We start from the raw sequence: 108,859 nt of genomic DNA on the forward strand, positions 1-108,859 counted from the left end.
CCGACGGCATAAGGCGCCCGCCGAAGCCGCCGGGGCCGGCGGCGGAGTCCGACGTCGGCCGCGGGACCCACGGGCTGATGTTCACCGACTTTCCGGGATTCGCGCGGCTGGACGAGCGCGTGCTGCCGACCTTCCAGGTCGAGGTCATGGCCCGGGCCGGCGCGGCGCTCGACCGGAACTCCAACGCGATCCGCTACTCGAACACCTGGGGCGACGCGCTGTACGTGGTGTTCGACGGCGCCCTGGAGGCGGCCCGCACGTCCCTGGAGCTCTGCGAGGCGCTGAAGTCGATCGACACCCAGGCGCTCGGCGTGCGCGAAGGCGCCGCCATGCGGATCGCCCTGCATTTCGGGCCGACCTACTGGGGCGAGGATCCGGTGACCCGCCGCACCAACTACTACGGCACCGAGGTCTCGCGCGCCGCCCGCATCGAGCCGGTGACGCCGCCCGGCAGCGTCTATGTGACCGAGCCCTTCGCCGCCGTCCTCGAGATGGAGGCCGAGCACAGCTTCATGTGCAACTACGTCGGCCAGGTCGACCTGCCCAAGGGCTACGGGACCTTCCCGCTCTACCACCTCAGCCGCAGGGACTGAGGGTTCAGGCTCACTTCGATATCAGCGAATTCAACGACTTCCGACCGTCCCGGCGAATGCTCGGAAGGGCTCCGGGCCTGCGGAACCCACATCTGAGCCATTCCAACTGGATCCCGGCCTTCGGGGCGTCGAGCCCAACCTAGCCGAGCTCGCGGCGGCGGGCCTCGAGGTAGAGCCGCTCCGCCGGGGCGGGGCCCAGCGCGAGCGCCGTGTCGTAGGCCGCCCGGGCCTCTGCGCGACGGCCCGCCCGGGCGCTCAGCGCCGCGCGCGCGGCCTGGTACGGCAGCCAGCCCTCGACGCCCCGGACCGCATCCAGCGCCGCCAGCCCGGCCTCCGCTCCCGCGGCCTCGCCGATCGCGACGGCGCGGTTGACCTCGGTCGCCGCGTGCGGGCGCAGCTCGCGCAGGATGTCGTAGAGCGCGGCGATGGTCGCCCAGTCGGTCGCGCCGGTTTCGGCCCGGGCGCAGTGCGTGGCGTGGATCGTCGCCAGGATCTGCCGCGGTCCGCTCGCAGCCAGGCGGGCGGCGCGGTCGAGCAGGGCCGCGCCCTCGGCGATCAGACGCCGGTTCCACTGGCGGGCGTCCTGTTCGGGCGGTGGCAGCATGGCGCCGCCGTCGTCCAGCCGCGCCGGCCGCCGCGCCTCGGCGAAGCGGACCAGCGCCGCAAGCCCCAGCACCTCCGGCTCTTCGGGCATCAGCTCGGCCAGCAGGCCCGACAGGCGAAGGACCTCGGTCGCGAAGATCGCCCCCTCGGCGGCCAGGGCCGCGTCCTCGTAGGCCTGGGCGTAGGCGATCTCGAGCGTGGTCAGCACGGCGTCCAGCCGCTCGGGCCAGGCCTCTCGGCCCGGGACCTCGAAGGGCACGCCGGCCGCGGCGATCTTGCGCTTGGCGCGCGTGATCCTCTGCAGCATGGCGGGCTCGGCGGTGAAGAAGGCGCGGGCCAGGCGCTCGGTGGACAGGCCGCAGACCACCTTGAGCGTCAGCGCCGCGCGGCTGTCGGGCGCCAGCGCGGGGTGGCAGCAGACGAAGATCAGGCGCAGCCGGTCGTCGGGAATGGGGATCTCGGCGGCCAATAGGGCCTCCTCGGGCGTGGGGCCCGGCTCCGGGGCGTCCAGGACGGCGCGATTCCGCACGGCGGCCCGGCGCCGCGCGTCGATCGCCCGCCGCAGCGCCGCGCGCCACAGCCAGGCCGCCGGGTCGCGCGGGGGCTGGTTGGGCCAGGCGACCAGGGCTGCGGCGGAGGCGTCGGCGAAGGCGTCCTCGGCCGTGTCCAGGTCGCGCAGGCGGGCGGCTAGCGCGGCGACCACGCGGGGACGCGCGTCGGCGATCGCCGCGCCGAAGCGGTCCATCAGTCGTAGACCGCCAGGGGCCGGACCTCGACCTTGCCCCCGTCCATGACGGGGACCCTGCGGGCGACCGACAGCGCGTCGTCCAGGTTGTCGACCTCGATGAGATAATAGCCGCCCAGGTGCTCGCGGGTCTCGGCGAAGGGTCCGTCGTGCAGCGTCTGCTGGCCGCCGCGCGTGACGACCGTGGTGGCGGTCGAGGACTCCTGCAGGCCCGACCCGTCCTTCATCCAGCCCTTGGCGCGCAGGTCTTCGGCCAGCGCCATGTGCCTGGCGACGATCTCGCCCAGCGCCGCCTGACCCGCCTCGCCGGCATAGGCGTCCTCGGGCTCGTAGATCAGGATCATGTACTGCATGGTCGTCTCCCCGCTCCGGGTTCCAGATTGATCGACGCGGAAGCGTGCGTCACCCGGGAGACGGGCATCGGGCAGCCGATTCGACAGGGAGCGCGGGATGCGGCGGATTTTTCTCATGGGCGCGCTGGCGGCCGCCCTGGCGCTTCCGGCGGCTGGGGCGGCCGCCCAGGAGGATGCGCACGTCCGGGCCCTGGCGGCGGGCTACAAGGCGGCGTTCCTGTGCAGCGGCGTCTTCAACGCCGGCAGGCCCGAGGCCGAGATCGCCGCGGACGACCTGGAAGGCATCTATCCCGACTACCAGCCGCTGGTGCGCACCCTGCCGGCCGTCGCGGACCGCGAGCGGCGGATGGTGAGCGTGGCGTTCGACGCCAGGTTGCCGCCGCGGATCGCCGTCTGGCGTCCGAACCTGGGCTGCGCGCAACTGCCGATCGGCGCCGGGCCCGAGGCCGCGCGCGCCCTGCCTCGCCTCGACCTTTCGCCGCCGCCGGCGAAGGCCGCCTGGCCCGACGGCGACGACGGGGCCCAGGGCGAGACGCCCAGGGCGCTCTCGCCGCTGCTGGCCCGCGCCTTCACCGACTACGGCGGCAGAACCACGGCCGTGCTGGTGGTCCGCGGCGGCAGTATCGTCGGGGAACGGTACCGCCCGGAGTACGACCTGCATACGCCGCAGCGGACGTGGTCGGCGGCCAAGAGCCTGACGGCCGCGGTGGTCGGGCGGGCGGTCCGACTCGGCAAGCTGAAGGTGGACGCGCCCGCGAACATCCCGGAGTGGCGCGTCCCCGGCGACCCGCGCGCCGCGATCACGCTGACCCAGCTCATGCACATGGGCTCGGGCCTCTGGACCGACGGCCCCGGCAACCGCACCGACGAGGTCTACCTGGGCGGCGGCGCCGTGACCGAGCAGGCGACGCGGATGCCGCTGGAGGCCGCGCCGGGGACGCGCTTCCGGTACGCCAACAACGACACCCTGCTGGCCGCCCGCGCCGTGCGCGCCACGCTGGGCGACGGGCCCGAGGCGCTGGCGTTTCCGTTCACCGAACTGCTCTGGAAGATCGGCATGCGGCGCACCACGCCCGAGACCGACTGGCAGGGGAACTACATCCTGTCGAGCCAGGTCTGGACCACGGCCCGCGACCTCGCCCGGCTCGGCCTCCTGCACCTGAACGACGGGGTCTGGAACGGAGAGCGCCTGCTGCCCGAGGGCTGGGCGCGCTTCGTCGCCACCCCGGCGCCGGCCCAGCCGGCCCAGGGCGCGGCCTACGGCGCCTTCTTCTGGCTCTACGGCGTAAAGGAGGGCCTGCCGGAGGGGACCTACGCCATGAACGGCAACCGCGGGCAGTACGTGTTCATCGTCCCGGCGAAGGACGTGGTCATCGTCCGCCGCGGGTTCGATTCCGCCGACGCCCGCTTCGACGAGGTCCGCTTCGTCCGCGACGTGCTGGCCGCCTTGGACTAGCGGCGCCGGCCCGGTGCGCCCCCGGGGACAGCCGTCCGGCCGCCCCCGCGGGCCGCGCGGACCTTAAGCTGCGGCGGCGCGGCGCCGGCGCAGGGCCGCCCCCGCCATCCCGAAACCGCCGATCAGCAGCGCCCAGGTCCCCGGCTCAGGCACGGCGGCCGTGCCGATGAAGTCGACCTCGCTGACGAAGGTCCATCCCTGGTTCGCCTGGAAGAACTGGATCGTGTGACTGGTCCCCGTGAGGTTCAGGCCCGTCAGGCTGACCGTCCCGATCGACCCGGGCGCCGGAGCCGTGAAGGCCTGGGCGACGCCGTCGACCCAGATCGCGCTCGGGGCGAAGACACCCCCGACGAAGCTGTTGTCGAGGTGGATGTCGATCTGGGTGATGTTGGCCGCCGACGCCAGGTTGAACGTGATCAGCGGGTTCAGCGTCCGTAAGGCGTACCAACCGACGTAGGGTCCGCTGCCGGCGGAATTCTCGACGTTGAACCAGTAGTCGCTCGCCACGACGCCGTCGGTCAGGTCTCCCACGCCGCCCGTGAGCGCGGCGCCGTCGACGTTCGTCGATCCGCTGCCGGAGTAGCCGAGGTCCCAGTAGTTGAAGCTGCCGCCCGACGCCTGCCCGGAGCCGTTCGGCATGTCGTAGCTGACGACCGCGATCTCCGCGGCGCCCGCCGAGGCGGCCATGGCGCCGGCGGCCAGGATTCCCAGCGCGGCGCTTCGCAAGGTGAAGGTCATCTTCCTCTCCCCAATAGCCCCCGAACGGGGAGCTAATCGCCGCTCGCCTGTGGGGTCCAGCCCACTCGCCTCTCAGGCGTGGGGTGAAAGCCCTGGGTGTCGTCAGGCGTTCAACGTCTCCTGGAAGCGGACCGGCTGGCCCCGGCCCTTCAGGACGATCTCGTCGTCGCGCATCACCACCTGGCCGCGGATGATCGTGGCCTTGGGCCAGCCCCTGGCCTCCATGCCGTCGAACGGCGTCCAGCCCGCGCGGGTCGCCATCTGGTCGTGCGTGATCGTCCGGCGAGCCTTGAGGTCGACGATGGTCAGGTCGGCGTCGTAGCCCACGGCGATGCGGCCCTTGTCGGCCAGGCCGAACAGGCGGTTCGCGCCATGGCTGGTGAGGTCCACCAAGCGCTCCAGGGTGAGCCGCCCCTCGGCCACGTGGGTCAGCATGATGGGCAGCAGGGTCTGCACCCCGGGCATGCCCGAGGGCGAGGCGGGATAGGGCCGCGCCTTCTCCTCGCGGGTGTGGGGCGCGTGGTCCGAGCCGAGGACGTCGGCGACGCCGTTCGCCACACCCTCCCAGATCCCCAGCCGGTGCGCGCGGTCGCGGATCGGCGGGTTCATCTGGGCGAACCCCTTCAGGCGCTCGTACGCCTCGGGCCCTTCCAGCGTCAGGTGCTGGGGCGTCACCTCCACCGAGGCCACGTCCTTGTGGTGGGCCAGGAACTCGATCTCGTCCCGGGTGGTCACGTGCAGCACGTGGATGCGCTTGCCGGTCTTGCGGGCCAGCCGCACCAGCCGCTCGGTGGACTGGATCGCCGACTGGGCGTCGCGCACCTCGGGGTGGCTGGTCCAGTCGCCGGTGCGCGCCAGCGGGCGCCGGTCGGCCAGGCGGTACTCGTCCTCGGAGTGGAAGGCCGCGCGCCGGTTGATGTGCCGCAGCACCTCCTCCACGCCAGCGTCGTCCTGCACCAGCAGGGTGCCGGTCGAGGCGCCCATGAAGACCTTGATCCCGCAGCAGCCCGGCAGGCGCTCCAGCTCGCCCAGGAAGCGGGCGTTCTCGTGCGTGCCGCCCACGTAGAAGGCGTGGTCGCAGTGCATCCGGTCCTTCGCCCGCGCCAGCTTGTCGGCCAGGGCGTCCGGGTCGGTGGTGGTGGGCTCGGTGTTCGGCATCTCGAACACGGCGACGACGCCCCCCAGGACCGCGCACTGCGATCCCGTCTCCAGGTCCTCCTTCCACTCCAGGCCGGGCTCGCGGAAGTGGACCTGGGTGTCGATCACCCCCGGCATCACCGTGAGGCCGGTGGCGTCGAACACCTCGCCGGCGCTGGCCTGGGAGAGGTCGCCGATCGCGGCGAACCGGCCGCCGCGCACGCCGATGTCGGCGAAGCCGCGCCCGGCATGGTTCACCACCTCGCCGCCCCGGACGATCAGGTCGAAGGTTTCGGGCATCGGGTCTCTAGGCCTTCTCGGTCGCCTTCAGCAGTTCCCGCGCCGCGGAGACGACCTTGTCCACGGGCAGGTCCATCATGTGGCAGACCATCTGGGTAAAGCCAGGGTCGGCCGCCTTGATCTCCTCGAAACTGCGCGCGCCCCGCACGGCCCGCGTCGCCTCGCCCCAAGGCGCGTACAGACGCTCGTCCGAGGGGCCGAACAGGCCGATCGTGGGCGTCCCCGCCGCCGCCGCCAGGTGCATGGCCCCGGAATCGTTGCCGATGAACAGGCGGGCGCGCTTCAGGCAGGCATAGGCCGTGAGCACGTCGGCCTTCCCGGCCAGGTCGATGAAGTTGCGCCCGGCCGCGTCGCGGAGCTGGCGGCTCAGCCTCTCGTCGCCCGGGCCGCCCAGCACCATCAGCCGGCCGCCCTGGAGCGGGCTCCACGGCTCGCGCAGCAGCCGCATCGCCACTTGGCTGAACCGCTCCACGGGCCAGGTCTTGCCGATCCAGTTCGCGGCGGGCGCGAAGGCGAGGATCGGGCCTTTGCCGGCCGTCAGCTCGTCGGCGTAGGCCTCGACGTCCGGGCTGGTGAAGATGTGCGGCGGGGCAGGCTCGTCCTCGATCCTCAGGACGCGCGCGGCCTCGATGACCTTGTGCACCGGCTGCGTCGGCTTGCGGTGGATGGCCCGCCGCTTCGTGGAGAGGAACCGCGACAGGCCCGAGCCGCGCAGGTCGACCACCAGGCCCCACTTGCGGCGCCGCACCTTGCGCCAGAGTTCGAACCAGTGACTGCCGGTCCTGGACTTCTCGAAGACGATCACCCGGTCGAGGCCCGGCACGTCGGCGAACAGGGGCGCGGCGTCGGGGCCGGCCACGATCGTGAAGCGCGCGTTCGGGATCTCGTCGGCGAGCCGCCGGATCAGGCCGGACGACAGCACTGCGTCGCCGATCCGCGTGGCGGTGATGAAGAGGATGGGGAATCCGGACGCGGGGGGCATCCCCGTCCCTATACGCACGTCCCCGCTGGCGCTCCACCGGCGGCGGGCCCAAATTGGCGGCATGTCGGAAAGTGTCGCCTTCGCGCATTTGCAGAGCCGCGCCCTGATCGCCCTGGACGGGGAGGACTGGCGCAGCTTCCTCCAGGGCCTGATCACCCAGGATGTCGAGACCCTGGCGCCGGGCGAAGCCAGGTTCGGCGCGCTGCTGACGCCCCAGGGCCGGCTGCTCTACGACCTGTTCGTGGTCGGGCGCGAGAGCGGCGCCTGGCTGGACGTGGAGGCCGCCGGCCGCGACGGCCTGATCCAGCGGCTGACCATGTACCGGCTGCGCGCGAAGGTGACGATCGCGCCCGACGACGCGGCCGTGTCGGTCCTGTTCGATCCGCAGGGCGGAACGCCCGCCCCGCCGTCCGACGGTCTCTGGGCCGCCGATCCTCGCCTGCCGGGCCTGGGCCTGCGGGGCTACGCCGCCGCGCCGCCGCCGGGGGCCGCCCGGGTGGGCGAAGCCGAGCGCGAGGCGCAGAAGCTGCGGCTGGGCGTTCCGGGCCCGGCCGACTGGGGCTCGGACCGCACCTATCCGATCGAGGCCAACTTCGACCTCCTGAACGGGATCGACTTCAAGAAGGGCTGTTTCGTCGGCCAGGAGACGACGTCGCGGATGAAGCGGCGCGGCCAGATCAAGAGCCGCATGCTGCCGATCCGCTTCGACGGCCCCGCGCCGCCAGCCGGCGCCGAGGTGCTGGCGGGCGACCTGCGGGCGGGCGTGGTCACCTCCGCGCGTGAGGGCGGCGGCATCGCGCTGCTGCGGCTCGATCGGGCGCTAGGTCGCGAGCTGACCGTCGAAGGTCGGTCCGTGCGCGCGGACGTGCCCGGCTGGATGGCGCCGGCGCTGGCGGACGGCGGCGCCGGCGAGGCCGAAGCCCAGGATCATCAGCGCCCACTGTGACGGTTCCGGCACGCCGCCGATCGGCCGGTGCGCGCCGGTGGCGTCGTAGACCGTCCCCGAGGCGCCGGTGAAGGTCATGTCGATCGGCCGCCCGGAGGCGTCGAAGACGCTGATCTGGGTCAGCCGGGCGGTGTTGAAGAAGTTGCTGACGTGGACGCCGTTAGGCGCGCCGTAGGCGGCTGTGTAGAGGCCGACCTTCATGCTGAGCGGCTTCGAGAGGTCGACCGTGTGCCGGTAGGTGAAGGCCGTGTCCGAGCCGCTGATCGAGTTGGGCGTGATGGTGAACCCCGCTAGCGGACCGACGCCGGAGGGGTTGATCGCGCGGTTGCCGCCGCTGGCGTTCAGCTCGGCGGTGAAGGCCGTGTAGATCGCCCGCTCGTCGGCCACCTGGTACATCAGCCGGGTGAAGAGCTCGCCGCCGCTCCCGGTGAAGGACATGGCGCCATCGATGGTGAACCCGAACTGGATCTCGCCCATTCCGGCCCCGGGCATGCCGGGCGTGAGGAGGTCGGACCAGATGGCGCCCGCCTCCGCAGCGAAGTAGGTCGCGGCGTCCTTGGTCCCGTTGGTGAAGCTCTCCGAGGCGCTGACGCCCAGCGAGCCTTCCTCGGCCTTCGCCTGGGCCGAGGCGTTGTTCACGCCGCCGTTGTAGGCGTTGCCCACGACGCTGGAGCTGGCCAGGGAGAGACCGCTCGCCTTGCCGGCCTGCTGGATGCCGCCAGCGAGGCCGCAGCCCGCGTGACCCTCGGTGGGGACGCCCACGCCGCCGCCGAAGAAGTCGCGGATGAAGGGCGACGGCCCCACCGTGGCGCAGCCGAAGGGCGGCGCCCCGCCCTGCGCCTGACCGCTGATGGTGAGGGCGTGAACCTGGGTGGCGGCCTCTGCGGAGCCCGCGAGGAGCGCGGCGGCCGCGGCGGGGGCAAGGTTGCGCGACATGGAGAGAGTCCCGAAAGCCCCGCGGATCTCACGGCCCCGCCGTGAGCGGCGCCGGCGCTGGCGGATGGCGGCGCCGGCGAGGCTGAAGCCCAGGATCATCAGCGCCCACTGTGACGGTTCCGGCACGCCGGCGATGGGCCGGTGCGCGCCGGTGGCGTCGTAGACAATCCCCGAGGCGCCTCTGAACCGGAGATCGAGCGGGTTCCCGAACAGATCGAATGCATCGAGTCCGGCCAGCCTGGCGGTGTGGAAGAAGTCGTTGGTCGCCGACCCGTTCGGGGCGCCGTAGGCGGCCGTGTAGAGCCCGACTTTCAGGTCGAAGCTCGCGAAGTCGACTAGGTGCAGGAAGGTGAAGGCGGTGTCCGCCCCCGTTATGGACGTCGGGGTGGTCGTGAAGCCGCCGAACGGCTGGCCGTTCAGTCCGTTCGCGATGAAGCTCGTCCCGTGCCCGAGCGTGGCCGAGAAGGCCGTGTAGATGGGCTCGGCGTTGACCTGGTAGACGAGGCGGGTGAGGGCGTCCCCGTTGCCGGTGACCGCCATGGCCCCGTCGATATCCACTCGCATCCGGATGTAGCCCATGCCCGTCATGCCGGAATCGAGGTCGTCGTCCGAGAACATCGCCCCGGCCTCGCTGTACATGTAGCTGTTGTTGTCGACGAAGCCGTTGCCATATGCCTCCGCCGCGCTGACGCCCAACGCCCCCTCTTCGGCGTAGGCGTCCGCGGACGCGGTGTTCAGCGCGCCATTGAACGCATTGGAAAGCGTCAGGCTCGCCGTGGACAGCCCCAGGGTACGACTGGCGTCCTGTATGCCCCCGGCGAGGCCGCAGCCCGAGTGACCCTCGGTCGGGACAGGCACACCCAGCCCGTAGAATGCGGTCGACGGGAGCGGACCCGAAGTCGCGCAACCGAACGGTCCCGCACCGCGCGCCTGGCCGCTGATGGTGAGGGCGTGGACCTGGGTGGCGGCCTGGGCGGAGCCGCCGAGGAGCGCGACAGCGGCCGTGGCGAGGGCGAGGGTGCGCAGCATGGAGGGTACTCCCGGAACAGGCCCTCAGAAACCCACGGTCCCGCGCCCGCGGCCCTACCCATCTGGGTAGGACGCACGGCTCTCCATCGACTTTCTGTGACAGGAGCGACGAGGCTAGCCGAAGAATCCCCGCAGCAGCGCCAGGGTCTCGGCGGGCTTCTCCTCGGGGATGAAGTGGCCGCAGTCGACGGCCTGGCCCTGCACGTCGTCGGCCCATTCGCGCCAGATCGCCAGGGTGTCGTACCAGGCCGCCAGCGCGCCCCGGCCGCCCCACAGCACCTGCACGGGACAGGCGATCCTCCGCCCGGCTGCCTTGTCGGCCATGTCGAGCTGGCGGTCGTAGCCGGCCCCGGCGCGATAGTCCTCGCACAGGGCGTGGATGACATCGGGCCGGGCGCAGGCGCGGCGGTAGTCCTCGAAGGCCTCCGGATCGAAGCCGCGCACGCCAGCGAAGCTGTTCGCGAAGAAGAACGCCTCCGGGTCCGCGCCGATGAGCGTCTCCGGGAACGGGTGCGGCTGGGCCAGGAACGACCAGTGCCAGTAGGCCAGCGCGAAGCGGTGGTCAGCCCGCGCCCAGACCTCGCCCGTCGGGATGATGTCGAGGATGGAGACCCTGGTCACCGCCGTCGGATGGTCGAGCGCCAGGCGGTAGGCGACGCGCCCGCCGCGATCGTGACCGGCCACGGCGAAGCGGTCGAAGCCCAGCGTCCGCATCAACGCCACGGCGTCGCGCGCCATGGCCCGCTTGGACGAGGTCTCGTGGTCGTCCGACGACGGCGGCTTGGTCGAGCCGCCGTAGCCGCGCAGGTCCGGGCAGACCACCGTGAAGTCCTTCGCCAGGCCGTCGGCGACCGCGCCCCACATCATGTGCGTCTCGGGATAGCCGTGCAGCAGCAGGAGCGGCGGGCCCGAGCCGCCATGGCGCACGCGCAGCGACGCTTCGGGGACCTCGATCTGCGACAGTTGGAACCCTTCGAACGCCATCGAACCCCCCTTGTCTCGACTCCGCGCCTGCGCTCTGTCTGCAGCCGATGAGCGAGCCCCTGACCCGGTGCGAATGGCGCGGCATGGCCGGCGACCCGCTGTACGAGGCCTATCACGACACCGAATGGGGCGTGCCCGAGTATGACTCGCGGGCGCTGTGGGAAAAGCTGGTGCTGGACGGCTTCCAGGCGGGGCTGGCGTGGATCACCATCCTGCGCAAGCGCGAGGCCTTCCGCGCGGCCTTCGACGGCTTCGACCCCGAGAAGGTGGCCCGCTACGGCGAGGCCGACCGGGCGCGGCTGATGGCCGATCCCGGCATCGTCCGCTCGAACGCCAAGATCGACGCGGCCATCTCGGGTGCGCGGATCTACCTCGACATGCGCGACCGGGGCGAGGACTTCTCGGACTTCTGCTGGGGCTTCGTGGGCGGCAAGCCGATCCAGAACGCCTGGACCGCATTCGGCGACGTGCCCGCCCAGACCCCGCTGGCCGTCGAGGTCTCCAAGGCTCTGAAGGGCAGGGGCTTCAAGTTCGTGGGGCCGGTAATCGTCTACGCCTGGATGCAGGCCGTCGGCATGGTCAACGACCACTTCACCTGCTGCTTCCGCCACGACGCGGTGAAAGGGATGGGGCGCTAGTGGCGAAAGGGCCCACCTTCACCCTCGAGAAGGCCTTCGTCGGCGGCCACGTCTGCGGCGTGGACGAGGCCGGGCGCGGGCCGTGGGCCGGTCCGGTCTACGCCGGCGCGGTGATCTTCGACCCCGGCAAGCGCACGCCGAAGGGCCTGGACGACTCCAAGAAGCTCACCGCCAAGGCGCGCGAGGAGCTGGAGCTGGAGATCAAGGCCAGGTCGCTCGCCTGGGGCGTCGGCTTCGCCAGCGTCGAGGAGATCTGGGAGCACAACATCCTGCACGCCACCGGGATCGCCATGTGCCGGGCGATCGAGGCCATGGCGGTCCAGCCGACCTACGCCCTGGTGGACGGCAACTACCGCTTCAAGCTGCCGTGCGAGGTGAAGACGGTGGTGGGCGGCGACGCCAAGTCCAAGTCCATCGCCGCGGCCTCCATCCTGGCCAAGGTGGCCCGCGACCGCTGGATGACCGAGATGGATGCGCGCTACCCCGGCTATGGCTTCGCCAGCCACAAGGGCTACAACGCCCCCACCCACCTGGAGGCCCTGGTCACGCTCGGCCCCTGCGAGATCCACCGCCGCGCCTGGCGGCCGGTGAAGCTGGTGCTCGCCGGCATCGACCCCCGAGCCGTCGAGCCCGAGCAGGGCGAACTGTTCGAGTAGCGCGCGCCCAGTGCTCCTATCTGGGGGAGCTCGCGAAGCGGGCGGGGGGTCCGCGGGGTGTTGACGTTCTGAATCAAGATTGACCGCTGTCCTGACGCGCCGCTCCCTCGGCGCATGCGCGATTTCAGCGACATCGCCCGGAGCCTGCGGCTGCAGGCGGGCGTCTGCAGCGAGATGGGCTCGCCGTTCTACGACGGTTTCATGAGCCGGATGGCCGACGATCTGGAGGCGGGCGGTCCGGCCTGCGGCCTCGCCGAGCGGTGGCTGGGCCCGGGGCTGCGGACTCTGCTCATCGACGCCGTCCCGATCCGGCTGGCCAACGCTTTCAACCACCTGGCCATGGGCGAAGAGGCGCCCGGGCTGGCGGCGGTGTGGCCCCGACCGGAAGCGCCGGCCGATCCCGCCGCGGCCTGGGCCGCCGCGCGCGCCGCGATCGCGCCGCACCGCGCCATGCTGGACGCCTTCCTGGATCACGAGCCGCAGACGAACGAGGTCCGGCGGTCGTCGGGCCTGCTCGGCGGCTTCCTGACCGTCGCGGCCGAGACCGGGCTGCCGCTGCGCACCTTCGAGATCGGCGCCAGCGCTGGGCTGAACGTCTTCTGGGACCGCTTCCGATACCAGCTCGGGCCCCTGAGGTGGGGCGACCCGGCCTCGCCGGTCGCCATCGACACCGACTGGTCCGGCCCCACGCCCCCGGATGTCGCCGCCTCCGTCGTCGAGCGCGCGGCCTGCGACCGCCGACCGACCAACCTCGCCGACCCGGCGCAGCGCCGCCGGCTGCTCGCCTGCATCTGGCCCGACATGTTCGAGCGCCTGGAGCGCAGCCGCCGGGCCATCGCGCTCGCCCGGGACTGCGGCGTCTCGGTGGAGGCGGCCGACGCCCTGGACTGGGTCCGCGCCCGGGTGCGTCCGCAGCCCGGCGTCGCCACCGTGCTCTACCACTCGGTGTTCTGGCAGTACCTGCCGCCGACCACCCGCGACCAACTCGAGGCCGAGATCCGCGCCCTGGGCCGGATGGCGACCGCCGCGGCGCCGTTCGCGTGGCTGCGCTTCGAGCCGCCCCTCAGCAACATGTCGACGGTGGACATCCGACTTACCCTCTGGCCCGGGGGCGCGGAACGCCATCTGGGCGAGGCGCATCCCCACGGCGCCTGGACCCGCTGGAACGGCTGAGGCAACCCATCGGACCGCGCGTGGGTTGGTGGGGCATGTTCGCCGCCGCGCTCCGGACCGCCGCGCTGGTCGTCTGCGCCCTCAGCCTGGGCCTTTCGTCCGCGCACCTGCTCGAGGCGCCGCCGCGGCTCTGGGAATGGCCGGCGGACCTCTGGCGCGAGGCCACGGTGTTCCACGGGCAGTACGCCCTGTTCGCCGCCGTCGGCGGACCCGTCGAGATCCTGGGCGTCGTGCTCGCGGCCGTCGTCGCGGCGCTGGCGCTGCCGGGCCGCGAGCGCTGGACGTCGGCCGCCGCCTCGGCGGCGCTCTATGTCACCGCGTTGGCCGTTTGGCTGCTGGTAGTGAACGCCGCCAACGGCGCCATGGCCGACTGGCGGCCTGGCCCGCTGCCGGCGGACTTCCGCGACGTCCAGCGCCGGTGGGAGGCCGGGCACGCGGTCATGGCCGTCCTGAAGCTGGCCGGCTTCTCGGCGCTGGCCTGGCACGTGGCCGGTCCGCGGCGATTAACCGTCCGCACACCATCCCCGTAAACACGCCCTTCACCATATCCGACCAGGATTCTACGGTTTCCTGTCGTTTGAGGACCTTAAGCCTATGGGGCTGCCGGTTGACGCCATACTGAACGGCGACTGCCTCGAGGAGCTGGCCAGGCTCCCCGATCGCTCGGTCGATCTCGTGTTCGCCGACCCGCCTTACAACCTCCAGCTGGGCGGCGACCTGCTTCGGCCGGACAACTCCAAGGTCGACGCCGTCGACGACCATTGGGACCAGTTCGAGAGCTTCGAGGCCTACGACCGCTTCACCCGCGCCTGGCTGAAGGAATGCCGCCGGGTGCTCAAGGACGACGGCGGCCTCTGGGTCATCGGCAGCTACCACAACATCTTCCGCGTGGGCGTGGCGGTGCAGGACCTGGGCTTCTGGATCCTGAACGACATCGTCTGGCGCAAGGCCAACCCGATGCCGAATTTCAAGGGCACGCGGTTCACCAACGCCCACGAGACGCTGATCTGGGCGGCCAAGAGCCGCGGCGGGCGGCGCTACACCTTCAATTACGACGCCATGAAGATGGCCAACGACGAGCTGCAGATGCGCTCGGACTGGACCCTGCCGCTGTGCACGGGCGAGGAGCGGCTGAAGGACGAGACCGGGGCCAAGGCCCACCCGACCCAGAAGCCCGAGGCGCTGCTGCACCGGGTGATCATGGCCTCGACGAAGCCGGGCGACGTGATCCTCGATCCGTTCTTCGGCACCGGCACCACCGGCGCGGTCGCCCGCCGGCTCGGGCGCAGGTTCATCGGCATCGAGCGCGAGGCCGACTACGTGAAGGTGGCCGAGGCGCGCATCGCCCGCGTCATCCCCGCCTCGCCGGAGGAGATGGTCGTCACCGGCTCGAAGCGGTCCGAGCCGCGGGTCCCGTTCGGCCAGCTGGTGGAGGCCGGCCTCCTGCGCGCGGGCGACGTCCTCTACTGCCCCAAGGGCCGCAACGCCGCCCGCGTGCGCGCCGACGGCAGCCTGGTGGTGGGCGAACTCTCGGGCTCGATCCACAAGGTGGGCGCGATGGTGCAGTCGGCTCCGGCCTGCAACGGCTGGACCTACTGGCACTTCAAGACGGACAAGGGCCTCGCGCCCATCGACGTGCTGCGCGCCAAGGTCCGCGCCCAGACCCCGGCCTGAACCCCCGGCGGATTTCCGCTACGGCGGGACTCGACGGCATACCGGTCTTTCGGCCACCCTGACGGCCGTCGAAGCGTGGGGACCGGTGATGGGCGGGGGCGAGCGGTGAACCCGCGTATCTGGGTCCTGTCCCTCTGCACCTTCGCGTTCGGCTCCGCGGGCTTCATCTTCGCGGGCATGCTCGAGCCGATGGCGGCCGACCTCGGGGTGTCGACCGCGGTCGCCGGCCAGCTGCAGACCGCCTACGTCCTGACCTCGGCCATCCTGGGCCCGGTGGCGGCCTGGCTCCTGGGCCGGGTGGACCGCAAGTTCGTGATCCTGCTCGGCCTGTCGCTCGCGCTCGTCATGCACCTGGCCTGCGCCGCGGCGCCCAGCTTCGAGGCCCTGCTCGCCGCGCGCGCCGTGGCGGGGCTGGCGGGCGCCATGTCGGGCGCGGCGGCCAGCGTGGCGGCCGCCTCGCTTGCGCCGCCCGAGCAGCGGGGGACGGCGCTGGCCATGGTCACCGGCGGCATGACGGTGGCCTTCGTCGTCGGCATTCCCATCGGCAGCGTCGCCGGCGCGGCCTTCGGCTGGCACGCCACCTTCCTGGTCGCCGCGGCGCTCGCGGCCATCGCGCTGACCGGCGTCCTGCTGCTCCTGCCCCGCGTGCCCGCGCCGCCGAAGCGCGAGGGCGGGCGGCTGCGGATCTCGCCCATCTGGCCGCTCTACGCCACCAGCTTCCTGACCTTCGCCGGCAACATGACGCTCAACCTCTACATCGCCCCGATCGTGCGGGTCGGGGCCGGGGTGACCGGCGCGGGCGTGGCGCTGTTCCAATCGATGATCGGCTTCGGCGCGGCGGCCGGGCTGTGGCTGGGCGGGCGGGCCGCCGACCGCGGCGCGGGCAAGGCCTGGATCCTCCAGTGCATCGGCCTGCAGGCCATCGCCATGTCCATGCACTGGTCGGCGACGCACCAGCTCGTCCCGGCGGGGCTCCCCAGCCAGCTCCTGGTGATGGGCGCGATCTTCTTGGCGGCGACGGCGCTCTTCAGCATCTCGCCGGTCACCCAGTCGCGGCTGATCCAGATGACCGGCGGCGCGCCGGTGGCGCTGGCGCTGAACGGCTCGGTGTTCTCGCTGGGCCAGGCCTGGGGCTCGACCCTGGGCGGGATCGCCCTGGCGACCTGGGGCGTGCCCGCGATTCCCGCGGCGGCGCTGATGATGTCGTTTACCGCCTTCGCGATCCTCAGCCTGGCGCTCCGGAGCGACCGGCCACGCTAGACACGGGTCCGGTCCTCCATTCGCGGAAGACGCGATGTCCGCGCCGTGGGGTCCTTCCCGGCGAATGCCGGGACCCAGATGGAATGGCTAGAAGGCGGGTTCCAGACGCTCGTGGCCCTTCCCATCAGGCCTCGGACCTGGATCTGGGTCCCGGCATTCGCCGGGACGAGCGGAAGCCGTTGTACCCTAGAGCAGGTTGGTCAGGCCGCTCCTGGCGGCCTTCAGGAACACGCTGGGCAGGGCGTCCAGGTCGCGGCGCGGGCTCCAGATCAGGCCGTCGGCGTCGGCGGCGGCGCCCTCCGCCCGCAGCAGCTGCAGCGTCAGGGTGAAGTGGGTGAAGCCGTGCTCCACCTCGCCGACGCCGCGCCAGTCGGCCGCGGCCGGCGCGGCGGCCAGCGCCTCGGCATGCGTCCACCGCTCGGCGCGCCAGTCGGTGGTGGGCAGCGCCAGCATGCCGCCCAGCAGGCCCTTCGGCGGCCGGCGGACGAGCGCGATCCGGTCATCGCGCGTCAGCACATAGGCGACGCCGTGGCGGTGCGGCCGCTCGGCCTTGGCGGCCTTGCGTGGAAAGGTCTCGGGCGCGCCGCTCGCCAGTCCCGCGCAGTGGCCGGCGATGGGACAGCGGTCGCAGAGCGGCGCCTTGGGCCGGCACACCGTGGCGCCCAGGTCCATCAGCGCCTGCGCCCAGTCGCCGGGGCGCTCCGCGGTCACCAGGCCCGCCGCCAGCCGCTTCAGCTCGGGCTTGGCGTCGGGCAGCGGCGCCTCGACCGCGAACAGCCGCGCCATCACCCGTTCCACATTGCCGTCGACGACGTTGGTCGGCCGGTCGAAGGCGATCGCCCCCACGGCCGCCGCCGTATAGGGGCCGAGGCCCGGCAGGCCGCGCAGGCCTTCCTCGGTGTCGGGGAACACGCCGCCGTGGTCCCGCGCCACCGCCCGCGCGCAGGCCAGCAGGTTGCGGGCCCGCGCGTAGTAGCCCAGGCCCGCCCAGGCGGCCATGACGTCCCCGTCGTCAGCGTCGGCGAGGTCGACCACCGTGGGCCAGCGGGCGGTGAACTTCAGGAAGTAGGGCGCGGCGTGCGGCACCGTGGTCTGCTGCAGCATCACCTCCGACAGCCAGACGCGGTAGGGGTCGGCCCGGACGCCGGACGCATGGTCCCGCGGGCCCACCCGCCACGGCAGCGTGCGCGCGTTGGCGTCGTACCAGGCCAGGAGTCGGGCGCGGAGCGCGTCGGTCGTCACGAACCCTCCTTAGCGTCATCGCGGGCGCCGCGCAGCGTCTATCCGGGACCCCGCGATGACGGCTAAAGAGAGGACATGCGGCGGCGGCTCCCGACCCTCGAAGAAGCGCGTGCGATCCTCGCCGCCAAGCGCACGCGGCCGCAGCGGCGCCCGCCGCCGCCGGCGGGCCGTGCCCTGAACCGCTACGTCAAGGAGCTCGACGGCCGGTTCGGCCAGGGCGCGAGCGCGCTCGCGGCCCGCTGGCGCGAGATCGTGGGGCCCGAGATCGCCCGGCGGACCGAGCCGGTGAAGCTGGTGCGCGGCCGCGCCGGCGGTCCCTCGTCGCTGGAGATCCGGGTGGCCGGGCCGGCCGCGGCCATCATCCAGCACCAGGCCCACGAGGTGCTGGCGCGGGTGAACGTCTTCCTGGGGCCCGAGGCGGTGCAGAAGCTGCGGATCGTCCAGGGCCCGCTGCAGCGCCGCGAAGCCCCACCGCCGCCGCGCCGCGCCGCGCCGCTGGACGCCGCGCTCGAGGCCGACCTGGCGCAGAGCCTCGCCGGGGCGCCCGACGGCAAGCTCAAGGACCAGCTCCTCAAGCTCGGCCGCGCTGTCCTGCGCCGGGGGCGCTAGCGTCGGGCGCCGCAGGCGCAGTCCCGTTGAACCGCGAACCTTGTCTGTCCACGAATGAACACGACGGACACGAATGCGCGGAGGGACCCCGGCCCCATTCGTGTGCATTGGTGTTCATTCGCGAACAGGGCGGGCTGCTGAATGGCGCCCGTCCGAGTTGACTTAAATCCGCCGTGGTCCCATCCGCAGCCTGAGCCTGCGGGGCGCGCCGAAGGGGGCGCCTTGGGCCGCGCGGGAATCGCGCTTTAATCCTTTGTTCAGAACTGCCGGAAGGTCATCGATGTCGAACCTCACCCGCCGTCTGCTGATGGCCGCCGCCGCTGGCGCGGCCCTGGCGCTGGCCGGCTGCAACCAGGGCGTCGGAGGCGGAAGCGCCACCACGGGCGACGCCATGACCATGGGCGACCCCAACGCCAAGGTGCACATGGAGGAGTACGCCTCCACCACCTGCAGCCACTGCGGCGACTTCAACAACCAGGTCTTCGGCCAGTTCAAGGCCAAGTACATCGACACCGGCAAGGTGCGCTACACGCTGCACGAGTTCCTGACGCCGCCCGAGGCCGTGGCCGCCGCCGGCTTCCTGACCGCCCGCTGCGCCGGCAAGGACAAGTATTTCGCCGTCATCGACGCGCTGTTCCACAGCCAGGCCGAGATGTTCGCCACCGGCGACGCCCGCGGCACGCTGCTCAAGGTGGCCCAGTCGGCCGGGATGAACGAGGAGCAGTTCAACAAGTGCGTGTCCGACGAGGCGGCCAACAAGGCTCTGTCCGACCGCGTCCAGGCCTCGATCAGGAACCGCAACATCAGCTCCACCCCCACCTTCTTCTTCAACGGCAAGAAGGTGAAGGAGGGCGCCATGACCATGGAAGAGCTCGACGCCGCCGTGGCCGAGGCCTCGAAGTAGGGTGGCCGCGCTCACCCGCCGCGCCGCGCTCGTGACGGCGGCCGCCGCCGGTCTTGCCGCGGCGCCGGCGTGGTCGGCGGTCAAGGCCGCCCCGGGTGACATGAGCCTGGGCGATCCCAAGGCGCCGGTCCACGTGGTCGAGTACCTGTCGCTGACCTGCCCGCACTGCGCCCACTTCCACGCCGACGTCTTCCCGGCCTTCAAGGCCAGGTACATCGACACCGGGCGCGTCTACTTCACGGTGCGCGAGCTGCTGACCGCGCCGGCCAACGTGGCGGCCGCGGGCGTGCTGATGGCCCGCTGCAAGGGTGACGCGGCGACCTACTTCCGGATCGTCGATCAGGTGTTCCGGAGCCAGGCGCGCTGGCAGCAGGGCAGCATCAAGCCGCTGTTCCTGGAGATCGCCCGGCAGAACGGCCTGACCGAGGCGCAGTTCGAGGCGTGCCTCGTGGACGAGAAGGCCAGCGAGGCGTTGCAGGCCCGGCTCGAGTACGCCACCGGGACCGACAAGGTGACGGGCACGCCGACCTTCTTCGTCAACGGCGTCCTGCTGCCGAACCAGACCGTGCCCACCCTGGCCGAGCTCGACGCGGCCATCGCCCGGGCGCTCAAGCCGGCCGGGAGGCGCTAGGGGCGTGCACTTCCAGCGGCTCAGGCTCGCGGGTTTCAAGTCCTTCGTCGAACCGACGGAGTTTCGCATCGAGCCCGGGCTCACGGGCATCGTGGGCCCCAACGGCTGCGGCAAGTCCAACCTGCTGGAAGCGCTGCGCTGGGTGATGGGCGCCAATTCCGCCAAGGCCATGCGGGCCGGCGGCATGGACGACGTCATCTTCGCCGGCGCCTCGAACCGCCCGGCGCGCAACCACGCCGAGGTCTCGCTCACCATCGACAACGCCGACCGGCGCGCGCCGGCCGCCTTCAACGACCATCCGGTGCTCGAGGTGGTGCGGCGCATCGACCGCGGCGCGGGCTCGACCTATCGGATCAACGGGCGCGAGGTCCGCGCGCGTGACGTCCAGCTCCTGTTCGCCGACGCCTCGACCGGCGCCAGCTCGCCCGCCCTCGTCCGGCAGGGCCAGATCTCGGAGCTGATCGCCGCCAAGCCGCAGAACCGCCGCCTGATCCTGGAAGAGGCGGCCGGCGTTTCGGGCCTCCATTCCCGCCGCCACGAGGCCGAGCTGCGGCTGCGGGCGGCGGAGACGAACCTCACGCGCCTTGACGACGTGGCCCGCGAGCTCGAGGCCAACCTGGGGCGGCTGAAGCGCGAGGCGCGCGCGGCCGAGCGCTACAAGAAGCTGTCCGCCGAGATCCGCGCCCTGCAGGGCGCCGTGCTCGTGGCCAAGTGGACCGAGGCCAGGGCAGCGGCCGAGCGGATCGCCGCCGAGGCGCGGGCTGCCGTGCGGGCGGTCGAGGAGACCGCGCGGGCAGCCGCCGGGGCGACCACGCGCGCCGCCGAGGCCGAGGCCGCGCTGAAGCCGCTGCGCGAGGCCGAGACGGTGGCCGCCGCCATCCTGCACAAGCTGGCCATCGACAAGGACCGTCTCGACCGGGAGGCCGAGGCCCACGCCGCCGAGCTGGCTCGCCTGACCGGAGACGTCGAGCGGATCGACGCCGACCGCGCCCGCGAGGCGCACATCACCGAGGACGCCGAGGTGGCGCTGAAGCGCCTGGCCGACGACCTCGCCGCGCTGGAGGCCCAGATCGCCGCGGCGCCCGAGCGCGGTCCCGAGCTCGAGGCGGCGGCGAAGGCGGCCGAGGCGGCGCGGGCGGCAGCCGACGCCGAGGTCGAGCGGCTCGCCGCCGAGCTGGCCACACACGAGGCCCAGCGGCGCGCCGCGCAGGCGCGCATCGACGAGGCGCAGACGCGGGTCGCCCGCACGCGGCGGGCGCTGGATCAGGCGCGGCAGGAACGCCAGGCGCTGGGCCCGGCGCTGAACCCGCAGGCGGCTCAGGCCCGGGCCGACTTCGAAGCCGCCGAGCAGGCGCTGGCCGCGGCCCGGTCCGCCCTGGAGCTGGCCGAGGACGAGCGCACGAAGGCGAACGAGGCCGAGGCCGTCGCCCGTGAGGCATCGCGCAAGCAGGACGAGCACCTGGGCCGGCTGACCGCCGAGGCGCGGGCGCTGGCCGCCCTGGTCGCCCAGGCGAAGCGCGGCGGCTTTGCCCCCGCGCTCGAATCCGTTTCCCCCGACCGCGGCTACGAGCGCGCGCTCGCCGCGGCCTTCGGCGACGACCTGGACGCCGCGCTCGATCCCGCCGCCCCTGCGCACTGGGGCGGCCGCGAGATTCCCGCGCCGGCCTGGCCGCAGGGCGCCACGCCGCTCGCGCCGCTTGTGAAGGTCCCGGCGGCGCTCCGGGCGCGTCTCGCCTATGTGGCGCTGGTGGACCGCACCGACGGCGACCGGCTGCAGAAGACGTTGCCGGCCGGCGCGCGGCTGGTGTCCGTGGAGGGCGATCTCTGGCGCTGGGACGGCTTCACGGCGCGCGCCGAGGCGCCGAAGCCCGCCGCGGTGCGCCTGGAGCAGAAGACCCGGCTGGCCGAGGTCGAGGCCGAGATCGAGGGGCTGGAGCCCAGGGCCCGCGCCGCCCGCGAAGCCGCCGCCGCCGCCCAGGCCCGCGTCCGCGCCGCCGACGAAACCCTCCGCGCCGCCCGCCGCGAGCCGCCGCTCCTCGAGCAGAAGGCGTCGCAGGCCCGCTCGGCGCTGGAGCGGTACGACCGCGAGGCGGCGCTGAAGGCCCAGCGCGCGGCGTCGCTGGACGACCTGATCGGGCGGTTCGAGGCCGAGTTCGCCGAGCACGAGCAGGCGCTGGCCGCCGTGACCGCCGAGGCCGAAGGGCCGGGGGAGGCGGACGACCTGGTGGCGCGTCTGGCGGCTGCGCGCGGCGCGGCGGGCCCCGCGCGGGAGGCGGCGGCCCAGGCGCGGGCGGCCTACGAGATGGAAATCCGCGAGCGCAACGGCCGCACCGGCCGGCTCGAGACCCTGAAGCGCGAGCACGAGGACTGGAGCCGCCGCGCCGCCGCCGCCGCCCGGCGGGTGGCGCAGCTGGACGACGCGCGGGGGAAGGCCGCCGCGGCGCTCGCGGCCGTGCAGGACGCGCCGTCCACGCTGGAGGCGCGCAAGGTCGCGCTGCTGGACGAGCTGGCCACGGCCGAGGCGCGCCGCGCGAAGACGTCAGACGCCCTGGCCGCGGCCGAGCACGAGCGCGCCGAGGCCGATCGGGCGCTCCGGGCGACCGAGGCCGCCGCCTCCGAGGCCCGCGAGCTGCGCGCCAGCCTTTCGGCCCACGCCGAGGCCGCCGCCCAGCGGCTGGCCGAGGTCTCGGCCAACATCCGCGAAGCCGCGCGGATGGAGCCCGAGGCGCTGGCGCGCAAGCTCGCCGACGAGGCGGTGGCGGTCCCGGCCGACGCCGAGGGCATGGAGGCGCACCTCTTCAACCTCGAGCGCCAGCGCGAGGCGATCGGCCCCGTCAACCTGCGCGCCGAGGAGGAGGCCGGCGAGCTCGCCGGCCGCCTCGAAGGCATGAACCACGAGCGCGCCGACCTGACCGGCGCCATCGCCCGCCTGCGCCAGGGGATCGACGAGCTGAACCACGAGGGCCGGGAGCGGCTGACGGCCGCCTTCGGCGTCATCAACGAGCACTTCAAGACCCTGTTCGAGACGCTCTTCCAGGGCGGCCAGGCCGAGCTGCGGCTGGTGGAGTCCGACGATCCCCTGGAGGCTGGCCTGGAGATCTACGCCTGCCCGCCGGGCAAGCGGCTCGCCACCATGAGCCTGATGAGCGGCGGCGAGCAGGCGCTGACGGCCAGCGCGCTCATCTTCGCGGTGTTCCTGGCCCAGCCGTCGCCCATCTGCGTGCTCGACGAGGTGGACGCCCCGCTCGACGACGCCAACGTCGACCGCTTCTGCAACATGCTGGACGAGATGTGCCGCAAGACCGAGACGCGGTTCATCGTCATCACCCACAACCCGGTGACCATGGCCCGCACCGACCGGCTGTTCGGGGTCACCATGGCCGAGCGCGGCGTCTCCCAGCTGGTCTCGGTCGACCTGCGCCAGGCCGAGGCGATGGCGGCGCAGTAGCCGTCCCGTCGTCCCCCGGCTTTCCCGTGCGGCAACGGCGGACGTTCTGCCACACCCTCGATTTTCTCCGTTATATCAGTGACTTATATACTTCCCAACCAGCCTTGACGCACTGCACACGGCTCTATAGGTTCCGCGCGACCTGAAGCCCCCGCCGTGGCGGCGACGTGGCGGTCGAAAGGCCTTCCCACGAATGCCCCTTCCGGACGAGCCGAACGCCGAGGCGAACAGCCTCGACCGACGGATCGCCGCGGCCGAGGCGGCGCAGGCCCGCAAGGCGAGCGGCGACTCGCACCGGGCCATGGCGCAGGGTTACCGCTTCCTTGGAGAAGTGGTCGGTGGGGTGTTCATGGGCGCCGCTCTCGGCTGGCTCGCTGACCGCTTCATCACACCTGAGCCCCTGGGTCTGGTCTTCGGACTGTTCCTGGGCGCCGGGCTTTCGATTTTCGTGGCGGTCCGCACCGCCGCGCGGACGCAGAAACGAGACGCGGCGAAGGCCGGGCCCCTGCCCAGCGTTCCCGACGAGGATGAGGACTAGAGGACGAGATGGCTGAAGGGCCGAAGATCGACCCGATGCACCAGTTCCTGATCCAGAAGATCTGGGACGGTCCGGTCTTCCAGGTGGGCGGCGTCACGTTCGACATGGCGATCACCAACGCGGTCGTGGCCATGTGGGTCGGCGCCGCGGTGCTGGTCGCCTTCTTCCTGCTCACGGCCCGCGGCCAGATCGTCCCGAACCGCGCCCAGGCGGCCGTGGAGGGGCTCTACAACATCGTCGACAGGGTGCTCGTCACCCCGATCATCGGGCCGCACGGCCGACCCTACATCCCCTACCTCTTCACCCTCTTCTGCGTGATCTTCGTGCTGAACCTGATGGGCGTCGTGCTCTCGGTCTTCAGCCTGGTCGGCGTGACGGCGACCTTCACGGTCACCTCGCAGCTCGCGGTCACTGCCACGCTCGCGGTCCTCACCTTCTTCAGCGTCTTCATCCTGGGCTTCATCAAGCACGGGCCGAAGTTCCTGACGCTCTTCTGGGTGCCCGGCATGGGCGTGGCCGGCGGCGCGGCCATGGTGGTGATCGAGATGATCTCCTACTTCGTCCGCCCGGTGACGCTCGCCATGCGTCTCTTCGGCAACATGCTGGGCGGCCACGTGGTGCTCAGCCTGTTCGGCTCGTTCGTCGTGGCCCTGGGCCTGGCGGGCATGTCGGGCGGCCTGTCGAGCCTGCTCTTCGTGCCCAGCGCGCTCTCCTTCGCCATGATCGTCGGCCTTACCGGCCTCGAGCTGATCGTCGCCCTCCTGCAGGCCTTCGTCTTCACGGCGCTGGCCACGGTGTACCTCAACGAGGTCGTGAACTTCGGTCACGGCCACTGATCCAACCCAACAAGCTCATTCGAGAGGACTAGAACCAATGGAAGCTGAAGCCGCCAAGCTGATCGGCGCGGGCCTCGCCACGTCGGGCATGATCGGGGCCGGTGTCGGCCTGGGCTCGCTGTTCGGCAACTACCTGCAGGCCGCGATCCGCAACCCGTCGGCCGCCGCCAGCCAGCAGACGATGCTGTTCCTGGGCATGGCGCTGACCGAAACCATGGGCCTGTTCAGCTTCGTCGTGTCGCTGATCATCCTGTTCGGCTGATCCACGGACAAGGCAGGGCTCCGCCGCCATGGCGATGCAAGCTGAAGACCACGGGCCGGCCCAAGGCCACGGCGCGGGGACCACGGACCCCGGCCTGACGCCGGGCGCCGCCCCCGCCTCGCCCGGACACGAAGGCGTGGCCCCCGGCGCGCATGGCGCCGCCGAGGCGCATGCCGAAGGCGGGTTGCCGCAGTTCGACTTCGCGCAGTGGCCGGGCCAGATCGCCTGGTTCCTGATCGTCTTCTTCGCCCTGATGGCGTTCATCCGCTTCTTCGCGGCGCCGAAGGTGGGGGGCACGATCGAGGCCCGCGAGGCCAAGATCAGCGGCGACATCGCCGAGGCCCGCCGGATGAAGGAAGAGGCCGACGCCCAGGCGCAGGCCGCCGCCGCCGAGGCCGCCCAGGCCCGCGCCGGCGCCCAGCGCGTGGCCGCCGAGGCCCGGGCCAAGGCGCAGGCCGAGATCGCCGCCCGTCTCGCCGAGGAGGAGGCCAAGCTGGCCGCCGCCGGCGCCGAGGCCGAGGCGCGCATCGCCAAGGCCCGCGAACAGGCGATGACCAACGTCGCCGGCATCGCCGGAGACACCGCCCAGGCGATCGTCGCCAAGCTGACGGGCAAGCCGGCCACCGCCGCCGAACTCGCCGGCGCGGCCAAGGGGTAAGCGATGAACCTGCTGCTCGACTCCCACTTCTGGGTCGCCGTCGCCTTCCTCGTGTTCATCGGCGTCCTCGTGGCCGCCGGCGTCCACCGCCTGGTCTGGAAGATGCTGGGCGACGCCGGCGCCAAGGTCCAGGCCCAACTGGACGAGGCCCAGGCCCTGCGCGACGAGGCCCAGGCCCTGCTCGCCCAGGTCAAGGCCCAGAAGGAAGCGTCCGACAAGCTGGCGGCCGAGATGCTGGCCAACGCTCAGGAGGAGGCCCAGCGCCTCCAGGCCGAGGCCCAGACGAAGCTCGCCGAACAGCTCCAGCGCCGCGGCCAGATGGCCGAGCGCAAGATCGCCCAGGCCGAGGCCCAGGCCGCCGCCGAGGTCCGCGCCGCCGCCGCCGAGCTCGCGGCCCAGATGGCCGAGCAGGTGCTGACCACGCGTCTGGCCGGCGCCAAGTCCGACCCGCTGATCGACAAGGCGATCGGCCAGCTGGCGGGCAAGCTGCAATAGATTGACGAGACCGGGCCGTCCGCCCCTTCAGCCTGGCTGAAGCGGCGGCCCGCGGCCGGACGGCGGCGTTGGGGAACGTCCGCCGCCCGCGACCTGTCCACGAACCCCGCGACCCACCACCGATCCGCCCGCGCCGCCTTCCGCTCTGGGGAGAAGGCCGCGTCGCCGGCTCGAAGGATCCCGGGGTTCGTGGACACCCCGCTCCCCATCACCCCACCGCCGTCATCCTGGTTTCGCCGCGGGCGAAGACCGGGCCCGGTTGCCGCGGAGCGGTGGCGCCGCCCGGCTTGACCGCAGAGGCCGCGGAGATCTCCGCGGCCTCTGCGTTCTTCTCTGCGCCCTCCGCGGTTCAATCGAGCGCCTGCGGCGTCCGCCCGTCATGGCGCAGCTTTGCGGGCGGTGGGGCTGCATCCCGGGTCTCCGCGCTCTTTCGAGCGCTGCGCCCCTGGATGACGAGAGGAGCGGGGATAACGTCCGCAAAAGTCCACTGGCCTCTTACCTCCCCCGCGAAGCGGCGGGAGGGGGACCGGTCGCCGAGGCGCAGCCGAAGAGCGAGTGGTGGAGGGGGCGAGCGGCCGGCGCTGCAGAACGATCGGGCGTGTTGGGCTCGGCGGATGAGGTTCGCCCCCTCCACCCCCCGCTCTCCGGCCGGCTCGCGCCGGCCTCGGCGGGCGGTCCCCCTCCCGCCGTCGCTGCCGCGACGGGGGAGGTAAGCGTCGCGCCGAGGCGGGTCTCAGGCCCACCGCGCCGCCGCCCTGCCGGGACGCCTGCGGGCGAAGTCGACGAAGGCCTTGAAGGCGGCGGTCGGGTTGCGCCGGCTCGGGTAGTAGAGGCACAGCGGCGGCATCGTGGGGGTCCAGTCCTCCAGGACCGGTTCGAGGCGTCCCTGTTCGATGTCCTCGCGCACGTCGGATTCCATCGCGAGCGTTAGGCCGGACGAGGCGAGGGCGGCGGCGCGGGCGAGGGTCGCCTCGTCCAGCGTGGCGGGACCCGTGACGTCGACGTGGACGGATCGGCCGTCCTTCTCGAACGGCCAGCGATGGATCGCGCCGTTGGGAAGCCGGACGCGGAAGCAGACGTGCTTCGCCAGGTCCTGCGGTATCGCGGGCCTGCCGTGGGTCTCGAAGTAGGCGGGCGTGCCGACCACCACATTGCGCCGCGCGGCGCCGATGGGGATGGCGATCATGTCGGCCGGTACGAGGTCGGCGCTCCTGACGCCCAGGTCGAACCCTCCGGCGACGATATCGACCAGCCGCCCTTCCGTGACGACGTCGACATGGACCTGCGGATAGCGTTGCAGGAACGGCAGCACCAGCGTTCCGAAGATCTCGCGCGCCGCCGTCGGGAAGGCGTTGATGCGCAGGGTCCCCGATGGCGTCGCCTGCTGCGAGCGGGCGGCCTCGATGGCGTCGTGGATGTCCTGCAGCGCCGGCCCGATTTGCGCGATGAAGTTCCGCCCCGCCTCGGTGAGCGAGACGCTTCGCGTCGTGCGATTGAACAGCCGGACGCCCAACTGCCGCTCCAGCTTGTTGACGGCATTGCTGAGGGCGCTGGTCGACATCCCGAGCTCGAGCGCCGCCGCGCGGAACTTTCCCCAGCGCGCGATCGCGAGCACGGCGTCCAGTTCGGTGAGGGGGCTTTGGGTCATTGTCCCGATAATCGTAACACGTCGTCCTCGTTTGTCCCGATTATCGGCTGAATTGTCGACGCTTAGGTTGGCGGGATCGCGAACGCGGGGCGCGGGTTGGTCGGCTTCACGAGCGCGAATGGACCTGCACGGAGACACTCATGCCCATCGACCTGCCATACCCGATCCGGACGTATGTCGCGGCCAACGCGCGCCTTGACGCCGACGGCATGCTCTCGGCTTTCGCCGACGACGCGGTCGTGTTCGACGAGGCCCGCCGCCACGCCGGGCGGGATGACATCCGAGCCTGGATCCTGGACGCCACGATCGCGAACCGCGCGGTCTTCACGCCCGACACCTGCCGGATGGAAGACGGAATCGCCGTGGTGGAGGGGCCGACCGCCCGCGATTTCCCCGGCAGCCCGATCCGCCTGACCTTCCGCTTCGCCCTGCGCGGCGATGCGATCGCGGCCCTGGAGATCGCAGGATGACGTCGCTGGACCTCAGGACGGAGTTCGAAGGCCGCCGCGTGGTGGTCACGGGCGGCACGAAGGGCGCGGGCCTGGCGACGGTGAAGCGCTTCGTCGCCGGGGGCGCAACGGTGGTCACGGCCGCGCGCGCGGGCGCCGAGGTCCCCTCGGGCGCCCAAGTGGTTGCGGCCGACCTGAGCACGACGCTGGGCCCGGCCCGGCTGGCGGAGGCTGCGCTCGAGCGGATGGGCGGCGTCGACATCCTCGTTCACGTCGTCGGCGGCTCGTCGTCGCCGGCGGGCGGCTTCGCGGCGCTGACCGAGGACCACTGGCGCGCCGAGCTCGACCTCAACCTCATGGCGGCGGTACGGCTCGATCAAGCCCTCATCCCGACGATGGTCGACCGCGGCCGCGGCGCCGTGATCCACGTGTCGTCGATCCAGCGGAAGCTGCCGCTGCCCGACTCCACGATCGCCTACGCCGCCGCGAAGGCGGCGCTGACGACCTACAGCAAGGCGCTGTCGCGGGAGCTTGGGCCCAAGGGCGTGAGGATCAACGTCGTCTCGCCCGGCTGGATCTACACGGAGGCTTCGGATGCGCTGGTCCGGCGCACCGCACAAAGCATGGGCGGCGATGTGGAGGCAGCGCGGCAGAGCATCCTCGACGCGCTCGGGGGCATCCCCATGGGACGTCCCGCGGAGCCGGACGAGGTCGCCGAACTGATCGCCTTCCTGGCCTCGCCGCGGGCGGCGTCGATCCACGGCGCGGAGTACGTCATCGACGGGGGAACGGTCCCGACGGTCTGACCAGGTCGCGCTTCACCTGGCGGCGACGTCGTCCTGGGGCGCCAGGGCGGCGCCTACCGCCTCCGGAAGCGCCGCCGCACGCCCTTCACCCACCGCAGCTTGCGCGGCAGCAGGATGCGCTCGACGCGCAGGGTCTGGTGGTAGAAGAGGGCCACCACTTCCGGCTCGCGCCGCAGCAGTCGGCGGATCGGGTAGAGGGTCTTCGGATAGGCGCGGTGCAGCTTCACGAACTGCCGGCGCGCCTTGAAGCTGTGGCGCAGCACGATCATCACGCCCACCACGATGACGGGGATGCCGCCGGGGCCGGGGATGGGGGCGATGAGGATGCCGAGGGCGATGATCGCCAGGCCAAGCAGCACCATCCCCGTCCGCTTGATGCGGCCGGCGACTTCGCGCGCGAAGTCATCCGCAGCGCGATAGACGCGCAAAGAGGGCATGGCGAAAGTCACTTGGTAGTCCTGGGGAGTGCGCGGCGGAGCGGGGAGGATCCGTCGTCACAAAGTTCATATGCTTACGTCCGGGAGACTCGTAAAGACGACCCGCCGTTAAATTTTCCTAACGCGACCGTATTCCGCCGCTGATGGCGCGGGCGCCACACCCCTCATGCAGGCTCGACACAGGGACGGTGCAGAGCCTGTGCGCTCCCGTCATCCGCGGCTCGTCCGTCCCTGTGCGATGGCGCGTCACTCCGCCGCGAGCGTCTCCGGGCGCCAGGCGAGCTTGGGCTTGCGGGCGGCCAGGGTCTCGTCCAGGCGGCGCAGGGGCGCCAGGTGCGGGGCGTTCTTGAAGCGGTCCTTGTCGTCGTTGCCCCTGGCCGCCAGGGCCAGGGCGCGCAGGGCGTCGCAGAAGCGGTCGAGCTCGCGCTTCGACTCGGTCTCGGTCGGCTCGATCAGCATCGCCCCGTGGACGACCAGCGGGAAGTACATGGTCATCGGGTGGAAGCCCTCGTCGATCATGGCCTTGGCGATGTCGAGGGTGGTGACGCCGGTGCCGTCCAGCCAGCGGTCGTCGAACAGGGCCTCGTGCATGCACGGGCCGTCGGGGAAGGCCGGCGTCATCACGTCGCCCAGGCGGGCCTTGATGTAGTTGGCGTTCAGCACCGCGTCCTCGGCCACCTGGCGCAGGCCGTCGGCGCCGTGGCTCAGCATGTAGGCGTAGGCGCGGACGAACATGCCCATCTGGCCGTGGAAGGCGCACATGCGGCCGAAGGCCTGGGCCGCCTCGCCCTCGGCGGCCTCGGCGAGCGACAGGCCGGCCTCGCCGCTGACCACCCAGGGGGCGGGGGCGAAGGGCGCCAGCGCCGCCGAGAGCACCACCGGTCCCGCGCCCGGCCCGCCGCCGCCGTGCGGGGTGGAGAAGGTCTTGTGCAGGTTGATGTGCATGGCGTCGACGCCAAGATCACCGGGCCGGACGCGGCCGACGATGGCGTTAAAATTGGCGCCGTCACAGTAGAAGTAGGCGCCAGCCGCATGCGTAAGCTTGGCGATGTCAATAATGTCGCGCTCGAATAGTCCGCATGTATTGGGGTTAGTCACCATGATCGCCGCGACATGCTCGCCGAGTTTGGCTTCCAGGTCGGCGAGATCGACGCGGCCGTCCGCGGTCTGGGCGATTTCCGTGACGGTGTAGCCGACGAAGGCGGCGGTGGCGGGGTTGGTGCCGTGGGCGCTGGTGGGGACCAGCACGGTGCGGCGGCTGCCCTGGCCGGCGGCCTCGTGCGCCGCCTTAATGCAGAGCAGGCCGCAGAGCTCGCCGTGCGCGCCGGCCTTGGGCGACAGCGCCACGCCGGGCATGCCGGTCAGGGTCTTCAGCCAGTGGGCCAGGCGGTCCATCAGGGCGAGGGCGCCCTGGGTCGTCGAGACCGGCTGCAGCGGGTGCAGGTCGGCGAAGCCCGCCATTCGCGCCGCCTTCTCGTTGAGGCGCGGGTTGTGCTTCATGGTGCACGAGCCCAGCGGATAGAGCGCCAGGTCGATGGCGTGGTTCTTCTGGCTGAGGCGCACGAAGTGGCGCATGGCCTCGGGCTCGGAGAGGCCCGGCAGCTCGAGCCCGGCGCGGGTGAGGCCGGCAAGGTCGTCCGCGTCCTCGGTCACGTCCGGAAGGTCGACGCCGGTCTTCGTCCAGCCGCCCAGCTCGAAGATCAGCGGCTCGTCCTGGACCAGGCCGCGCGCGCCGGTCAGCGACTGGAAGCCCTCGGCGCCGGCGGCGGCGCCCTCGGGGCGGGTGGGTCGGCCCACGGTGTTCATGGTCATCGTCAGAGAGCCTTCAGGGCGGCGGCGAGCGCCGCGATGTCGTCGGAGGTGGTGGTCTCGGTGGCGGCGAGCAGCAGCACGTCGTCCAGGCCCGCGTGCGGGTCGAGGCGCGAGAACGGGACGCCCGCCAGGATCCCCTGGGCGGCCAGCCGCTCGACCAGCGGGGCGGCGGGGCCCTTCGTGCGCACGGCGATCTCGTTGAAGAACCGCGGCGTCAGCACCTCGAGCCCGGCGCCGGCCACGGCCCGCGCCAGCTCGCGCGCCCGGGCGTGGTTGATGCGGGCGAGCTGCTGCAGGCCCGTCCCGCCCAGCAGGGTCATGTGGATGGTGAAGGCCAGGGCGCAGAGGCCCGAGTTGGTGCAGATGTTGGAGGTCGCCTTCTCGCGGCGGATGTGCTGCTCGCGGGTCGACAGCGTCAGCACGTAGCCGCGCTGGCCGTCGGCGTCGACGGTCTCGCCGCAGAGGCGGCCCGGCATCTGGCGGACCAGCTTCTCGCGGGTGGCGAAGAGGCCCACGTAGGGGCCGCCGTAGTTCAGGGCGTTGCCGATGGACTGGCCCTCGGCGACGGCGATGTCGGCGCCCATCTCGCCGGGGCTCTTCAGCAGGCCGAACGAGACCGCCTCGGTGGTCACCACGATCAGGAGGGCGCCGCGGGCGTGCGCCGCCTCGGCGATCTTCGTCACGTCGGTGACGACGCCGAACACGTTGGGCGTCTGGACCACGACGCAGGCGGTCTGGTCGTCGATGGCGTCGATGACGGCGGCCTCGGCGTCGATCGCGGCGGGCAGGCGCACGATCTCCATGCCCTCGGCGTGCGCGATGGTCTGGGTGGTGGCCGCGTAGTGGGGGTGCAGCCCCCCCGACAGCACCGCCTTGCCCCGCCGGTTCACCCGCTTGGCCATCAGCACGGCCTCGGAACACGCGGTCGACCCGTCGTACATGGACGCGTTCGCCACGTCCATGCCCGTCAGACCCGCCACTTGGGTCTGAAATTCAAAGAGAATTTGCAGGGTCCCCTGCGCGATCTCGGGCTGGTAGGGGGTGTAGCTCGTGAGGAACTCGGACCGCTGGATGATGTGGTCGACGGTGGCCGGCACGTGGTGGCGGTAGGCGCCCGCCCCGCAGAAGAACGGCCCGGCGCCGGCGGCGCGGTTCAGGGCGGCGAGCCCGGCGAGCTCGCGCTCCACCTCCAGCTCGCCGGCGTGGCGCGGCAGGTCGACGGGGCCAGGCAGGCGGGCCGCTGACGGCACGTCGGCGAACAGCGCGTCGATGTCGGGCGCGCCGATGACGCCGAGCATCTCGGCGCGGTCGTCGGCGGTCAGGGGCAGGTATCTCATGAGCTCAATCCGCTAGGTCCTGCGCGCCGCAGGCGCTGTATTGATCGACCACGAACCACACGAACCACACGAACGGGCTGTGCGAGCGGCAAGGCTGAGCCTGGCTTGAACGTGTCCGTGTGGTTCGTGTGGTTCGTGGTCAAGTTGATTGCGCTGCGCGCGGTCAGAGGGTCGCCAGGAAGGCTTCGTAGGCGTCGCGGTCCATCAGGGCGTCGTACTCGGCCTTGTCGGCGAGCTTCACCTTGGCGAACCAGCCGCCCGCCTCGGGGGCGGCGTTGACGGTCTCGGGGGCTCCGGCGAGCTCGCCGTTGGCCTCGACCACCTCGCCCGAGACGGGGGCGTAGACGTCGGACGCGGCCTTGACGCTCTCGACCACGGCGAAGGCGTCGCCGGCCTTCACGGCCTTGCCCACGTCGGGCGTCTCGACGAACACCACGTCGCCCAGCTGCTCGGCGGCGTAGGCGGTGATGCCGACGGTGGCCACGTCGCCGTCCAGCTCGACCCACTCGTGATCCTTGGTGAAGCGCATTCGGGAGTCTCCTAGAGAGTCTGGGGTGCGCCGCAGGCGCTGTCTGTTTTGACCACGAACCACACGAACGACACGAACGGCCCGCGGTCGCGTCGCGAACCTTTGCGCCACTGTTCGTGTGGTTCGTGTGGTTCGTGGTTCAATTCTGTCGGCGCTGACGCGCCAGGGGTGCTCATCGCCTAGACCTTGCGCACGTAGCGGTGGGGGACGAAGGGGCTGGGGACGACTTCGGCGGGCTGGGGCTTGCCGCGGACGATGACCTGCAGGCGCGCGCCCACGGTCTTCAGCGCGGGCGGCACGAAGGCCAGCGCGATGCCCGCCTTGAGGCAGGGGGAATAGCCGCCCGAGGTGACGACGCCGACGACGTTTCCGGACTCGTCGGCCACCTCGGCGCCCTCGCGGGCCGGGGCGCCTTCCAGCACGCGCAGGCACACCTTCACCCGGGCCGGACCCTCGGCCAGCTCCTTGACGATCCGCGCGGCGCCGGGGAAGTCACGCTGCTCGCGGCGGTTCTTGTTGACCGCGAAGGCGAGCCCCGCCTCGATCGGCGAGACGGTCTCGTCCAGGTCGTGGCCGTAGAGCGGCAGGCCGGCCTCCAGCCGCAGCGAGTCCCGGGCGCCGAGGCCGATGGGCCGCACGCGATCGTCCGCCAGCAGCAGGTTCCAGACCCGCACGGCCTCGGACGACGGCACGGAGATCTCGTAGCCGTCCTCGCCGGTGTAGCCCGAGCGCGAGATGATGAGGTCGGTCCCGAAGCCGGGCATCGCGCGGATGTCCATGAACACCATGTCGGCCGCGGCGGGCACGTGCGCCTGGACGAGGGCGGCGGCCTCGGGGCCCTGGATCGCCATCAGCGCCCGGTCCTCCAGGCGCACCACGTCGACCTGGCCGGCGAGCTCGTCCTCAATGACCTTGAAGTCGTTGTCCTTGCAGGCGCCGTTGACCACCAGGAAGAGGTCGTCGTCGACCGTTCCATCCGGAGAGGTCGGCCGGCCGGCCATCAGGTCGTCGATGATCCCGCCCGTCCGGTTCAGCAGCACCGAGTACTTCTGCTTGCCGGCCGCAAGGCCGATGAAGTCGCCGGGGACCACCTCCTCGAAGGCCGAGAGGGGCGAGACGCCGCGAAGGCGCGCCTGGCCCATGTGGGAGACGTCGAACAGGCCGGCGTGCTCGCGCGTCCAGAGGTGCTCCTTCATCACGCCGTCGGCGTACTGCACCGGCATGGAATAGCCGGCGAACGGAACCATCCGCGCGCCGCGCGCGACGTGGTCGTCGGTGAGCGGGGTGGTCTTCAGGACGTCCGGCGGATTCTGGCTCACGGGGCGGATGGACCTCGGCTGACGGCGCGCGCAGGGGAACAGCCCCCTGACGTTCGGCGCCCCCGCTGTCCTCTGAGCCTGAGAGATTTCGGATCGCCTAAAGCCCGGCGGCCCTCTGCTCCTTCGGCGAGCCCTGTCGCCAGGACTGCTTTCCAGCGTTCATCAGCCCGTCGCGGTCCTTTTGCCTGAGCGTTTCCGGGGCGGTTGCGCCTTCGGCGCCCTGCGTAGCTTCAGCGAAGCAGGGCCTCTCCCGCGAGAGTTGGACGGGTTGTGGTTCGGCGCGCGGGGGGAGTCAATGGCGCGCGTGGGGCCGGGGTGCGGATGGAGCGCGAGGCGCCTGCGGTGCGGGCAGGGGCCGGCGCCCGGGATCGGCTGGAAGGTGTGGCGCAGGAGGGGGCGCGGGGTCTTGGATGCGCCACCAGGCGACATTCGGATCCGTGCGGAGAGCGGGTCTTCGACCGTCCTTCCCGGCCAGGACCGCTTTCGACCGGACGGAACCGAAGTCCTGAAAGCGGCTTACCGCAAGCGGGGCCGTAGTCGACGCCCCGGCGTCAGCCGCGCTTGGCGCTCAGAAATGGATGGCGGGGGCCGGCTTTGCCGGCTTCCGCGCTTACTTGGGCGAGCGGGATGCTGCTGAAGGTTGACACGACGTGCTGGCGGGCGGACGTCGCGCCGAGGGCCGCCATCATCGTCGACGTGGCGGACTACTTCGCAGCTGTGAAGTCTGCGGTCCGCAAGGCCAAGCGATCGGTCCTGATCCTGGGGTGGGCCTTCCACCCGAAGACCATCCTGGATGTCACTCCGGAGGCTGACGACCCGGCGTCGTGCGGGATCGCGGCGTTCCTGAGGGATGTCGCTGATACGCGTCCCGACCTGGACGTGCGCGTACTCTGCTGGAAGGCGGCGCTGCCTGTGGCGATCTCGCAGGCCATGTATCCGCAGCGGGCCGCCAAGTACTTCAAGGGATCCCGGGTGAGGTTCGTCCTTGACGGGCGCTTGCCCCACGGCGCGAGCCATCACCAGAAGGTGGTGGTCGTCGACGACAAGATCGCCTTCGCAGGCGGTTGCGACTTCGGCCCCGATCGCTGGGACACCTGCGACCACGAGGACGACAACCTCCGCCGGGCCGCGATCCCGGGCGATCATCCCTGCTTCGACGCGCGCCACGAGGTGATGAGCCTGGTGGACGGCCCACCCGCGCAGGCGTTGGGCGAGCTCTTCCGTGACCGGTGGCTGCGCGCCACAGGCGAGGCGCTCGCGGCGCCGGGGCCGACCCGGGCTGATCCCTGGCCGAGGGAGATCGTCCCGCAATTCCAGGACATCCGGGTAGGACTGTCGCGCTCCCGCGCTGGCTGGCGGGACTATCCGAAGCTCCGGGAGGTCGAGGCTCTCTACCTCGCCTCGATCGCCGCGGCGCGGTCGTGCATCTACCTCGAGAACCAGTATTTCACCTCGCCGATGATCGCCGAGGCCCTAGCGCAGCGGTTGGGGGAGCCGTCGGGACCCGAGATCATTCTGGTCTCCACCGAGCACTCCCCGAGCTACTTCGACCAGATGACGATGGACCGGACGCGGTCGCTGTTCATCAAGCGGCTGAAGGACGCCGACAAGTTTGACCGGTTCCGAATCTACAGCCCGGTGACGGCGATGGGCCGTGCGATCATCGTCCATGCGAAGCTGGCGATCATCGACGACGTGTTGGTGCGGATCGGCTCGGCCAACCTCAACAATCGGTCCATGGGGTTCGACAGCGAGTGCGACGTCTCGCTCGAACCCTGCGGAGACAACCGCACGGCGTCGCGCGCCGCCATCCGCGCCCTGCGCACCCGCCTTATCGCGCACTGGCTCGCGTGCGACGAAGCCGAGGTGGATCGCGCCGCTAGGTCTGCGGGCGGCATCGGAGCAGGCATTGAAGCCTTGCGTCGTCGTGGCCTCTGCCGACTGCGCCCCATCGAACCCACGCCCCTGAAGCCGTTGGCGGCTTTCGTGGCGACGTTCCACATCGGCGACCCCGTCGGCGCCAAAGATGCCTGGCTGCCGTGGCAACGCCGGGCCGCCGCGAAACAGGCGTTGGCGCAAGCCGCGACCGATCTGCGTTCCGACGGCCTTCCGGCAGTCCGCGGCCGCCTCAGCCCGAAGACGGTGTGAGGTGGCCGCACCGGACCAGTCGCCGCCGTGCCTTCAGCGAAGGGCCGCCGGCGACCCGGACGGACAGTCTGAATGACGGCGCGGACGCCCCGACATCTCGCGCGCAAGCTGCTGCCGCCGGAGAAGCGGGCGCGCGGTTGGATCAAGCCGCTGGCGCAGGGCATCGATGTGGTCGCCCGCTTCGGATACATCGCCAGAGGCGCAGTCTACCTCACCGTGGGCGCCCTCAGCCTGCTCGCCGCATGGGCCCCCAGTCGCCGCCCAGAGGGCCCCATCGGCGCACTGCAGACCTGGGCGCATTGGCCGATCGGCCTGCTTCTGCTGCTCTTGACGGCCGTTGGCCTGGTGGCGATGGCGAGCTGGCGCTTCCTCCAGGCGGCCCTCGATGCGGACGGCGTCGGGGATCGAACGGACGCCTTGATGCGTCGCGCGGGGAAAGCCGGCGAAGGCATGGTCGATTTGGCGATGGCGATGTCGATCCTGCACGTGGTGACCGCCCTGGGCGGGCGTGCGCCGATTGACGACCAAGCGAGCGCCCAGGCACTGGCGGCGCGCGCCCTGGACCTGCCGGGCGGCGGGCTGCTGCTGATGGCGGTCGGCGCCGGCCTGGCGGCCAGCGGCGTCTCGAACATGTGGAGGGCGGCGACGGGACACTTCACGCGGGACCTGGACTGCGAGGACGAACCGGCCCGCCTGGCTGGCGTTGTCGGGCGCTTGGGCCTGTTCTCGCGCGGCTTCGCCCTGGTGGCGGTCGGTGCGCTGACCGCTTTGGCGGGCTGGCAAGCCAGGCCAGAGTACGCGCGGGGCGTCGGGGGCGCGCTGGATCGGCTTAAGGATCAGCCGCTTGGGCCTGTGCTGCTGGCCGCGCTGGGGGTCGGCTTTGTCGCCTATTCCCTGTTCAACTTCACGAAGGCGGTGCTCCGTCGGATCGGGCATTGAGCTCCGTTGCGCCTATCCAGCCCGTTGGGGTCGCTTGCTGATCTCGTCTGACATGCGCCATCAGCTGACATTACGACCGACCCGGAGAGCAGGCCTTCGATCGGGTGATCGTTGCTCCTGCGGCTTTGGCGCCAGTCGCCATCTGACTCCTGGGCCGCTCACGAGGTCGGCGTGTTGCGCGCCTGGAAACTCAACCGGGCCTCTACCGCCCGCCTACCGCGTCCCATGGAGCGCGAATTGTGCAGCGGATACCGGCGGGTTCGAAGTTCATTTCGACTTCACCGGCAAGCTCTGACGCGAGCCCACGTTGCAGCAGCCGCGACCCGAAGCCGCGCGACTTCGGAAGGCTAACTCGGGGGCCGCCGCGCTCCTGCCATTGGATTTCGAGGATCTCGGGGTCTCCGCTCGTCAGCCAGGTCACGTGGACTTCCCCGTCCGGCACGCTAAGCGCGCCATACTTCATCGCATTCGTTCCGAGCTCATGGAACGCCATCGACAACGACAGCGCGGCCTTCGACGAGAGCCGTAGCGGCTCTCCAGCCAACTTCACCCGATCGCCCACCCCGCTCAGAGCGTCCAGCACGCCCTCAGCAACTTCGCGCACTCCGACACCCTCCCACTGTTCTTTGGTGAGGATGTCGTGCGCAGCGGCTAGCGCCGTTATGCGGTTGAGGAATGCCTCTCGCACCTCCGCTGGGCGATCGGCGCCGCGTAACGTCTGCGCGGCGATCGCCTGAACCGTGGCGAGGTTGTTCTTCACGCGGTGGTTCAGTTCCAGCACCATGAGGCGTAGGTGTTCTTCGGCCTCGCGCATCTTTCGCTCAGCCTCTTTCCGCTCGGTGACATCGCGGAGCGAGATGGCGACACCACCGGCACGCAGGGGACCTATGCGCAGCTCGACCGTGCGGCCTGACCTGAAGGCTGACGCAAATTCAGCTTCGGTCACGTGCCCTCGTTCCATCGCTCGCAGGCACGCTTCACCGAAGGGGCGGTCTCGACCATCGGGGAAGATATCCCACAAGCTGCGGCCGAGGACATCGGCGCGGCTCATCTGGAAGAAGTCCTCGGCAGCGCGATTGAACACCACCACCCGCCAGTCCCTCGCGACGGCATAGAAAGCGTCCGACACGCTCTCGATCAGGTCGTCCAGCCGCCCGGCTTCGGGCGGCGTCGGGGGCTGGGACAGTACGCTCACGGCTCATCTTCGCAGGCACAAAGCGCAAGTGGAAGCGCCGGCTCTCAGCAAGCACCCTCAGCCACGTCTCCAGTGCCCAGACCATGGTCCGGGCTGCGCCACGAGTGGGCGCTGGGACCAGGCCGCGAAGCGGACCTCAATTCAAGGCTTCAAGCCACGGGTTGGCAGGATGCGCACGTTCGAGAGCGACGCGCAGCCACGCCCTCGCGTCGGGCGACATGGCCGGAAGGCAGGACGCGAAATCCGCTTCGTCCTTTGGTCGCCGTGACTTCGCCTTGTAGAGGATCGCACCCTCTGGCCGTAGAAACGGGATGCCGTCGCGGACATCAATCATTCGGTCGCGTGACGCCGCAATTGTCGTGTCTCGCCGATAGACCCAGGTCCGCTGGTCGCCTGGCTCTTGCATGACATCCACGCGCCAAAGCCCAGCAATCTGGTCGAGCACCCAGACCTGATGCTTGTCAGCCGGCATCGGCGCGAGAGGCGGCAGGCGTAGAACCTCTCCATCGCCCACCGCGAACAGCGCATACTGGGAAAAGTGGGTGCGGATCGCCGGCAGGTCGGATTCGACGATCGCAATCTCCAGGTCTTCGTGAGCGCGGGACTGCCTGCCTAGGAAAAGATCAACCGCCCAGCCGCCGACGACGCACCAGGGAATGCCGATGCCGTCGAGGTGTCGAGCCGCGTCCCAAGGCGTCCACGCTGCGCGCCATGCTTCCAAGCCAGGGCCTTCCCAACGTCTGCTCACGTCGACCATCGAGGTGGTCTAGCCATCGGCCGACAGCCAGACAACTTGAGCGAGGTCAGCCTAGCGCCACCTCCAGAACGCGCCGTACTGCGCGCGGCGAACGGGATGTTCCATATGTGTTCTTGACAATCCCTCCCGCTCGTGCCATCCTGCTGCTCGCGTCGAGGCGTGTGCGCTGAGGGTGGCGGCGGGCTTGGCGGCGGGTTCGGCGCGCGCGGTGGCGGGGCCGGGCGGATTGCGACAATCGAGGAGATCGGGCGATGGCGGCGGGCCGGAAGGCGCGCGCGTCGGCGGAGGCGTCGGCGGGCGGCAAGCGGAAGCGGAAGATCCATGCGCGGTGGTCGGACGCGCTGGCCGAACGGCTGCTGGCGCGGCTGGCGGCCGGGGAGTTCCTGTACCGGATCACGCGCGAGCCGGGGATGCCGACGCCGGAGGGCGTGGCCAAGTGGGCCCGGGAGCGGCCCGAGTTCGCCGAGCGGCTGGACGCGGCGCGGCGCGCCGGCGGGCGTCCGCCGGGGCAGCGGGGGCCGGTGTCCACCTTTTCCGAGCACATCGCCGAGGAGGTGATCGAGCGGCTGTGCGAGGGGGAGAGCCTGACCGGGATCGGCGCCGATCCCACCATGCCGTGCCTGTCGACCCTGATGCGCTGGCGGCGCGAGCGGCCCGACTTCGAGAACGCCGTGCAGGTGGGGATGCGCGCGCGGGCCGAGCGGCTGTGCGACACGAGCTGGGAGATGGCCGAGGCGGCGACGCCGGAGACGGCGTACCTGACCGGCATGAAGCTGGCGCACCTGCGCTGGATGGCGGGGGTGATGGCGCCGCGCGTGTTCCGGCCGCGCCTGGTGGAGCCGGAGGCGCCGCGCGACGTGCGCACGGTCATGTTCCGCCACTTCAAGATCGAAAAGGACCCGGAGACCGGGAAGGACAAGGTGGTGGGCTACTGCCCGAACCCCCACACGGGCGAGGTGGAGCGCGAGGACGCGCCGGGCTACCAGCGGCCCACCGGGCCGGGGCGCTGGTTCGTGCTGCCGGCGTAGGGCGGGGCGGCGGATGCGGCGGGGTCCGGCCCGGGTCGATTGCGACAGCCCTGCGCCGTTCGGGAGGAGGGCGCGGGCGGTCAAGGTTTCGCCGCAGAGGGCGCCGAAGGTCGGGGCTTTCCGGGGGGACCTGCATGACGATCGCGCGCGCTCTTGTGGGGGCCCTGGCGCTGGGGCTGGCCCTGGCGGGGCCGGCGGCGGCGCAGGGCGTGGCGGGGCCGGGGCGGCTGGAGGACCCCGAGGCCGTCATCGTCGCCGAGCTGGTGGTGCAGGCAAAGGAGCCGGGCCCCGCCTGGTGGCGGGTGGAGGACGACGACACCACGGTCTGGATCCTGGGCATGCCCGACAGCGACCTGCCGGCCGGGACCGCCTGGGACCGGCGGTTCGTGGACCGGCGGCTGAAGGGCGCGAACAGCCTGATCGTGGGGACCCGCATCGGGCTGTCGGGGCGGCTGCGCGACGTGCCGCTGATCCTGCGCACCGTCAACCAGATGAAGAGCAAGACGCCGCTGGAGGAGACGCTGCCCGAGCCGCTGCGGTCGCGCTTCGTGGCGGCGCGCGAGCGGGTGGGCCAGCCGGCGGCGCGCTATTCCGGGTGGAAGGGGCTGGTGGCCGGGATGCGGCTGGCCGAGGACGCGCGGGGCAAGGGGGCGGTGGCGGTGACCTCGTCGATCCTGCGCCAGGCCAAGCGCGAGAAGGTGAAGGCGGTGGACCCGGCGCGCTACCAGATCGCGCCGTTCCTGAAGCAGGCCACGGGCAGCCTGACGCCGGCGCTGCACCAGCAATGCCTGGAGGAGGCCGTGCGCGACGTGGAGGCCGGGCGGGCGCGCGACGCGGCGGCGGCCCGGGCCTGGACGCGGGGCGACGTGGCCGGCGCGCTGACCGCGCCGCGCAACTTCCAGAAGTGTGTGCTGCTGATCGGCGGCGGGGGCGAGCTGTGGCGCCGCGCGATCCAGGACCAGGCCGACGCCATCGCCGCGGCGCTGCAGCGGCCGGGCCACTCGGTGGCGCTGGTGAGCCTGCGGCCGCTGCTGGCGCAGGGCGGGGTGGCCGAACGGTTGGAGGCGCGGGGGCTGGAGGTGATAGGGCCCGGCGGCGAGGCGGAGTCGGACTCCTGACGGCGGCTCAGGGCAGCTCGCGGACCCAGATGTTGCGGAAGCTGATGGGCGGGCTGGGGTCGCCGTGGGCCTGCAGCTTGATCGGCGCGGGGCCATGGGCGCGGTACTTCGGCTTGCCGATGAACACCGTCTCGCCGGCGAGGACGGCGTCGTTCTGGACCAGCACGCCGTTCATCAGGGCGGTGACGCGGGCGGGGGACTTCAGCGCGCCGTCGGGGCCGAACACCGGCGCCGTCCAGACCACGTCGAACGTCTGCCACTGGCCCGGCGGGCGGGACGGGTTGGCCAGCGGCGGATGCTGCTTGTAGATCGCGCCCGCCTGGCCGTTGACGTAGGTCTCGTTGCGCCAGCTGTCGAGGATCTGGAGCTCGTAGCCCCCGTCGCCGCCGCCGGTGGAGGCCAGGAACAGGCCCGAGTTGCCGCGCGCCTGGCCCTCGCCGGTGATGTCGGCGGGCGTGCGCCATTCCAGGTGGAGCTGGAAGTTGCGGAAGGCGCGGCGGGTCTGGATGTTGCCGGCCGGCTTGACGACGGTGACAACGCCGTCGGCCACGGCCCAGCGGGCGGGCGCGCCGTCGCGCACCGAGACCCACTCCGAGAGGTCGCGGCCGTCGAACAGGACGATGGCGTCGGACGGCGGCGGGGCGGGCTGGACGGGGCCGGGGCCGGCGTCGACCACGGGCGGCTTCGGCGTCCACTGCTCGGTATCCTGCGGCTTCATGACCTGGGCCCAGCAGGCCGCCGCGGCGCCCAGCGCGGCGGCGGCGGCGAGGGCGACGGCGAGCCGCCGTCTCAAAGCTCCCAGCCCTTGCGATAGTTGCGCGTGAGCCAGCGGTTGGCCTCCGCGGCGTTGGTGACGCGGCCGGCGGCGCCGTCCCACTCGATCGCCCGGCCGGCCAGCAGGGAGACCACGCCCAGCATCATGGTCTCGTTCAGCGGCACGGCGTCGGCGAAGGGGCAGGAGATGGCCTCCTCGCCCGTGACGGCGCGGACGAAGTTGAGCTCGTGCCCCTGCAGGCCGCCGGCGATGCGGGGCAGGGTCTTCGGGACCTCGGCGGCGGCCTCCTTCAGGCCCTCGCCGATGAGGATCGGCCGCTCGCCGTAGGTCTCGTGCATCAGCATCCCGCGCGAGCCCAGGAACAGCACGCCGCCGTCCGGGCTCATGATGAGGTTGGACGGGAAGCCCGGCGGCGTGGGCGGCAGGAGGCCCCCGTCGTACCAGGTGAGCCGCAGGCCGCCGGCGAAGTCGAAGCGCGAGACGGTGGCCAGCGGGAAGCCCGAGATCTGGGCCGGCCGGCGCGTGCTCCACAGGCTGTCGCCGCCGGGCCAGCGGGTGTGGCGGGTCTCGACGCGGGTCGGCAGTCCCGGCTGCAGCGCCCAGATCGGGAAGTCGATGAGGTGGGCGCCCATGTCGCCCAGGGCGCCGGATCCGAACGGGACCCAGCCGCGCCAGTTGAAGTGCGCGTAGTCCGGGTGATAGCCCCAGTCGACGTCGGCGGGGCCGAGCCACAGGTCCCAGTCGAGCGTCGGCGGCGCGGGCTGGGCGGCCGGGCGGGGAATCCCCTGCGGCCAGACCGGACGGTTGGTCCACACCAGCACCTCGCGCACGTCGCCGATGATCCCGGCGCGGACCAGCTCGACCACGCGGCGGCCGTCGTCGCCGGAGTGGCCCTGGTTGCCCATCTGGGTGACGAGCTTCGGGTTGCGCCGGGCGAGGTCGAGCAGCAGCCGGCCCTCGTTCACCGACCAGGTGAGCGGCTTCTGGACGTAGACGTGCAGGCCGCGCTCCATGGCCAGCTTCGCGGCCACGGCGTGGTGGTGGTCGGGCGTGGCGATGACGACGGCGTCGAGGTCCTTGGCGCGGGCGTCGAGCATGCGGCGGTAGTCGGCGTGGCGCTCGGCCTTGTCGTAGGCGGCCTTGAGGTCGGTGCGGTCGGCCCGCAGCTTGCCGTCGCGGTCGAGCAGCGAGCGGGCGACCCGGTCGAAGTCGACGTCGCAGGCGGCGACGATGTTGTGGCCGGTGAGCCGGGCCATGTTCGAGGCGCCCTGGCCGCCGGCGCCGATCACCGCGAGGTTGACCTTCTGCCCCGGCTTCAGGCGGCGGGCGGCGAGCGCGGGCCCGGCGAGGCTGGCGGCCGCGGCGGCGCCGAGGAGGCCCCGGCGGGTGATGTGGTGACCGTTGCGCATGCCGCCCCCTGGCTTCCCGACCGCGGCATTTGGCTCCGCCGCGCCGCGGGGCGCAAGCGTCAGGCGAACACGGCCAGGATGGCGCGGACGAAGCCGGGCTCGACGAGGCGCACCGAGCCGGGCGGCACGCCCAGGAGACGGTCGAGGACCGCGGCCTCGTCCTGCAGCCGGGTCTCGAGCAGGGTGGTGGCGGTGTCGAGGTCGCCCCGCTCGGCCGCCGAGATGGCCTCGACGGCGACGGTCATGCGTCCATCGCCGAGGTTCAGGAAGATCTCGGCCAGCAGCGTGGGCGAGACGGGGTCGAAGACGCCCTCGCGGACCCCCTCGCGGACCATGTCGACGATCACCGGGATGGTCACGCGGCCCATGGTGGCCAGGATGCGGCGGTTCAGCAGGACGTTCTCGGCGCGCAGGATGGCCTGGAAGACCGCCTTCAGGAGCGGGGCCTGCTCGATCTTCCACTGCGCGCCCTGGGCGATGAAGGCGTTGAGGCGGGTGAGCGCGTCGAGCGTGGGGTCCTCGAGGATCGGAGCGGCGTCCTCGATCACGCGCGCCGCCACGCGCTCGGCCAGGGCGTCGAGCAGCGCCTCCTTGGAGTCGAAGTAGTGATAGAAGGCGCCCTTCGACAGGCCCGCCATCTCGATGATGTCGTTGACCGTCGCCGCCTCGTATCCGCGCGAGAAGAAGAGGGCCTGGGCGCAGTCCAGGAACTGGGTCCGGCGCGCCTGCGGCGGAAGCTTGATCCGTGTCATGGCGTGCGGGCGGTCCCCGAAGGAGGGTCGATATCGGACGCTCCGATTTAACTGGCAAACCGACCGTCGGTCTACTACGGATTCCGCCGATCACGGGAGGGCTTCGCGATGGCGGTCCTTGATCTGCAGGCGCGGCGGCAGCCGGGGGGTCCCGAACCGGAAGCGCCGCCGGCGCGTCGGCGGCGGAACCTGCCGTGGCGGCGCGGCCTCCTCGCCCTGGCCGTGGCGGCGGCCGCCGGCTACGGCGGCTGGCGCGCGCTGCAGCCAGTGGAGGTGGCGACGGCCGCGGTGAGCGTCGGACCCGCGGTGGACGCGGTCTATGCCTCGGGCGTGGTGGAGTACGTGCGCCAGGCGCGGATCGCGCCGGTGGTCACGGCGCCCATCCGTCGGGTGCTGGTCGAGGAGGGCCAGGCGGTGCGCGCCGGCCAGCCGCTGGCCGAACTGGAGGACGGCCCACAGGAAGGCTCGGCCCTGCAGCTGGAGGCGCAGGCCGGCCTGGCGCGGGCCGTGGCCGCGCGCCAGGCGCGGCTGCAGGCGGCCGGTTTCGGCGCCCGGGCCGTGTACGAGGATGCCCAGGCCCAGGCGCGGGCGGCCGACGCCGCGGCGCGCAGCGCCCGCGCCCGGCTCGCGGACTACCGGCTGACGGCCCCCTTCGCCGGCCACGTGATCCGCCGGGACGCCGAGCCGGGCGACCTGGCCAGCGTGGGCCGGCCGATGTTCGTCGTCGCCGACACAGCCACGCTCCGGATCACCGCGGACATCGACGAGCGCGACGTGGGACGCCTCGCGGTGGGCCAGGACGCCGTCGTGCGCTCCGACTCCTTCCCCGGGCGCACCTTCGCCGCGCGGATCGCCGAGGTGACGCCGCAGGGTGACTCGGCGGGGCGCACGTTCCGGGCCCGGCTGGCGCTCCCGGCCGGCAGCGCGCTGCGGCCCGGCATGACCGTGGAGTCGAACCTGGTCACCGGACGCCGCGAGCGGGCGGTGCTGGCGCCGGCGTCGGCCGTGCGCGACGGCGGCGTCTGGATCATCGAGGACGGCCGCGCGCGCCGCCGCGCCGTGCAGACCGGCGCGCAGGGCCCCGAGCGCACCGAGATCGTGTCGGGCCTGAAGCCCGGCGACCGGGTGATCGTGTCGCCGCCCGAGGGCCTGAAGGACGGCGCGCGGGTGAAGGCCGGGCGCTGATGGGCGGCCTGCTCACCCTCGCCGACATCGCGCTTGCGCACCTGATCGTGCGCGTGCGCCAGACCATCGTGGCGACGCTCGGGGTCGCCGTGGGCGTGGGCTTCTTCCTGGCCGTCTCGGGGATGATGGTCGGTTCGGAGAACGACTTCGTTCGCACGCTGATCGACTCGGCGCCGCACATCATCGTCCGTGACGAGCAGCGGGCGGGCGCGCGCCAGCCGGCGCTCGACGCCTGGCCGGGCGGCGCGGTGGAGGTGCGCGGGATCAAGCCGGAGGAGGAGGTGCGCGGGCTCAAGGACTGGCCCGCCATGCTGGCCGACGCCCGCGCGCTGCCGGGGGCGATCGCCGCGCCTTCGCTGTCCGGCGCCGTGACGGTGCGCTTCGCCGGGCGCACCGAGCCGGTGGCCCTGAACGGGATCGATCCGCGGCTCGAGGGCAAGCTCGCCAAGATCGAGGTCAGCCTGGTCGGCGGACGGCTCGCCGACCTGGAGGCGCGTCCCGACGGCATCATCGTCACCCGGCCGCTCGCGGATCGGGTGGGGGCCAAGCTGGGCGACACCCTGCTGGTGGCGTCCTCGGCGGGCGTGACCCAGCGTATGCGGATCCTGTCGCTGGTGGAGCCCGACGCCATCGCGGGCTTCTACGCCGGCGACAACACCGCCTACGGCCTGCTGCGCACCGCCCAGGTGCTGTTCGCGCGCCCGAATGTGGTGAACCAGCTGCACGTGAAGCTGGCCGACCCCGACGCCGCCGACGCGACCGCCGCGCGGCTCGAAGGGCGCTGGGGCTACAAGTGGGAGTCCTGGCAGGAACGCTCGCGCGACCTCCTGAACCTGCTGGTGGCGCGCAAGGTCGTCCTCTACGCGGTGATGTCGGCGATCCTGCTGGTGGCGAGCTTCGGGATCTACACGGGGGTCTCGTCCAGCGTGGCCGACAAGCGGCGCGACATCGCGATCCTGCGCGCCATGGGCTTCACCGAGCAGGACGTGCAGAGCATCTTCCTGATCGAGGGGATCGTGGTGGGGGCCATCGGCGCGATGGCCGGCTTCGCCCTGGGCACGGCCCTGCTCGAGGCCATCGCGCGCGCGCCGCTGACCGTCCAGGGCAAGCCGCTGGTGCTGCCGCTCGATCGCAGCGCCCAGCAGTACATGATCGCCGGCGCCGCCTGCATGGGCGCGGCCCTGGTGGCGGCGTGGCTGCCGGCGCGGCGCGCGGCCCTGGTCGATCCCGTGGACATCCTGCGGGGGGCGGCGTGACCGCGCTGCTCGACGTCCGCCAGGTGTCCCGCACGCTGGTCGACCCCGAGCCGGTGTCGCTGTTGCGCGACGTTTCGCTGGTGGTGGAGCGAGGCGAGTTCGTGGCCATCGTCGGACCCTCCGGCTGCGGCAAGTCCTCGCTGCTCTACCTGCTGGGCCTCCTGGACCGGCCCACCACCGGCAGCGTGACGATCGACGGCCGGGCCACCGAGGACCTGTCGGAGGCCCAGCGTACGCACCTGCGCCTGGCGCGGATCGGCTTCGTCTTCCAGTTCCACTTCCTGCTGCCGGAGCTGACCGCCCTGGGCAACGTCGCGCTGCCGATGCGCCGCGCGGGCGTCGGCCGGGCCCAGGCCGAGGCGCGGGCGGGCGAGCTGCTCGCCAAGCTGGGCATCGCGGGCGAGGGCTGGAAGCGGCCCGACCGCATGTCGGGCGGCCAGCGCCAGCGGGTGGCGATCGCGCGCGCGCTCGCCAACGACCCGGTCCTGATCCTGGGCGACGAGCCGACCGGCAACCTGGATTCCGCCAACTCGACGCGCGTGGTGGAAGAGTTCCGCCGGCTGGCGCACGAGGAGGGGCGCGGCGTGGTGTGCGTCACCCACGACCGCGAAGTGGCGGACGCCGCGGACCGCCGGATCCACATGCTGGACGGCCGCATCGAGCGGGAGGACTGACCGCGCGCCGCGCGCGCCGCCGAAAAAGGCTTAACCTTGACGCATCCGCGGATGTGCGGCCTCCGTAACTCCGTCCGGGGCAACGCGTGGGGGACGCGGATGGGATGGCGCAAGCTGAGCGGCGCGGATCACTCCGTGGTCGAGGTGGAAGGCTGCCTGGAGCAAGCCGACTGCGCCGCGTTCAGCGCCTTCCTGGCCGGCGCCGCCGCCGAAGCCGCCGCCGCGGGCGAGGAGCTCGAGATCGATCTCTCGGGCCTGCGGGAAATCTCGTCGCATGGCCTCCGCGCGCTCGCCAGCGCCCAGCGCCAGTGGCGCCGCATCGTGCTGACCTGCCCCGAGGGCCGGGTCCGCGAGATCCTCACCATCAGCCGGATGGACAGCGTGTTCCGTATCCAGGCCCCGTCCATCGCGTTCATCGGCCCGGCGAAGCCGTCTCCGCGCGCCGCGGACGAGGCCGAGGGGGCGCGGGAGATCTGAGGCGTCCCGTCCGGAGCGCTTGGTCCTGAAGTCGGTCATCGGCCTCCACAGCCCGGACCCGCGCGCCCCTACGGATTCCGCGGCTCCAGGCGAAAGCCGAGTGGCAGCAGCGCCTCGATCGTGCGGCGATCCTCGGTCCCGTCACCGCCGACGCTGACCACCTCGCATCCCGCCTGCGAGAACTCCCAGATCTTCTGGCGGCAGCCGCCGCAGGGCCAGATGAGCCCTGGCAGCGACGAGGCCACCCAGACGCGCCGGATGGCGGCGCGGCCGGACGTGACCATGGCCGAGATCGCGCTCGCCTCGGCGCAGACGCCCTGCGGATAGGCCGCGTTCTCCACATTGACCCCGTAGTGGACGCCGCCGTCGGCATCCTCCACCGCGGCGGCCACGTGGACGCCCGAGTAGGGGGCATGCGCATGCGGCAGCAGGCGGCGAAGCTCGCCGGCGATCGCCGCGGAATCGGAAGGGGCCATGTACGGAAGCGTCGTCCCAGGTCGCCAGAGGGACGAACGACAGTAGCGCCTCCGGTGCGCTTGTCGAATCCCCGCTAGCGGGCCCCGATGAGGGTCAGTTCCGTCTGCCGGCCGTCGAGGTAGCGCACGGTCGTGCCGTCGAAGACGGCGTCCTCCTCGGTGCGGAACTGCACCTCCTGGCCTCCCCACTCCGGCACGGTCGCGAAGGCGGAGAGCTCGATGGACCACACCGTCGGCGCGCGCACGGGGAAGTCGCCGCGGGGATCGGCGTTCTGATTGTCCCAGAACCCGATGGCGGGCCCCGCGCCGTGGCCGTGGTAGCCCAGGGGGTGCGAGTAGATCGAGGGCTTGAGGCCCGCCGCGATCGCCTTGCGCCGGGCCTCGGCCAGGATGTCGTTGCCGGTCACGCCCGTCCGGAACGATGACGTCAGCGCATCCTGGATCGCGTTGGCGGCGCGGAGCCCGGCCTTCAGCCCCTCGGGCGCGTCGCGCTCACCGTCCTTCAGCACATAGGCCAGATGCTGGGTGTCGGTGTTGAGCCGCAGGTAGGTGACGCCGAAATCCGTCCAGACCAGATCGCCCTTCCGGATGACCGTGTCGCCTTCGAGGAGCCCCTTCGCGCCCTGCCGCTGGACGCCCACCGACGGATGGAACCAGGTGTCGACGCCCAGGCGCGCCATCCGCTCGCGCAGGAACCACTGCACGTCCGCGGTGGTGGTGACGCCCGGACGGATGGTCCTGGCCGACAGCCCCTCGGCCAGGATGGCGTGGGCCAGGCGCACGATGCCGGGGTAGATCTTCAGCTCGGTGGGCGAGCGCGTCTCGAGCCAGCCGACCGCCAGGCTGTCGTTCGGGGCGACCTTGGCGCGCAGCTCGGGAGCGAAGGCCGCCATCATCTCGGAGTACTGGCTGTGGGTCAGGCCGTCGCCGAAGGCCGTCCGGCCCGAGACATTGACCGCGATCCGCTTCGGCGCGCGCCGCGCCACGAGATCGGCCAGCGCCTTCCACTGGTCCGGCTGCTGGTCCGGATTCCAGGCGGGCTGGAACAGTCCGCCCAGGCCGTAGCGGCTGACGGTCAGTCGTTCCACCGGTCGGCCTTCGCCCGGATCGAAGAAGACCAGGATGGTGCGCCGCCGCGCCCGCAGGCTCTCGGCGTTCAGCATCGTGGCGACGACCGGATCCTCCAGGTACTCGCGGGCCACCAGAATCCACATGTCGAAGCCCTGTTCCCGCATGAGCTGCGGCACGATGGTCTCCAGGCGCTCGGCGAGGATGGCGTCGACCACCCGCGCGCGGTCCCGCTGGGTCAGGATCTGGGGCAGCGCCGGGCGGGCCGCCTCGGTCTGGCTCATCGGCAGCACGGGCGGCTCGGCGGCCGACGCCGAACCTGCCAGCAGGGCCGCGGCCCCTGCGATCATCCATCCCTTCATCGACGGCTCCCCAACGGCTGAGCGGCCATTGCTGCCGGGAGCCGCGGCGCTCGTCCAGCATCCGCCTTCGCCGGGGCGCCGACGATGCGCGCCAGGGCGACGAGCGCCGTCAGTTCGCGCCACGGATGGCCCGGATTCGGGCGGCGCGACGACACGCCGCGGGAGGAAAAGTCCGGCCGGCGCCCATTTTCCGCCGCGGTCGGCCGTCAGGACGCTCGGCCTCGCCGCGCCCCGTTCATCGCGGCGTCCCAGTCAGTCCGCCTCGAAGCCGGCCCAGTCCGGCGAAGGCGCATCGTCGATTAAGGCTTCAGATGGTGTCGGGCGTTCGTGCGCGTGTCAGTGACCTTGCCGAAAGACGGCCGTTGGTTCTCCTGTCCCTGGCGGCCCTCGTCGCCGCCGGCGCCGCCGCGGCCAGTCCCCTGGGCCAGCCCGAGCGGACCGCGGTGGCCGGCGCGGTCCAGGAGGCCGTAGCCGCTGCCTCCGCCAAGGGCGACCCGGCGTCCGTTCCGCTGGAACGCGTGTGGGAAGGCCGGGACGTCGACGGAGACGGGAAGGCGGACTTCGCCAACCCGACCGGTCAGGAAGCCCGGGGACACGACGCCTATGGCGCGGGCGCGTTCGGCGCCCGCCGGGACGGCGGCTCGCGGCGGCATGAGGGCGTGGATTTCGTGGCTCGGGCCGGCCAGCCGGTCGCCGCGCCGATCTCCGGCTTCGTCACGAAGATCGGCTTCGCCTACGCCGACGACCCGTCGCTGCGGTTCGTGGAGGTGACCAATCCCGCCCTGCGCTACGCCGCGCGGGTCTTCTATGTGAATCCCACGGTGCAGGTGGGCGACGCGGTCCAGGTCGGCCGCCCCATCGGCCGGGCGCGCTCGCTGCAGCGGAAGTACCCGGGCGGCATGACCGACCACGTGCATCTCGAGATCATCGACCAGCGGAGCGGCCGCATCGATGCGACCAAGGTCATCGTCGCCCAGTACGCGCCCGCCGCGGACTCCGCCGCCGCCGCCGACTAGGGCCGTAGCAGCGCCTTGAGCTCGGCGCCGGTGGCGGCTTCGGCCAGGCGGTCGAAGCGGCCCTCGTCCGCGATCTGGCGCGCGGCGCGGAGGAACCCGCCCCAGGCGGCCCGGGCGAGCGCGCCGCCGACGCTGATGCGCCGCACGCCCAGGTCGGCGAGCTGCGCCACGGAGAGGCCGGGGGCGCCCATCAGGACGTTCAGGGGCCTGGGCGCCACGGCCTTCACGGCGGCGGCGATCTCGTCGGCGGTCCTGAGGCCGGGCGCATAGAGGCAGTCCGCGCCCGCGTCCGCCAGGGCCACCAGGCGGTCGAGGGTCGCCTTGAGGTTCATCTGGCGGACCAGCAGCCCCTCGGCCCGGGCGACCAGCACCGCGCCCGCCGCGGTCGTGGTCGCCTTGGCGGCCCGGACGCGCTCGACCGCCAGCGAGGTTTCGTACAGCGGGTGACCCGGCGCCTGGCTCATGTCTTCGATCGACAGCCCCGCCACCCCGGCGTCCAGGGCCTTCTGCACGTTGGCCGCGACGTCCTCGGGACTGTCGGCGTGTCCGTTCTCGAAGTCCGCGCTCAGCGGCAGGTCCACGGCGCCGGACAGTTCGGCGAGGTGCGCCAGGGCGTCGTCGAGCGGGACCTCGTTGTCGAGCCGGCCGCTGGCCCAGGCCATGCCCGAACTGGTGGTGGCGATCGCCTGGAACCCCAGGGCCTGCAGCATCCTGGCGCTGCCGGCGTCCCAGGGGTTGGGGATCACGAAGCAGCCGCTTTCGTGCAGGGCGCGGAGGCGGCTGCGCTTCTCGGCAAGCGTGGGCATGGAGCCTCCAAGGCAAAGCTTAATGCGAACGAGGAGTCGTCGGAACGTGGGCGAAACGAATCGCGACCGAATCACTGACTCCCAGCGATTCAGCTTCTGTTCCCTACGACATATTGTGGGTGAATCGCTTCGGCGCACAACGAAGTCGAAGCCTGGGCCGCGCAGGGGCCGCCGTCGGCGCGGCTCGCCTTGACGCGGGAGAGCCCTTCCTCTACATCGCCCGCTCCCCGCGCGAGCCCTGGCTCGACGCGCCTCTGTTCTTTGCGAAGGTTCTCGCCATGTCGCGCCGCTGCGAACTCACGGGTGTCGGTCCGATGGTCGGCCACAACGTGAGCCACTCGAACATCAAGACCAAGCGCCGGTTCATGCCGAACCTGGTGGACGCCAAGCTGCAGTCCGACGCCCTGGGCCAGAGCTACAGCCTGCGGGTCACCAACGCCGCGCTGCGCACGCTGGACTTCAAGGGCGGTCTCGACGCCGTGCTCCTGAAGTCGAAGGACGAGAACCTGTCGGCCCGCGCGCTGAAGCTGAAGCGCCAGGTCAAGGCGAAGCTCGCCGAGACCGCCGCGGCCTGACCCGTCAGCGTCGCACGGAATTTCGAAGGGCCGCTGGAAACAGCGGCCCTTTCGCTATTTCGGCGTTCCCATTGTCAACGCGCGCACACGGCGCGGCCGGTTCAGGCGCCGCGTCCCGGCCTCAGCGCGCTGTCGAACAGGGCGATGAGCGCCCGCCAGTGGCGCTCGGCGCCTTCCGGATCGTAGACCGGCATGTCGCGCGGGACCCAGCCGTGCTTGAGGCCGCGCCAGATGGAGACGTCGGCGTCCACGCCCGCATCGGACAGCGCCGCCGCGAGGCGCGCGTCCTGCGCCTCGTCGTAGCCCGCGTCCTCGTCGGCGCCCGCCACCAGCACCTTGGCCCTGATGGCGGGCGCGAGGCGGTGCGGGCTCGAGGGATCCTCGGTGGCGAGATTGCCGCCGTGGAACGAGGCCGCCGCCGCGACCCGGTCGGGAAAGGTCCCCGCGGCGCGCAGCGAGATCGCCCCGCCCATGCAGTAGCCGGTGGTCCCCACCTTGCGCGCGTCGGCCTGTGGCTGGCCGTCCAGCCAGTCCAGGAAGGCGCGGGTGTCGGCCATCGACCGTTCGGGGCTGGTCGAGCTGAAGTACCTGTCGCGGAAGGCCTTGCGCGCCTCGGGCGTGCCGAAGATCTCGGCCAGCTTGAAGGGCTCGTAGGGCCCGGCGCGCCAGAACATGTCGGGCAGCAGCACGTAGTAGCCGGCCTGCGCCATCCGCTCGGCCATCTCGAACAGGGCGGGACGGATGGCCGGGCCGTCCATATAGAACAGCACCGCCGGCCACGGTCCCTCGCCGGAGTCGGGTGTGAACACATAGGCCCGCGCGTCGCCCTCGGGCGTCGGGATCGTGACATCCGTCTTCATCGTGGGCCCTCCCGGCGGGGGCGCCAGTCGAACGCCAGCAGCAGCGTGCGCTGGCCGGTGGGACGCCCTGCGTAGTAGCCGAAGTTGTCGTCGGCGATCAGGTAGAAGCGAACGGCGCCATTGGGCCGCGGGACGGCGGCGAGGCCTTCCAGGTTGTCCACCGTCAGCGGCCGGGCGAGCTCGAGCGCATCCACGAGCCGGCCCTGGCGGTCGATGATCCGCAGCTTGACCACGTTGCCGCGCGCGGCCGTGTAGGTCCGCAGCAGGTAGGCGAGGCCGCCGCCCGGCATGTTGTCGAACGCCACCAGGTCGGGGCCCTCCACCGGCAGGTCGCGATCGCGGGCGCAGGTCGTGGAGAGGCGGCAGACGTAGGTGTGCCCGGAACTCTCCAGCCCGACGCGGTAGGCGTCCGCCGCCACCTCGGGCGCGCTGGCGAGGGCTTCCATGCCCTGGTTGTCGACATAGCGGATATCGGGGGCGGGCGCCGGGCGCGGCAGGCCGCCGCCCTTCGGGAACACGAGGATGCGGTCGTGCTGCTCGAAGCTCGCCACCACGTCGCCGGACGGGAGCCGCGCGATGCCCTCGGAGTCGTACTCGCGCTGTCCGCCCGCGAAGAGGTCGAGGCCATCGGGGGCCTTCAGCGAAACCAGCGTCGCCCCCGTCAGGCCGGTCAGACGGCCGCCCGCGTCCAGCACGACCCGGGCTTCCAGCATGTCCGCCTGGTCGCCGATGGCCAGCAGCCGCCCGTCGGCCGAGACCTTCAGGTCCGACATGCCGTGCAGGCGGCTCGTCTGGCGCGACGTGAGCGCGACGCCGCCCGCGTAGACGAATGCGCCGATCCGATCCCGCCTGGGGTCGGTCGGGTCCAGCGGAACGGGCTCGGCGTCGACCTGGATCGCGGCGCCGACGGCCACGGGCCGCTCGGGCAAGGGAGCGATGGGCGCGGCGCAGCCTGCCAACAGCAGGGCGGCGATCAGCCCCGCCGCCGGCCTCAAGCCGTGGCCCTCCGGACTTCCTTGAAGCTGGAGCGCCGCATCGCGCCCCCCTGCGGCCCCTGGGTGTTGGGCGGCGGCGCCAGCAGGTTGGCGTTCTTGCGCGTCAGCTTGCGGATGTCCTCGTCGAACAGGTCGGCGAGCTGTTCCACCATGGCCCCGGCGAGCTGCTCGACATCGACGATGGTGACGGCGTTCTTGTAGTAGCGCGTGACGTCGTGGCCGATGCCGATGGCGATGAGCTGCACCGGGCTCTTGCTCTCGATCTCGGAGATCACCTCGCGCAGGTGGCGCTCCAGGTAGTGGCCCGAGTTCACGCTGAGCGTGGAGTCGTCGACGGGCGCGCCGTCCGAGATCACCAGCAGGATCCGGCGCTGCTCGGGCCGGCCGATGAGCCGGTGGTGCGCCCACATGAGCGCCTCGCCGTCGATGTTCTCCTTCAGCAGGCCTTCCCGCATCATCAGGCCCAGGTTGCGGCGCGAGCGCCGCCAGGGCGCGTCGGCGGCCTTGTAGATGATGTGGCGCAGGTCGTTCAGGCGGCCGGGCTGGGCGGGCTTGCCGGCCTTCAGCCAGTCTTCCCGCGAGGAGCCGCCTTTCCAGGCCCGGGTGGTGAAGCCCAGGATCTCGGTCTTGACGCCGCAGCGCTCGAGGGTGCGCGCCAGGATGTCGGCGCAGACCGCGGCCACCATGATCGGCCGGCCCCGCATCGAGCCCGAGTTGTCGATCAGGATGGTCACCACCGTGTCGCGGAACTCGGTGTCCTCCTCCTGCTTGAAGGAGAGCGGCGCCGTGGGGTCGATGATCACGCGGGTGAGGCGAGCGACGTCGAGGATCCCCTCCTCGAGGTCGAACGTCCACGAGCGGTTCTGCTGCGCCAGCAGTTTCCGCTGCAGCCGGTTCGCCAGCCGCGACACCACGTTCGACACCGAAGCCAGCTGCTGGTCGAGGTAGGCCCGCAGCCGGGTCAGCTCCTCGGGATCGCACAGCTCCTCGGCGGCGACGACCTCGTCATGCGCCGTCGTGAAGACCTTGTAGGTGACCGCACGGTTGTCGCCGCTGGGGTCCGGGCGCGTCGGCTGCTCGCCGTCGCCCATGTCGGGCTGCTCGTCGGTGTCGTCGGCGTCGGGGTTCTCGTCCGACTCCATCATCTGACTTTCCGCGTCGTCGGCCTCGCGCGCGGTCGTCTCGTCCTCGTCCATCGCCGACTGCTGCGGCGACTGGCTTTCCCCGTCGCCGTCATCCTCGCTGTCGGAGGTCTCGGGGTCGCCTTCCTCCTCGCCCTCGCCGTCGTCGGGCTGCTCGGGCGCGTCCGAGAGATCGTCGCCCATGGACAGGTCGCGGATAATCGCCCGGGCGATGCGCGCGAAGGCCTTCTGGTCGTGGATCGAGCCTTCCAGCCGATCCAGGTCCTCCCCGGCCTTGGCCTCGACCTCGCCGCGGAACATGTCGACCAGCGCACGCGCCATCGGCGGCGGCGGCTCGCCCGTCAGCCGCTCCCGCACCATCAGGCTCACCACATCGGCCAGCGGCGGATTCGCCAGCGCCTCGGCCTCGTTGAAGATACGCCGCTGCCAGGCGTGGCTCATGACGGCCTTCAGGTTCTCGCGCACCCCGCCCATGGCGTTGGCGCCGATGGCCTCGATGCGCGCCTGCTCCAGGGCGTCGTAGATCGGCTGGCCGGCGCCCGATGCGGGGCGGGTCTTGGAATGCGCCGCCGGGTCGTGGTGCGCGATGCGCAGCGCCATCTGGTCCGCCAGGCCACGGATGCGGGCGGCGTCCTCGGGCGTCAGGTCGCGCGGCGGATGCGGCAGCACGGCGCGGTTGCCCGACAGCTGAGGCCCCTCGCCCGAGTAGACGATCTCGAGGTCGGGCGTCTCGGCGAGCGAGCGCGCGGCGTGCGCCAGCGCGCGCTTGAAAGGCTCGAGAGGGCTTTCGGGGTTCTTGGCCATGTCTGCCCCGGTCTTAGATCAGGCCTGCCGCCAGGTGAAACAAGGAATTGAGCGCGCGGGGAACAGCGCCGCCATGCCCGCGTTTCGAAGGCCAGCGTTCAACGAGGAGTACCCCATGCTGAAGTGGGCCCTGATCTTCGCCGTGGTGGCCATCGTCGCCGCGGCCCTCGGTTTCGGCGGCATCGCCGGCGCCGCCGCCGGCATCGCCAAGTTCCTGTTCTTCGTGGCCGTGATCGGCTTCCTGATCTTCCTGGCGCTCGGCGTCTTCGCCGGCCGCAAGCTGACCGGCAGGTGACCTGACGCGCGGGGCGGGGCTGCGAGCCCCGCCCCGGCCTGTCATTTGCGGGCCACGTACGCCTTGGCCTGCGCGCCCACGACGTCGACCAGGTTGCCCATGGCGATGTTGGCGTCGATGAGGTGCAGCCCCCAGTCGGCCGAGATCTGACCCCCGGGTCCCGTGATGTCGCCGGCGATCGTGTCGGTGCGCGGATCGGCGGGATCGGCGTTCACGTGCGCCTCGAGGTAGTTGAAGCCGTTCTTCGACACGCACTGTCCCGTGATCAGGCCCGGGACCGCGACGAACGGCGTCTTCGGGTCGGGCTTGCCCTTGACCCACGGCGGATTGGTCTGCGCCGAGTTGGCGATCTGGGCGGCGGTGTTGGACAGGTAGGCCTTCAGCTCGCCCTTGCCGCCCGCAAGGTTGGCGGGGTTCACGCACACGGCTTCCTGCGCGGGGTTCGCCACGCGTCCGAAGCGGCTGTTCGCCGGCGGCGGGATGGTGTCGCGGAAGGTGACGTACGAGATCAGGCATCCGGTCTGGCCGGGGCTCTTGCAGGTCGGGATGGACTTGAAGGCGCCGGTGTCCTTGCCCTTGTCGACGGCGACGTTCGAGCCCAGCAGCAGCGCCGACACCAGCTTGCCCTGCACGGGCTTGCCGTCGATCTCCGCCGCGATCAGCCGCGTGAGCACCCCCGACCCCTGCGAGTGGCCGATGAGGACCACGCCGCGACCCTTGTTCTCGGTGGCGAGGTAGTGGTTCCACGCGTCCAGCACGTCGTTGTAGCCGACCTGGCGGACCGCCGGGTCGGCGGCGCCGGGGAGCGCGCCGCCCGTGACCGCCGCACGCAGGGCGGTCAAGGTGAACTGGCGATAGAGCGGCGCGAAGATCCGGCACTTCGACCCGAACCGGGCGAGCTGGGCGCGCACCACGTTCAGTTCCTCGGCGTTGGCCGTCATGTCCGAAACCACGCCGGGGTCCGTCGACACCGTCGGATAGACGTAGAAGCAGTCGATCGGCGCCTTGGGGTCGGACCTGAACGCCTCGACGGTCGATGACCCGTCGGCCTTGATCACCGTGGTCGTCATGTCCACCGAGCAGGCGTCGCCCGCCTTACCGGGCCAGCAGAGCCACGCGTCCGGCTTGCCGTAGTCGTTCTTCGCGAGCTGCGCTGCGGCGGGCGCCGCCAGCATCGCGCCGGCGATCGCGGTCGCGGCGAACAGTCGAGCGATCATCGTTCCTCTCCCAAGGCGTCTCGTTTTTCGAATATTCCGTACGATGATCGCGCCGTGGACAAGGCGCGTCCAGTCCCCATGACGGCCCGGCAAAGCCTGATAATCTCTCCGGCAGGAGTCGGGGGAGATGCGCATGGGGTCTGAGAAGGCGGCGGGCTGGCCGGCTCGTATCTGGGCGGCGGTCGGCGGTGGGATCGTGGCCCTCATCGGCGTTCTGGTGCTGGGGGGCGGAGCCTGGCTGATCTATCTGCAGGGCTCGCCGTACTACCTGCTGGCCGGTACGGCCGTGACCGCCACGGGCGTGATGCTGGTGCGCCGGCATCCGGCCGCCGGGCTCGTGTACGCCGCCACCCTGCTCGCGACTCTGGCCTGGGGGCTGTGGGAAGCCGGCTTCGCGTTCTGGCCCCTGCTGCCGCGTCTCTTCGCGCCGGGCGTGCTGGGCCTGTTCGTGCTGCTGGTGATCCTGGCCGCGCCGAAGGGGCGGCTCCGCACCCAGTCGGCCCTTGCGGTCGCCGTCCTCTCGCTCGCCTGCATCGGCGCGCTGGCCGCGGCGCTCCCCGCCACCTTCAACTGGGGCCAGGCCGAGAGCCCCGTCCAGGCCCGGACCGCGCCGCCGCGCGCCCCCGCCAGTTCGGACTGGCGCTACTACGGCTACGATCCGGGCGGGTCGCGCTACGCGCCGGTCGATCAGATCAACCGCGAGAACGTGGAGGAGCTCAAGGTCGCCTGGACCTTCCGGACCGGCGAGAAGCCGCAGCGCGGCAACCAGGACCAGAACACGCCGCTGCAGGTGGGCGACATGCTCTACGCCTGCACGCCCACGAACGTGGTGATCGCGCTCGACGCGGACACGGGCCGTGAGAAGTGGCGGCACGACCCGAAGGTGAAGCCGCACTTCTGGCACCGCTGCCGGGGCGTCGCCTACTGGGATGGGACCCAGCCGAAGGTCGCCCAGCGCGCGGACGCCGCCCCCGGCCCGGCGGCCCCCAAGGCGGCCGGAGGGAAGGCGGCCCAGGCGAAGGCGGCCGGGGCGAGCGCGGCCCCGAAGGTGGGCGGGGCTAAGGCTGCGGTCACGACGGCGGCGACTGCGCCCGCCGCCCGGGAGACGCCCCTCTGCCGTCGGCGGATCATCTCGTCGACCATCAACGCCCAGCTGTTCGCCCTCGACGCCGAGACCGGGCAGCGCTGCCCGGGCTTCGGGACCGACGGCATGGTCGACCTCAAGATCGGCATGGGCGCGGTGAAGCGCGCCTTCTACTTCCAGACCTCCATGCCGACCGTGATCGGCGACAATGTGATCATCGGCGGCTGGGTGGCCGACAACCAGGAGCTCAGCGAGCCCTCGGGCGTCGTGCGGGCGTTCAATGTGGTGACGGGCGATCTCGTCTGGGCCTGGGACCTGGGCGATCCGGGCATCAAGAAGCTCCCGCCGGAAGGCAAGACCTATACGCGCGGGACGCCGAACGTCTGGTCGACCCCGGCCTTCGATCCCGACCTGGGTCTCGTCTACCTGCCCACCGGCAACGCCACCCCCGACTACTGGGGCTCGCACCGCTCGGCGGCGGCGGACACCTACTCGTCCTCGGTGGTGGCCCTGGACGCGGCGACCGGCGAATACCGCTGGCACTTCCAGACGGCGCACCACGACGTGTGGGACTGGGACGTCCCCAGCCAGCCGATGCTGATCGATTTCCCGCTCCCGAGCGGCGGATCCGCGCCGGCGCTGGTGCAGCTCACCAAGCGCGGCCAGATCTTCGTGCTCGACCGCCGCAACGGCCGCCCGCTGACCCGCGTGGTCGAGGTGCGCGTGCCGCAGGGCGCGGCGCCCGGGGAGTGGGTCTCGCCCACGCAGCCCTACTCGGTCGACATGCCCACCATCGGGGTGGAGCCGCTAAGCGAGAAGATGATGTGGGGCGCGACGCCGCTGGACCAGCTCGCCTGCCGCATCAAGTTCAAGACGCTCCGCTACGACGGCGACTTCACCCCGCCGGGCGCCAAACAGGCCTCGCTGCAGCATCCCGGCAACGCGGGCGGCATGAACTGGGGTTCAGGCGCCTACGACGCCCGGCGCGGACTCCTGATCGTCAGCGACGTGCGCATGCCCCAGACGGTGCAGCTGAAGCCGCCGCGGCCCGAGAAACGCGCGGTGCTGAACCTCGCCCTCGCCAAGGACCGGCCGCCTCAGTCGAGGAAGGCCGTCGCGTACGAGGCCGACAACAACTGGCTGCTGAGCCCGCTGTTCGCCCCCTGCCTCCAGCCGCCGCACGGGATGGTCACCGCCATCGACCTGAAGACGCGCCAGATCGTCTGGCAGGTGCCGAACGGGACGGCCGAGGCGCAGGCGCCGCTGGGCCTGCAGAGCCACCTGCCGATCCCCATCGGCACGCTCAGCGTCGGCGGAACCATCACCACGGCCGGCGGGGTCTCGTTCAGGGCGGCCTCGACCGATCCGTACCTGCGCGCCTACGACAATGCGACCGGCAAGGTGCTGTGGAAGGCCCGGCTGCCGACCGCCGCGGCGGCGACGCCGATGACCTACGTCTCGCCCAGGACCGGCAAGCAGTACGTGGTGATCTCCGCGGGCGGGGCGCGGCTGGGTCCTGGCGGGCCCGCACCGAGCCAGGACAAGTCCGACTACGTCATCGCCTACGCCTTGCCGTAGTCAGGAACGCCGTCACTCTGGGCAGCGGACGCCCAACGGACGCCCAGCGGGGCCGATCGGGGAAAAATCGGTTCCGATCGGCGGAAGCTCGGTCGCGCTGCGGCGGGCGCGTCACTACCTTTGTCACAGGTGCAGGCTGGCGGGCGGTGACGATGCAAGACGACGTGAACCTGTTCGTGGGCCGCAGGATCCGCCGGCGCCGGCGACTCGTGGACATGACCCAGCAGCAGCTGGGCGCCGCCTGCGGCGTCACCTTCCAGCAGATCCAGAAGTACGAAACCGCCTGCACGCGGCTGTCGGTCGACACCCTGTGGAGGATCGCCCGCGCGCTGGGGGTCGATATCGGATACTTCTTCGAGGGCCTTGGGGATGCGCACGGCGGCAGCCGAGCCCTGGTGACCCGCCAGCCCGACCGCCTGAGCGCCTAGGGCGCGGCCCCGGCCTTCGCGGGCGCGGCCGACTGCGCCCGGTCGGCCTCGCGGCTGCCGCCGAGGATGCCGGGCATGGCGTAGTTCCCCTCGTGGCAGGCGTACTCGTAGACCTGCCCGTCGAGCGCGGCGAACTCGTACTCGCCGCCCCAGGGCTTGTCCCAGACGCTGGGCGCCTCGACCGTGAAGGCATAGGCGAGGCGGTCCTTCGCCACGCGGCGGAAACGCTCGGTGACCTTCAGGTCCTCCCAGGCGCCGAAGAATGCCTGCGACCTGGGGAAGTTGGTGGTCTCCACCACCAGAGTGTCGCCCTCGTACCAGCCCACCGAGTCGCCGAACCACGGCCGCAGGTGCGGCGGCTGATGCTGGCGCGACCCCAGGCGGATCACCCGCGCGTCGTGCACCATCTCGACCACGATGACGACCGCGTCGGTCCCCTGAACGATGGAGTAGTTGTTGTTGTAGAAGCCGTTGGGGAACATGGGCGGGGGGCCGTTGCGCCCGAACGAGGTCAGGCAGCGGTCGGCCAGGCTCATCTCCTCGGGATTGTCGAAGCGCTGCGCGGTCTGCTGGTCCTCGCCGAAGAGCGCGGCGGCGCCGTACTGGTCCAGGTAGTAGGGCGAGCCGGAGAAGGCGCGCATCTGCTGGGCGGTCAGCTTCGAGGCCGCATGCGGCGCGGGGATCTGGCCGTCGGGGGTGGTGATCAGGCTCGTCCGGGGCTCGCCGCGGACGCGCATCACCTGCATGCCGGGGTCGAGGAAGCCGCGATTGTAGCCGCCGACGGTGCCGTCCTGGATCGTGGGCGCGTTGGGATCGGTGCGCTGGTTGCCGCGCTCGACCTGCGCCTGCGCGGCCTGCTCGACCTTGGCGACCTCTTCCGGCGTCATGACCAGCCGTGGCCCGTACTGCGCGGGCCGCGTCTGCGGCGTCATGGTGGCGTTGGTCCAGTTGCCCTCGAGGTCAGGGCGCCGCGCCTCGGCGGCCGCCGAGGCGTCGAGCGCGCCGGCCGCCAGTGCGACCGCGAGCCCCATTCCGATGATCTTCATGCCGCATCCTCCCGGCGCCAGCATCGCGCCGGATGGGACGGTGCGGCAAGCGCCCTCAGGCCACCCGTACGCGCGCCGTGCTCTCCGGCAGGTCCTGGCCGAAGGCGCGCTGGAAGAACTCGGCCACCGTCCCGCGCTCGAGTTCGTCGCACTTGTTGAGGAACGTCATCCGGAACGCGAGGCCGATGTCGCCGCCGAAGATCTCGGCGTTCTGCGCCCAGGTGATCACGGTCCGCGGGCTCATGACCGTCGAGATGTCGCCGTTCATGAAGGCGTTCCGCGTCATGTCCGCGACCCGGACCATGGCGTTGATCGTGCGCTTGCCCTCGGCCGTCTGGTAGCCGGGCGCCTTGGCGAGCACGATCTCGGCTTCAACGTCGTGGCTGAGGTAGTTCAGCGTGGTCACGATGGACCAACGGTCCATCTGCGCCTGATTGATCTGCTGCGTGCCGTGGTAGAGGCCGGTCGTGTCGCCCAGGCCGATGGTGTTCGTCGTGGCGAACAGCCGGAACCAGGGGTTCGAGCGGATCACGCGGTTCTGGTCGAGCAGCGTCAGCTTGCCCGACGCCTCCAGCACGCGCTGGATCACGAACATCACGTCGGGGCGGCCCGCGTCGTATTCGTCGAACACCAGCGCGATCGGCCGCTGGATCGCCCAGGGCAGCATGCCTTCCCGGAACTCGGTGACCTGCTTGCCGTCCTTCAGGACGATGGCGTCCTTGCCGACCAGGTCGATCCGGCTGATGTGGCTGTCCAGGTTCACCCGGATCATCGGCCAGTTCAGGCGGGCGGCCACCTGCTCGATGTGCGTCGACTTGCCGGTGCCGTGATAGCCCTGGACCATCACGCGGCGGTCGCGCGCGAAGCCGGCGCAGATCGCCCGCGTCGTCTCCGGGTCGAACTTGTAGGCCTCGTCGATGTCGGGGACATGCGGGTCGCGCTCGGAGAACGCGGGCACCTTCATGTCGAAGTCGACGCCGAAGGTCGTACGTGCGTCGACCTCCCGGTCCGGCAGGAGCGAGATCAGCTTGTCTTCAGTGGTGTCGAAAGCAGCCATGGCCGGCTCGGATTACAGGCTTGCCGTGACGTACGCAAACGGGTGTTTCATCCTGTGACGCACGACGGGGCCGCCACGGCCGCGCGCGGCGGCGAACGGAGGGGTCGATGGCCGACAATGTCCAGGTCATCCGCGATTTCATCGCCGCCTGGTCGCGGCTGGACGCGGCGGAGCTGGCGGCGTTCTTCACCGAGGACGGCGTCTACCACAACATGCCGGCCCGCCCCGTCGCGGGACGGGCGGCCGTGCAGGGCTTCATCGCCGGCTTCATCCGGGACTGGTCGGCGACCCAGTGGGACGTCCTGAACATCGTCGCCGCCGGCGACGTGGTGATCGCCGAGCGCCTCGACCGCACGCGGCTGGGCGACAAGGGGGTGGACCTTCCGTGCTGCGGGGTGTTCGAAATGCAGGACGGAAAGATCAAGGTCTGGCGCGACTACTTCGACCTGGCGACGTACACACGGGCGCTGGGCGGCTGAGGAGGGATCGTCATGGCGGACGGCGCGGCGGCGAACATCATCCAGGTGCGGCCTGAGCCCAGCGGCTTCGGGGCGGAGGTCACGGGAGTCGACCTGTCGCGGCCGCTGCCGCCGGCGGCCCTGGCGGCGATCCGCGAGGCGTGGAGCGCGCACGCGGTCCTGTCCTTCCCCGACCAGCCGCTCACCCTCGAGCAGCTCGAGGCGTTCACGCTCCAGATGGGCCCCTTCGGCGCGGACCCCTTCATCGCGCCGATGCCCGGACACCCCAACGTGCTGGAGCTGCGCCGCGAGCCGGACGAGAAGGCGCCCAACTTCGGGGGCGGCTGGCATTCGGACTGGAGCTTCCAGCCGGCTCCGCCCTCGGCGACGATCCTGCGCTCGGAGGTGACCCCTCCCGTCGGCGGCGACACGCTGTTCGCGGACGCCGCGCGGGCCTACGACGACCTCTCGGACACCATGAAGGCGATGCTGGCGCCGCTGCGGGCGATCCACTCGGCGACGCGTCCTTACGGGGCGAACGGCATGTTCGCCCGCGAGACCGAGAAGCGGGCCATGACCATCCTGTCCGGTCCGGAGGCCGACAAAACCCATCCGCACCCGCTGGTCCGCACGCATCCGGTGACCGGCCGCAAGGCGCTGTTCGTCAGCCCGACCTACACGGTGGGCGTCGAGGGCCTGACCGAGATGGAGACCGATGCGATCCTCGGGTTCCTCTACAAGCACCTGCTGCAGGACAAGTACCGCTACCGCCACAAGTGGCGGCCCGGGATGCTGCTGATGTGGGACAACCGCTGCACCATGCACTTCGCCGAGGGCGGCTACGACGGCCACCTGCGGGTCATGCACCGCACCACCGTCGCCGGCGACGTCCCGGTCTGAGGGCCGCCGGGAAACCCCGCAGGTCCGGCGCCGGCGGCCTCACTCCGGCTCGCGCCGCTCCTTGAGCGGCAGCAGGCCTGCCAGACTCAGCACGCCTGCGGCGACGAGGTAGTAGCCGACCAATGAGAGGCCTCCGTGGCCCGCCAGGTACTGGGCGGCCATCGGCGCCAGGCCGCCGCCGATGATTCCGCCCACGTTGAACGCCAGCGACGCCCCGGTGTAGCGAACCCGCGCCGGGAAGAGATCGGGCAGGAAGGCGCCCAGGGGGCCGTAGACGAAGCCCATGATGAAGAGCGCCATCGAGAGCCAGGCCCAGATCCAGGCCATCGACCCGGCCTCCATCATCGGCCCCATCAGGAAGCCGATCAGCACCGTGCCCGCGCAGCCGGCCATCAGCACCCAGCGCGGATTGGTGGCGTCCGACCAGTACCCCGCCGCGGCGATCCCGACGGCCAGGAAGGGGATCGCGCCCAGCTGCACGCCCAGGAACTCCGCGCGTCCATACCCGAGGGTGGTGGTGCCGTAGCCGAGGGTGAAGGCGGTCGACAGATAGAAGATCGCGAAACAGGCGACGACGGCGAACGTCCCGCCCAGCAGGGCCCCCGGGTGACGCTTCAACGCCTCGGCCATGGGCACGTGGCTGGCCTCCCGCTCGGCCATCGCCTTCTGGAACGCCGGCGTCTCGCCGATCTTCAGGCGGACCCACAGGCCGAGCGCCACGAGGATCGCGCTGGCCAGGAAGGGCAGCCGCCAGCCCCACGCCTGGAAGTCCTCGGCGGTCAGCCAAAGTCCGAGCAGCAGGAAGAGCCCGTTCGACGCGATGAATCCCACCGGCGCCCCGAACTGCGGGAACATGCCGAAGCGGGCCCGCCAGCCCGGCGGAGCGTTCTCGACGGCCAGGAGGGCCGCCCCGCCCCACTCGCCGCCCAGCCCGAAGCCCTGGCCGAAACGCAGCAGACACAGGAGCGCCGGGGCGATCCAGCCGGCCACCGCGTAGGTGGGCAGGAAGGCGATCAGGAGGGTCGACAGGCCCATGGTCAGCAGCGAGGCCACCAGCGTCGACTTCCGCCCGATGCGGTCCCCGAAGTGCCCGAAGAACGCCGCGCCCACCGGACGCGCGAAGAACGCCACCGCAAAGGTCGCGTAGCTCTGCAGCAGCTGGGCAGAGGGTGACGAGTTGGGGAAGAACAGCTGGGGGAACACCAGCGCGGCGGCGGTGCCGTAGATGTAGAAGTCGTAGAACTCCACCGCCGTGCCGGCGAGACTCGCCCCCAGCACCCTTCGGTTCGAAGCGCTCCCCGCGCCGATGACGGTCGTGCTCACAGCCGGACTCCCTCGCTGCACGCGGCTTCGCCTCCGCTGTCTGCGCGGTCAAGGCCGCCAGAGCTCAGACTGGGCGTGGACTTCCCGGTACGGAGATGTATCCAGCCGGAATGAGCGCCGAGATCGACCCGTTCTACGCCATCTCCATCTCCGGCCTGGCCCAGCGGCTGAAGGCGGAGGGTCGCTCGGTGATCCACATGGAGTTCGGGCAGCCGTCGACCGGCGCGCCCAGGGCGGCGATCGCGCGCGCGCACGAGGTGCTGGACGCCGATGCGATGGGCTACTGGTCGAGCGATCCGCTGAAGGCCCGCATCTGCCGACACTATGCGGAAACGTACGGAGTCACCGTCGAGCCGATCCAGATCACGCTCACCTGCGGAGCCTCGCCCGCGCTGGTGCTGGCGCTTTCGGCCACGTTCCAGCCCGGCGACGTCATCGCCATGGCGCGCCCCGGCTACGTGGCCTACCGCAACAACGTGAAGGCGCTGCACATGGTCCCGCTGGAGATCCCGTGCGGGCCCGAGACGCGCTACCAGCTGGACGCGGCGACGCTCGCCAGCCTCGACCCCGCGCCCGCCGGCGTGATCCTGGCGAGCCCCGCGAACCCCACCGGCACAATCATCCCGCCGCACGAGCTGGAGGCGATCGCACGCGTCTGCCGCGAACGCGGGATCCGGATCATCTCGGACGAGATCTATCACGGCCTCAGCTACGGCGAGCGCACCCACTCCATGCTGGAGTACGAGCCGACGGCCATCGTCGTGAACAGCTTCTCGAAGTACTTCTCGATGGCCGGCTGGCGCCTGGGCTGGCTGATCGTGCCGCGCGCGGAGGCGGCGCGGGCGATCGCCTACATGGGCGCCCTGTTCCTGACCGCCCCTTCGCTGGCCCAGCACGCGGCGCTCGTCGCCATGGACTGCCGCGACGAGCTTGAGGGCCACCTGCAGACCTACCGCCGGAACCGGGAGCTTCTGCTCGATGCGCTCCCGCGCCTGGGTCTGAAGAAGATCGCGCCGCCGGACGGGGCGTTCTACGTCTACGCCGACGTCGGCGGGCTGACGGACGACAGCCTCGCCTTCTGCCGCCAGCTGCTGCAGGACACCGGGGTCGCCACCGCGCCCGGCATCGACTTCGATCCCGTCGACGGGCGGCGCTTCATCCGCCTCAGCTTCGCGGTCTCGACGCCCGAGATCGAGGAGGCGATCCGCCGCCTGACTCCGTGGTTCGAGGCGGCGTGGGCCAAGGCCGCCTGACGGAGCGCCGCGCCCTTACTGCGCCGCAGCTCCGACGGCGCCGGTGACAGCCGCCCGTGCGGCGCACTGCGCCAGCGCCTGACGCGTCTCGGGGCTCAGCGCCTCCGCGTTCCGGGCCGCGGCCTCGATGGAGCCCGTGCGGACGGTCTCGACGACCACCTTGGAGAGCGCATCGAGCTGGCCTGCATCCAGTTTCGACCCCAGCCGCTCGTCGATGCAGCCGCAGAAGGCCTCGCTCTGGCCCGCGATCGTGCAGGCGGTCTTCACGCCCACCATGCCGCTCGCCGTCTGCGCGGCCTCCTTGGCGAAGTCGTCAACGGTCTGCTTCACGGCGGTTCCGGCGCCTTCGCAGCCCGTGAGCGCAAGCGCAGCCAGGACCACCCCGGCCGCCCGAAGGTCGAACATCGATTGAGCTCCTCTCGACGGTGCAGCTGCTGAGATGGGGAGCCGTGACCCGGATCGCATCTGGGGACCACCAACTTCCAGAGAGACGCCGTTTGACTCCGTAAAGCTCCCATGAAACGCTCATATTAGGAGCGATAAGGAACATCATGTCCGAAGAGGTCTATACCGTCGAGCAGTTCGCGGAGCGGCTGCGCCTCCATCCGAAGACGGTTCTCCGCTTCATCCGCGAGGGCCGCGTGCGGGCCGTGAAGGTGGGGCGATCCTACCGGATCCTCCGCTCGGACCTGGAGGCCATGATCGGCGCCCACGGGGCCGCGCCGAAGGCGTCGTCGATCCGCGTGACCAGCATCGTGGACATCGATGGGGTCGACCCGGACCGCGCGCAGCGGCTGGCGCGGCAGATCACGGCCGCGCGCATGAGCGGTCGGGGGCACGCCGACCCGATGAGCCTGGACGTGGCGCACGATCCCGCGGGACGGCGGTTGAAGGTCATCATGGTGGGCGCGCCGGATGACGTCGCGGCGATGCTTCAGTTGCTGCGGTTCATGGGGGAGACCTGAGCCGATGACTGCGATCTGGAAGACGCCGGCGGGCGGCGAGGCGGTCCGCACGCGCTACCGCGAGTTCCTCACCCACTGGCCCGTCCCGCACGAGCATTTGCGGATCCCGACCTCGCAGGGCGAGACCTTTGTCGTCGCCAGCGGGCCGTCCGACGCGCCGGCGGTGCTGCTGCTGCACGGTTCGGTGTCGAACGCGGCGAGCTGGATGGGCGACGTGGCGCACCTGGCGCAGCGATTCCGCGTCTACGCGGTGGACATGATCGGCGAGCCGGGACTCTCGGCCGAAAGCCGTCCGACACTGGCCAGCGGGGTCTACGCCGGATGGCTGGGCGAGGTGATGTCGGGCCTGGGCGTCGAGCGCGCGGCGCTCGTCGGGATTTCACTGGGTGGCTGGCTGGCCCTGCAGTTCGCGACCGCCAACCCCTCGAAGGTGACCGCGCTCGCGCTGCTGTGCCCGGGCGGGGTCGGGCGGCACAAGAACGTGCTGATCTGGGCGCTGCCGCTGCTGATGCTGGGGCCCTGGGGACGGCGCAAGGCGACGGAGAAGATCCTGGGCCCGGCGCCGCCCGGCGACCCGTCGCCCGAGGCGGTCGCCTTCGGCGAGTTCATGCAGCTGATCTTCGCCAACTTCCGCCCGCGGACCGAGGCGCTGCCGCCCTTCGACGACGCGGCGCTCGCGCGGCTCGCGATGCCGGTGCAGGTCATCCTGGGCGCCCAGGACGCCATGATCGACTCGGCCGGCACGCGGGACCGGCTGCAACGGCATGCGCCGCAGACCGAGGTGATCTGGCTGCCCGACGCCGGTCACATGCTGATCAACCACGGGGCCGAGATCGAGCGCTTCCTGCGCAAGGCCGTGGGGTCGTGACCGGCCGGGTCGAGACCGTCGCCGGCGTCGCGGTGTACGTGTGCGACCGGGAGGGTCCGCCCCTCGACGGCGAACGCGCCGCGAGCGACATCCTGGGCGACATGTTCGGCTGCGAGGCCGAGGTGGCCGCCATCCCGGTCGAACGGCTGGGGGAGGGGTTCCTCACCCTCTCGACCCGGCTGGCGGGCGAGGTGACCCAGAAGTTCGTCAACTACGGGCGGCAGGTGGCGTTCGTGGGCGACGTCTCGGCGGCGGTGGCGCGCAGCGACGCGCTTCGCGACTACGTCCGCGAATGCAATCGCGGCCGCCACGTCTGGTTCGTGGCCGACATGGGCGAACTGGAGGCGAAACTGGCCGGGGCGCGCTAGAGGAGGCGGCATGCGCCTCTACCTTGCCTCCAGCCGGACCGGCGACGCCTTCCCGGAACTGCTCCGAATGGCGGGCCCCGGGGCGCGGGTCGGGGTCGTCTCCAACGCCGTGGACTTCATCCCCGACGCCGACCGCGCGGCCTATGCGCGAAACGTCTCGGACCCCGTGGCGGAGTTTCGGGCGGCAGGGTTCGACGCCTACGACCTGGACCTGCGCGGGTTCTTCCGCCGGCCGCAGGCTCTGCTGGAGGAACTGGAACGGACCCGGCTCGTCTGGGCGACGGGCGGCAACGCCTTCCTGCTCCGCCGCGCGATGCGGCAGAGCGGGTTCGATGCGATCGCGCCGGGCCTGATCTGGGCCGGGCGGCTGGTCTATGGCGGGTGGAGCGCAGGGGCGTGCGTGGCCGCGCCGAGCCTGCGTGGCCTGGAGATCATGGACGATCCTGCGGTCCTGGCGGATGGCTACGATCCGGAGGTCGTCTGGGAAGGGCTGGGCCTCGTCGATGCGGCCATCGTCCCGCACTACCGCTCGGACCACGCCGAGGCCGAGGCGGCCGGCCGCGCGGCCGCCTGGATGGCCGAAAACCGCGTCCCGCATCGCACGCTGCGCGACGGCGACGTGCTGATCCAGAACGGCGAGATGCTGGAACTGCACGCCGGCCGGCCTTGACGGCCGCCCGCCTGGCGCCCTCTCTCGGCGTCCGCAACAGTGAGGAAGACGCCATGCAGAAGCGCCGTATCGGTCAGTTCGAGGTCTCGGCCATCGGACTGGGCTGCATGAGTCTCTCCCACGCCTACGGCAGCCCGCCGCCGCGCGAGCGGGCCGAGGCCGTGCTGCTGGGCGCGCTGGACGCCGGCTACACCTTCTTCGACACCGCGGCCGTCTACGGCCTGGGCCACAACGAGACCCTGGTGGGCGAGGTCCTGGGCCCGCATCGGGACCGGTATGTGCTGGCGTCGAAGTGCGGGATCACCGACGCGACGGGCACGCAGCGGGGCATCGACGGCCGGCCCGAGACCATCAAGGCCGTCTGCGACGTCAGCCTGCGGCGGCTGAAGACGGACGTCATCGACCTCTACTACCTGCACCGCTGGGACCAGCGCGTGCCGATCGAGGACAGCGTCGGCGCGCTCGGCGACCTGGTGAAGGCCGGCAAGATCCGGGCGATCGGCCTCTCGGAGGTGTCCGCCCCCACGCTGCGGCGCGCCCACGCCGAGCATCCCATCGCCGCACTCCAGACCGAGTACTCCCCCTGGACCCGCAATCCCGAGATCGCCGTGCTGGACGCCTGCCGCGAGCTGGACGTGGCGTTCGTCGCGTTCTCACCGGTGGGCCGCGGCTTCCTCGCCGGCGAGTCGCACGATCCGTCGCGGCTGGAGGACGGCGATTTCCGCAAGACCATGCCGCGCTGGCAGGGCGCGGCGCTGGAGTCCAACCTGCGCCTCTACGCCCGCTTCAAGCAGATCGCCGACGACGAGGGCATGACGACGGCGCAGCTTTGCCTTGCCTGGCTCCTCGCCAAGGGCCCGGACATCATCCCGATCCCCGGAACGACCAACCCCGACCACATGCGGGAAGACGCCGCTGCGGCCGGGGTCACCTTGTCGCCCGAAGGCATGACACGGGTCGACGAGGCGGTGAACGGCGAGACCGTCGCCGGCTCGCGCTATCCACCGGCCCTGCAGGCCTCGGTGGACACCGAGCGGATGCCCACCGAGGCCGCCTAGCCCCTCCGCCGCCTGCCTTGGTCAGCACAAGACGGCGATGAGGCCCGCTTCCCGGCGTGAGATGCGAGCGTCCGGCGGGGCCGCCGCGCGCTCCAGGGGTTCAGCCAGGACGGCTTGGGTCCGTTGAGTGAAGCCCGCCCGGCGCGGCGCGGGAAGGCGCTGCGGCCTGCGCGGCGGTGCATGAAGTTGCACGGGCCTCAGATGGCCGATGGTTCCCGATAGGCCGCGCCCCTCGCCATGGAGCGGTCCAGGGGCATGCGCAGCAGCAGGTCCCCGCCCGCGGCGAAGGGCGTCGGCCCCAGATCGCGCACCAGGTGCGCGCGCAGGGCCTCGGGAACGGAGCCCTCCGGCGCCACGGGCTCCCGGCGCATCAGCTCTGCGAAGCAGGCGTCGTCGGCCTCGCGGTCGCCGCTGAGGTCGCCGATGCGCTCGAACATCATCGCCGTCGCCGTCGGCGTGCGGCCCGGATCCAGCGCCGCGCCCAGCATCAGGCCGTCCACCACCTCGGCCTTGGCGCTGGCCACGCCGTTGAAGATCCCGAAAACGAACGCGCCCGAGACGGTGTCCGCGACGATGGAAAAGAGCTGGTTCTGCAGCAGCAGCATCCACCCCTCCGCGCAGTGGCCGCCGGTGCCCATCTTCAGCGCCAGCAAGCCGTGCTCGTCGAGCCGGATCATGCCGTAGTCGTGCAGGAAGCGGCCCGGCATCAGGAGGTAGGGCCGGGTGGAGCGGAAGAACCCTTCGTACGCCGCGCCCCGCAAGGCCGTGGTCGAACGCACCTGCCCCATCAGGGCGAGCGTCAGCCCAGCCTCCGCGAGGTCGAGCCGCGCGGCGGCCTCCGGCCGCACGCCCAGGCGCTGGGCGAAGTCGGGCAGGGGCAGGTCCCAGTCCAGCAGGGTGAACCCCGGCGCCTGCTCGGCCACCAGCGCGGTCAGGCGCAGCAGATTGTGGTCCGACGGCTGCACGGCGCCGGTGACCCACCGCCCCACGACGGACTTGTCGACGCCCAGCGCGGCCGCCAGGCGGCCACGGCTGAGGGAGAGGGCCTTCAGCGTCAGGCCCAGCTTGGCGGTGAACGACTCCATGCCCCGCAGCCTTGCCCGGCGCCGGCGCCGGGGGAATCCCCTCACGGGGGGAGAAGGCGTCGGAAACCCTCAGGCGCAGAGGGCGCCGACGATCTCCTCCCGGCTGCCCACGCCCAGCTTGTGGCCCAGGTTGCGGACGTGGGTCACCACGGTCGACGCGCCCATCCCGAGCCGGTCGCCGATCACCGGGTACGACATGCCGGTGGCCAGCATGCGGGCCACTTCCTGCTCGCGCGGGGTCAGCGAGCGGAAGAGCGGCGAGCGCAGCATCTTCAGGCCGACGGGCAGGCGCTTCTCGATCTGCACGCCGACGGTGCGGGCCGCGCCTTCGGTGTTGGCGCTGAGCGCATAGGCCCGGATCACGAAGCGACCGTAGGCCGTCACGGTGTCGGTGCGGGCGACGCCGGAGCCTGCGCCCGCCAGCCCCTCCTCGACCCGCGACGCGAGGGTCTTCAGCATCGGCCGCGCCCAGTCGTAGACGCGGTCCCGCAGCACCGCGAGGTCGGCGGGCACCCCGGCCGCGCCGTGCAGCAACCGCCATGCCCCCGGGCTGGCATGCAGCACGCCGCCCTCGAGGTCGGTGACCAGGATCGCGGCCGCGTCCTCGAGATCGGTGTCCGGCCAGGCGTCCTCGGCCTGAAGACGCCCCATGGCCTGGACGATGTAGGGGCGGACGAGACGCAGGAGGCGCATCTCGTGATCGGTGAAATCCCGCGCCTTAGGCGGGCGCGCCACGCCCAGGTTGCCGATGGGTCGGTCGCCGTCGCGCAGCGCCAAGCCGGCGATCCAGTGATGCTCGCCCCGCCGGTACACCTCGTCATAGAGCTCGGTCTCGCCGAAGGCCGGCGTGTAGTCGCTGACGCGGATCACCGACAGCGCCGGATTGAGCTGCATCTCCCTCTGCCGCGGGTAGTAGCGGCCCTCCTCTGCGTCGAACCACCGCGTGGCGTAGCGGGTGATCAGCTCGGGCCCCGCGTCGACCGTGATGTAGGTGTCGATCGGCCGGTAGTCGGCGTCGAGCCAGAGCATCGCGGCCGTGTCGAACGGCGCGACCTCGGAGATCAGGCTCACGAACTCGGGGAAGGCGACGCGGTCCGGCAGCCCCAGCGCCGCCAGGCGCTGCAACGCCGACATCGCACGTCGAGCCCGATCCGACACCCGCCACCCTTCCTTAGGGCCCCACCCGTTCAGGCGGAGCCATGTGACGGGATGATGAGGCTCTAAATCAAGGCCTTGAGGGCGTTCGAACGCGCTCCAGGCCTCAGATGCGCCGCTCCAGCCCCTCCCAGAACGGCTCGCGCAGCTTACGCTTGAATATCTTTCCGGAGTCCTCGCGCGGCAGGTCGGCGGCCAGCTCGACGCGGCGCGGAACCTTGTAGCCGGCCACGTGGGCGCGCAGGTAGGCCTTCACCGACGCCTCGTCGAGGTCGGCGCCCTCGGCAGGCTGGACCACGGCGCAAACCCCCTCGCCGAACTCCTCGTCGGGGATCCCGAACACGGCGCAGTCGGCGACGCCCGGCATCTTCAGGAGCTCGGCCTCGATCTCGGCCGGATAGATGTTCACGCCGCCGGAGATGATCATGTCCTTGGCGCGATCGCACAGGTAGAGGAACCCGTCCTTGTCGAAGTAACCGATGTCGCCCGGCGCGATGAGGCCGGCCTTCTCGCTGTCGCGCCGCTTCTGGTCGTCGCCGTGGTAGGTGAAGTCGTTGATGAAGCGATTGCGCGACACGACCTCGCCCACCTCGCCCTGAGGGACGTCGGCGCCGTCCTTGTCGATGATGCGGACCTCGGCCTCGGGGATCGGCTTGCCGACGGTCCCGGGATGGGCCAGCCACTCCTCGCTGTTGCAGCTGACCACGATGCCGACCTCGGTGGCGCCGTAGTACTCCTCGATCACCGGGCCCCACCATTCGATCATCTCGCGCTTGATCGGGGGCGGGCAGGGCGCGGCGGCGTGCACCACGAACTTCAGCGAGCTGAGGTCGTACTTCCGCTTCACGTCCTCGGGCAGCTTCAGGAGCCGGTGGAACATGATCGGCACCATGTGCAGGTGCGTGACCCGGTGCGTCTCGATGAGCTGGAGCAGCTCCTCGGGGTCGAACCGGGGCTGGAGGATCGCCGTGCCGCCGGCCCGCGCCGCGAACAGCCCGTAGGCGTTGGGCGCCGAGTGGTACATCGGGCCGGTGACGACGGTGACCACGTCGGCGGGGTCGCCGAACCCCGAGAAGCCGAAGCCCCGCATGAGCACGCGGCCATAGACCTCGGTCTGCTCCGGCGTCGGCGGCGTGCGGCGCACGCCCTTCGGTCGGCCGGTGGTGCCCGAGGTGTAGATGATGGTCCCGCCCCCCTCGGCCGGCGGGCCGGCGTACGGGGCGAAGCCCTCCAGCCAGTCGCTCCAGGCGAGCATGCCGGGCGGGACGGGCGCCGGGTCGATGCCGTAGGCCTCGGCGATCTCCGGCGGGGTGGGGACCACCAGGACCGGCACGTCTTCGGGTATCGCCGAGGCGATGCCCGGGATCAAGTCGGCGTGGATGACGATGGCCTTCGCGCCGGAGTTCTCGAACAGGTAGGCGGCCTCGTCGGGCGTGTAGTGCCAGTTCACCGGCGTCGGGTAGGCCCCGAGGATCCCCGCCGCCGTGCTGGCCTCGAAGAACGGGAAGTCGTTGCGCAGGTAGAGCGCGATGAGATCGCCCTTGCCGATGCCCAGGCTCGCCAGCCCGCTGGCGGCCTTCAGCGCCCGCGCGTTCATGTCCTCGAGGGGGAGCCGGCGGGCCCCGCTGATCAACTCGCCCATGGCCGCCGCCTCACTTCAGGGCCGCCGGGAACTTCGGCAGGCTGTCGAAGTCCTCGGGCACGTGCTCGCGAACCACGCGCGCGTTGGTCCGGGCGGCCAGCGCCTCGGTGGCCTCGTAGCTCTTCAGCGTCTGGGCCCGGTCGGTGTTGAACCGCGGGACCTTCTTGCCCGCGCGGCTCTCGGCGAGGTGCCAGAGGTCGCCTGTCAGGAGCACCGTGCCGGCGCCCTTCAGCTTCAGCTCCAGGATGGTGTGGCCGGGCGTGTGCCCCGGCATCTGGTGGACGACGACGGTGCGGTCGCCGAACACGTCGAGCGACGGGCCTTCCACCAGCCGCGCCTTGGACGCCTCGAGCGCCGAATAGGCGGCGAACTGCGCCGCGGCGGTCCGGGCCTGCGGCCGGAAGGCATAGGTCTTCTCGTCGGGATCCACGATCCAGGTCGAGGCGGCGAACAGGCCGGCGTTGCCGATGTGGTCGAAGTGGCTGTGCGAGATCGAGATGAACTCGATGTCCGCCGGCGTCAGGTCGAGCGCGGCCAGCCCCGCGAGCAGCTTGTCCTTCGACGCGGGCGTACCGGTGTCCCAGACGAGGTCGCCCTTGGGGTGGCGGATCAGGTAGCAGGGCACCACCATGGTGCGGCTGACGCCCTTGTACGAGCCGTCGTCGGCGAAGCCGTCCGCGTCGGGAACCGGAAGCCGGCCGCAGTCGATCGCGTACAGCTCGAGCTGCTTCGGCGGGGCCTTCGCGGCCTGGACGGCGCCCGCAGCAAGGAGCGTCGCGGCCGCGGCGCCGATGAACACGCGGCTCAGGCCGCGGAGTTTCTCATGCATCTTCCTACCCATGGCGCTCTGATCGGCGCGTCGGGCCGACCTTGCCGTATGCGGGGCGGCGGCGTCTAGCGGCCTGCGGCGGCGAGGGCGATGGCGGCGATCAGCACCGGCGCGATCGCCACCATCCAGACCCCCGCGCGGGCCAGGTCGGCGACCCGCACGCCGGGCACGCTGACGGCGAGCGCCAGCCAGGGCGGCCCCGGGACGATATAGCCGCCGCCAGACGCGAGCGTGGCGGCGACGGCGAAGGCGACCGGGTCCCCGCCCACGGCGTTGGCCAAGACGACGGCGGCGGGAACCGCGATTGCGGTGCAGGCGAAGTTGTTCACCACCTCGGTCAGCAGGGCGAACCCGGCCACCAGTCCGATGAGCGCCAGCCAGGGCGGCAGTCCGGCGAGACCCGCGAGGGGTTCGGCCATCCACTTCGCCAGCCCCGTCTCGTTCAGGCCGCTCGCCAGGGCGACGGCGGCGCCCATGACGATGAACACCGCCCAGGGGGCGGCCTTCGCGTCGTCCCAGGTCAGGAGCCGCTCGCCCCGGGCCTCGCCGCTCGGCAGCACGAACAGCAACACGGCCACCGCCAGGACCACGACGGCGTCGGCGAGCTGCGGCGCGAAGGGCTTGATCCACGGCAGGGCGACGAGGCCCGCCAGCGCCGCCAGGCCGACGGCCAGGACGCGGCGCTGGGCGGTCGCCGCCTGCGATCCGTCCCCGAGCGCGGCGGCGAGCTCCTGGCGCGCGGGCAGGGCGAGGCGGAAGCGGAACGCCACGCCGGTCAGGACCGCCCACGCGATCAAGAGGCCGGCCAGGGCGAAGGGGAGGCCGTACGCCAGCCATCCGACGAAGGTGATCTCCTCGCCGGTCTGGCGCGCGATGAGGCCTGCGCCGATGGCGTTCGCCGGCGCCGCCACCAGGCTCGCCTGGCTGCCCAGGCCAGCCCCGTAGGCCACCGCGATCGCCATGGCGCGGGTGAACCGGCGCGCGTCGGGGGAATCGGGATCCGCCCGCGTGGCGGCGGCGATCAGGGCGGTGGCGGCCTGGAGCATGATGATCGTCACGACGGTGGCGACCATCCACATGCCGAGGAGGGCCGAGGCGATCATCACCGCCAGGACCAGCCGCCGGGGACCGCCGCCGCCCACCCGCACGGCCGCCTGCGCCAGCCTGCGGTGCAGGCCGTACTTGGCGATCGCGATCCCGATCATGGCGCCGCCGAACACGAGCGCCACCAGGGGGGAGGCGTACCAGCGGGCGACCTCGTCGGCCGGCGCCACGCCCAGCAGCGGGAAGAAGACCATCGGCGTCACCGCCGTGACGGCCAGCGGCAGGGCCTCGGTCAGCCACCAGATCAGCACCACGGCCAGGACGGCGGCGACGCGCCAGCCTTCCAGGCTCAGGCCCTGCGGCGCCGGCGCGAGCAGCATCAGCCCCAAGGCCGCGATCCCGGCGGCCAATCCCCAAGCCTTCATCCGCCCCTCCGCACCGGCGGCCAAGCTAGACGACGCGGCCGGATGGCGTCATCGGGATTCGCCCGGGACGGCGTCGTGCGGCGGGGCGGGGCTCAGGCGGCGGTGACGGGCAGCCGCAGAAACACGTGGCCGCCCGGCGTGGGCGGGGGCAGGGCGCCGGCCCGGATGTTCACCTGCAGCGACGGCAGGATCAGCGTCGGCGGCGCCAGCGTCGCGTCACGGGCGTTGCGCAGGGCCACGAACTCCGCCTCGCTGACGCCGTCGTGGACGTGCACGTTGCGCGCGCGCTCCTCGGCGACGGTGGTCTCCCATCGGACCTCCGTCCGCCCCGGAGGCAGGTAGTCGTGACCCACGAAGATGCGGGTCTCCGGCGGCAGGCCGAGGATCTTGCGCGTGGACCGGTAGAGCGCCGCGGCGTCGCCGCCGGGGAAGTCGGCCCGGGCCGTGCCGTAGTCGGGCATGAAGAGGGTGTCTCCGACGAAGGCGGCGTCGCCGATGAGGTAGGTGACGCACGCCGGAGTGTGGCCCGGCGTGTGCAACACGCGCACCTCGAGGCGGCCGAGCGGAAGGACGTCGGTCTCGTCGACGAGGCGGTCGAAGGCGGCGCCGTCCGGCGCCACGTCGTCGGCTTCGAACACGGGGATGAACTGCTTCTGCACCTCGGTGATGCGCGCGCCGATCACGATCTCGGCGCCCGTCCTGCGGCGGATGTGGTCGGCGGCCGAGAGGTGATCGGCGTGGGCGTGGGTTTCCAGCACATAGCGTAGGTCCAGGCCCTGATCGGCCACGGCCGCAAGGACCGCGTCGGCCGAGCCGGTCGAAAGACGGGCGCCCTTCGGTTCGAAATCGAGGACCGGGTCGATCACGGCGGCGGCGCCCGTGTCCGGGTCGCTGACCAGATAGGTGGCGGTCGATGTGGCGGGGTCGAAGAACGTCTGAACGCGGGGTTGCATGGCTTGAGCCTCCTGCGGCGTGGCTCATACATATTAGAACTTGCTAAATTAGCAATACCTAATATATGAGCCTCATGTTCGATCTCGCGAACTTCGACATCGCCCGGTTCGAGGCCAGCGCCGCGGAGGCCGCCAAGCTCCTGCGCGCGCTCGCCAACGAGCGTCGGCTGATGATCCTGTGCCAGCTGGCCGACGGCGAACGCTCGGTCGGGGAGCTTCTGCCCCGGGTCGGCCTCTCCCAGTCGGCCCTTTCTCAGCATCTCGCGGTGCTCAGGGAAGAGGGCGTCGTGGCCACCCGCCGCGAAGCCCAGACGGTGCGCTACCGGATCGCAGACCCGGCCGCGGTCCGGGTGGTGACGACGCTCGCCGAGATCTTCTGCCCCCCAGACATGAGGTCCCCTGATGCAAGCCGCCCTGATCCCCCTCAAGCCGGGCGAGGTGGCTGAGCGCCTGAAGCGGCGCGAGGCCGTTCTCGTCGACATCCGCGAGCCCGATGAGTTCGCGCGCCGGCACGTGCCCGGCGCCCTCTCGAGGCCGCTGTCGGCTTTCGAAGACGCCCCCCTCAGGGTCGAGCCCGGCCGCGACGTGGTGTTCACCTGCCGGACGGGCTTGCGGACCGGCGCGAACTGCGACCGCCTGGCCGCCGCCGTCGACGGCTCCGCCTTCGTCCTGGAGGGGGGCGTCGACGCCTGGGCCCAGGCCAACCTCCCCGTCGCCGAAGACCGCAAGGCGCCGCTGGAGATCATCCGCCAGGTCCAGATCGGCGCCGGCGGGCTGGTGCTCGCGGGCCTGGCGCTCGGCTGGCTCGTCCACCCGGGTTTCCTCCTGCTCTCCGCCTTCGTCGGCGCCGGCCTGACGCTCGCGGGCGTCACCGGCTTCTGCGGCATGGCCCGCCTCCTGGCGCTGGCGCCTTGGAACCGCCGCGCCGCCTGAGGACGCCATGGACCCGATCGCCGCCCACCTCGCCGCCACGGCCAGCGGCGCCCTCGTCGGCCTCCTGCTCGGGGTGTTCGGCGGGGGCGGCTCGGTGCTCGCGACCCCGCTCCTGATCTACGCGGTGGGCGTCAGCGATCCTCATGTGGCGATCGGAACCTCCGCCGCGGCGGTGGCGGTCAACGCGCTCGCGGGCCTCGCCATGCAGGCCCGCGCAGGCCGGGTGAAGTGGCCGTGCGCGCTCGTGTTCGGCGCGGCGGGCCTCGCCGGCTCGCTGACCGGCGCGCACCTGGCCAAGCAGATGGACGGACAGGCGCTGCTGCTCTGGTTCGCCGCGGCCATGGCGCTGATCGGCGGCTCCATGCTGCTGCCGCGCCGCGACGCGGGCGACCCCGACGTCCACCTGACGCCGCCGCTGGTCCTGCGCCTCGCGCCGGCGGGCCTCGCCACGGGCCTGGCGGCGGGCTTCTTCGGCATCGGCGGCGGCTTCCTGATCGTGCCGGGCCTGATGGCCGCCACCGGCATGACGCTGGCGCACGCCGCGGCGTCGTCCCTGGTTTCGGTGGCCCTGTTCGGCGCGGCCACCAGCGCGAGCTACGCGGCGTCCGGCCTCGTGGACTGGGGGCTGTTCGCCGCGCTCGTGGCAGGGGGCGCCGGCGGTGTCCTGGCCGCGGGTCCGCTGGCGCGGCATCTGGCCGGCCGCGCCGACCTGGCGCGGCGGATCTTCGCCGTGATGGTAGTCGCCGTGGCGGGTTACGTGGCCTTCCGGACGATCTAGACCATGCCCGCCTTGCGCAGCGACTGGTAGGCCTTGATCACCCGCTGCAGGCGGTGCTCGCCCGAACGGTCGCCGTTGTTCGCGTCGGGGTGCAGGCGGCGCACCAGCTCGGTGTAGCGGGCGCGGATCTTGGGGCCGTCGGCGTCCTCGTCCAGGTCCAGGTCCGCCAGCGCGTTGCGCTCGATCTTGCCCAGCCGCCGGGCCTCGGGCTCGGGTTTCCGCTGCGGGCCGCCCCCGAACATGTTGAAGGGATCGCGGTACCCCTGGCCTGAGCCGAACTTCGCCGTGAAGGCGGCGGCCTCGCGGCTCATGCGGCCGGCCTTCATCTCCCAGGTGGGCCGCCCGCCGGTCATCATCTCTTCCTGCTGGCGGCGGCGGACCTCGGCCTCGGGCAGGCCGGCGAAGAAGTTCCAGTTGCGATTGTACTCGGCCGCGTGCGGCTGGCAGAACCAGTAGTGCTCGTGCAGCATGTCGCGCGCCTTCGGCGCCCGCGCGGTGGCCGCCCGGCGGCAGCCGGGGTGGTCGCAGGCCCGCTCGCCGGGCTTCAGGGCATGCACGTCCTGCGCCGACTCGTCGTTGTCCGACGGGGGGCGGACGCGGATGTCCACGAACTTCGGCTTGTATTGAAACGCGCCCGGCATAAGCCAAGTATGAGGCGCAGAAACTTCCGTACAAGAATTGAAGGTGTCGGCGATGGGCGCCATATTCGATGCCATCCGAGACAAGCTGACGACGGCGTTCGAGCCCACACGGCTCGAGATCGTCGACGATTCCAGCCGGCACGCGGGACACGCCGGCGCGCGCGAGGGCGGCGAAAGCCACTTCAATGTGACGATCGAGTCCCAGGCGTTCGCGGGGACGCCGCGCGTGGCGCGCCAGCGCATGGTCTACAAGGCGCTGGACGAGGAGCTCGCGGGCCCGGTCCACGCGCTTTCGGTGAAGGCGCTCGCGCCCGGCGAAAGCTGAGCGCGACAATCAGTCGGAGCCGCCCACGCGGTCCCGAAACGTCGGGAGGATGCGGTGAAGACGACCATCACGGTCAACGGACAGGCGCGGTCGCTCGACCTCGACCCTCGCACGACCCTGCTCGACGCGCTGCGCGAGCACCTCAGGCTCACCGGCGCCAAGAAGGGCTGCGATCATGGACAGTGCGGCGCCTGCACGGTGCTGGTGAACGGCGTGCGCATCAACGCCTGCCTCTCGCTCGCGGTGATGCACGATGGGGACGAGGTCCTCTCGATCGAGGGGGTCGGCGCGCCCGGCCGCCTCCATCCGGTGCAGCAGGCGTTCCTGAGCCAGGACGCCTTCCAGTGCGGCTACTGCACCCCGGGCCAGATCTGCTCCACCCTGGGTCTGCTGGCCGAGATCGCCGCCGGACACCCCAGCCAGGAGACGCCACCCGACGCGCCCCCGGTGCTGAGCGACGCCGAGATCCGCGAGCGCATGAGCGGGAACATCTGCCGCTGCTCGGCCTATCCGCAGATCGTCGCGGCCATCCGCCAAGCCGCCGAGGCGCTCGCGTGAGGCCCTTCACCTACGAACGCGCCGCCGACGCCCGCGCGGCGGTCAAGTCGGCGGCCGAGACGCCCGGGGCGAGGTTCATCGCCGGCGGCACCAATCTGCTCGACCTGATGAAGCTCGAGATCGAGCGGCCCCAGCACCTGATCGACGTGGGACGGTTGCCCATGGCGGAGATCGAGGACACGCCGGATGGCGGGCTGCGCCTCGGCGCCGTCGCCTCGAACACGGCCGTGGCGGCGGATCCCCGGGTCCGCGCGCGCTACCCGGTGCTGTCGCAGGCGATCGTCGCGGGGGGCTCGCCACAGCTGCGCAACAAGGCGACCGTCGCCGGCAACCTGCTGCAGCGGACCCGCTGCGCCTACTTTTACGACACCTCCAAGCCCTGCAACAAACGCGAGCCCGGCTCGGGATGCGGCGCCCTGGAGGGACTCAACCGCAACGCCGCCATCTTCGGCGCCAGCCACGCCTGCATCGCCACCCACACGTCCGACATGGCCGTGGCGCTCGTCGCGCTGGACGCGCGGGTCGAGACGCTGACGCCGTCGGGCCAGGCGCGCAGCTTCCCGATCCTGGAGCTGCACCGCCTGCCGGGCGAGATGCCGCACCTGGAGACCCATTTGGTCCCCGGCGAACTGATCACCGCGGTGACCCTGCCGCCCCCGCCGCCGGGCGGGCAGACCTACCGAAAGGTGCGCGACCGCGCGTCCTACGCCGGCGGGCTGGCCAGCGTCGCCGTGGCGGGCGGCGCCCTCGCGCTCGGCATGGTCGCCCACAAGCCCTGGCGGGCGGTCGACGCGGAGGCGGCGCTGGCTTCCGGCGCGTCGCCTTCGGAGGCCATGGCGCGCGAACTGGCGGGGGCGTCCTCCGCCGGCCGCAACGACTTCAAGATCCCGCTGGTCGCGCGCCTGGGCGCCGCGGCCATCGGCGAAGCCCGGGAGGGCGCGCGATGAGCACGGTCAGCGACTGGGATGTCCCCAACCCGGTGAAGGAGAACCGCTCGGGCCTGATCGGCAAGGGGGTCGACCGGTACGAGGGCCCGCTGAAAGTCACGGGCACGGCGCCCTACGCCTACGAGGTGCAGCCTCCGTCGCCGCCGGCCTACGGCGTCATGGTCGGCGCGACCATCGCGGCCGGCCGCATCACCGACGTCGATACGGCTGCGGCCGAGGCCTCGCCCGGCGTCCTGGCCGTCTGGACCCACCGGAACGCGCCAGCGCAGCCGCCGCGGGGCACGAAGGCGCATCCGCGCAGCACCGCCGGCTCGAAACCCGCCCTCGAAAGCGACCGGGTCACCTACTGGGGCCAGCCGGTCGCCTTCGTCGTGGCCGACACGCTGGAGAACGCGGTCGCCGCCTCGCACATGGTGAAGCTGACCTTCGCCGCCGACGCGCCTGACGTGGACTTCCGGGCCCGCCTCGGCGACGCCGTGGATCCGCCGGGCGAGAAGGACGTCGAGGTCGGCGATTTCCAGGCCGGCTTCGAAGGGTCCCCGGTCCGGCTGGACGAGACCTGGTCCACGCCGATCCAGAACCACGTCCAGATGGAGCCCTGCGCCTCGCTGGCGTGGTGGGAAGGCCCGGACCGCTGCATCGCCCACACCTCGGTGCAGATGGTGAAGCCGGCCCAGCACGGCCTGGCCGAGACCCTGGGCATCGATCGCGACGCGGTGCACCTGATGACGCGGTACATCGGCGGCGGCTTCGGCGGGAAGGGCCAGACCTACGACGACCTGACCCTGGCCGCGCTGGCCGCGCGCGCCCTGGGGCGGCCCGTGAAGGTGGCCTTCACGCGCCAGCAGATGATGCACGGCACGATCCACCGGCCGGCGACGGTGATGCGCGTGCGCCTGGGGGCCGAGCGCGACGGGCGGCTGAACGCCATGTCGATCATGACCTGGACGCACTGCCATTCGGACGGGAGCTTCACGGAGCATGCGTCGAACTTCGCCCGCTCCCTCTACGCTGCGCCGAACCGGCTGACCGGTCACCGGCTGGTGCGGCTCGACCTGCCGCACGCCGGTCCGATGCGCGCCCCGGGCGAGGCCTCGGGCACGCTCAGCCTCGAATGCGCCATGGACGAACTGGCCGAAACGCTGGGCCTGGATCCGGTGGAGCTCCGGATCCGCAACGAGCCCGAGGTGGACCCTGAGAACGGGCGGCCCTTCTCCCAGCGTCAGCTGGTCCGCTGCCTGAAGGAAGGGGCGCAGCTGTTCGGATGGGACCGCCGGCTGCCGACGCCGGGCCAGGTCCGCGACGGCCGGTGGCTGGTGGGGCTGGGCATGGCCGCCGCCATCCGCGGCAACTTCCTGCTGCCGGCCAAGTGCAGCTTCTCGGTCGACGCCGACGGCGTGATCACCGTCCGCCAGGGCATGACCGACATCGGCACCGGGACCTACACCGTGCTGGCCCAGATCGCCGCCGAGACCCTGGGCGTGCCGCTGGGCCAGGTCGTGGTCGAGATCGGGGATTCCGAACTGCCCCCGGCGCCCGGCTCGGGCGGTCAGTTCGGCGCGGCGACGGCCGGGTCGGCGGCCCTCGCCGCCGGCGTGAACCTCCGCAAGGCCATCGCCGATCTTGCGGTGAGCGATCCCGGCTCTCCGCTGCATGGGGGCGATTCCGCCTCAGTCACCTTCCAGGACGGCGTCGTGGCGCTGGAGAACCGGTCGGAGACCCTCCGTGACCTTGTCCGGCGGGCCGCGCCCGCGGGCCTGACGGTCGAAGGGGAGATCCGCCCGGCCCAGGATGCGCAGCGCTGGAGCACCCAGACCTACGGCGCCCACTTCTGCGAGGTGGGCGTGGATCCGGTGACCGGGGAGGTGCGGGTGCGCCGGATGCTGGGCGTGTTCGCCGCCGGACGCATCCTCAACACCAAGACGGCGCGCAGCCAGCTGACGGGCGGCATGATCTGGGGCGTCGCCTCAGCGCTGACCGAGGGCAATGCGGTGGACCCGCGCTATGGGTCCCTGATCAACCAGGACCTCGCCCAGTACCTGGTGCCGGTCCAGGCCGACATCGGCGACCTGGAGGCGATCATGCTGGACGAGGTGGACGACAAGGCCAACCCCATGGGGATCAAGGGCGTCGGCGAGCTCGGCAATTCGGGCGCGGGCGCGGCCGTCGCCAACGCCGTCTACAACGCCTGCGGGGTGCGCCTGCGCGACTATCCGATCACGCCCGACAAGCTCCTCGCCGGCCTCATCGACGCCGGGCGTTGACGGGCGGGTCGCGGTGCGGCGAACGTCGGCGGGCGTTTCCGGGAGTTGGTCATGGTCGACGCCTTCCACCACGGCACGGTTCATCGGGCGGGCGACGACCTCCAGGCGGCCCTTCGATCGGACCCCGACGTCCTCCTGCTGTGGGAGCGCCTGACGCCGCTCGGGCGGAACGAGTTCATCTGCTGGGTCGACGACGCCAAACAGGCCGCGACGCGTCGCCGCCGCATCGAACGGACCTCCGCCGAGCTGCGGGAGGGGAAGAAGCGGCCGTGCTGCTGGCCCGGCTGCATTCACCGCGACGACAAGGCGCCGGGCCGGTGGCGGCAGGCCATGCTGAACGAGCGCGAGGCGAAGCGGCGCCCGAAGGCCGGCTGACGCGAGATCCGCGCGCCGGGGGCCGTCGATGCCGCTTCTGCAGAGCGGTTATGCGCAAACCGGCGTAGCCGAGCCGCCAGCTTAACAATATCTCCTCACCTGCCGGTGATGATGCCGGCGGACGAGGAGACTTCCGGACGTGAAGCTGCTGCTGAGCGCAGTCGTGTTCGCAGGTTCGCTGGGCCTTCTGCTCAGCGACCGGGCCGCGAGCGCCTTCCCGTACCTCTAGGCGCTGGTCGCGGTGCGCAGCTCGCCCAGCACGCGCGCCAGGTCGCCCTCGCGGAACGGCTTCTGGAGGACCGGCGAGCCCCGGTCCACATCCCGCAGACCCGCATCGCCGTAGCCGGTCGCGAACGCGAACGGCGCGCCCTTCTCCCGGAGCAGGTCGGCCAGGGGGAAGATCGGCTGACCGCCCAGGTTCACGTCGAGGACCGCGCAGTCGAGCTCGGCCTCCCTCGCCAGTTCCATGGCTTCGTCGAGACGCGAGGCCGGGCCGACCACGGTGCAGCCCAGGTCGCTCAGCATGTCCTCGATCAGCATGGACACCATCATCTCGTCCTCGACCACCAGGACGCGCAGGCCTTCTAGGTTAGCCTGGGTGTTCATTGCACGCACTCCGACACCAGGGGCCGCTTGGGGGGGATTGGGCCCTGTCGGAGCCTGTCTAGAGGATGCGTGACGGGTTGTCGCGTCAACCATTGCGGCACAGCTGCTTCCCCTCGTATCGTCGCGGGCCGCGCGGACCCCCGTTGCCTGAACGGCGAAGCTTCACGGTGGTTCCCGCGATGATGGGTCGCGGCGGGTGCGACCCGGCGTCTTGGTGTTTGGGAAACCTTCTTGCTGCACAACCTGGCCTTGAGCGAGGGCCAACCCATGTTTGATTTCACCGTGCGGGCGCGAAGCGGCCACTGGGTCCTGCAGGACGCCGAGGCCGGGGACCTCGGGGCCTATGAGACGCGTGACGAGGCGCTGGCGGCGGCCAGCGACTGGGTCCGGCTCATCGACATGCCCTGGCCGGTGCTGGTCTGCGACGACGAGGGCGAGTGGGACCAGACCCTGGTGGAGCCGTCGCGGCCCCACTGACGTCCGCCCGGCCGAACATTACGGCGCGTTTAAGTATTAAGTCGCTGTAATTATCTTAAAACGGTGTCATTACTCGGTATTCACGGGCGCTCAGCCGCGTCCGGAAGTATTCGTTTCCTTGCCGGCGGACAACACCGTCGGACGCGCAACCGCTCCGAAGGAAACGACCATGATGAACATCGCCACCCGCATCTCCGGCGTCGCCATGCTGGCGCTCGCGGCCCTCCCCATCGCCGCGCTGCCCGCCTCGGCCCTCGCCGCCACCACAGTGAAGGTGTCCGACCTCAACCTGCTCTCCCCGCAGGGTCAGGCCGCCTTCGAACAGCGCGCTGACCAGGCGGCCCGCAGCTACTGCGGCGCCGTGTATGGCCTGAACCAGCGCGCCGCCTGCCGCGTCGCGGTCAAGGCCGAGCTCGCCGAGAAGGTCGCGGTCGTTCGCGCCGCCCAGCTCGAGCGCGCTTCCACCTTCGCCGCCCGCTAGCTCTCCCTTAGAGCGGGCGTGCGAAGCGGGCCCGCGGCCGCCCCAGCCGCGGGCCCTATCGCATCCGGACCGCCTTGCCTCAGGCGGCGTCCACCAGGACGATTTCGGCGTCCTCGAGCGCCGTCACCCGAAGGACCTCCTCGTCCTTCACCGCCGCCCCGTCCCGGGCGTTCAGCCGGACCCCGTTGACCTCCACGGCGCCCGCCGCGGGCACCAGGTAGGCGTGGCGGTTCCGGCCCAGCCGATACTCCGTCGTCTCGCCGGCCTTCAGGGTCGCGCCCGCGACCCGCGCGTCCGTGCGGATCGGCAGGGCGTCCTCGTCACCGTCGATCCCGCTCGCCAGGGTCACGAAGCGGCCGGCCCGGTCGCCCTTCGGGAACGGCCTTGCGCCCCAGCTGGGCGCGCCCCCGCGGGCCGTCGGCTCGATCCAGATCTGGAACAGCGTCGTGGTCTCGGGCTCGAGGTTGTACTCGGCGTGGCGGATGCCGCTGCCGGCGCTCATCACCTGGACGTCCCCGGCTTCGGTCCGTCCTCGGTTGCCCAGGCTGTCCTCGTGGGTCACCGCGCCTTTCCGCACATAGGTGACGATCTCCATGTCGGCGTGCGGATGCGGCGGGAAGCCGGAGTTCGGCGCGATCTCGTCGTCATTCCAGACCCGTATCGGCCCCCACCCCATGTTGTCGGGGTCGTAGTAGTTCGCGAAAGAGAAATGGTGGCGGGCCTTCAGCCAGCCGTGGTCCGCGCCGCCCAGGCGCGCGAAAGGCCTTCTGTCGATCATCGTACCGTCTCCCGCCGACGCCCGTGCGTCGGCCTTCGGCGAACAAGATAGTGTCTCCGCGCGGGTCACAAACGGGCGATCAGGGAAGATGATTGCGTCGGAAATGGAATGAATGCCGCGAACCTGACAGCAGGTTGCGGCTCGCCTTCAGCCGCGGTTCATTGCGGTCAAGGTTGGATGGGCCTGCATTTCAGGAGGCTGACCCCCATGAACCGGACCCTGACGCTCGCTGCGTTGGCTACGCTGACCATCGCCGGCGCCGCCGCCGCCCAGCCGTATCGAGGCGGGACGGCGACGCTCTACGACCAGCCGAACTTCCAGGGCGCCTCCGTGACCATCACCCAGTCGACGCCCGACCTGGGACGGTGGCGGTTCAACGACCGCGCGCAGAGCGCCCGGTTCGAGGGACGCTGGCTCATCTGCGAGCACGATGACTTCCGTGGACGCTGCCAGGAGGTGCGCGGCGATGTCCCGAACCTCCACCAGTACGGGCTGATGGCGCAGGTCTCGTCCCTCGAGCCGGCCGGCCGCCCGGACGGTCCCGGCCGGCCCGGCGGCCCCGGTTTCCCCGGCCCTGGCTTCCCGGGCGGCGGCGCGCGCGGCGTCGACGGCGCCACTACGGTCTTCTTCCCGCGCCCGACGGTCCGCGGCCTCGACGTCGCGGCTGGAGACCGTGGAGCCAACGCCTACTGCCGCAGCCAGGGACTGGGTCGCGCCGTCTGGTACGACTCGAGTTCCCGCGCCCGCGAAGCCGTCGGTCCGGACGGAGAGCTTGTCGGCCGCAGCGACGTGCTGCGCGACCTCCTCTGCCGCAAGTATTGACGCGCGCGCCGCCCTCCTGGCCACTGGAGGCCGGGAGGGCCGCGCATGTTCCGAAGGCTTGCGACCGCGCTGGCGGGAATGCTGATGCTGGGCGCGGGAGAGGCCGACTGGCGGGCTCTGGACCCCGAGAACACGCTCGTCATCGGCACGACCAAGGGCCCGGTGGTGGTCGAGCTGCGCCCGGAGTTCGCGCCGCGCGGCGTCGAGCGCGTGAAGCAGCTGGCCCGGGAGGGAGTCTACGACGGCCTCCAGTTCCACAGGGTGATCGACGGCTTCGTGGCCCAGACGGGCAACCCGAACAACCGCGACGGCGGCGTGTCCCGCCACCCTGATCTTCCCCCCGAGTTCAGCTTCCGCATCCCGCCCGACATCGCCGACGTCGTGGTGGATCGAAGCGACGCGCGCGAAGGCTTCGTGGGCGCCACGCCGTTCCAGGCGGTGTCCCGGGCCGAGCAGGCGTTGCGCCCGGACGATCCCCGCATCCGGGGCTGGGGCGCCTATTGTCCCGGCGTGATGGGCATGGGCCGCCAGGCCGACCCGGGCACGGCGAACGCCGAGATCTTCTTCATGCGGGCGCCGGCGCGCCGGCTGGACCACGAGTACACCGTCGTCGGCCGCGTGGTCTCGGGCCTGGAGGCGATCCGTGCGGTGGCCGTGGGCGAGCCGCCGAAAGTGCCCGACCTGATGCTGAAGGTCCGCGTCATGGCCGACCTGCCGCCGGCCGAGCGTCCGCGCCTGGAGGTCATGGACACGCGGGGACCCGCCTTCCGCTCGCGGCTGGCCGTCCTGAAGCGGGAGAAGGGCGCGGCGTTCACGATCTGCGACGCCGACGTTCCGGTCCGGACGCGCTGAGCGTGCGACGATGCGCGCAATTGGCGAGTAGCACTCGCCTCCATACACCCGGCTGCACGGGAACCGGGGCCGGCGATGCGTTTCGAAGTTGTGGAAGTGCCGGACGGCTGGGTCGTCCGGAGCGAAGGTCGCGACCTGGCGCGCTACGCCGACCAGGATGCGGCGCTCGCAGACGTGGCCGAGCGCCTGAGCCGCGCCGAGGCCGGCGAACCGGCGGGGCTCTCGGTGCGTTTCCAGCGCAAGGCGTCCTGAGACGCTCCAGGCGGCCAGCGGCTATGGCGGCCCTCCCGCGAACCGCCTAAGCCTGGGTCATGACCTTCATTCGATCGCTCAGCGTCCAGGTGCTGATCGCCCTCGCGCTCGGGCTCGCGGGCGGCGCGATGGCCGCGGCCTACGGCGGGGCGCCGATGGCGCGCCTCATCGAGAACGTCGAGGCCGTGGGCGCGCTCTGGCTGAACGCCCTGCGCATGACCGTCGTGCCGCTGATCTTCGCGGTGCTCGTGACCGGCATCGCCCAGGTGTCCGACGCCGCCGCCACCGGCCGGCTCGCGGTGCGCGCGGTCACGTGGTTCGTCGCCCTCCTGGTGCTTTCGGCTGTGGTGGCGATCCTCGTCGTCAACGGCGTGCTGGCGCTCTGGCCCGTGAGCGAGGCCGCGTCGGCCGCGCTGCGCGCGGGCGCACAGGCGCCACCGGCGGACGCGCCCACCTCGCCCGACTTCGCCGCCTGGCTGAAGGGGCTCGCGCCCGCAAACCCTATCCGGGCGGCCGCGGAGGACGCCGTGCTGCCCGTTGTGGTCTTCGCCGTGTTCACGGGGTTCGCCCTCACGCGGCTGCCCGAGGGGCGCGGCCGCATCCTGATCGACGTCTTCCAGGCCCTCGGCGAGGCGATGATCGTCGTGGTGCGCTGGGTGCTGGCCGTCGCGCCGGTGGGCGTCTTCGCCCTCGGGCTGGGCGTCGGCCTCCGGGCCGGGGTGGGGGCCGCGGGCGTCCTCGGGCAGTACGTGGTCACCGCCTCGTTTGCAGGGCTCGTCATCACGGCCATCGGCTACGGCCTGGCCGTGACCGTGGGACGCGTCCCCATGGCGCGCTGGGCGCAGGCGACGGCGCCGGTTCTCGCGACCGCCTTCGCGACCCAGTCGTCGCTGGCCTGTCTGCCAGCGATGATCGAGCGCAGCCGCGACGACCTGGGCGTGCCCGCGCGCGTCGCGGGCCTGGTCCTGCCGCTGGCCGTGGCGGTGTTCCGCTTCACCAGCCCCGCGGTGAACCTCGCCGTCTGCATCTTCGTGGCCAAGGTGTACGGCCTCGAGCCGACGGCCCTGCAGTACGTCGGCGCGGCCCTGGTGGCGATGGCGGTGGCCGTGGGCTCGGTCGGCCTGCCCGGGCAGGTCTCCTTCATCGTCAGCGTGGCCCCGATCTGCCTGGCGCTCGGCCTTCCCATCGACCTCCTGCCGATCCTGTTGGCCGTCGAGGTGGTCCCGGACATCTTCCGGACGCTGGGCAATGTCACCGGCGACATGGCCGTCACGGCCATCGTGGCCAAGGACGAGCCGGCTGACCCTGAGGCGCCTAGCCAAGCCTGAGCCGATCCGGCAGGTTCGCGCGCCATGCCGAACGAACCCTTCTTTCGAAAGGACGGGGACCTCTTCATCCCCACCCGCGCCGGGATCGGACCCTGGACCGCCGACTCGCTCCACGGCCGGCTGATCATCGGCCTGCTGGGCGCCGAGATCGAGCGCCGCTTCCGCACGCCGGACTACATGCCGGCCCGCCTGACCGTCGACATGTACCGGCTGCCGGACCTGTCTCCGGTCGAGGTCAGGACGCGCGTCGTCAAGGACGGCTACCGCATCAAGGTGATCGACGCCGAGTTCGTGTCCGGCGGCGAAAGCGCCGGGCGCGCCACCTGCCAGCTCCTGCGCCGGACCGAGAACCCGCCGGGGAACGTGTGGACTCCGGAGCCGTGGGATGCGCCGAAGCCCGGCGACATCCCGCCGCCGGAGCCCAGCCGGGCGCCCATGGGCGGCATGTGGGAGGTCCGCCCGATCGCCGGCGGGTTCGGCCAGGTCAGCATGCCGCGCCGCGTCTGGATGGCCGAGGTGCGCGAGCTGGTGGAAGGCGTGCCGTTCACCCCGTTCGCGCGGGTCGCCACCGCCGTGGACTTCGTCAGCCCCTTCGCCAACGCGGGCGACGCAGGGCTCGGCTACATCAACTCGGACGCCACCTTCTACCTGCACCGCGAGCCGGTCTCGAAGTGGGTCGGGTTCGACGTGACCGCCCACGGCGCGACGGCCGGCGTCGCGATCGGCGAATGCCGCCTCTACGACGAGGACGGCATGATCGGCTTCGCGAGCTGCACGGCCCTGGCGCAGAAGCGCAAAGTGTAATTCCCTCCCGCCCAGGGAGGCCCCGAATGAAGATCCTGAAGCTGCTGGGCGGCGCGCTCGCCGCGCTCGCGTTGACGGTCGCGCCGGCCTGGGCGGCCGGTCCCAACGCGTTGGACGCCTATGTCGCCAAGCCCGATCCCAGCTTCGGGTTCACTGTGGTGGGCGTCCAGAAGGGGCTCGGCTACCGCACCGCCGTGCTGCAGCTCACCAGCCAGACCTGGGACGCTCCGAAGGACGTCGACGCCACCGTCTGGAAGCACTGGCTGACGGTCATCATCCCGGACGATGTCGCGAGCCCGAAGGCGTTCCTCTACATCACCGGCGGCGACAAGGGGGATCCCGCGCCGAAGGGGCCGCCGCCGCACCTCGCCAAGCTTGCCGTCGACACGCGCTCGGTGGTGGCCCAGCTCAACGACGTCCCGAACCAGCCCCTGACCTTCGCCGACGATCCGGCGAAGAAGGCCCGGGTCGAGGACGAGATCATCGCCTACCTGCAGGCCCGCTACGCCACGACCAAGGACCCCGCCCAGCTGCTCCGCCTGCCGATGGTGAAGAGCGGTACGCAGGCCATGACCGCCATCCAGCGCTTCGTCGCCACGGATACGAAGGACCGGCTGAAGATCGACGGCTTCGTCGTCGCAGGCGCCTCGAAGCGGGGCTGGACGACCTGGCTCGTTGGGGCGGTGGACAAGCGGGTGGTGGGCATCGTGCCGCTGGTGATCAGCGTGCTCTCGGTGGAGGACACCGCCATCCACCACTGGCGCGCCATGGGCTACTTTTCCCCGGCGCTGCAGGACTACGTCGACGCGCGGCTGATCCCCGACCAGATCGGCAAGCCGGGGCTCGCGGGCGTGAACCTCATCGAGGACCCCCTGAACTACCAGGACCGGCCCACGATGAAGATCCCGAAGTATGTGATCAACGCGGTGGGCGACGAGTACTTCCCGCCCGACAACACGCGCTACGGCTATTCCAAGGTGGCCCAGCCGCGGCGCCTGCGGATGATCCCCAACGCCAACCACTCGCTCTCGGGAACGGACGTGATGGAGAGCGTCACGGCCTTCCACGACGCCGTGATCTCGGGCCGTCCGCTGCCGGACTATTCCTGGTCGGTGGGCAAGGGCGGCGAAATCGTCGTGAAGCCGAAAGGCAGGCCCAGCGAGGTGCGGCTGTGGCAGGGGACCAATCCCAAGGCCCGCGACTTCCGGACAGACACCCTGGGCTTCAAGGCCTTCACCTCGACCGTGCTCACGGCGCGGCCGGACGGGACCTACGTGGGCGCCGTGGAGAAGCCCGCCGCCGGCTACACCGCCTACTTCGTCGAGCTGACCTACCCCAGCGGCGGCAGGTATCCGCTGAAGTTCACCACGGAGGTCTATGTGAAGCCGGACGTCCTGCCCTATCGCTGGGAGGACGCGAAGCCGACTACCCGTCAGGCGGACCGGTAGGCCCTCACGCCCCCATGTTCGACACCCTGCCGCGCCCGGAGGTCCAGGGCCTCCGCATGTCCCGGATCCGCGAGGTGGCGAACGCGGGCCTCGGCCGCGACGACATCCTCGCCTTCTGGTTCGGCGAGTCCGACCAGCCGACGCCCGACTTCATCCGCGAGCCGGCCGCCCGGGCGCTGCTGGACGGCCGCACCTTCTACACCCACAACCTGGGCCGCGCCGACGTGCGCGAGTCGCTGTCGGCCTATCTCGGCCGCCTGCACGGCGGGCCGATCGGCGTCGACCGCCTCGCCATCACGAGCGCCGGGGTCAATGCGGTCATGCTGGCCGCCCAGCTGGTGGTTTCGCCGGGCGACCGGGTGGTGCAGGTCGGGCCGATCTGGCCCAACGTGCCCGAGATTCCCAGGATCCTCTCGGCCCAGGTGGAAATGGTCCCGCTGGAGGCGGCCCAGGGCCGATGGCGACTCGACGTCGACCGCTTGCTGGACGCGCTGACGCCCGACACGCGCGCGCTGGTCCTCAATTCGCCCAACAACCCCACAGGCTGGATGATCCCGGCCGAGGACCGCGCCGCGATCCTGCAGCGCTGTCGCCGCTACGGAATCTGGCTCGTCTGCGACGACGTCTACGAGCGCCTGACGTTCGACCGGCCGACCGCGCCGTCCTTCCTGCCGCTCACCACCGGCGAGGACCGGATCATCGGGACCAACAGCTTCTCCAAGGCCTGGCGCATGACCGGCTGGCGGCTCGGATGGATGGTGACGCCGCCCCGCCTGCTCGAGAGCCTGGGCGTCCTGATCGAGTACAACACGTCCTGCGCGCCCGACTTCGTGCAGGAGGGCGCCAAGGCGGCCCTGGACGATGGCGAGGCGTACGTGGCGTCGGTCCGCGCCGAGCTCGCGGCCGCGCGCGACCAGGTGCTGAGCGCTCTGCGCGCCATGCCGGGCGTGGAGGCGCCGCCGCCGGACGGCGGATTCTACGCCTTCTTCCGGGTGGAGGGCTGCGCGGACTCCCTGCAGTTCTGCAAGGATCTCGTGACCCGGGCCGGGCTGGGCCTCGCGCCGGGCTCGGCCTTCGGAGAGGAGGGCGAGGGCTGGATCCGCTGGTGCTTCGCCGCACGGCCCGAGAAGAACGCCGCGGGCCTGGCGCGCCTGGCGGCCTACCTCGCCAGCCGATAGGCGGCCCACGCCAGCAGGCCGGCCTGGACGGCGAAGATCGCCCACAGCGAGGTGCGGAACGGCTCCTTCTTCGTCTTGTGCCGCAGGATCTGCTGGGCCCACAGCGCCGCCGGGGTCCCGCCCAGGGCAGCCAGCATCAGGAGCCGGTGTTCCGGCGTCCGCCACGCGCCGCGCACCGCCGCCCGCTTGTCCAGGGCGAAGGCGGTGAAGGTCGCCGCGTTGATCAGCGCCAGGTAGGCGACCGCGATCTCGAACACGCGGCCAGCCTAGCCGGCCGCGGTTCGCGAAGGATGAAGGCCTAGCTGGTGGGGGGCGCCGCGGCCTCGGCCGCCGGTTCTTCCGTCGCGGCCGGGGGCGCAGGCTCCTCGGCGGGTGCGTTGGCGCGAAGCGCGGCGCCGCTCAGCTTCGCGCGGGTCTCCAGCTCACCGGCGATCCGCTCGCAGCGGGCGGGCAGGGCCCAGCTCATCCACTCCTGCGCCTTGCGCGCCTTGGTCACGTCGGGCCCGGCGGTCCATGACAGCCGCCCCTGGCGCACGGCCGCCGCGCCCTGGATGTTGATGGGGCGCACCGTCGCCTTCTCGGCCGCCGTCAGCGCGGCCTGGAACTGCTTCAGCTTCTCGCGGCCGTCCCGCTGCATGTCGGCATAGACCCGCAGGTCGTCTTCCAGCGAGGTTCCGGGCTTGCGGAACTGGGTCTCGATCCGCTTCACCTCGGGCATCATCTCGTCATGCAGGTCGAGGTAGCCGCGCAGCGCGCCGTAGCACCAGGCCACGAACTGGTAGTCGTCCTTGGGCGCGCCGGTCGGCAGGCGCTCCTCGGCGGGCGTGGCGACCGGCGGCGGCGCGGCCGGCGCTTCGGCCGCAGCCGGATCCTGGGCATGGAGAAGGAGCGCGAGAACAAGCGGCGTCATGAAGGTCCTTTTGGCGATCGATCGTGTCAGCTTTGCGCCGGCCCGAAACCGCCGCCCCCGGGCGTTTCGATCTCGATGGCGTCGCCAAGCTCCACCGTAACGGAGAAACAGCCGGGAAGTTCATTCACCGACCCCGACGCCCGGATCAAGCGCTGCCGACCGGGTTTTCCGGGGCCGCCGCCCGCCAGGCCCTGCGGCGCCGTCTGGCGGCGGGAAGAAAGCAGCGCCGCCTCCATGGGCGCGAGGAAGCGGATGCGGCGCACCGTGCCGTCGCCGCCGCGCCGCGCGCCGTCGCCGCCCGACCCGCGGCGGATGGCGAAAGCCTCCACGCGGACCGGGAACCGCCGCTCCAGGATCTCGGGGTCGGTCAGGCGCGAGTTGGTCATGTGGATCTGCACCGCGCTGGCTCCGTCAGCCGTCGCGGTCGCGCCGGCCCCGCCGCAGATCGTCTCGTAGTACTGGCGGGCCTCGTCCCCGAAGGTGAAGTTATTCATGGTGCCCTGGCCGTTGGCCATGACCCCCAGCGCGGCGTAGAGCGCGTCGACGATATGCTGGCTGGTCTCGACGTTGCCGGCGACCACCGCCGCGGGCGGGACCGGGGCCAGCATAGATCCCGGCCGGGTGATCACCTTCAGAGGCTCCAGGCAGCCGGCGTTCAGCGGGATGTCGTCGTCCACGAGCGTGCGGAAGACGTAGAGGGCGGCCGCGTCCACGATGGCCGAGGGGCCGTTGAAGTTCGAATCGAGCTGGTCCGACGATCCGGTGAAGTCCAGCGTCGCCGTCCGCGCCGCCGCGTCCACGGTGGTGACCACCGCGATCTCGCCGCCGCCGTCCATGGGCGCCCGCGCCGCGCCGTCGTGCAGGCGGTCGACGGCCCGCCGCACCGCCTCGGCGGCGTTCTGCTGCACGAACGCCATGTAGCGCGCGACCGCGTCGCCTCCGTAGGCGCCGATCATCTCGGCCACCGCCGCCGCGCCGGCCTGGCAGGCGGCGACCTGGGCCTTCAGGTCGGCCAGGTTGCGCTCCGGGGCCCGGGCGGGCCAGCGCCCTGCGGCCAGCGCCGCGCGGACCTCGGCGTCCAGGAAGCGCCCGTCGCGCATGATGGGCAGTGCGTCCAGCATCACCCCCTCCTCGTCGATGGTGCGCGAGAAGGGCGGCATGGAGCCGGGCTGGATGCCGCCGACGTCGGCGTGGTGTCCCCGGGCCGCGACGTAGAACGCCGGGGCCTCGCTGCCGGGGTCGAGGAACACCGGCGTCACCACCGTGATGTCCGGAAGGTGGGTGCCGCCTGCATAGGGGTTGTTGAGCGCGAAGGCCTGGCCGCGTTCCAGGCGGGGATGCCGGTCGCGGACGGCGCGCACGCTCGCGCCCATCGAGCCCAGGTGCACCGGCATGTGCGGCGCGTTGGCCACCAGGCCGCCGTCGGCGTCGAAGAGCGCGCACGAGAAGTCCAGCCGCTCCTTGATGTTCACCGAGTGCGCGGTCCGCTCCAGCGCAGCGCCCATCGCTTCGGCCACGCCCATGAAGCGGCGGTTGAACAGCTCCAGCGTCACGGGATCGGGGCGGTCCAGCGCGATGGCCTCGCGCACGGCGGCGGCCGCGCGGGTCAGGCGGATCAGGCCGCCCGCGTCGGCCGCGGCTCGCCACCCGGGCAGCACGGCGATCTGGGTGTCGGGGCGTACGATCAGGGCAGGCCCCTCGACGGCGGTCACCGCGTCCGCGGTCACGACGGCGGCGTCATGCCACGCGCCCGCGGCGTACATCCGCACGCTCCCTCGACGGTCGGGCTCGGCCGGCGTCGACGCCGCCGGCGCCAGAGCGCCGCGCGCCGCCGCCACACCGCCCTCCAGCCGTTCTCCATCGGGGAGGAGGGCTTGCGCCTCGCATTCCACGGCCGCGATCTGGATCTGGCGCTCGGGCTCCACGAAGCCGAACAGGCGCTGGTGCGCCGCCTCGAAGGCGGCCGTCGCCGTGGCGGCGTCCGACAGCGCGGCCGGCAGCTCGGCGTCGGCGCCGTCGTAGCGCAGGCGCAGGGTCCGACGGACGGCGCCCGTTTCGGCCCCCTGGGCGGCCATGTCGGACCGCACGCCGGCCTCCAGTTCGGCCAGCGCGGACTGGGCCGCCGCCAGGCCGCCGTCCTCGAGCGGCGCGTCGAGCCCGGCCTGCCGCAGCGCCGTCACCTGCGCCTGCCCGATCCCCCAGGCCGAAAGCACGCTGCCGTAGCGCGGGCACAGCACCTCGCCGACGCCAAGCGCCTCGGCGGTCTGGCAGGCGACCTGGCCCGCGGCGCCGCCGAACGCCACCAGCGCGTGGCCGCGCGGGTCGAAGCCCCGCTCGGTGGAGATGCGCCGCACCGCCTGGGCCATCTGCTCGACCGCGACGGCGATGAACCCCTCGGCCGCCGCCTCGACGCTCGCCCCCATGGCCAAGGCCAGCTCCGCCAGGGCCGCCCGGCTCGCGGCGGGGTCGAGCGGCGCGTCGCCCTTGGGTCCGAACACCTGGGGAAAGCTCCGCGGGTCCAGCCGCCCGAGCACGAGGTTGGCGTCCGTCACCGCCGCGGGCCCGCCGCGGCCATAGCAGGCGGGACCGGGGTCGGCGCCGGCGCTGGCCGGGCCGGCGCGCGCGCGCATCCCGTCGAAGGTGAGGACCGAGCCGCCGCCCGCGGCCACGGTCTCCACGTCCAGTGTCGGGCTCCGCAGCCGCACGCCCGCCACGCGCGCGGCGTCGCGCCGCTCCAGCGCGCCCGCGTACCGGCACACGTCGGTCGAGGTGCCGCCCATGTCGAACCCCAGCACGGCCTCCGCGCCGGCCGCCGCCGCGGTCCTGGCCACGCCGACCACGCCGCCCGCCGGGCCCGAGACCACCGCGTCGCGGCCCCGGAACGCGTCCGCGCGCACGAGCCCCCCGGCCGAGGTCATGAAGTAGAGCGGCGCGCCCGCCACCGCGTCGGCGACCCGGCGGACGTAGGCCTGCAGCACCGGCGTCAGGTAGGCGTCGGCCACCGTCGTCTCGGCGCGCGGCGTGAAGCGGGGCAGGGGCGACACCTCGGACGACAGCGCCACGAAGCCGAACCCGGCCTCCCGCGCGATCGCGCCCGCCGCCTGCTCGTGGGCCGGGTTCAGGTCGGCGTGCAGGAAGGCGATGGCCGCCGATGTGAAGCCGGCGGCGACGGCGGCCTCGAGGCTCCGGCGGAGCGGCGCCTCGTCCAGCGCCGTGACCACGCCGCCGTCGGCCGCCAGCCGCTCGCGGGCCTCCACGACGCCGTCGTAGAGCGGCGGCGGCTTCCGGATGTTCAGGGCGAACAGCTCTGGCCTCGACTGGTCGCCGATCGCGAGCGCGTCGGCGAAACCCTCGGTCGTCACGAACAGCGTGCGCGCGCCGCGCCGTTCGAGCAGGGCGTTGGTGGCGACCGTCGTGCCCATCTTGATGGCCTCGACCCGATGCGCCGGGAACGGCGCGCCGCCGGCGACGCCGAGGATCCGCCGCATCGCCTCCACGGCGGCGTCCTCATAGGCCGGCGACGCGGACAGCAGCTTCAGCGAGACCTCGGCGCCGTCGTCGAAACGGCCGATCACGTCGGTGAAGGTGCCGCCCCTGTCGATCCAGAACGCGCAACGCCTGTCCAAAACTTAACCTCTCGCGGCAATTGTCATGCGTGCGACACGGCCTTAAGGCATGCCCATAGCGAAATGAGCTTCTGGCGCAAAATTGCCGGCCTCGCGGTTCGCAAGGTCGATGAGGCGGAATGCGACGTCTGCCCGCCGGGGCTGCCGGGTGAGGATCCTGCGTTTTCCACCGCCGTCACGGCCCTCGGCGCCAAGCTCGCCAAGGCCGATGGCGAGGCCCAGGCCGAGGAGTACGCGACCTTCCACACCATTTTCCAGGCCGAGCCGGGCAGCGAGGGCGCGATCCGCCGCCTCTACCAGCTGGCCCGCCAGACCACCCGCGGCTTCGAGGGCTACGCCCGGCGGCTGCGCAAGCGGTACGGCGCCTGCCCGCAGCTGCTCGAGGACGTGCTGGACGGCCTGTTCCACATCGCGGCCTCCGACGGCGCGGTCACCAGCGACGAGCTCGCCTACCTGGAGCGGGTCTGCGAGCTGTTCGGGCTCTCGCCGCTCGTCTTCCGCCGGCTGAAAGCGACGCACCTGGGCGCCGCCAACGACGACCCGTACGTGATCCTGGGCGTGGCCCCCGACGCCTCGGACGAGGTGGTCCGCGCGGCCTGGCGCGCCCAGCTCTCGGAAGCCCACCCCGACCGGGTCCGCGCCCGCGGGCTGCCCGTCGAGTTCGTTGAGGTGGCCGAGGCCAAGGCCGCGGCCATCAACGCCGCGTACTCCACCATCCAGCGCGAACGCGCCGCAATGTCGCGCGTCGGCGCGGCGTGACCGCCAAATTGCCGCCGTTTGCCGCCTGCAAGGTTGACGCCTGGAACCGCTGTGCTGTGATGCGTCTTTCCCGGACGCGTCCTGCGCGCCGCTGAGGAGCTGACATGGTCGGGTCTGATCGAGTGAAGGGCTTTGCCGCCGGACCGGGTTCGGCGCTCCGCAGCCTGGCCGCGGTCGGCGCGACCCTGGCGACCGCAGCCGCCGTCGTGGTGGGCGCCGTTCTCGCGGTCTTCGCCGCCGCCACCGTGGCGGTCATCGCGATCATGGGCTCGGCCCTCCTGGCGCTGGCCGGCCTCGCGCTCCGCGCCCGCCGCACCGTCCGCGCCCAGCCCAACGGCATCATCGAGGCCCGCCACCGCGGCGGCCACCACTGGGTGGCCTACGGCTGGAACGAGCGGCGCTAGGCCGCCGGCCGCCGAGCTTCGGCGCCCCGATCATCGCGCCTGCGCGGTGCTGCGCCGCCCCCGCAACCTGCCGGCGCGCGCGCCCTAGCCTTTGAACCCGGCGAACAGCGGCCGATTAATGCCGTGGGCCATGGAGCGCGGCGCTTCCAGGGACGTTCCGGGTCTCATGCGCCTGCGATGAGCCTGGTCCTCATCGGCGCTTGAACAGTCGATCAGCTCCCGGAAGCCGTCCGGACGTCGCCGGAAAGGCGAGACAATGCTCCTCCTCGCCTCCGCCGTCGTGCTGCTCCTGGTGCTCCTGAACGGCCTGTTCGCCATGTCCGAGCTGGCGGTGGTCTCGTCCCGCAAGCCGAGACTTCGATCCCGGGCCGACGGCGGCGACGGCGGCGCCCGCGCCGCGCTGGCTCTGGCCGAGGATCCCACGCGCTTCCTCTCGGCCGTGCAGGTCGGCATCACGCTGATCGGCATCTTCGCCGGCGCCTTCGGACAGGCGACCATCGCCCTCGAACTGGACCTGCTGCTCGAGGGCGTGCCCGGCCTCGGCCCCTATTCCGAGGAGATCGCGACCGTCATCGTCGTGGTCCTGCTGACGTACCTCTCGCTGATCCTCGGCGAGCTCGTGCCCAAGCGGCTGGCGCTCACGCACCCCGAGGCGATCGCCGCCCTGGTGGCCAGGCCGCTGTCTCTGCTGGCCCGGCTCCTGGGCCCTTTCGTCACCCTGCTCACCTTCTCCACCAGCGCGGTGCTGACGCTGCTGCGCGTGCGCGACAGCGAGGGCTCGACGGTCACCCACGACGAGGTCGAGGCCGTGCTGGCGGAAGGCGCCGGCGCCGGCGTCATCGAGCCCCAGGAACAGGCGATGATGCATGAGGTCATGCGCCTGGGGGACCGGGCTGTGCGGGTCGCCATGACGCCGCGCACGGAGATCTATTGGGTCTCTCTCGACGATCCCGAAGAGCGGCGACGCCGGGAGATCCGCGCCTGCCCCTACTCGCGCTTCATCCTGGCGCGGGGCGAGCACCTCGAAGGCCAGCTCGGCGTCGTGCACAAGCGTGACGTCGCCGACGTTCTGCTCTCGGGGCGACCGCTGGACCTGGCCGGGCTGGCCCAGCCGCCGCTGTACATCCGCGAGACGACGTCCCTGCTCCAGGCGCTGGAGCAGTTCCGGTCCTCCAAGGTCCACCTCGCGCTGGTGATCGACGAGTTCGGCGGCGTGATCTCCCCCACGGACCTTCTGGAGATGATCGCCGGCGACCTTCCCGAGGCTCACGATGCGCCGGCGGCCATGGTGCTGCCCCGCGAAGACGGCTCCTACCTCGTGGACGGACGGGTGGACCTTGTGGAGCTTGGCGAAGCCCTGAAGGCCGATGGGCTCACGGCCGGCGGCTTCCATACGGCGGCGGGACTGGTCCTCGCCGCCGCCGGGCGCATTCCCAAGGAAGGCGAAGTCCTCCAAGTCGGCGACTTCGACGTCGAGGTCATCGACATGGACGAGCGGCGGATCGACAAGCTGGTGTTCCGCCGCCGATCCGGGGCCTGACGCGACGCATGCCGCGCTTGCGCCAGCTTGCCGGCTGGATCCTCAGCGGCCTTGCGGCCCTGGCTGCGCTCGTCGTGCTGGTCAACGTCGCGCTCGTCCTGGTGCTGTTCGGGCCGGGCGAGGGGGCGGCGCGGTTGCTCGGTGACTGGCGGCGCATCGCCCTGGCCCATCAGCTCGGAGAGAGCCGCCTCACCCCTCAGGAGGCGTTCACGAGGGCTTACGGCGACAAGCTCGGCGCTCAGCCTGCCGCGGCCGCGATCCGCCGCCACTTGGCTGCGGATCTCGAGGCGACGGAGCCCGCCATGTTCGATGTCGCCTGGCGCGCTACATCCTGGCGCGGTTCGGCGCGATCGACGGCCGCACGGTTCCCCCGGGCGTCTATCTCGCCGCCGGCCCCATCGGCCCCGACGGTTGGCCTGGCCCACTCTTCACCCACTACCTGATGTTTCCGCGCCACGGGTATCTGCTGGTGGTGCCGCACCGGCGGGGCGATCGATGGCCCGAAGCCTATGAGGCCACCGCGAGCCTGCGTGAGGAGTTCCGCCGGCGCGGAGATGGCGACGCCCTCTACGGCGCGATCGAGGTCTACCGCCCCGGCGCCTACGACTTCCCGACGCCGGGCGAACCGATCCATGACCTCGTGCTGCTGACCAGCGACCCCGCGGCGGCCGCGCGGATCGTGGACGGGCTCGCCGCCTTCGCCCGGCGGCTGGGCGACAGCGATCTCGCCTACAGGCTCCTGCGCCGCAATTCGAACTCCGCGCTGGCCTGCTACCTCGGCAGCGCGGGCCTAACGGAGACGGTTGGACGTCCCCTGCGGTCGAGGCTGCTGCTGCGTTTGCGCCTTCCCGGCATCGCCCAGGACGGCGGCCTGCCCTGCTGAGCAGGGTCGCCAGCCCTCGCGGGGGAACTTCCCGGGCGTCGTGGCTACCCCAGGGCGCGGTCTTCGCAGAACTTCGCCAGGCCGCGCAGGGGGACTGATCCGTCGCCCGCGAAGGCGCTGCCGTGCATGAGGGCCAGGGTGCGCGGCTCGAGGTCGGCGAGGCGGCGTAGCGTGGGGCCGGTCGCCGGGGCGAGCGTCATGGCGCCGCTCGCCGACTCCATGGCGATCGCGGCGTCCAGCACGTCGGCCGAGGTCAGCGGCTCGGGGTCGCCGCCGTGCGTCAGCAGGTCCCCCGCGAACAGCGTGCCCGCCGTCTCCTCGAAGACGCAGCCCGCCTCCCAGCCGTGCGGCACGTGGGGCGTGTCGAGCCAGCGCATCCGCTTGCCGCCCAGGTCCAGGACCTCGCCGTCGGCCAGCGGACGGGGCGGGCGGTCGGCGAGGTCGTTCAGCGAGACGTCGCAGCCGAGCCGGCCGAAGGCGACCTGGGCGTTCGGCGCGGCGGCCAGCCAGGCGTTCATGGCCCCGCACTCGTCGGCCTCGACGTGGCCGAAGCCGATCCAGCGGAGCCGCTCGATCGGCATGATCCGCGCCACGGCCGCCGACACGGCCGGGAACAGCATCCGCTGCCCCGTGTGGAACAGCATCGGCTCGTCCGCGGCGATGAGGAACTGGTTGAAGGTGAAGCCGTCCGGCGTCACCGCGGGGACGAAGGTGGAGAGGCGATAGACGCCGTCGGCGATCTCGTGGACGCGGGTCTCCATCACGGAGCCTCCTTGGTCTGAAGGGTTTCGAGCCAGGCGTTGGCCAGTTCGGATACGCGCTCGGCGGCCGCGTCCGGGGAGAATCCCAGGCGCGTGAAGGCGTCCAGCGTCCCGTGGTCGATCAGTCCGGCCAGCGTCGTCGCAGCGGTCTCGTCGCCGCCCACGGCCAGGCGGCTGAGGTCGAGGCGCACCGAGCGCTCCAGTTCCACATAGGGCTTCAGCACCGGCACGCGCTCCTGGTCGGCGAGCACGCTGCCGAACGCCCGCACGCCGGCGAACAGCCGGAAGAAGGCGGCGGCGAGACGCCGGACGCGCTCGGCGCGGCTGGTCGCGCCGTCGAACAGCGCCGCCGTGGGGATGGGGTTTTCGGCGAAGGTGTGGGCGCCGCAGGCGTTCACCGCGTCGTCGTAGGTCGGGAAGTGGTGATAGACCGAGCCGACGCTGACCCCGGCGCGCGCCGCGATCTGCTTCATGCTCGTCGCCGCGATGCCCTGCTCGCCGTGGAGCGCACGGGTCGCCTCGACGATGCGCCGCCGGGTCTCTTCCGCGCTCTCGCCGCGCCGGGACTGTCGATAGGGCCGCGCCATGCTGGGTCTTTAATCGAGCGAACGATCAATCAATAAATTCGCGAGCGGCCAAGGTCAAGTTGGCGCGACGTCAGCCTTGCCCGTCCGGGCCCGCCTCTCTACCGTTCGTTCAAACACCTGTTGGGAGACACCGGGATGACCATCGGCATCGTCGCGACCATGAAGATCCAGGAAGGCAAGAACGCGGAGTTCGAGGCCTTCTTCACCGAACTCGCCAAGCAGGTGCGCGCGAACGAGCCCGGGAACATCGCCTACCAGCTCACCAAGAGCCGCAAGGACCCGCAGGAGTACAAGGTCCTTGAGCTCTACAAGGACCAGGAGGCCGTGACGGTCCACGGCCAGACCGAGTATTTCAAGGCGGCCGGCCCGAAGTTCGCCGGCGTGCTGGCCGGGCGCCCCGACGTGGAACTGCTGGACGGCGTCGACTGAGAAGGACGTATCGCCATGGACCTGGATTTCGCCCCTGAGGACCTCGCCTTCCGCGACGAGGTCCGCGCCTTCATCGCCGAGGCGTTCGACGACGACATGCGCGCCAAGCTCGCGCAGTCGAAGAACAACCACCTCGACAAGGAGGCCCAGGTCCGCTGGCTGAAGCGGCTCGGCGAGAAGGGCTGGATCGCGCCGGACTGGCCGGTGGAGTACGGCGGCACCGGCTGGAGCCTGGGCAAGAAGTACGTGTTCGACATGGAGATGGCGCTGGCCGGCGCGCCGTCGACCTCGAACATGGGCCTGCGCATGTGCGCCCCGGTCGTCATGGCCTTCGGGACGCCCGAGCAGAAGGCCCAGCACCTGCCGAAGATCCTCACCACCGACGTGTGGTGGTGCCAGGGCTACTCCGAGCCGGGCTCCGGCTCCGACCTCGCTTCGCTGGCCCTGAAGGCCGAGCGGGACGGGGATTACTACGTGCTCAACGGGTCGAAGACGTGGACGACGCTGGCCCAGTGGGCCGACTGGATGTTCTGCCTCGTCCGCACCTCGAACGAGGAGATCCGGCAGAAGGGCATCTCGTTCCTGCTGATCGACATGAAGACGCCGGGGATCACCATCCGCCCGATCCCCACCCTAGACGGGCCGCCCGAGGGCGAGCAGGAAATCAACGAGACGTTCTTCGACAACGTCCGCGTGCCGGTCGCCAACCGCATCGGCAAGGAAGGCGAGGGCTGGACCTACGCCAAGTATCTGCTGCAGTTCGAGCGCGGCAACGCCTACGCCCCCGGCCTGCAGGCGCAGCTCAAGAAGGTCCGCACCATCGCCAACCTGGAGCGCTCCGACGGCGGCGGCTCGATGATGAGCGATCCCGACTTCCGCAAGAAGCTCGCGGAGGTCGAGATCAAGGTGGAAGCCCTGAACGCAACCGAGCTGCGAATCTTCGCGGGCCGCGCCAACGGCGACGCCATGGGCGCCGTCTCCTCGATGCTGAAGCTGGAAGGCAGCCAGATGCAGCAGGCGGTGACCGAGCTCGCGCTGGAGGCGGCCGGCGTCTACGCCCAGCCCTTCGTGCGCGACACCTGGGAGATGCTCCGCCCCGGCGGCAACACCTTCCGCGCCGGCCCGGACTACGCCGCCACCGTCGCGCCGCACTACTTCAACTACCGCAAGACCTCGATCTACGCGGGCTCGAACGAGATCCAGCACAACATCATGGCGAAGATGGTGCTGGGGCTGTAGCGCCTCACGCTGCGATCGCGCGCGGCTGGGTCGGCTAGAGGCCCAGCACGCGCTTGGCGATGATGTTCCGCTGAACCTCGTCTGAGCCGCCGGCGATGCTGGCGGCGCGGCCTTCGAAATAGCGCACCACCTCGGGACGCGCCCACGCGGGTCCGACGTCGAGGGGCGCCACGCCCGACGCCTCCGGGAACCAGGGCGCGGCGTAGGGACCTGCGCACTCGACGAAGAACTCGGTCATCCGCTGGACGATGTCCGTGCCCTTGAGCTTCAGGGTCGAGGACTGGGCCCCCGGCGCGCCGCCCGCGGCGACCTCGGAGAGCGTCCGCAGCTCTGTCATGGCCAGGGCCTGCAGCTCGATGTCGGCCCACGCCAGCCGCCGGCCGAACCCGGTGTCCTCGAGCAGGCGTCCGCCCTCCGACCCCGCCAACTCCGCCGCGGCCAGGTGGAGCCGCCTGGACAGGTCCGTGGAGAGCGAGACGTAGGCCTGGCCCGTCCGCTCGTGGGTCAGCAAGCCCTTGGCGACGGTCCAGCCCTCGCCTTCGCGGCCGACGCGGTTCTCTACCGGCACGCGCACCGCGTCGAACGTCACCCGGTTGAACATGTGGCGCCCGTCGATCGAGATGATGGGGCGCACGGTCACGCCCGGCGAACGCATGTCGAGCAGCAGGAAGGTGATCCCGGCCTGCCGCACGGGCTCGTCCGAGGTGCGCGTGAGGCAGAACATCCAGTCGGCGCGGTGCGCTCCGCTTGTCCACACCTTCTCGCCGTCGACCACGTAGCTGTCGCCGTCGAGCACCGCCCGTGTGCGCAGCGAGGCGAGGTCCGAGCCGGCCTCTGGCTCGGAGTAGCCCTGGCACCACCTCACCCGGTCATGGAGGATGTCGGGCAGGAAGCGGGCCTGCTGCTCCGGCGATCCGTAGGCGAAGAGGATGGGCGCCAGCATGCCCATGCCCATGCCGCCCACCTGCGGCGGCAGGCCCGCGGCGGTGACCTCGCGTTCCCAGATGAAGTTCTGGGTCGGCGTCCAGCCGGGCCCGCCGAAGGCCTCCGGCCACCTGTTCGCCGCCCAGCCCCGATCGAGCAGCGCCTGCAGCCAACGGCGCTCGTGAGCCGGGCGCCCGTCGTATCGCTCGGGCGGCGGGAAGGTCGCCGCGATCAGGCCGCGGACCTCGTCGCGGAAGCGGATCTCGTCGGCCGTCAGGCTCAGGTCCATGGACAGGCGTCCGATATTTATTATACGATCCGTCAATAATAGCGGCCGTGCGGGCCGGTCAAGGGAGGCGAAGCATGTCTGCCGGGGACTTCACCCTTCTCGAGCGGGACGGCGTGCTGGCCGGACCGGTCCGCTGCCCCGTCAACGTCTCGCGCGACGCGGCGGGGTCGATCCACGACGACAGCACGGCTCAGACGCTGGGCTTCCGCGGCGGGACGGTCGCCGGCAACATTCATTTCGAGCAGTTCCCGCCCCTGATGCTGGCGCGCTTCGGCGAGGGCTGGCGCAGGCGTGGCGGGCTTTCGCTGTACTTCCTGAACGCGACCACCGACGGGGAGCCCGTGCAGGCGTACGTGGGCCCCTCGGCCGAGATCGCGCCCGGGGTCCATCGCGCCCCCGCCTGGATGGAGACGCCCGAGGGCGTCCGCGTCTGCGAGGGGACGGCGTGGGCCGGCGGGCCGGACGCCGCCTCGGAACTGCGGCAGCGGGTCGCGCGCCAGCGGCCCGCGGAAGACCTTCGCATCCTGAAGGCGTCGCGTGTCGGCGACGCGGTGACGGACGTTCCCAGCCGCCTGGACGGAGAGACCTCGCTGCGGCGGCTCGAGGGCGTGACCGAGGCGCTGGCGGAATACCGCGACGCCGCGCTGTTCGGGGAACTCGTGGCCGCGCCCGCCGTCGCCATCGACGCGCTGCGCGTGGTGGAGGGCCCCCTGTTCCGGACCGACCGGGACTATGTCGGGATGTTCGGGGCGATCGAGCTGCAGTTCCTCGACGGTCCGATCTTCCTCGACCACGACTACCGGGCCGACGGCCGAGTGCTGGCGCTGGGCGAGTCCCCGAAGACGGAGGTGGCCTGGTACGAGAGCACGCTGCGGGACGCCGCCGACGACCGCCCCGTGGCCCGCCTCGTGATGATGAGCCGGCTCCTCAAGGCCTCGTCGCCGCTCTGGAGCTAGGTCGTTGCCCGCACCCGCGGCGGCTCTACAGTGACCGGCGGCGGCGGGGGGACCGGGCATGACATCGAACACGGTGCAGTGGGGCGTCTTCGCAGCCCTGACCCTGCTGATGGCCTTGGCGACCTGGTGGCAGGTGCGGCGCATGGGCGGCCGGTCGGCCGACGGCGCCAGCGAGTTCTTCCTGGCGGGCCGGAACCTGACGTGGCCGTTCGTGGCGGGCTCCATCACCCTCACCAACCTCTCCACGGATCAGCTGGTCGGCATGAACGGCAACCAGATGCTACTGCTGGCCTGGTGGGAGCTGGCGGCGGTGGCCGGCCTCGTCATGCTCGCGCTGGTGTTCCTGCCGATCTACTACCGCAACAACTGCACCACGACGACCGAGCTGCTCGAGCGCAAGTACGGCTCGAAGGGCCTCCGGGCCACGGTCTCGACGCTGTTCCTGCTGGGCAACGTATTCATCTACCTGCCGATCATGGCCTACACGGGCGCGCTGTTCCTCACGACGATGTTCGCCTCGTCTCCGCCCCTGCTGGTCATCGCGGGCGGCATCGCGGCGGTGGGCGCGGCCTACACCATCCTGGGGGGCCTGCGCGCGGTGGCGGTCTACGACACCCTTTCGGGCGTGGGCGTGCTGGGCATGGCGGCGGCCGTGACCATCCTGGCCATGGCCGCGATCGGCTTCGACTTCTCCGGCATCCCGGCCGAGCGGCTGAGCATGATCGGCGGGCCCGACAGCCCCATCCCGTGGCCCACGCTGCTGACCGGGATGATCTTCATCCAGATGTTCTACTGGTCCACCAACCAGACCATCACCCAGCGCGCCATGGCTGCGCCCACCCTGCGCGAGGGGCAGAAGGGCGTCTTCGCGGCCGTCGCCATCCGCATCCTGTTCGTGCCGGCCATCGTCGTGGTGCCGGGCGTCTGCGCCTACAAGCTGTTCGGCGACCTCGGCGACGCCACCTACGGCCGGATCGTGGCCGAGGTGATGCCGTCGTGGCTTTCAGGCGCCTTCGCCGCGTTCATGGCCGCCGCGGTGCTGACCTCCTACACCTCGGTGCTGAACTCGTCGGTGACGCTCTACGTCTGCGACCTGCACGAGCCCTACATCGCGCCGAAGCCGAACATAGGCCGGCTGAACGCCCTGATCTCGCTGCTCTTCATGGCCGTCTCGGTGGCGCTGGTGCCCGTCTACTCGGGAGCGGCCTCGATCATCAATCTCGTGCAGCAGCTGAACGGCCTCCTCTCGATGCCGATCCTTTCGGCCTTCATCCTGGGCCTGGCCTTCCGCAACGTGGATGCGCGCGCTGCGATGACGGCGGTCGTGTTCGGCGTGGGCCTGTACGCCGTCTTCACCTTCGTCTGGACGCCGACGCACTACATCCACCTGATGCTGGTGACCCTGATCGCCTGCCTCGGGGTGGGCCTTGCCGTGAACCGCTGGGTCTTCGGGCGGCGCGCCTCGGTGGGGCTCTCGTTCGGCGGCCGTCGCGCCGCGGCCGAGGCGGGCTAGATGTCCGACCATCTCAGGCTGGACGGGGGCGGCGACACGCTTTTCGTCGGGATTCCGGGCGGCCGGCCGAGGATCGACTATTGGGGGCCTGAGCTGCCGCAGGGCTTCGCGCCCGACGCGGGCCTGCTGGAGCGCGCCCGGCCGCACGGCATGCTGGATGGCGGCGAGGCGTTCGACCTCCTGCCCGAGGCCGGCAACGGCTTCACCGGCGCCCCGGCGCTCCAGGTCAGCCGCCCCTCGGGCGGCTTCATCACCCAGTTGCGGCATCAGGGCGCGCAATGGCGCCCGGGCGGTCTCGACATCATGCTCGTGGACGCCCGCGCCGGCGTCGAGGCGGCGATCTCCATCGACGTCGACGCACCCACCGGCGTCGCGGCCTTCCGGACCCGGTTCCGGAACACCGGCGACGAGCCGCTGCGGATCGAGTGGGCCGCCGCCGCGGCGCTGGAGCTGTTGGACGGGGAGGTGCTGGCGTTCGGCGGGCGCTGGGCGCGCGAGTTCGACACGCATC

At 71.7% G+C, this 108,859-nt stretch carries 112 protein-coding genes, 2 pseudogenes and 1 riboswitch (2 of these 115 running past the window's edge); of the genes and pseudogenes, 68 read left to right on the forward strand and 46 right to left on the reverse strand.

What is annotated here, in order from left to right; genetic code table 11:
- Positions 1–593, forward strand: partial view of an adenylate/guanylate cyclase domain-containing protein gene (locus AC2D8W_RS06260; RefSeq protein WP_293481334.1) — the 3' end only. It extends 1,114 nt beyond the left edge of the window; only the last 593 of its 1,707 coding nucleotides appear in the window; the start codon falls outside the window, past its left edge; it ends in the stop codon at positions 591–593.
- 139 nt (positions 594–732) lie between these two features.
- Here the strand turns inward: AC2D8W_RS06260 and AC2D8W_RS06265 are convergent, their stop codons facing one another.
- The gene (locus AC2D8W_RS06265) at positions 733–1,941 is read right to left on the reverse strand and encodes an RNA polymerase sigma factor (RefSeq protein WP_484670812.1); all 1,209 of its coding nucleotides are present in this window, start codon (positions 1,939–1,941) and stop codon (positions 733–735) included.
- On the reverse strand, positions 1,941–2,294 hold the full coding sequence (locus AC2D8W_RS06270) for a YciI family protein (protein WP_293481332.1): 354 nt from the start codon (positions 2,292–2,294) through the stop codon (positions 1,941–1,943). The genes AC2D8W_RS06265 and AC2D8W_RS06270 overlap by 1 nt, the downstream gene beginning before the upstream one ends.
- A gap of 97 nt (positions 2,295–2,391) precedes the next feature.
- Here AC2D8W_RS06270 and AC2D8W_RS06275 point away from each other — a divergent pair, with 97 nt between their 5' ends.
- On the forward strand, positions 2,392–3,750 hold the full coding sequence (locus AC2D8W_RS06275; RefSeq protein ID WP_484670813.1) for a serine hydrolase domain-containing protein: 1,359 nt from the start codon (positions 2,392–2,394) through the stop codon (positions 3,748–3,750).
- 63 nt (positions 3,751–3,813) lie between these two features.
- On the opposite strand, the gene AC2D8W_RS06280 is transcribed toward AC2D8W_RS06275, so the two are convergent.
- The 3 genes from AC2D8W_RS06280 to AC2D8W_RS06290 form a co-directional block, all read right to left on the reverse strand.
- On the reverse strand, positions 3,814–4,488 hold the full coding sequence (locus AC2D8W_RS06280; protein WP_484670814.1) for a PEPxxWA-CTERM sorting domain-containing protein: 675 nt from the start codon (positions 4,486–4,488) through the stop codon (positions 3,814–3,816).
- 102 nt (positions 4,489–4,590) lie between these two features.
- On the reverse strand, positions 4,591–5,925 hold the full coding sequence (locus AC2D8W_RS06285; protein ID WP_484670815.1) for a dihydroorotase: 1,335 nt from the start codon (positions 5,923–5,925) through the stop codon (positions 4,591–4,593).
- Positions 5,926–5,932: 7 nt separating this feature from the next.
- A complete protein-coding gene (locus tag AC2D8W_RS06290; RefSeq protein WP_293481327.1) occupies positions 5,933–6,907 on the reverse strand; it encodes a glycosyltransferase family 9 protein in 975 nt (324 codons plus the stop codon).
- Between the two features lie 61 nt (positions 6,908–6,968).
- Here AC2D8W_RS06290 and ygfZ point away from each other — a divergent pair, with 61 nt between their 5' ends.
- Positions 6,969–7,853, forward strand: coding sequence for a CAF17-like 4Fe-4S cluster assembly/insertion protein YgfZ (gene ygfZ, locus AC2D8W_RS06295; RefSeq protein WP_484670816.1), 885 nt, complete (start codon positions 6,969–6,971; stop codon positions 7,851–7,853).
- Here the strand turns inward: ygfZ and AC2D8W_RS06300 are convergent.
- The 3 genes and pseudogenes from AC2D8W_RS06300 to AC2D8W_RS06310 form a co-directional block, all read right to left on the reverse strand.
- Positions 7,821–8,789, reverse strand: a pseudogene (locus AC2D8W_RS06300) (hypothetical protein); the annotation flags it as partial. The gene ygfZ and the pseudogene AC2D8W_RS06300 sit on opposite strands and share 33 nt — an antisense overlap.
- Positions 8,790–8,834: 45 nt before the next feature.
- Positions 8,835–8,924: pseudogene (locus AC2D8W_RS06305) on the reverse strand (IPTL-CTERM sorting domain-containing protein); the annotation flags it as partial.
- 1,008 nt (positions 8,925–9,932) lie between these two features.
- Entirely contained in the window at positions 9,933–10,802 is an 870-nt protein-coding gene (locus tag AC2D8W_RS06310; RefSeq protein ID WP_484670817.1) for an alpha/beta fold hydrolase, read from the reverse strand.
- Between the two features lie 47 nt (positions 10,803–10,849).
- Here AC2D8W_RS06310 and AC2D8W_RS06315 point away from each other — a divergent pair, with 47 nt between their 5' ends.
- From AC2D8W_RS06315 to AC2D8W_RS06340, 6 genes are all read left to right on the forward strand, one after another.
- Entirely contained in the window at positions 10,850–11,440 is a 591-nt protein-coding gene (locus AC2D8W_RS06315; RefSeq protein ID WP_484670818.1) for a DNA-3-methyladenine glycosylase I, read from the forward strand.
- Entirely contained in the window at positions 11,440–12,096 is a 657-nt protein-coding gene (locus AC2D8W_RS06320) for a ribonuclease HII (protein WP_484670819.1), read from the forward strand. The genes AC2D8W_RS06315 and AC2D8W_RS06320 overlap by 1 nt, the downstream gene beginning before the upstream one ends.
- Before the next feature lie 114 nt (positions 12,097–12,210).
- A complete protein-coding gene (locus tag AC2D8W_RS06325; RefSeq protein WP_484670820.1) occupies positions 12,211–13,269 on the forward strand; it encodes a DUF2332 domain-containing protein in 1,059 nt (352 codons plus the stop codon).
- Between the two features lie 20 nt (positions 13,270–13,289).
- Entirely contained in the window at positions 13,290–13,799 is a 510-nt protein-coding gene (locus AC2D8W_RS06330) for a hypothetical protein (RefSeq protein ID WP_484670821.1), read from the forward strand.
- A gap of 64 nt (positions 13,800–13,863) precedes the next feature.
- A complete protein-coding gene (locus AC2D8W_RS06335) occupies positions 13,864–14,943 on the forward strand; it encodes a site-specific DNA-methyltransferase (protein WP_293485364.1) in 1,080 nt (359 codons plus the stop codon).
- Between the two features lie 105 nt (positions 14,944–15,048).
- Entirely contained in the window at positions 15,049–16,203 is a 1,155-nt protein-coding gene (locus AC2D8W_RS06340; protein WP_484670822.1) for an MFS transporter, read from the forward strand.
- A 186-nt stretch (positions 16,204–16,389) separates the two neighbouring features.
- Here the strand turns inward: AC2D8W_RS06340 and mutY are convergent, their stop codons facing one another.
- On the reverse strand, positions 16,390–17,445 hold the full coding sequence (mutY, locus tag AC2D8W_RS06345) for an A/G-specific adenine glycosylase (RefSeq protein ID WP_484670823.1): 1,056 nt from the start codon (positions 17,443–17,445) through the stop codon (positions 16,390–16,392).
- A 75-nt stretch (positions 17,446–17,520) separates the two neighbouring features.
- Here mutY and AC2D8W_RS06350 point away from each other — a divergent pair, with 75 nt between their 5' ends.
- The 9 genes from AC2D8W_RS06350 to AC2D8W_RS06390 all read left to right on the forward strand — a co-directional run bounded on the left by AC2D8W_RS06350 (position 17,521) and on the right by AC2D8W_RS06390 (position 25,826).
- Entirely contained in the window at positions 17,521–18,054 is a 534-nt protein-coding gene (locus AC2D8W_RS06350; RefSeq protein ID WP_484670824.1) for a DUF721 domain-containing protein, read from the forward strand.
- 280 nt (positions 18,055–18,334) lie between these two features.
- A complete protein-coding gene (locus AC2D8W_RS06355; protein WP_484670825.1) occupies positions 18,335–18,958 on the forward strand; it encodes a DsbA family protein in 624 nt (207 codons plus the stop codon).
- A 1-nt stretch (position 18,959) separates the two neighbouring features.
- Positions 18,960–19,589, forward strand: coding sequence for a DsbA family protein (locus tag AC2D8W_RS06360; RefSeq protein WP_484670826.1), 630 nt, complete (start codon positions 18,960–18,962; stop codon positions 19,587–19,589).
- Positions 19,590–19,593: 4 nt separating this feature from the next.
- Complete coding sequence (gene smc / locus AC2D8W_RS06365; RefSeq protein WP_484670827.1) at positions 19,594–23,037, forward strand: chromosome segregation protein SMC; 3,444 nt, start codon at positions 19,594–19,596, stop codon at positions 23,035–23,037.
- A 193-nt stretch (positions 23,038–23,230) separates the two neighbouring features.
- The gene (locus AC2D8W_RS06370; RefSeq protein ID WP_293485377.1) at positions 23,231–23,575 is read left to right on the forward strand and encodes an AtpZ/AtpI family protein; all 345 of its coding nucleotides are present in this window, start codon (positions 23,231–23,233) and stop codon (positions 23,573–23,575) included.
- A gap of 8 nt (positions 23,576–23,583) precedes the next feature.
- Entirely contained in the window at positions 23,584–24,411 is an 828-nt protein-coding gene (locus AC2D8W_RS06375; protein ID WP_293485380.1) for a F0F1 ATP synthase subunit A, read from the forward strand.
- Positions 24,412–24,448: 37 nt separating this feature from the next.
- The gene (locus AC2D8W_RS06380; RefSeq protein ID WP_293364508.1) at positions 24,449–24,673 is read left to right on the forward strand and encodes a F0F1 ATP synthase subunit C; all 225 of its coding nucleotides are present in this window, start codon (positions 24,449–24,451) and stop codon (positions 24,671–24,673) included.
- A 28-nt stretch (positions 24,674–24,701) separates the two neighbouring features.
- Positions 24,702–25,331 carry a F0F1 ATP synthase subunit B family protein gene (locus AC2D8W_RS06385; RefSeq protein ID WP_293485382.1) on the forward strand — a complete coding sequence of 210 codons (630 nt, stop codon included), beginning with the start codon at positions 24,702–24,704 and terminating at the stop codon, positions 25,329–25,331.
- 3 nt (positions 25,332–25,334) lie between these two features.
- Positions 25,335–25,826, forward strand: a complete 492-nt coding sequence (locus AC2D8W_RS06390; protein WP_484670828.1) for a F0F1 ATP synthase subunit B family protein — start codon at positions 25,335–25,337, stop codon at positions 25,824–25,826.
- A gap of 733 nt (positions 25,827–26,559) precedes the next feature.
- Here the strand turns inward: AC2D8W_RS06390 and AC2D8W_RS06395 are convergent.
- Positions 26,560–27,474: a LysR family transcriptional regulator gene (locus AC2D8W_RS06395; protein ID WP_484670829.1), complete on the reverse strand. Its 915-nt coding sequence runs from the start codon at positions 27,472–27,474 to the stop codon at positions 26,560–26,562.
- Positions 27,475–27,614: 140 nt separating this feature from the next.
- Between AC2D8W_RS06395 and AC2D8W_RS06400 the strand changes: the two genes are divergently transcribed.
- Together AC2D8W_RS06400 and AC2D8W_RS06405 are read left to right on the forward strand one after the other, a co-directional pair.
- Complete coding sequence (locus AC2D8W_RS06400) at positions 27,615–27,944, forward strand: nuclear transport factor 2 family protein (RefSeq protein ID WP_484670830.1); 330 nt, start codon at positions 27,615–27,617, stop codon at positions 27,942–27,944.
- Positions 27,941–28,729: an SDR family oxidoreductase gene (locus tag AC2D8W_RS06405; RefSeq protein WP_484670831.1), complete on the forward strand. Its 789-nt coding sequence runs from the start codon at positions 27,941–27,943 to the stop codon at positions 28,727–28,729. The genes AC2D8W_RS06400 and AC2D8W_RS06405 overlap by 4 nt, the downstream gene beginning before the upstream one ends.
- A gap of 53 nt (positions 28,730–28,782) precedes the next feature.
- On the opposite strand, the gene AC2D8W_RS06410 is transcribed toward AC2D8W_RS06405, so the two are convergent.
- The 5 genes from AC2D8W_RS06410 to gcvT form a co-directional block, all read right to left on the reverse strand.
- The gene (locus AC2D8W_RS06410) at positions 28,783–29,166 is read right to left on the reverse strand and encodes a hypothetical protein (RefSeq protein ID WP_293481312.1); all 384 of its coding nucleotides are present in this window, start codon (positions 29,164–29,166) and stop codon (positions 28,783–28,785) included.
- Between the two features lie 246 nt (positions 29,167–29,412).
- Complete coding sequence (gene gcvPB, locus AC2D8W_RS06415) at positions 29,413–30,978, reverse strand: aminomethyl-transferring glycine dehydrogenase subunit GcvPB (RefSeq protein ID WP_484670832.1); 1,566 nt, start codon at positions 30,976–30,978, stop codon at positions 29,413–29,415.
- Between the two features lie 2 nt (positions 30,979–30,980).
- On the reverse strand, positions 30,981–32,315 hold the full coding sequence (gene gcvPA / locus AC2D8W_RS06420) for an aminomethyl-transferring glycine dehydrogenase subunit GcvPA (RefSeq protein WP_484670833.1): 1,335 nt from the start codon (positions 32,313–32,315) through the stop codon (positions 30,981–30,983).
- A gap of 163 nt (positions 32,316–32,478) precedes the next feature.
- Positions 32,479–32,844: a glycine cleavage system protein GcvH gene (gene gcvH / locus AC2D8W_RS06425; protein WP_293481309.1), complete on the reverse strand. Its 366-nt coding sequence runs from the start codon at positions 32,842–32,844 to the stop codon at positions 32,479–32,481.
- 179 nt (positions 32,845–33,023) lie between these two features.
- Complete coding sequence (gene gcvT, locus AC2D8W_RS06430) at positions 33,024–34,163, reverse strand: glycine cleavage system aminomethyltransferase GcvT (RefSeq protein ID WP_484670834.1); 1,140 nt, start codon at positions 34,161–34,163, stop codon at positions 33,024–33,026.
- A gap of 163 nt (positions 34,164–34,326) precedes the next feature.
- Positions 34,327–34,426: riboswitch (glycine riboswitch) on the reverse strand.
- Positions 34,427–34,790: 364 nt separating this feature from the next.
- Here gcvT and AC2D8W_RS06435 point away from each other — a divergent pair.
- Together AC2D8W_RS06435 and AC2D8W_RS06440 are read left to right on the forward strand one after the other, a co-directional pair.
- The gene (locus tag AC2D8W_RS06435; protein WP_484670835.1) at positions 34,791–36,311 is read left to right on the forward strand and encodes a phospholipase D-like domain-containing protein; all 1,521 of its coding nucleotides are present in this window, start codon (positions 34,791–34,793) and stop codon (positions 36,309–36,311) included.
- 72 nt (positions 36,312–36,383) lie between these two features.
- A complete protein-coding gene (locus AC2D8W_RS06440) occupies positions 36,384–37,250 on the forward strand; it encodes a DUF1206 domain-containing protein (protein ID WP_484670836.1) in 867 nt (288 codons plus the stop codon).
- A gap of 202 nt (positions 37,251–37,452) precedes the next feature.
- On the opposite strand, the gene AC2D8W_RS06445 is transcribed toward AC2D8W_RS06440, so the two are convergent.
- Complete coding sequence (locus tag AC2D8W_RS06445; protein ID WP_484670837.1) at positions 37,453–38,445, reverse strand: sensor histidine kinase; 993 nt, start codon at positions 38,443–38,445, stop codon at positions 37,453–37,455.
- A gap of 136 nt (positions 38,446–38,581) precedes the next feature.
- The gene (locus AC2D8W_RS06450) at positions 38,582–39,202 is read right to left on the reverse strand and encodes a nucleotidyltransferase domain-containing protein (protein ID WP_484670838.1); all 621 of its coding nucleotides are present in this window, start codon (positions 39,200–39,202) and stop codon (positions 38,582–38,584) included.
- A 251-nt stretch (positions 39,203–39,453) separates the two neighbouring features.
- Here AC2D8W_RS06450 and AC2D8W_RS06455 point away from each other — a divergent pair, with 251 nt between their 5' ends.
- Complete coding sequence (locus AC2D8W_RS06455; protein WP_484670839.1) at positions 39,454–40,230, forward strand: terminase small subunit-like protein; 777 nt, start codon at positions 39,454–39,456, stop codon at positions 40,228–40,230.
- Positions 40,231–40,364: 134 nt separating this feature from the next.
- Entirely contained in the window at positions 40,365–41,348 is a 984-nt protein-coding gene (locus tag AC2D8W_RS06460) for a TraB/GumN family protein (protein WP_484670840.1), read from the forward strand.
- 7 nt (positions 41,349–41,355) lie between these two features.
- On the opposite strand, the gene AC2D8W_RS06465 is transcribed toward AC2D8W_RS06460, so the two are convergent.
- Genes AC2D8W_RS06465 through AC2D8W_RS06475 form a run of 3 tightly spaced genes read right to left on the reverse strand, consistent with a single transcriptional unit; the run spans position 41,356 to position 44,284 of the window.
- On the reverse strand, positions 41,356–42,141 hold the full coding sequence (locus AC2D8W_RS06465) for a 3-keto-disaccharide hydrolase (protein ID WP_484670841.1): 786 nt from the start codon (positions 42,139–42,141) through the stop codon (positions 41,356–41,358).
- Positions 42,138–43,532, reverse strand: coding sequence for a Gfo/Idh/MocA family protein (locus AC2D8W_RS06470; RefSeq protein ID WP_484670842.1), 1,395 nt, complete (start codon positions 43,530–43,532; stop codon positions 42,138–42,140). Before AC2D8W_RS06470 ends, AC2D8W_RS06465 begins: the two co-directional genes overlap by 4 nt.
- A gap of 59 nt (positions 43,533–43,591) precedes the next feature.
- A complete protein-coding gene (locus AC2D8W_RS06475; RefSeq protein ID WP_484670843.1) occupies positions 43,592–44,284 on the reverse strand; it encodes a TetR/AcrR family transcriptional regulator in 693 nt (230 codons plus the stop codon).
- A 108-nt stretch (positions 44,285–44,392) separates the two neighbouring features.
- On the opposite strand from AC2D8W_RS06475, the gene AC2D8W_RS06480 reads away from it, so the two are divergent.
- The 4 genes from AC2D8W_RS06480 (at position 44,393) to AC2D8W_RS06495 (ending at position 47,876) form a co-directional block, all read left to right on the forward strand.
- Positions 44,393–45,469 (forward strand): efflux RND transporter periplasmic adaptor subunit, encoded by a 1,077-nt coding sequence (locus AC2D8W_RS06480; RefSeq protein WP_484670844.1) that lies wholly within the window; start codon positions 44,393–44,395, stop codon positions 45,467–45,469.
- Entirely contained in the window at positions 45,469–46,725 is a 1,257-nt protein-coding gene (locus AC2D8W_RS06485) for an ABC transporter permease (RefSeq protein WP_484670845.1), read from the forward strand. The genes AC2D8W_RS06480 and AC2D8W_RS06485 overlap by 1 nt, the downstream gene beginning before the upstream one ends.
- Positions 46,722–47,399 (forward strand): ABC transporter ATP-binding protein, encoded by a 678-nt coding sequence (locus tag AC2D8W_RS06490; RefSeq protein ID WP_484670846.1) that lies wholly within the window; start codon positions 46,722–46,724, stop codon positions 47,397–47,399. Before AC2D8W_RS06485 ends, AC2D8W_RS06490 begins: the two co-directional genes overlap by 4 nt.
- A 99-nt stretch (positions 47,400–47,498) precedes the next feature.
- Complete coding sequence (locus tag AC2D8W_RS06495; RefSeq protein ID WP_484670847.1) at positions 47,499–47,876, forward strand: STAS domain-containing protein; 378 nt, start codon at positions 47,499–47,501, stop codon at positions 47,874–47,876.
- Between the two features lie 68 nt (positions 47,877–47,944).
- On the opposite strand, the gene cdd is transcribed toward AC2D8W_RS06495, so the two are convergent.
- Positions 47,945–48,352, reverse strand: a complete 408-nt coding sequence (cdd, locus tag AC2D8W_RS06500) for a cytidine deaminase (RefSeq protein WP_484670848.1) — start codon at positions 48,350–48,352, stop codon at positions 47,945–47,947.
- Positions 48,353–48,426: 74 nt separating this feature from the next.
- Entirely contained in the window at positions 48,427–49,770 is a 1,344-nt protein-coding gene (locus AC2D8W_RS06505; protein ID WP_484670849.1) for a M24 family metallopeptidase, read from the reverse strand.
- Between the two features lie 374 nt (positions 49,771–50,144).
- Between AC2D8W_RS06505 and AC2D8W_RS06510 the strand changes: the two genes are divergently transcribed.
- Positions 50,145–50,798 (forward strand): M23 family metallopeptidase, encoded by a 654-nt coding sequence (locus AC2D8W_RS06510; protein ID WP_484670850.1) that lies wholly within the window; start codon positions 50,145–50,147, stop codon positions 50,796–50,798.
- On the opposite strand, the gene AC2D8W_RS06515 is transcribed toward AC2D8W_RS06510, so the two are convergent.
- On the reverse strand, positions 50,795–51,604 hold the full coding sequence (locus tag AC2D8W_RS06515; protein WP_484670851.1) for an isocitrate lyase/PEP mutase family protein: 810 nt from the start codon (positions 51,602–51,604) through the stop codon (positions 50,795–50,797). The genes AC2D8W_RS06510 and AC2D8W_RS06515 overlap by 4 nt on opposite strands.
- Before the next feature lie 278 nt (positions 51,605–51,882).
- On the opposite strand from AC2D8W_RS06515, the gene rpmB reads away from it, so the two are divergent.
- Positions 51,883–52,179, forward strand: coding sequence for a 50S ribosomal protein L28 (gene rpmB / locus AC2D8W_RS06520; protein WP_293480468.1), 297 nt, complete (start codon positions 51,883–51,885; stop codon positions 52,177–52,179).
- 101 nt (positions 52,180–52,280) lie between these two features.
- Here rpmB and AC2D8W_RS06525 read toward each other — a convergent pair whose 3' ends face one another.
- From AC2D8W_RS06525 to cobT, 3 genes are read right to left on the reverse strand one after another with little or no spacing between them, the layout of a single operon-like run.
- Positions 52,281–53,039, reverse strand: coding sequence for a dienelactone hydrolase family protein (locus AC2D8W_RS06525; protein ID WP_484670852.1), 759 nt, complete (start codon positions 53,037–53,039; stop codon positions 52,281–52,283).
- Positions 53,036–54,034 carry an esterase-like activity of phytase family protein gene (locus AC2D8W_RS06530; protein WP_484670853.1) on the reverse strand — a complete coding sequence of 333 codons (999 nt, stop codon included), beginning with the start codon at positions 54,032–54,034 and terminating at the stop codon, positions 53,036–53,038. Before AC2D8W_RS06530 ends, AC2D8W_RS06525 begins: the two co-directional genes overlap by 4 nt.
- Positions 54,031–55,980 (reverse strand): cobaltochelatase subunit CobT, encoded by a 1,950-nt coding sequence (gene cobT / locus AC2D8W_RS06535; RefSeq protein ID WP_293480462.1) that lies wholly within the window; start codon positions 55,978–55,980, stop codon positions 54,031–54,033. The genes AC2D8W_RS06530 and cobT overlap by 4 nt, the downstream gene beginning before the upstream one ends.
- 115 nt (positions 55,981–56,095) lie before the next feature.
- Here cobT and AC2D8W_RS06540 point away from each other — a divergent pair, with 115 nt between their 5' ends.
- Positions 56,096–56,275: a DUF1328 family protein gene (locus AC2D8W_RS06540; protein ID WP_293480460.1), complete on the forward strand. Its 180-nt coding sequence runs from the start codon at positions 56,096–56,098 to the stop codon at positions 56,273–56,275.
- Between the two features lie 41 nt (positions 56,276–56,316).
- Here the strand turns inward: AC2D8W_RS06540 and AC2D8W_RS06545 are convergent, their stop codons facing one another.
- A complete protein-coding gene (locus AC2D8W_RS06545) occupies positions 56,317–57,492 on the reverse strand; it encodes a DUF3089 domain-containing protein (protein ID WP_484670854.1) in 1,176 nt (391 codons plus the stop codon).
- 133 nt (positions 57,493–57,625) lie between these two features.
- On the opposite strand from AC2D8W_RS06545, the gene AC2D8W_RS06550 reads away from it, so the two are divergent.
- Both AC2D8W_RS06550 and AC2D8W_RS06555 read left to right on the forward strand, forming a co-directional pair.
- A complete protein-coding gene (locus AC2D8W_RS06550) occupies positions 57,626–60,154 on the forward strand; it encodes a membrane-bound PQQ-dependent dehydrogenase, glucose/quinate/shikimate family (RefSeq protein ID WP_484670855.1) in 2,529 nt (842 codons plus the stop codon).
- A gap of 152 nt (positions 60,155–60,306) precedes the next feature.
- A complete protein-coding gene (locus AC2D8W_RS06555; protein WP_484670856.1) occupies positions 60,307–60,582 on the forward strand; it encodes a helix-turn-helix domain-containing protein in 276 nt (91 codons plus the stop codon).
- Here AC2D8W_RS06555 and AC2D8W_RS06560 read toward each other — a convergent pair.
- On the reverse strand, positions 60,579–61,628 hold the full coding sequence (locus AC2D8W_RS06560; protein WP_484670857.1) for a hypothetical protein: 1,050 nt from the start codon (positions 61,626–61,628) through the stop codon (positions 60,579–60,581). The two genes, AC2D8W_RS06555 and AC2D8W_RS06560, sit on opposite strands and share 4 nt — an antisense overlap.
- 55 nt (positions 61,629–61,683) lie before the next feature.
- Positions 61,684–62,685, reverse strand: coding sequence for a cobaltochelatase subunit CobS (gene cobS, locus AC2D8W_RS06565; RefSeq protein WP_293480474.1), 1,002 nt, complete (start codon positions 62,683–62,685; stop codon positions 61,684–61,686).
- A gap of 107 nt (positions 62,686–62,792) precedes the next feature.
- Here cobS and AC2D8W_RS06570 point away from each other — a divergent pair, with 107 nt between their 5' ends.
- On the forward strand, positions 62,793–63,164 hold the full coding sequence (locus AC2D8W_RS06570; protein ID WP_484670858.1) for a limonene-1,2-epoxide hydrolase family protein: 372 nt from the start codon (positions 62,793–62,795) through the stop codon (positions 63,162–63,164).
- Positions 63,165–63,176: 12 nt separating this feature from the next.
- Entirely contained in the window at positions 63,177–64,043 is an 867-nt protein-coding gene (locus tag AC2D8W_RS06575; protein ID WP_484670859.1) for a TauD/TfdA dioxygenase family protein, read from the forward strand.
- 39 nt (positions 64,044–64,082) lie between these two features.
- Here the strand turns inward: AC2D8W_RS06575 and AC2D8W_RS06580 are convergent, their stop codons facing one another.
- Positions 64,083–65,366, reverse strand: coding sequence for an MFS transporter (locus AC2D8W_RS06580; protein ID WP_293480480.1), 1,284 nt, complete (start codon positions 65,364–65,366; stop codon positions 64,083–64,085).
- A gap of 110 nt (positions 65,367–65,476) precedes the next feature.
- Between AC2D8W_RS06580 and AC2D8W_RS06585 the strand changes: the two genes are divergently transcribed.
- Positions 65,477–66,619, forward strand: coding sequence for a pyridoxal phosphate-dependent aminotransferase (locus AC2D8W_RS06585; protein ID WP_484670860.1), 1,143 nt, complete (start codon positions 65,477–65,479; stop codon positions 66,617–66,619).
- A 15-nt stretch (positions 66,620–66,634) separates the two neighbouring features.
- Here AC2D8W_RS06585 and AC2D8W_RS06590 read toward each other — a convergent pair whose 3' ends face one another.
- On the reverse strand, positions 66,635–67,024 hold the full coding sequence (locus tag AC2D8W_RS06590; RefSeq protein ID WP_484670861.1) for a hypothetical protein: 390 nt from the start codon (positions 67,022–67,024) through the stop codon (positions 66,635–66,637).
- A gap of 146 nt (positions 67,025–67,170) precedes the next feature.
- Here AC2D8W_RS06590 and AC2D8W_RS06595 point away from each other — a divergent pair, with 146 nt between their 5' ends.
- The 5 genes from AC2D8W_RS06595 to AC2D8W_RS06615 are packed head-to-tail and all read left to right on the forward strand — an operon-like array spanning position 67,171 to position 70,548.
- Entirely contained in the window at positions 67,171–67,584 is a 414-nt protein-coding gene (locus AC2D8W_RS06595) for a helix-turn-helix domain-containing protein (protein WP_484670862.1), read from the forward strand.
- 4 nt (positions 67,585–67,588) lie between these two features.
- Entirely contained in the window at positions 67,589–68,452 is an 864-nt protein-coding gene (locus tag AC2D8W_RS06600) for an alpha/beta fold hydrolase (RefSeq protein WP_484670863.1), read from the forward strand.
- Positions 68,449–68,820 carry a DUF4180 domain-containing protein gene (locus tag AC2D8W_RS06605; protein WP_484670864.1) on the forward strand — a complete coding sequence of 124 codons (372 nt, stop codon included), beginning with the start codon at positions 68,449–68,451 and terminating at the stop codon, positions 68,818–68,820. The genes AC2D8W_RS06600 and AC2D8W_RS06605 overlap by 4 nt, the downstream gene beginning before the upstream one ends.
- 10 nt (positions 68,821–68,830) lie before the next feature.
- A complete protein-coding gene (locus tag AC2D8W_RS06610) occupies positions 68,831–69,490 on the forward strand; it encodes a Type 1 glutamine amidotransferase-like domain-containing protein (RefSeq protein ID WP_484670865.1) in 660 nt (219 codons plus the stop codon).
- A 53-nt stretch (positions 69,491–69,543) separates the two neighbouring features.
- Entirely contained in the window at positions 69,544–70,548 is a 1,005-nt protein-coding gene (locus AC2D8W_RS06615; RefSeq protein WP_484670866.1) for an aldo/keto reductase, read from the forward strand.
- 197 nt (positions 70,549–70,745) lie between these two features.
- Here the strand turns inward: AC2D8W_RS06615 and AC2D8W_RS06620 are convergent, their stop codons facing one another.
- The 6 genes from AC2D8W_RS06620 to AC2D8W_RS06645 all read right to left on the reverse strand — a co-directional run bounded on the left by AC2D8W_RS06620 (position 70,746) and on the right by AC2D8W_RS06645 (position 77,681).
- Positions 70,746–71,633 carry a helix-turn-helix domain-containing protein gene (locus AC2D8W_RS06620; RefSeq protein ID WP_484670867.1) on the reverse strand — a complete coding sequence of 296 codons (888 nt, stop codon included), beginning with the start codon at positions 71,631–71,633 and terminating at the stop codon, positions 70,746–70,748.
- Between the two features lie 69 nt (positions 71,634–71,702).
- Positions 71,703–72,767 (reverse strand): helix-turn-helix transcriptional regulator, encoded by a 1,065-nt coding sequence (locus AC2D8W_RS06625; RefSeq protein WP_484670868.1) that lies wholly within the window; start codon positions 72,765–72,767, stop codon positions 71,703–71,705.
- A 127-nt stretch (positions 72,768–72,894) separates the two neighbouring features.
- Entirely contained in the window at positions 72,895–74,430 is a 1,536-nt protein-coding gene (locus AC2D8W_RS06630) for an acyl-CoA synthetase (protein ID WP_484670869.1), read from the reverse strand.
- Positions 74,431–74,440: 10 nt separating this feature from the next.
- On the reverse strand, positions 74,441–75,259 hold the full coding sequence (locus AC2D8W_RS06635) for an N-acyl homoserine lactonase family protein (RefSeq protein ID WP_484670870.1): 819 nt from the start codon (positions 75,257–75,259) through the stop codon (positions 74,441–74,443).
- Between the two features lie 65 nt (positions 75,260–75,324).
- The gene (locus tag AC2D8W_RS06640) at positions 75,325–76,728 is read right to left on the reverse strand and encodes an SLC13 family permease (RefSeq protein ID WP_484670871.1); all 1,404 of its coding nucleotides are present in this window, start codon (positions 76,726–76,728) and stop codon (positions 75,325–75,327) included.
- A 92-nt stretch (positions 76,729–76,820) separates the two neighbouring features.
- Complete coding sequence (locus AC2D8W_RS06645) at positions 76,821–77,681, reverse strand: MBL fold metallo-hydrolase (protein ID WP_484670872.1); 861 nt, start codon at positions 77,679–77,681, stop codon at positions 76,821–76,823.
- Between the two features lie 74 nt (positions 77,682–77,755).
- Between AC2D8W_RS06645 and AC2D8W_RS06650 the strand changes: the two genes are divergently transcribed.
- The 3 genes from AC2D8W_RS06650 to AC2D8W_RS06660 are packed head-to-tail and all read left to right on the forward strand — an operon-like array spanning position 77,756 to position 79,392.
- Positions 77,756–78,127, forward strand: a complete 372-nt coding sequence (locus tag AC2D8W_RS06650) for an ArsR/SmtB family transcription factor (RefSeq protein ID WP_484670873.1) — start codon at positions 77,756–77,758, stop codon at positions 78,125–78,127.
- Complete coding sequence (locus AC2D8W_RS06655; RefSeq protein WP_484670874.1) at positions 78,084–78,614, forward strand: rhodanese family protein; 531 nt, start codon at positions 78,084–78,086, stop codon at positions 78,612–78,614. Before AC2D8W_RS06650 ends, AC2D8W_RS06655 begins: the two co-directional genes overlap by 44 nt.
- A gap of 7 nt (positions 78,615–78,621) precedes the next feature.
- A complete protein-coding gene (locus tag AC2D8W_RS06660) occupies positions 78,622–79,392 on the forward strand; it encodes a sulfite exporter TauE/SafE family protein (RefSeq protein ID WP_484670875.1) in 771 nt (256 codons plus the stop codon).
- Here AC2D8W_RS06660 and AC2D8W_RS06665 read toward each other — a convergent pair.
- The gene (locus AC2D8W_RS06665; RefSeq protein WP_293480512.1) at positions 79,389–80,033 is read right to left on the reverse strand and encodes a J domain-containing protein; all 645 of its coding nucleotides are present in this window, start codon (positions 80,031–80,033) and stop codon (positions 79,389–79,391) included. The genes AC2D8W_RS06660 and AC2D8W_RS06665 overlap by 4 nt on opposite strands.
- A 52-nt stretch (positions 80,034–80,085) precedes the next feature.
- On the opposite strand from AC2D8W_RS06665, the gene AC2D8W_RS06670 reads away from it, so the two are divergent.
- From AC2D8W_RS06670 to AC2D8W_RS06690, 5 genes are read left to right on the forward strand one after another with little or no spacing between them, the layout of a single operon-like run.
- Positions 80,086–80,358, forward strand: coding sequence for a BolA family protein (locus AC2D8W_RS06670; protein ID WP_293480514.1), 273 nt, complete (start codon positions 80,086–80,088; stop codon positions 80,356–80,358).
- Between the two features lie 54 nt (positions 80,359–80,412).
- A complete protein-coding gene (locus AC2D8W_RS06675) occupies positions 80,413–80,916 on the forward strand; it encodes a 2Fe-2S iron-sulfur cluster-binding protein (protein ID WP_484670876.1) in 504 nt (167 codons plus the stop codon).
- Complete coding sequence (locus AC2D8W_RS06680) at positions 80,913–81,863, forward strand: FAD binding domain-containing protein (protein ID WP_484670877.1); 951 nt, start codon at positions 80,913–80,915, stop codon at positions 81,861–81,863. Before AC2D8W_RS06675 ends, AC2D8W_RS06680 begins: the two co-directional genes overlap by 4 nt.
- Positions 81,860–84,127 carry a molybdopterin cofactor-binding domain-containing protein gene (locus tag AC2D8W_RS06685; protein ID WP_484670878.1) on the forward strand — a complete coding sequence of 756 codons (2,268 nt, stop codon included), beginning with the start codon at positions 81,860–81,862 and terminating at the stop codon, positions 84,125–84,127. Before AC2D8W_RS06680 ends, AC2D8W_RS06685 begins: the two co-directional genes overlap by 4 nt.
- Positions 84,128–84,178: 51 nt before the next feature.
- Entirely contained in the window at positions 84,179–84,502 is a 324-nt protein-coding gene (locus tag AC2D8W_RS06690) for a YdeI/OmpD-associated family protein (RefSeq protein ID WP_484670879.1), read from the forward strand.
- 225 nt (positions 84,503–84,727) lie between these two features.
- On the opposite strand, the gene AC2D8W_RS06695 is transcribed toward AC2D8W_RS06690, so the two are convergent.
- Positions 84,728–85,108, reverse strand: coding sequence for a response regulator (locus AC2D8W_RS06695; protein WP_293480524.1), 381 nt, complete (start codon positions 85,106–85,108; stop codon positions 84,728–84,730).
- 267 nt (positions 85,109–85,375) lie between these two features.
- Between AC2D8W_RS06695 and AC2D8W_RS06700 the strand changes: the two genes are divergently transcribed.
- Complete coding sequence (locus AC2D8W_RS06700) at positions 85,376–85,585, forward strand: hypothetical protein (protein ID WP_484670880.1); 210 nt, start codon at positions 85,376–85,378, stop codon at positions 85,583–85,585.
- A 169-nt stretch (positions 85,586–85,754) separates the two neighbouring features.
- Positions 85,755–86,066, forward strand: a complete 312-nt coding sequence (locus AC2D8W_RS06705) for a UrcA family protein (protein WP_484670881.1) — start codon at positions 85,755–85,757, stop codon at positions 86,064–86,066.
- 79 nt (positions 86,067–86,145) lie between these two features.
- On the opposite strand, the gene AC2D8W_RS06710 is transcribed toward AC2D8W_RS06705, so the two are convergent.
- Complete coding sequence (locus AC2D8W_RS06710; RefSeq protein ID WP_293480530.1) at positions 86,146–86,844, reverse strand: pirin family protein; 699 nt, start codon at positions 86,842–86,844, stop codon at positions 86,146–86,148.
- A gap of 207 nt (positions 86,845–87,051) precedes the next feature.
- On the opposite strand from AC2D8W_RS06710, the gene AC2D8W_RS06715 reads away from it, so the two are divergent.
- From AC2D8W_RS06715 to AC2D8W_RS06745, 7 genes are all read left to right on the forward strand, one after another.
- The gene (locus tag AC2D8W_RS06715) at positions 87,052–87,666 is read left to right on the forward strand and encodes a beta/gamma crystallin-related protein (RefSeq protein ID WP_484670882.1); all 615 of its coding nucleotides are present in this window, start codon (positions 87,052–87,054) and stop codon (positions 87,664–87,666) included.
- 45 nt (positions 87,667–87,711) lie between these two features.
- Positions 87,712–88,518, forward strand: coding sequence for a peptidylprolyl isomerase (locus AC2D8W_RS06720; RefSeq protein ID WP_484670883.1), 807 nt, complete (start codon positions 87,712–87,714; stop codon positions 88,516–88,518).
- 75 nt (positions 88,519–88,593) lie between these two features.
- Positions 88,594–88,770: a hypothetical protein gene (locus tag AC2D8W_RS06725; RefSeq protein ID WP_293480536.1), complete on the forward strand. Its 177-nt coding sequence runs from the start codon at positions 88,594–88,596 to the stop codon at positions 88,768–88,770.
- 59 nt (positions 88,771–88,829) lie between these two features.
- Positions 88,830–90,098 carry a dicarboxylate/amino acid:cation symporter gene (locus tag AC2D8W_RS06730; protein WP_484670884.1) on the forward strand — a complete coding sequence of 423 codons (1,269 nt, stop codon included), beginning with the start codon at positions 88,830–88,832 and terminating at the stop codon, positions 90,096–90,098.
- Between the two features lie 24 nt (positions 90,099–90,122).
- Entirely contained in the window at positions 90,123–90,902 is a 780-nt protein-coding gene (locus AC2D8W_RS06735) for an acyl-CoA thioesterase domain-containing protein (protein ID WP_484670885.1), read from the forward strand.
- Positions 90,903–90,928: 26 nt separating this feature from the next.
- Positions 90,929–92,350: a PhoPQ-activated protein PqaA family protein gene (locus AC2D8W_RS06740; protein WP_484670886.1), complete on the forward strand. Its 1,422-nt coding sequence runs from the start codon at positions 90,929–90,931 to the stop codon at positions 92,348–92,350.
- A gap of 14 nt (positions 92,351–92,364) precedes the next feature.
- Entirely contained in the window at positions 92,365–93,528 is a 1,164-nt protein-coding gene (locus AC2D8W_RS06745; RefSeq protein ID WP_484670887.1) for a pyridoxal phosphate-dependent aminotransferase, read from the forward strand.
- Here AC2D8W_RS06745 and AC2D8W_RS06750 read toward each other — a convergent pair.
- The 3 genes from AC2D8W_RS06750 to AC2D8W_RS06760 are packed head-to-tail and all read right to left on the reverse strand — an operon-like array spanning position 93,510 to position 98,064.
- Complete coding sequence (locus AC2D8W_RS06750; protein ID WP_484670888.1) at positions 93,510–93,785, reverse strand: DUF1294 domain-containing protein; 276 nt, start codon at positions 93,783–93,785, stop codon at positions 93,510–93,512. The genes AC2D8W_RS06745 and AC2D8W_RS06750 overlap by 19 nt on opposite strands.
- Positions 93,786–93,826: 41 nt before the next feature.
- On the reverse strand, positions 93,827–94,438 hold the full coding sequence (locus tag AC2D8W_RS06755; protein WP_484670889.1) for a hypothetical protein: 612 nt from the start codon (positions 94,436–94,438) through the stop codon (positions 93,827–93,829).
- A 26-nt stretch (positions 94,439–94,464) separates the two neighbouring features.
- Complete coding sequence (locus tag AC2D8W_RS06760) at positions 94,465–98,064, reverse strand: hydantoinase B/oxoprolinase family protein (protein WP_484670890.1); 3,600 nt, start codon at positions 98,062–98,064, stop codon at positions 94,465–94,467.
- A 63-nt stretch (positions 98,065–98,127) separates the two neighbouring features.
- On the opposite strand from AC2D8W_RS06760, the gene AC2D8W_RS06765 reads away from it, so the two are divergent.
- From AC2D8W_RS06765 to AC2D8W_RS06785, 5 genes are all read left to right on the forward strand, one after another.
- Positions 98,128–98,823 (forward strand): TerB family tellurite resistance protein, encoded by a 696-nt coding sequence (locus AC2D8W_RS06765; RefSeq protein ID WP_484670891.1) that lies wholly within the window; start codon positions 98,128–98,130, stop codon positions 98,821–98,823.
- Positions 98,824–98,927: 104 nt separating this feature from the next.
- Entirely contained in the window at positions 98,928–99,227 is a 300-nt protein-coding gene (locus tag AC2D8W_RS06770) for a hypothetical protein (protein WP_484670892.1), read from the forward strand.
- Positions 99,228–99,483: 256 nt separating this feature from the next.
- Entirely contained in the window at positions 99,484–100,767 is a 1,284-nt protein-coding gene (locus tag AC2D8W_RS06775) for a hemolysin family protein (protein ID WP_484670893.1), read from the forward strand.
- An 8-nt stretch (positions 100,768–100,775) separates the two neighbouring features.
- Positions 100,776–101,210: a hypothetical protein gene (locus AC2D8W_RS06780; protein WP_484670894.1), complete on the forward strand. Its 435-nt coding sequence runs from the start codon at positions 100,776–100,778 to the stop codon at positions 101,208–101,210.
- The gene (locus AC2D8W_RS06785) at positions 101,210–101,650 is read left to right on the forward strand and encodes a hypothetical protein (protein ID WP_484670895.1); all 441 of its coding nucleotides are present in this window, start codon (positions 101,210–101,212) and stop codon (positions 101,648–101,650) included. The genes AC2D8W_RS06780 and AC2D8W_RS06785 overlap by 1 nt, the downstream gene beginning before the upstream one ends.
- Positions 101,651–101,694: 44 nt before the next feature.
- Here AC2D8W_RS06785 and AC2D8W_RS06790 read toward each other — a convergent pair whose 3' ends face one another.
- Positions 101,695–102,411 (reverse strand): oxygen-binding di-iron domain-containing protein, encoded by a 717-nt coding sequence (locus tag AC2D8W_RS06790; RefSeq protein ID WP_484670896.1) that lies wholly within the window; start codon positions 102,409–102,411, stop codon positions 101,695–101,697.
- Positions 102,411–102,998, reverse strand: a complete 588-nt coding sequence (locus AC2D8W_RS06795) for a TetR/AcrR family transcriptional regulator (protein ID WP_484670897.1) — start codon at positions 102,996–102,998, stop codon at positions 102,411–102,413. The genes AC2D8W_RS06790 and AC2D8W_RS06795 overlap by 1 nt, the downstream gene beginning before the upstream one ends.
- Positions 102,999–103,133: 135 nt before the next feature.
- Between AC2D8W_RS06795 and AC2D8W_RS06800 the strand changes: the two genes are divergently transcribed.
- Entirely contained in the window at positions 103,134–103,427 is a 294-nt protein-coding gene (locus AC2D8W_RS06800) for a putative quinol monooxygenase (protein ID WP_293480559.1), read from the forward strand.
- 15 nt (positions 103,428–103,442) lie between these two features.
- Complete coding sequence (locus tag AC2D8W_RS06805; protein WP_293480560.1) at positions 103,443–104,666, forward strand: acyl-CoA dehydrogenase family protein; 1,224 nt, start codon at positions 103,443–103,445, stop codon at positions 104,664–104,666.
- 34 nt (positions 104,667–104,700) lie between these two features.
- Here the strand turns inward: AC2D8W_RS06805 and AC2D8W_RS06810 are convergent, their stop codons facing one another.
- Positions 104,701–105,879, reverse strand: a complete 1,179-nt coding sequence (locus tag AC2D8W_RS06810) for an acyl-CoA dehydrogenase family protein (protein WP_484670898.1) — start codon at positions 105,877–105,879, stop codon at positions 104,701–104,703.
- A 74-nt stretch (positions 105,880–105,953) separates the two neighbouring features.
- Between AC2D8W_RS06810 and AC2D8W_RS06815 the strand changes: the two genes are divergently transcribed.
- The 3 genes in view from AC2D8W_RS06815 to AC2D8W_RS06825 are tightly spaced (at most 58 nt apart) and all read left to right on the forward strand, a layout consistent with a single transcriptional unit that may run on beyond the window.
- Positions 105,954–106,835, forward strand: a complete 882-nt coding sequence (locus AC2D8W_RS06815; protein ID WP_484670899.1) for a hypothetical protein — start codon at positions 105,954–105,956, stop codon at positions 106,833–106,835.
- Positions 106,836–106,893: 58 nt separating this feature from the next.
- Positions 106,894–108,348 (forward strand): SLC5 family protein, encoded by a 1,455-nt coding sequence (locus tag AC2D8W_RS06820; RefSeq protein WP_484670900.1) that lies wholly within the window; start codon positions 106,894–106,896, stop codon positions 108,346–108,348.
- Positions 108,349–108,859, forward strand: the 5' portion of a protein-coding gene (locus tag AC2D8W_RS06825) for an alpha-galactosidase (RefSeq protein ID WP_484670901.1). It continues 1,601 nt past the right edge of the window; 511 of the gene's 2,112 nt are visible here — the first part of the coding sequence; the start codon lies at positions 108,349–108,351; its stop codon lies beyond the right edge, outside the window. It abuts the gene before it with no gap.

It is taken from the genome of Phenylobacterium sp. T106 (assembly GCF_057219735.1).

Excerpts from the sequence above, each read along its gene's own strand:
- AC2D8W_RS06265 (WP_484670812.1), bottom strand. The coding sequence starts at position 1,941 with ATGGACCGCTTCGGCGCGGCGATCGCCGACGCGCGTCCCCGCGTGGTC.
- AC2D8W_RS06270 (WP_293481332.1), bottom strand. The coding sequence starts at position 2,294 with ATGCAGTACATGATCCTGATCTACGAGCCCGAGGACGCCTATGCCGGC.
- AC2D8W_RS06275 (WP_484670813.1), top strand. The coding sequence starts at position 2,392 with ATGCGGCGGATTTTTCTCATGGGCGCGCTGGCGGCCGCCCTGGCGCTT.
- AC2D8W_RS06280 (WP_484670814.1), bottom strand. The coding sequence starts at position 4,488 with ATGACCTTCACCTTGCGAAGCGCCGCGCTGGGAATCCTGGCCGCCGGC.
- AC2D8W_RS06285 (WP_484670815.1), bottom strand. The coding sequence starts at position 5,925 with ATGCCCGAAACCTTCGACCTGATCGTCCGGGGCGGCGAGGTGGTGAAC.
- AC2D8W_RS06290 (WP_293481327.1), bottom strand. The coding sequence starts at position 6,907 with ATGCCCCCCGCGTCCGGATTCCCCATCCTCTTCATCACCGCCACGCGG.
- ygfZ (WP_484670816.1), top strand. The coding sequence starts at position 6,969 with ATGTCGGAAAGTGTCGCCTTCGCGCATTTGCAGAGCCGCGCCCTGATC.
- AC2D8W_RS06310 (WP_484670817.1), bottom strand. The coding sequence starts at position 10,802 with ATGGCGTTCGAAGGGTTCCAACTGTCGCAGATCGAGGTCCCCGAAGCG.
- AC2D8W_RS06315 (WP_484670818.1), top strand. The coding sequence starts at position 10,850 with ATGAGCGAGCCCCTGACCCGGTGCGAATGGCGCGGCATGGCCGGCGAC.
- AC2D8W_RS06325 (WP_484670820.1), top strand. The coding sequence starts at position 12,211 with ATGCGCGATTTCAGCGACATCGCCCGGAGCCTGCGGCTGCAGGCGGGC.
- AC2D8W_RS06335 (WP_293485364.1), top strand. The coding sequence starts at position 13,864 with ATGGGGCTGCCGGTTGACGCCATACTGAACGGCGACTGCCTCGAGGAG.
- AC2D8W_RS06350 (WP_484670824.1), top strand. The coding sequence starts at position 17,521 with ATGCGGCGGCGGCTCCCGACCCTCGAAGAAGCGCGTGCGATCCTCGCC.
- AC2D8W_RS06355 (WP_484670825.1), top strand. The coding sequence starts at position 18,335 with ATGTCGAACCTCACCCGCCGTCTGCTGATGGCCGCCGCCGCTGGCGCG.
- AC2D8W_RS06370 (WP_293485377.1), top strand. The coding sequence starts at position 23,231 with ATGCCCCTTCCGGACGAGCCGAACGCCGAGGCGAACAGCCTCGACCGA.
- AC2D8W_RS06375 (WP_293485380.1), top strand. The coding sequence starts at position 23,584 with ATGGCTGAAGGGCCGAAGATCGACCCGATGCACCAGTTCCTGATCCAG.
- AC2D8W_RS06380 (WP_293364508.1), top strand. The coding sequence starts at position 24,449 with ATGGAAGCTGAAGCCGCCAAGCTGATCGGCGCGGGCCTCGCCACGTCG.
- AC2D8W_RS06385 (WP_293485382.1), top strand. The coding sequence starts at position 24,702 with ATGGCGATGCAAGCTGAAGACCACGGGCCGGCCCAAGGCCACGGCGCG.
- AC2D8W_RS06390 (WP_484670828.1), top strand. The coding sequence starts at position 25,335 with ATGAACCTGCTGCTCGACTCCCACTTCTGGGTCGCCGTCGCCTTCCTC.
- AC2D8W_RS06395 (WP_484670829.1), bottom strand. The coding sequence starts at position 27,474 with ATGACCCAAAGCCCCCTCACCGAACTGGACGCCGTGCTCGCGATCGCG.
- AC2D8W_RS06400 (WP_484670830.1), top strand. The coding sequence starts at position 27,615 with ATGCCCATCGACCTGCCATACCCGATCCGGACGTATGTCGCGGCCAAC.
- AC2D8W_RS06405 (WP_484670831.1), top strand. The coding sequence starts at position 27,941 with ATGACGTCGCTGGACCTCAGGACGGAGTTCGAAGGCCGCCGCGTGGTG.
- AC2D8W_RS06410 (WP_293481312.1), bottom strand. The coding sequence starts at position 29,166 with ATGCCCTCTTTGCGCGTCTATCGCGCTGCGGATGACTTCGCGCGCGAA.
- gcvPB (WP_484670832.1), bottom strand. The coding sequence starts at position 30,978 with ATGACCATGAACACCGTGGGCCGACCCACCCGCCCCGAGGGCGCCGCC.
- gcvPA (WP_484670833.1), bottom strand. The coding sequence starts at position 32,315 with ATGAGATACCTGCCCCTGACCGCCGACGACCGCGCCGAGATGCTCGGC.
- gcvH (WP_293481309.1), bottom strand. The coding sequence starts at position 32,844 with ATGCGCTTCACCAAGGATCACGAGTGGGTCGAGCTGGACGGCGACGTG.
- AC2D8W_RS06435 (WP_484670835.1), top strand. The coding sequence starts at position 34,791 with ATGCTGCTGAAGGTTGACACGACGTGCTGGCGGGCGGACGTCGCGCCG.
- AC2D8W_RS06440 (WP_484670836.1), top strand. The coding sequence starts at position 36,384 with ATGACGGCGCGGACGCCCCGACATCTCGCGCGCAAGCTGCTGCCGCCG.
- AC2D8W_RS06450 (WP_484670838.1), bottom strand. The coding sequence starts at position 39,202 with ATGGTCGACGTGAGCAGACGTTGGGAAGGCCCTGGCTTGGAAGCATGG.
- AC2D8W_RS06455 (WP_484670839.1), top strand. The coding sequence starts at position 39,454 with ATGGCGGCGGGCCGGAAGGCGCGCGCGTCGGCGGAGGCGTCGGCGGGC.
- AC2D8W_RS06460 (WP_484670840.1), top strand. The coding sequence starts at position 40,365 with ATGACGATCGCGCGCGCTCTTGTGGGGGCCCTGGCGCTGGGGCTGGCC.
- AC2D8W_RS06470 (WP_484670842.1), bottom strand. The coding sequence starts at position 43,532 with ATGCGCAACGGTCACCACATCACCCGCCGGGGCCTCCTCGGCGCCGCC.
- AC2D8W_RS06475 (WP_484670843.1), bottom strand. The coding sequence starts at position 44,284 with ATGACACGGATCAAGCTTCCGCCGCAGGCGCGCCGGACCCAGTTCCTG.
- AC2D8W_RS06480 (WP_484670844.1), top strand. The coding sequence starts at position 44,393 with ATGGCGGTCCTTGATCTGCAGGCGCGGCGGCAGCCGGGGGGTCCCGAA.
- AC2D8W_RS06485 (WP_484670845.1), top strand. The coding sequence starts at position 45,469 with ATGGGCGGCCTGCTCACCCTCGCCGACATCGCGCTTGCGCACCTGATC.
- AC2D8W_RS06495 (WP_484670847.1), top strand. The coding sequence starts at position 47,499 with ATGGGATGGCGCAAGCTGAGCGGCGCGGATCACTCCGTGGTCGAGGTG.
- cdd (WP_484670848.1), bottom strand. The coding sequence starts at position 48,352 with ATGGCCCCTTCCGATTCCGCGGCGATCGCCGGCGAGCTTCGCCGCCTG.
- AC2D8W_RS06505 (WP_484670849.1), bottom strand. The coding sequence starts at position 49,770 with ATGATCGCAGGGGCCGCGGCCCTGCTGGCAGGTTCGGCGTCGGCCGCC.
- AC2D8W_RS06515 (WP_484670851.1), bottom strand. The coding sequence starts at position 51,604 with ATGCCCACGCTTGCCGAGAAGCGCAGCCGCCTCCGCGCCCTGCACGAA.
- rpmB (WP_293480468.1), top strand. The coding sequence starts at position 51,883 with ATGTCGCGCCGCTGCGAACTCACGGGTGTCGGTCCGATGGTCGGCCAC.
- AC2D8W_RS06525 (WP_484670852.1), bottom strand. The coding sequence starts at position 53,039 with ATGAAGACGGATGTCACGATCCCGACGCCCGAGGGCGACGCGCGGGCC.
- cobT (WP_293480462.1), bottom strand. The coding sequence starts at position 55,980 with ATGGCCAAGAACCCCGAAAGCCCTCTCGAGCCTTTCAAGCGCGCGCTG.
- AC2D8W_RS06540 (WP_293480460.1), top strand. The coding sequence starts at position 56,096 with ATGCTGAAGTGGGCCCTGATCTTCGCCGTGGTGGCCATCGTCGCCGCG.
- AC2D8W_RS06545 (WP_484670854.1), bottom strand. The coding sequence starts at position 57,492 with ATGATCGCTCGACTGTTCGCCGCGACCGCGATCGCCGGCGCGATGCTG.
- AC2D8W_RS06550 (WP_484670855.1), top strand. The coding sequence starts at position 57,626 with ATGGGGTCTGAGAAGGCGGCGGGCTGGCCGGCTCGTATCTGGGCGGCG.
- AC2D8W_RS06555 (WP_484670856.1), top strand. The coding sequence starts at position 60,307 with ATGCAAGACGACGTGAACCTGTTCGTGGGCCGCAGGATCCGCCGGCGC.
- AC2D8W_RS06560 (WP_484670857.1), bottom strand. The coding sequence starts at position 61,628 with ATGAAGATCATCGGAATGGGGCTCGCGGTCGCACTGGCGGCCGGCGCG.
- cobS (WP_293480474.1), bottom strand. The coding sequence starts at position 62,685 with ATGGCTGCTTTCGACACCACTGAAGACAAGCTGATCTCGCTCCTGCCG.
- AC2D8W_RS06570 (WP_484670858.1), top strand. The coding sequence starts at position 62,793 with ATGGCCGACAATGTCCAGGTCATCCGCGATTTCATCGCCGCCTGGTCG.
- AC2D8W_RS06575 (WP_484670859.1), top strand. The coding sequence starts at position 63,177 with ATGGCGGACGGCGCGGCGGCGAACATCATCCAGGTGCGGCCTGAGCCC.
- AC2D8W_RS06585 (WP_484670860.1), top strand. The coding sequence starts at position 65,477 with ATGAGCGCCGAGATCGACCCGTTCTACGCCATCTCCATCTCCGGCCTG.
- AC2D8W_RS06590 (WP_484670861.1), bottom strand. The coding sequence starts at position 67,024 with ATGTTCGACCTTCGGGCGGCCGGGGTGGTCCTGGCTGCGCTTGCGCTC.
- AC2D8W_RS06595 (WP_484670862.1), top strand. The coding sequence starts at position 67,171 with ATGTCCGAAGAGGTCTATACCGTCGAGCAGTTCGCGGAGCGGCTGCGC.
- AC2D8W_RS06600 (WP_484670863.1), top strand. The coding sequence starts at position 67,589 with ATGACTGCGATCTGGAAGACGCCGGCGGGCGGCGAGGCGGTCCGCACG.
- AC2D8W_RS06610 (WP_484670865.1), top strand. The coding sequence starts at position 68,831 with ATGCGCCTCTACCTTGCCTCCAGCCGGACCGGCGACGCCTTCCCGGAA.
- AC2D8W_RS06615 (WP_484670866.1), top strand. The coding sequence starts at position 69,544 with ATGCAGAAGCGCCGTATCGGTCAGTTCGAGGTCTCGGCCATCGGACTG.
- AC2D8W_RS06620 (WP_484670867.1), bottom strand. The coding sequence starts at position 71,633 with ATGGAGTCGTTCACCGCCAAGCTGGGCCTGACGCTGAAGGCCCTCTCC.
- AC2D8W_RS06625 (WP_484670868.1), bottom strand. The coding sequence starts at position 72,767 with ATGTCGGCGTTGCAGCGCCTGGCGGCGCTGGGGCTGCCGGACCGCGTC.
- AC2D8W_RS06630 (WP_484670869.1), bottom strand. The coding sequence starts at position 74,430 with ATGGGCGAGTTGATCAGCGGGGCCCGCCGGCTCCCCCTCGAGGACATG.
- AC2D8W_RS06635 (WP_484670870.1), bottom strand. The coding sequence starts at position 75,259 with ATGCATGAGAAACTCCGCGGCCTGAGCCGCGTGTTCATCGGCGCCGCG.
- AC2D8W_RS06640 (WP_484670871.1), bottom strand. The coding sequence starts at position 76,728 with ATGAAGGCTTGGGGATTGGCCGCCGGGATCGCGGCCTTGGGGCTGATG.
- AC2D8W_RS06645 (WP_484670872.1), bottom strand. The coding sequence starts at position 77,681 with ATGCAACCCCGCGTTCAGACGTTCTTCGACCCCGCCACATCGACCGCC.
- AC2D8W_RS06650 (WP_484670873.1), top strand. The coding sequence starts at position 77,756 with ATGTTCGATCTCGCGAACTTCGACATCGCCCGGTTCGAGGCCAGCGCC.
- AC2D8W_RS06655 (WP_484670874.1), top strand. The coding sequence starts at position 78,084 with ATGCAAGCCGCCCTGATCCCCCTCAAGCCGGGCGAGGTGGCTGAGCGC.
- AC2D8W_RS06660 (WP_484670875.1), top strand. The coding sequence starts at position 78,622 with ATGGACCCGATCGCCGCCCACCTCGCCGCCACGGCCAGCGGCGCCCTC.
- AC2D8W_RS06665 (WP_293480512.1), bottom strand. The coding sequence starts at position 80,033 with ATGCCGGGCGCGTTTCAATACAAGCCGAAGTTCGTGGACATCCGCGTC.
- AC2D8W_RS06670 (WP_293480514.1), top strand. The coding sequence starts at position 80,086 with ATGGGCGCCATATTCGATGCCATCCGAGACAAGCTGACGACGGCGTTC.
- AC2D8W_RS06685 (WP_484670878.1), top strand. The coding sequence starts at position 81,860 with ATGAGCACGGTCAGCGACTGGGATGTCCCCAACCCGGTGAAGGAGAAC.
- AC2D8W_RS06690 (WP_484670879.1), top strand. The coding sequence starts at position 84,179 with ATGGTCGACGCCTTCCACCACGGCACGGTTCATCGGGCGGGCGACGAC.
- AC2D8W_RS06695 (WP_293480524.1), bottom strand. The coding sequence starts at position 85,108 with ATGAACACCCAGGCTAACCTAGAAGGCCTGCGCGTCCTGGTGGTCGAG.
- AC2D8W_RS06700 (WP_484670880.1), top strand. The coding sequence starts at position 85,376 with ATGTTTGATTTCACCGTGCGGGCGCGAAGCGGCCACTGGGTCCTGCAG.
- AC2D8W_RS06705 (WP_484670881.1), top strand. The coding sequence starts at position 85,755 with ATGATGAACATCGCCACCCGCATCTCCGGCGTCGCCATGCTGGCGCTC.
- AC2D8W_RS06710 (WP_293480530.1), bottom strand. The coding sequence starts at position 86,844 with ATGATCGACAGAAGGCCTTTCGCGCGCCTGGGCGGCGCGGACCACGGC.
- AC2D8W_RS06715 (WP_484670882.1), top strand. The coding sequence starts at position 87,052 with ATGAACCGGACCCTGACGCTCGCTGCGTTGGCTACGCTGACCATCGCC.
- AC2D8W_RS06720 (WP_484670883.1), top strand. The coding sequence starts at position 87,712 with ATGTTCCGAAGGCTTGCGACCGCGCTGGCGGGAATGCTGATGCTGGGC.
- AC2D8W_RS06725 (WP_293480536.1), top strand. The coding sequence starts at position 88,594 with ATGCGTTTCGAAGTTGTGGAAGTGCCGGACGGCTGGGTCGTCCGGAGC.
- AC2D8W_RS06730 (WP_484670884.1), top strand. The coding sequence starts at position 88,830 with ATGACCTTCATTCGATCGCTCAGCGTCCAGGTGCTGATCGCCCTCGCG.
- AC2D8W_RS06735 (WP_484670885.1), top strand. The coding sequence starts at position 90,123 with ATGCCGAACGAACCCTTCTTTCGAAAGGACGGGGACCTCTTCATCCCC.
- AC2D8W_RS06740 (WP_484670886.1), top strand. The coding sequence starts at position 90,929 with ATGAAGATCCTGAAGCTGCTGGGCGGCGCGCTCGCCGCGCTCGCGTTG.
- AC2D8W_RS06745 (WP_484670887.1), top strand. The coding sequence starts at position 92,365 with ATGTTCGACACCCTGCCGCGCCCGGAGGTCCAGGGCCTCCGCATGTCC.
- AC2D8W_RS06755 (WP_484670889.1), bottom strand. The coding sequence starts at position 94,438 with ATGACGCCGCTTGTTCTCGCGCTCCTTCTCCATGCCCAGGATCCGGCT.
- AC2D8W_RS06765 (WP_484670891.1), top strand. The coding sequence starts at position 98,128 with ATGAGCTTCTGGCGCAAAATTGCCGGCCTCGCGGTTCGCAAGGTCGAT.
- AC2D8W_RS06770 (WP_484670892.1), top strand. The coding sequence starts at position 98,928 with ATGGTCGGGTCTGATCGAGTGAAGGGCTTTGCCGCCGGACCGGGTTCG.
- AC2D8W_RS06775 (WP_484670893.1), top strand. The coding sequence starts at position 99,484 with ATGCTCCTCCTCGCCTCCGCCGTCGTGCTGCTCCTGGTGCTCCTGAAC.
- AC2D8W_RS06780 (WP_484670894.1), top strand. The coding sequence starts at position 100,776 with ATGCCGCGCTTGCGCCAGCTTGCCGGCTGGATCCTCAGCGGCCTTGCG.
- AC2D8W_RS06785 (WP_484670895.1), top strand. The coding sequence starts at position 101,210 with ATGTTTCCGCGCCACGGGTATCTGCTGGTGGTGCCGCACCGGCGGGGC.
- AC2D8W_RS06790 (WP_484670896.1), bottom strand. The coding sequence starts at position 102,411 with ATGGAGACCCGCGTCCACGAGATCGCCGACGGCGTCTATCGCCTCTCC.
- AC2D8W_RS06795 (WP_484670897.1), bottom strand. The coding sequence starts at position 102,998 with ATGGCGCGGCCCTATCGACAGTCCCGGCGCGGCGAGAGCGCGGAAGAG.
- AC2D8W_RS06800 (WP_293480559.1), top strand. The coding sequence starts at position 103,134 with ATGACCATCGGCATCGTCGCGACCATGAAGATCCAGGAAGGCAAGAAC.
- AC2D8W_RS06805 (WP_293480560.1), top strand. The coding sequence starts at position 103,443 with ATGGACCTGGATTTCGCCCCTGAGGACCTCGCCTTCCGCGACGAGGTC.
- AC2D8W_RS06810 (WP_484670898.1), bottom strand. The coding sequence starts at position 105,879 with ATGGACCTGAGCCTGACGGCCGACGAGATCCGCTTCCGCGACGAGGTC.
- AC2D8W_RS06815 (WP_484670899.1), top strand. The coding sequence starts at position 105,954 with ATGTCTGCCGGGGACTTCACCCTTCTCGAGCGGGACGGCGTGCTGGCC.
- AC2D8W_RS06820 (WP_484670900.1), top strand. The coding sequence starts at position 106,894 with ATGACATCGAACACGGTGCAGTGGGGCGTCTTCGCAGCCCTGACCCTG.